Genomic DNA, 113,273 nt, shown 5'->3' on the forward strand with positions numbered 1-113,273 from the left:
ATGGCTACCGACCCCTCCCTAGCACAGCCGGACGACCTCATCGAAGGTGGTCTGGACGTGCTCCACAGAAAGTCGTTGACGATCCTCAAGCGCATTCGTGACAGCGCGGTTGATCCCGAAACCGGTCAGAAGAAGGGTCCGACCTTCCCGATTTCGAAAGCTGCTGCACTGGTCGGGCGGACGGCATCTGCTGTCCGGGAAGCGGAGCGCGACGGCCGCCTCCCCGCTCGAGGGCGGACGGGCTCCGGGCATAGGCTGCAGTATACGCTCGAAGAGCTTGATCATATGCGCGAGGTGTTTGGAACGCGTCCCTGGCGCGAGCCAACCGATACCCCGGCGATCATCTCGGTCTGCAACTTCAAGGGGGGCGTCGGCAAGTCGACGATCGCGCTGCATCTCGCCCAGCATTTTGCCATCAAGGGCTACCGGGTCCTGTTCATCGACTGCGACAGCCAGGCGTCTTCAACCATGATGTTCGGCTATCGCCCCGACGTGGACCTCGACGAGGAAGACACGCTTTACGGGCATTTTCACAATCCGGAGCTGCTTGGCGTTCGCAAGATTATCCGCAAGACGCACTTTCACAACCTCCACCTGATCCCGTCGAACCTGCGACTTTATAATCTCGAGTATGAGATCGCCGGGCACATGGCGCGAAATCAGAACATGGAGATCATCGACCTGATCGCGCAGGCCATTGATGAGGTGGTCGATGACTATGACGTCGTGATCATGGACCCGCCGCCGGCATTGGGCATGGTGTCGATGGCTGTGCTCCAGGCCGCTAACTGCATGGTCATTCCGGTGCCGCCGAGCCTTGTCGACTTCGCCTCGACGGTATCTTTCATCGACATGACGCGAACGACGATGAAGCAGCTCGAGCAACTCGCGGGGCGGGGAAGGCCGGCCTACAACTTCATCCGGCTGGTCGGCAGCCGCGTGGACGAGAGCAAGTCGATGCACCGGGAGATACTGTCGATGATGCGGCAGGTCTTCGGTGGCTCAATGACGCAGTCGGTGATGGTCACCAGCGCCGAAATCGACAATGCCAGCTCCAGGATGAAAACCGTTTTCGAACTCGACAAGCCCGTCACGTCGCACGAGGTCTACAACCGCTGCATGAAGCATCTCAGCGACGTTTGCCAGGATATTGAGCAGGACGTTCTGCGCACCTGGGCGAGCAGGGCAGGGGGCCGAATTTAGGGAGAGTTGCCACGTGGCAACTCCGATATTTCTCACGTCGGCGAGCACGGGCAATCGGGGAGTGAGACGAAGCCGGATCACCGAGTTGCCACGTGACAACAAAGTGGAAGAACCCAATAGAAGCAATATGTTAGGTAGGAATACCATGTCAGATCGCACACGGCAGGAACGTCAGTGCAAGCGCCTGGGGGCGGCGCAGTTGCCACGTGGCAACTCTGGCCTGTTGGCACCCGTCGGCGAGGGCAAGAGAGAAGGAGAAACGGGCCGATGAGCAAGGGCAACAAGGGCTTCGGCTCGATGTTCACAGAGGGGCTCGACGACGAGGAGAACCTCGATAAGGCGACCCCTGCGGACGGCATCATGGCAAGTCGCAGCCAGACGCTCGCGCGCATCGCGACGGGGAAAACGGTCGCCGACCGGACGGAGTGGGTCGATCCGGAGCGGTGCCGCCCATGGCGGATGCACAATCGCGATCTGGATCATTTGAACGAAGATAGCTGCCGCGATCTCATCGACTCCTTCCTCTCCGCCAAGAAGCAACGGATCCCCGCTATCGTTCGGCGTCTGAAAGATGACCCGAACTTCGACTTCGAGATCATCGCCGGCGTCCGCCGTTGGTGGACGGTGAAATGGCTGCGAGCGCATCACCACCCGGAGTTCGAGTATCTGGTGACGATCCAGAGTGTCACGGACGAGGAGGCGTTCCGGGTTTCAGATGTCGAGAACCGCTCGCGTAAGGACATCTCGGATTGGGAGCGGGCCAAGGAATATACGGTGGCGCTCGCGGAGTTCTACGAGGGCTCGCAGTCGCAGATGGCCGAGCATTTAAACCTTTCCAAGTCGTGGCTGAGCCGGCTTCTCGACGTTGCGCGCTTGCCCGAACCAGTTGTCGCGGCGTTCTCCGATACGCACGACATCACGGTACGCGTCGCGCGTGACATCAAGCCGCTTACCGGAGATCCGAAGGCGCTGGCGAAGATGCGCGAAGAGGCTGAACGCATCGAGGAAGAGCGCAGCCAGAAAGGCTTGAAGCTGAGCGGGCCGGAAGTCGCGAAGCGGCTCGTGAAGGCGACTGTCGCGCCAGCCGTGAAGGCTGCCGCCGAGAAGGAGATCACCGGCAAGGGGGGCAAGGTCATCCTGCGCTACACGAAAGCGCGGGGAGGGGGGCTGACGATCAAGGTGCCGCCGAAGGCTGAGGCGTCGCCCGCCGAGCTTTTGAAGGCGATCGAGGGGCTGCTGTCGTAGGGTGATGGAGCGCGGCGTCTGGCGAGGTCGCCGCCTTATATGGCGTCCCGCTTATATTTGTCGGCGATGCTCTGCGTCACGGAGTGGCGGCTTCGCAGGCCGAAGTTCGCGCGGATGAAGTCGCCGGCTTGACGCGTCCTCGCGCCTACGAACGCCTGGGCATGTCCCACGGTCGACCGGTTCTGCCGCGTGATCAGTTCTCGCTCGGGTAGGCTCACGATCCGATTTGCCAGCGTAGTGGACCCGGCAGCAACGAAGAGGGTCTCCGGTCCGATCGGAAGAGTGACATAGGATGAGGCACTACCAAGCCAGGCGAAGCTGACCGGCACGTCGAGCGGCCAATCGGAGACGAACAATTCCCGGCGATTGTTCGTCTTGATTATGCGCCAGTCCATGTTGATGAACGCTCGTCCGCGATCCGCGTCGTCGATGACCAAGCGCAGGACTTCCATCTGAAGCGCGCTCACGGCCTCGGGCGGCAGCGCCCCATCTTCGCCGCGCAGCACGGACTTCGCGGCCTCTGCGCTTGCGAGAGCGCCGACGGCGTCCTTCATGCCGCGCATATCCAGCGGTGTCCGGAACCACAGCGACATGACGAACCGGCCCCAATCCGAGCATTGCGCGTCGCTGAGCGAGTTGACCTTGCCGTCGAGGAGCAGCGCGTGAACCTTGGCCGCAGCGTCATCGATCACCTGCATGAACAGGGTTTCCATCTGCTGGGCATGCTCGGGCGGGAACCCGATCGTCTTGTACAGGTCCCGCTCGAAGCAGACGCTCTTGGGTGATGCAGGACTGCTCTCGATCTCCCCGATCCGATTGCGCCGATAGCGCAGCAGGGTGTCGCCATCCTTCCACTGGTCGAGGAGGAACTGCGGGATGAAGTGATGCCGGGACGGAGGGTTCTGTGGCTTGGATTGCACGGTGTCTGTGGTTCAAGAGGGATGAGCAAGTGAGGCGAGTAGCTTGCGCGCGCCTTGCGGGGTGACCTTCAACAGGCGCGCGACAGCGGCCGGCTGAAGGCCCGGATAGGCAAGCTGCAGGCGGGCAAGGAGAGGGGCCTTGCTCCGCTTCGTGACGGCCAGATCGGTCTGGATGCGCGACGCCGCACGCTCGATCGCGTCGAGGTCGCGCAAGCCAGCATGCGCCGTCCGACCGATCGCCTGGGCCAAGGTCTCTGCCAGATCGGCGGGGGAGGGGGGCAGAAACTTGGACATCAGGATGAACGAGGGGATCACGCGGGTCGTGAAGCCAGCGCGGCACAGCATCCGCGGTACGGCGGCGGCGATCAGCCAGTTTCGATCGCGTCCACGGGGAGGCAGCTCGAGAGCGCGACCATCGACGCTGACGACATCCCAGCTGCCTGGTGCCGCTGGTTCGGTCAGCGCGAACAGCTGGAAAATGCGGTTGGCGACAGAGAGGAGGTCACCGGAAGGGAAGGGGGCGTCCGCCACGGTTCGCAGCTGTCGCCACATCGGCCCGAAGTGCGCCAAGTCTTCGGCCGCATAAACCTTCGCCTCGGTGCGGTCATCGAGTACCGTACGGAGCACGTTGAGCGTGGCGCGGCCGAGCGAATCCTTGAGATCCTCGTCGCGGCTGAGCGCAAGGTGGAAGACGGCGGCAACCGAGATCGGATCGTTGAGGCCTTCGGAAGCGCGGGGAGGGGGTGTGCGGCCGGCGATCCAGTCCTGCAGGTCGCGCACCGCGATCGGCACGCCGGCGAGGCCGGCCAGGACGGTGGCGCCTTCCAGGCGCGAGCGCGCGAGAAAGATGTCGGCGCATGGACTACCGTGCAATCGGCCATCGAGGCGCCCGAGCAGGAGCAGGCTGTCGTCGGCGCGCAGGTTGTCTGTCCGCGTCATAGGATGGCGACAATGCCATGGCGGGAAACCAAAGTCAGCAGTTCGTTTCTACATCCGTGACCTCCCGAAAGTGGACATTCGATAATTGCAGTTATCACATAAGCAGATTTGACCGTTCTTTATAAGGTGGGCTACAAGCGCGGCTGAGGAGCGAGGCGCGTCGTGAGCACCGAAACCGCCCGGGAAGGGCCAGAAATCCCCGTAGCGCCGCCTGAGGCTGTCCTGCCGGCCGTCAGGGCGCCGGCCGACCTTGCGTGGACGATCGTGCAGATGCGCGCCGGCGAGCGCATCACCGTCAACGAGGGCCTGATCGCCGCCTATCAGGCCGCTTCATCGCCCCATAGCATCCGTGCGCTCAAGTCCGACGTCGAGGCGTTCGATGCGTGGTGTAGGCGCAACAACCGGATCGCGCTGCCGGCCACGCCCGAGACCGTGGCCGATTATCTCGACGCGCGGGCCGGGAAGGGGAGCCGGCCGGCCTCGCTATCCCGCTACAAGGCGTCGATCGCCAAGATCCACCAGCTGCTCGAGCTCAAGGATCCGACGCCGGCGCCGCTGGTGAAGCTGCGGCTCCAGACGGTGCGCCGCGAGAAGGGGGCTGCGCAGAAGCAGGCGCGGCCGCTGCGGTTCAAGGGCCCGGTGCGCGACGTCGAGCGCGACAAGGCGCGGGGGCTCAACATCCGCGCGCTGCTCGAGAGTTGTGGCGAGGATCTGCCGGGGCTGCGTGATCGGGCGCTGCTATCGGCCGCTTATGACACCGGGCTGCGCGCCTCCGAACTGGTGGCGGTCGCCATTGAGCATATTGAGGAGGCGATCGATCCCGAAGCGCGGCTGCTGCAGATTCTGCGTCATAAGGGCGATCAAGACGGGGAGGGGGCGACCGCCTACCTCAGCCCGCGCACCGTCGCGGCGATCGCGGCGTGGACCGAAGCGGCGGGGATCACGACAGGGCCGCTGTTCCGGCGGGTGCAGGTGCGGCGCTACAAGGCGCGGGCAGCCGTGCGCGGTCGGCCGATCGACAGCATCTCGGGCCGGGAGACGTGGGATCTGCGCAAGACGCTGTCCAAGCCGGCGGTGAAGGCGCGCGTCGAATATGACATCGGCACCGTGGCGCTGCACCCGGGCTCGATCGGACCAATCTTTCGGTCGATCATCGGCCGCGCGTTCGACCGTGGCGCGCTGCCCGATTTGACGGCGGACGATCTGGCGCGGTTGCTGAAGGGGATCAGTGCGCACTCGACGCGGATCGGGCTCAATCAGGACCTGTTCGCCAGCGGGGAGGATTTGGCCGGCATCATGGACGCGCTGCGGTGGAAGTCGCCGCGGATGCCGCTCGCTTATAATCGCAATCTCGCGGCAGAGCAGGGGGCGGCGGGGCGCCTTATGGCGAAGATTGGCTAGTCATGACGGCCTAAATAGGTCTTTGGATGATGCCGTGCGACCACACGACGGCGGCAGGTAGATCGAGGGATTTGCGCAGCGGCAAGAACCGGAGAAGGGAGGCTGAGCCCCCGGGGTCTTGAGCTACAACGTTAAGCCTAAGAAACGGGCAGGGGCCTGGTAGCGCGTAGTGTATGAGCGAAGCCACCATCGCTCAAACTCATCAGCACAGTCCAATTTCGAAGAGGAAACAAGAAAGTGGTTCCGGAAACGGTATGGATCTTATCCTGTGTAAACGCTCGCGCTAAATGGCGGCGTTCTGATCGCGCTATTTGTCAGTTGCCGGGTCCGATGACGAGGCAATCGCGCGCGGCCTGAACGATGTCAGCGGTGACCTCCTCGACGCGGTTGAGGGTCATGATCCGCCGCATCTGCGCGAACAGGCGCTCCATGAGCCGGAAGTTGCCGCGCGTGATGCGGATCACGGCTGCCTGCGCTTCGATCGCGTCGAGTTGGGCCGGGTCGAAGCTGATCCCGAAATCGCCGGCGTGGGTCGCGAGCAGCAGCCGCATTTCGGTCTCGGTAAGCGGTTTGAACTCGTGGACGAAGCCGATCCGCGAGTAGAGCTGGGCATAGCGGGCGAGGCGCTTCTCCAAGCCCGGCATACCCATCAGGATCAGCCCGAAGCCGTGGCGATCGGCCATGTCGCGGAGATGTTCGAGCGACTTTATGGTCAGGCGGTCGGCCTCGTCGACGATGACGAGGGGGCAGGCGATGCGGGCGGCGTCATGGGTGATTTCGTCCTGCGAGCCGCCCGCGACCGTCAGCCGGGCATAGCCCAGCTTAATGAGGTTGAGGCCCAACACCGCGTCGATCGTCTTGGGCGTGTTGCTGACCGACACGGTGTAGAAGACGGCGCGGCAGCGAGCGACCTTTTCGCCAAGGAGCGCGGCAATGGGACGGAGCGCGGCATATTCCCCCAGGTCGGGGAAGCTGGAAAACTCGCGCGCCGATCGCGTCTTTCCGACGCCCGGCCGGCCATGACACACGCCGATATAGCGGTAGTGCGCGCAGGCTTCGGCAAACTCGACGAACCGGGCATGTTCGCGGGTCGCCAGGAACGGCTGCTCGACCAGGAACTCAATCGTCAGCGGCGTAGAGCCGGAGCCCTCGGTAGGTGGTGGGCCGGGAAGCCGTATCCTCTTGGTCGCCATCGAAGGTCTCCGTGGGGGCAGGCACCTGCTTGTCGCGCTCCTTCGCGCCGCGCCGGGCGCGCTGGATCGCGCGCAACGACGGGTGCCCAGCGTGCTCGGAGCTGAGCGCACGGCAGACGAACCGGCCCTGGTGGTAGACGTGGATCTCGGTCAGGTCGCGGGGGTCATAGACCGCCTCGACCTGCTCGCCGACGAAGGCCGCGAGCGTGGGTTCGACATAGCGCCTGCCCATCAGACGGATGCCGTCGCGCAGCACTTTACGGGGCTTGGGCACGTGCACGAGCAGCATGTCGAGCTGTTCAAGGCTGTCGGGCATTGCGGGCAGGAACCCGCCCTTCTGCCAGCGCGTGATCGGCGGTTCGCCGGTGCTGCCATGCGGGCGACGATGATAGACGCCGCACACGAACGCCTCGAAGCGGGCGCGCAGCTCGTCGAGCGTGAGCACTGGCGCCGACAGCGGCTTGCCCGCGATCAGGTGGCCGGGCAGGTCGGGCAGGAACATGTCGTTGATGGTGCGGAACAGCCGCTCGATCTTGCCGCGCCCGCGAGGACGCCCCGGCAGCGAATGGATGAGGCGGATTTTGAGGGCGATGCACGCCTGCTCGATATGCTCGGAGATGAAATCCGAGCCGTTGTCGACGTAAAGCTGTTCGGGAATGCCGCTGACGATCCATTCGGGATTGGGCTTGCGCCAGATCGCCTGCCGCAAGGCGAGCGCCGTGTTGAGGGCACTGGGGGCATCGAGGCTGAGGAAGTAACCGGCGATGGCTCGGCTGTGATCGTCAACGATGACGGTCAGCCAAGGACGCACCGGGGTTCCGGCATCATCGAGCACGAGAATGTCGAGAACGGTATGATCGGCCTGCCACATCTCGTTCGAGGTCGCGGCTTCGCGCCGATGCACTAGCTCGTGCTGGTCGCGGTAGACGGCCGGATCGGAGGCTGCGGCGATCTGGCTTGCCGGTATCGCCCTGACGACACGCGCGACGGCCGCATAGCTGGGGGTTCGGTGTCCATGCGCGATGGCGAGTTCCTGCACCTTTCGGTGAATGGCGGCGACCGGGGGTCGCGGGCGCTTGGTGGCGAGAGTGCGGGTCAGTTCGACCAGATGTTCCGGCAGGTGCAGCCTGCCCCGATCGTTGCGCGGCAGACGCGCGAGACCGGCAAGTCCTTCGGCACGGTAGCGCCCGAGCCAGCGCTGCAACGTCCGCTCGCTCAGCGTGCCGGTGCGGGCGAGGTCCGCGAGCGGGATGCCATCGGCGAGGTGCGGTTCAAGGACGCGGTAGCGCTCGATCGCCAGCGGCGGGACAAGCGCCGGATGCGTCACCGCCGACGGTCCGTGTCGCAGGTAAGGAAAACGGAGATTTGCCTGCCCATCGCCATGCGAGTCCGCTCGCGTTGCCAAACCGGCCTGTTCGACGTAAATCTACCCGGTAAAGAAAACTAGGGCAACATAGACCTGCCGATGACGACTTTCTTCCCAAACCGCGCCCGATCGGGGCGCCACCGGCCCTACGCATGAAAATCGGTTACGCCCGCGTATCGACCGCCGAGCAGAACCTGGACCTCCAGCGTGATGCGCTGAAGGCTGCCGGCTGCGAGAAGGTCATCACCGACAAGGCCTCCGGGGCGACTGCCGCTCGCCCTGGATTGGAAAAGGTGAAGGAGCTGCTTCGCGCCGGCGACACACTGGTGGTCTGGCGCCTCGACAGGCTCGGCCGCTCGCTCCGTGATCTGATCGGATGGATGACCTACCTCGACGAGGAAAAGGTCGGGCTGCTGAGCCTGCACGAGGCGATCGACACGACCACCACGTCGGGCAAGCTTACCTTCCACCTGTTCGGGGCATTGGCGGAGTTCGAGCGCAACCTGATCCGCGAGCGGACCCAGGCCGGTCTCACCGCAGCCCGCGCTCGCGGCAAGAAGGGTGGCCGGCCGGCCGCACTCGGCAAGGACAAGCGCGACCTGCCCGTCAGGCTCTACCACGAGAACACGATGCCGATCGCCAAGATTTGCTCGATGCTCGGCATCTCCAAGCCAAAACTCTACGCCTATGTGCGATCGGCCGAGACCAAGCCGGTAGCCGCGTAGCGACGCTCGCCGACAAATAGCGCGATCAGAATGCCGCCACTTAGCGCGAGCGTTTACACCGTTCGCGGTCCCGATCGGCCCAGCGTCCCCCGGAACCGTTCGTTATCGGGAAGGCATCTAAGCGGTCTGCACCATCCTTCATCTAAAGTTCTCCAAGCGCTTCTGAGGATTTTCGGGCGCACCAAAAGCACTTGCTCCTCCAGTGGCTGGAGCATGTAACCGCAATTTGCTCTCCTGCGGACGGGGGGCTGGAGGTGGCTTTTTGACGGCCCGTGTTGAAGCAATCGGTATGTCTCGACGCTCATTAGTGGCGCGGCTGGTGGCCTGTGGAACCGGCTTGGTGCTCGGTTCTCCAACGCTCGCGCGACAGACTTCCCGGTCTGCGGGCTCGTGGAACTTCGGTGCGGCTCACCTCGAATGGGAGCCGCTGGAAGTCGGCACGGGTGATACCCTCCTTGTTTCGGCACAAGTGCGCGGAGTGCCGGTGCGGGCGGTGCTCGACAGTGGCAGCGGCGCGTCGATCATGAGCACGGCGCTCGCGGCGAAGCTCGGCTTGAACGATGGTGAGCGGCGCATGATTAGCGGGCTGAGCGCCAAGGCCCCGGTGCTGCTGGTCCGCGACATCGACGTACAGCTCGCCCGCGAAACCCGTCGCTTACCCTTTGCCGTCGTTGGTGATCTGAGTTCAGTGTCGGCGGCCTTCGGACGACCGATCGATATCCTCCTCGGTGCCGATATGTTCACGGGTAGCTGCATCGCGCTCGATTTCGCGAAAAGGCGTATGGCGGTCGTCAAGTCAGGCACGTTTCTCGCCGGTCCCGACTGGCGCGCTGTCGCGCTCGGGCGCGGTGCCAAGCAGGAGCTGTTCATTCGAGCTTCCGTCTCGGGTTTGCCTCCCGTGCCCTTGATGATCGATCTTGGCAGCTCGGCCGCGCTGATGCTCTCGTCGGCCTATGCCCGCGATCAAGGGCTGTTGAACGGGAAGCTCGTCTCGACCGCGGCGATCGGCGGCGTCGATGGTGTGCGTATCAACGATGCTTTCACGATCCAGAACATCAACATCGAAGGGCTTGGCGTCTCGAACGTCCCCACACTCGGGATGAGAGCTTGGCTCTCCACCAGCACGGTTGGCAATGTCGGCCTACCGCTGATCGCTCAATTCGACGTGGTGTTCGACGTGACCGCCGGATTCGTGTGGCTCCGGCCACTCGGTCCTCGTCGTCGCCTGCCGATGCTGAAGGACCGTAGCGGCCTTGGCCTCGCAGCCTCACCAACGGCGCTCACCGTTGTTCATGTGGCGGCGAACAGTCCCGCGGAAAAGGCTGGCTGGGCGGTCGGCGACCGGATCGTGGCGGTGAACGGCCATTCGATCGATGCGAACTATACGCGTGGGGAGCTCTGGCAAGTGCGCTCCCGGCCTGCTGGCACCCTCGTAAAGCTGACGATGGCCTCGGGTGATGTGCGCGAGCTCAGGCTGGCCGATTATTATTGATCGGCTTGAGGGTGGCCTTTGCCGATCGCCTTCATGATCCGACAATCGGCCATGCGCGCCTTGGTGCAGCTCTGGCTGAGCATTGCCAACTCATCCCGCAACACCGCGAGTTGCGCCAGTCTCTCCTCCACATCCTTGAGGTGCTGAGCAGCGATAGCTGAGGCGGCACCACAATCCTGGTCCGGGTTCTGCGCCAGCCCCATCAACGAACGGATCTCGTCGACGGAGAAGCCAAGCCGGCGACCGTTGCGGATGAAGTGCAAACGCTCAATGTCACTGGCATCGTAGGTTCTGCGACCCGACGCCGTGCGAGGGGCGGATCGGAGCAACCCGATCGACTCATAAAAGCGGATCGTCGTCACCTTCGTCGAGGTCTCGCTGGCGAGCTGCCCAATCATCACCGGCTTCATCATGCCATCCTTGCTTATGCGAACGTGTCGCACATTTCGCTTGCTTCTACAGCGACTGGAGGTGGTAAGGAAGGCCGCATGAATGCTTCTACCGAAAGCTGCGGGTGCCACGGGGAGCCCGCGCGCGCGCAAACCGATCCGGCCTATCGCCGTGCGCTGCTGACCGTCGTGGTGCTCAACCTCGGCTTCGGAGTCGCCGAGCTGTTCGGCGGGTTCATCGCCGATAGCCAAGCGCTGAAAGCGGATTCCCTCGATTTTCTCGGGGACGGGTCGATCAGCCTTATCGGTCTTCTCGCGCTTGCCTGGTCCGCACGGGCGAGGGCAAAGGTCGCGCTGACGCAGGGGTTGTTTCTCGGTGCGCTTGGCGTGGGCGTAATCGGTTTCGCGATTTGGCGCGCCCTGAACGCAACCGCGCCCGATGCCGAACTGATGGGCACAATCGGCGTTGTCGCGCTCGCGATCAATGTCGTGTCCGCCTTGGTGCTTGCGCGTTTCCGGGAAGGGGACGCCAATGTTCGCGCGATCTGGCTGTTCAGCCGCAACGACGCGCTCGCCAACGTGGCGGTGATCGCCGCGGCCGGTCTGGTGGCGTGGACAGGAAGCGCCTGGCCGGACCTCGCCGTCGCCGGCCTCATCGCCCTCCTGTTCCTCCACTCCGCTTATGAAATCGTCACTGGCGCTCGGCGCGAATTGGGAGAGCGGTAGTGCGTCTGCTCGCGTTGATCCGGGCAATGCTCTCGTTGCGGCTGCTCTCCGCGCTCGCGGCGCTGCTGATCCCTGCTGCGGCAATCGCCGAACCCGGCGACGTGCAAACCGCATGGCGGCTGCTCGACTATATGGCCGTCGATTATGGCGGCGCGGTCGCCAACGGTCGGATCAAGAGCACGTCGGAATATGCCGAGATGACGGAGTTCGCCGCGTCGGTCTCGACACGGCTTCAGGGCCTGCCGGCGAAGCCGGAGCGTCAAGCCCTCATCCAGCGGGCTGCCAACCTCCAGGCGGTGATCGCGGAAAAGGGACCGACTGAACAGGTGGCAACATTGGCGCACGGGCTCGCGGCCGATCTGTTGCGCGCCTACCCGGTGCCGCTCGCGCCCGATAAGGCTCCGAACCTCGTCTCCAGCGATGCACTGTTCCGACAATCCTGCGCGTCCTGCCACGGGATGACGGGCAACGGCCGTGGCCCTGACGCCGCCAAGCTCGCTACGCCCCCGATTGCTTTCACCGATGCCGAGCGCGCGCGCCAGCGCAGCGTGTTCGCGCTCTATCAGGTGGTGACGCAAGGCATCGACGGGACCGCGATGCAGAGCTTCGCCGATCTGCCCAACGATCAGCGCTGGGCGTTAGCATTCCGAGCCGGGAGCTTCGCCTTCACGGATGCGCAGGCGCGCGAAGGCGAGCGGCTTTGGAAATCCGACCCGACCCTTCGCCGGCGCATTCCGGACCTGAAAACCCTGGTCGCGCTCACCCCGGCCGCGCTCGGCGCGGCGATCGGCGACGCCAAGGCTGACCCAGTGCTCGCGTTCCTGCGTCGTCATCCCGAACAGGTGATACAACAGGCTCCCGGCTCGCTCGCGGTCGCCCGCGCCAAACTCGCCGAAAGCGTGGCGGCTGCGCGGCGCGGCGATGCGCGCATGGCGAAAGAGCTGGCGCTGTCGGCCTATCTCGATGGGTTCGAGCCGATCGAGCCAACACTCACCGCGCGCGACGCGACGCTGATGGGTCGAATCGAGGGCGCGATGGGGGAGTTCCGCGCCTCGATCGACCGGGGCGCGTCGCCCGATGATCTCGCGGAGAAGGTCGCAGTACTGGGCGGCCTTTTCGACGATGCGGAAGCGGCGCTCGCGCCTGATGCCGCCACCGAAGCGTCCACGTTCCTGGGCGCGTTCACGATCCTGCTGCGTGAAGGGCTCGAAGCCCTGCTCATCGTTGTCGCCATGATCGCGTTCCTGCGTAAAGCCGAGCGCGGCGAGGCGCTGCGGTACGTGCATGGCGGCTGGGTCAGCGCGATCATCGCGGGCGGGATCACCTGGGCGGTCGCCACCTATGCGATCGGGATCAGCGGTGCGAGCCGGGAGCTGACGGAAGGGTTTGGCTCGCTGTTCGCCGCGGTCGTGCTGCTCTCGGTCGGGATTTGGATGCACGGCAAGGCGCAGGCCGATCAGTGGCAGCGCTATATTCGCGAGAAGATGTCGCGGGCGCTCTCGGGCGGGTCGGGCTGGTTCCTGTTCGGGCTGGCGTTCGTCGTAGTTTATCGCGAGGTCTTCGAGACGATCCTGTTCTATGCCGCGCTTTCGGCGCAAGGTGACAACGGGATGCTTCTCGCGGGGGCCGGGTCGGCGATTGGACTGCTCAGCCTGATCGCTTGGGCCATGCTTCGCTACAGTCGCAAGCTGCCGATCGCGCAGTTCTTCCGCTATAGCTCCTGGCTCATGGCGGTCCTGACCGTCGTGCTGGCGGGTAAAGGCGTCGCCGCGCTCCAGGAAGCCGGCCTTATCAACATCGCACCGCTCGCGGACGTGCCACGGCTGTCGATGCTCGGCGTGTTTCCCACTTGGCAATCGGTGCTGGCGCAACTCCTGATGGCGGTCGCCATTGCGGTCGGGTTCGCCTGGAACGGGCGCGACCGATCCCGCTCGGGTTCCGGCTCAGTGACCCTTGGTTCGAATTAGTGCAATGACATGAAAACCCTTCCGTGATAGAGGCAAGCTAGTGCGAGCCTTTTTGCCTTTCCTGACATGCCTGATGCTGGTCCTGACCAGCTTCTCCGGCATGGCCCATGCCGCCGATCTGGCGGGGGGAAGCATCGCGGGCGTTGAGTTCACGGTCCATACCGCCGGTGACATCGATCAGGTGCCATCGGACTCGGACAAGAATGTCCCGCATCATCACAATTATTGTCACGGACACGACGTCGGCGCGCCTGCGCGCACGACGATGGAATATACCCCCGTCCTCACAGTGCCCAAGCCGACAATCTCCGCCTCTGCGTCGCTCGACGGCCGCACCGGCATGGTCCATTTGAGGCCCCCCCAAGCCTGACGTCCGATTTGGGCGTGCGTTGGCGCGCCCCTGTCGATCATCGTCAGGAGTCCTATTTTCATGAATCGTATCCTCGCGGCCATGCTGGCCGCAGCGTCTTGCGCCACGATGGCGCAGGCGCAGGTCGGACCGTCCGCGCCTGTTGCGCAGGATGCGCCGGTCTACACGCTTGACCAAGCGGTCAGTGCAGCGGGCGGTTCGGCCCCTGCTGCGGAAGCGGCGACAGCTGGAATCGACGCGGCCCGTGCAGGTCGCACAGTCGCCGGCTTGCGGCCCAATCCGGTGGTTCAAGGCCAATTCGAGAATGTCATCGGCTCCGGGCCGTATCGGGGGGTCCGCAGCGCGGAAACCACGGTCGGCTTTGCGATCCCGATCGAGCTAGGCGGCAAGCGCGGCGCCCGCGTCGCGGTCGCCAATGCGCAATTGTCCCGGGCCGAGATCCAGGCCGCGATCATCGCGGCGGATGTCCGGCTTCAGGTAACGCAGCTCTATGTCGAAGCGGTCGCGGCCGATCGCCGGGTAATGACAGCCCGCGATCAGGCCCGGATCGCCAGCGATGCGCTGCGGGCCGCGAGCGTTCGCGTGCAGGCAGGGCGGGCATCGCCACTCGAGCAACAGCGCGCGGATGTCGCGCGTATCAATGCCGACGCCAATGTGGAGCGGCAGCTTCGCTTGGCCGAGGCGGCCCGCGCCAATCTGGCGCGTCGGATCGGACGGCCGATCGACGGCCTGCTCGATGACACGCTGCTCGATCGCCTTCCCGATGTGAACGTCTATGGGCCGTTGGCACCGGTCAACACGACCGGCACACTCGCGCTGGCGGCAGCCAACGCGGATTTCTCCATTGCCGAAGCCGGCGTGCGGCTCGCGCGCGCCAATCGCGTGCCTGACCTGAACGTCGGGCCGTCGATCCGCCGCCTGGAAGCGACCAACGACATGGCGGCGGTGTTCAGCGTGTCGATCCCGATCCCGGTGTTTAACAATGGTCGCGCCGCGATTGCGCAGGCGACCGCGCAGCGGACCCAGGCGGATGCGCAGCGCCGCGTGACCGCGCTCGACATCGAACAGGCGATCACGGACGCGCAGGCGCAGGCGGCCAATGCCGCAACGACGGCTCGTGCGGCGTCGGGGCCGGCGCTGGCGGCTGCACAGGAGGCCGCCCGCATCGCGCGGATCGGCTATCGCGAGGGCAAGTTCGGCCAGCTCGAATTGCTCGATGCTGAACGCACGCTCGCCGAAACGCGGGTCGCCGCGATCGACGCGCTTGCCAATTACCAGAATGCCCGCGCGCAAGTGGAGCGACTGACCGCTCGTGCGCCCAATGGGGGGAATCAGTGATGAAGAGCTTTTATCTCGCGGGCGCGGCGTCGCTCGCCCTGCTCTTGGCTGCCTGCGGCGGCAAGGATGGCGGAAACGAGGCAACTGCCGAAGGCGCAGCTGCCAATGAGACGGCAGCGGGCACGGAAAAGGGCGGTGCTGAAGGCGGTCATGCCGGTGAAGGCGTCGTCACATTGGGTGCCGACCAGATCGCCACAGCGGGCGTCCAGGTCGGACGGCCGATCATCGGCGGGGCCGGGACGATCGAGCTGCCCGCGATCATCGAGGGCGACCCACAGGGAACGCAGGTCGTCTCGGCCGCAATTGCGGGACGCGTGGTCGCGCTCACCCGTAACCTCGGCCAATCGGTCGGACGCGGCCAGACCATTGCGGTCATCGAAAGCCGCGAGGCGGCGCAGATCAAGGGCGAGGTCGAGGCGGCGCGGGCGCGGCTTCAGCTCGCTAATTCGAACCTCGCGCGCGAACAGCGGCTGTTCGCGCAGAGAGTCTCCCCTGAACAGGATCTGATCGCCGCCCGCACAGCGGCGACGGAGGCGCGGATCGCCCTGACGCAGGCGCAGAGCATGGTTTCGGCGGCGGGTGTCGGCGGCGGCGGGCTCAACCGGCTCGGCATTGCCGCGCCGATCTCGGGCCAGATCATTGCGCGCCCCGTGACGCTGGGACAAACGGTCGCGGCGGATGCCGAACTCTATCGCATCGCCAACCTGAGCCAGGTGTCGATCGCGCTTAATCTCAAGCCCGAGGATGCGGGCCGGGTGCGTCCCGGCAATACGGTGCTGGTGAAGGCGGCAGGCCGTCAGGCGACCGCCCGCGTGACCTTCGTGTCGCCGGCGCTTGATCCGCAGACGCGGCTCGTGCCTGCGCTCGCCACCCTCGACAATCGCGGTGGCGAATGGCGGGTCGGCGAGCCTGTGACGGCAGCCGTGCAGCTCACGGGCAGCGGCGGGAGCGGGGCGGTCCGCGTGCCGACGACGGCGGTCCAGAGTTTCGAGGGCAAGTCGGTCGTGTTCGTGCGCACGCCCACCGGCTTCAAGGCGACCCCGGTCCAGCTCGGCGATGCGTCGGGCGACACGGTGATCGTCCGGTCGGGCCTGACCGGCAACGAACAGATCGCCACCACCGGAAGTTTCACGCTCAAGGCCGAGATCGGCAAGGGCGAAGCGAGCCACGAGGATTAAGCCATGATCGCCCGTATCGTAACCTGGGCGGTCGAGAAGCGCTGGCTAGTCCTGCTCCTCACCGTCATCGTCGCCGCCATCGGCGCCTTTTCCCTCTACCGGCTACCGATCGACGCGGTGCCGGACATCACCAACAATCAGGTCCAGATCAACGTCCGCGCGCCTGCCCTCTCGCCCGAGCTGGTCGAGAAGCAGGTGTCGTTTCCAATCGAAACCGCGCTCGCCGGCACCCCCGGCCTGGAATATACGCGCTCGTTGAGCCGCAACGGCTTCGCGCAGATCACGGCGGTCTTTTCGGACGCGACGGACATCTATTTCGCCCGCCAGCAGGTGGGCGAGCGTCTGCGGGGCGTGCAAGAGAATCTGCCCGACGGCGTGAACCCTGAAATGGGTCCGATCGCGACAGGCCTGGGCGAGGTGTACATGTACACCGTTCGTCTCGATCATCGCGAGGACGACAAGCACAAGCCCGGTGAACCGGGCCAACAGCCCGATGGCAGCTACATCACGCCAGAGGGCGAGCGACTGACGACCGAAGAGGACAAGGCGACCTACCTGCGCACCGCGCAGGACTGGATCGTGACGCCGCTTCTGAAGACCACACCGGGCCTCGCCGGTGTCGACTCGATTGGCGGTTACGCCAAGCAGTTCCTCGTCGTGCCCGACGTGCAGAAGCTGGCCTCGCTCGGCATCACGCTGACGGACCTGGGAAATGCGCTGGAGCGCAATAACACCAGCGTCGGCGGTGGCTTCGTCAATCGCAATGGCGAAGGTCTGGCTGTTCGCTCGGATGCGCTCGTTCGCAATGCCAGCGAGTTGGCCAGGACCGTGATCGCGACACGTAACGGCGTGCCGATCACGGTCGAACAAGTTGCGACTGTGAAGACGGGTCAGGCGATCCGCATGGGTTCGGCATCGGAGAACGGTACCGAAGTCGTCGTCGGCACGGCGATCATGCGGATCGGCGAGAACAGCCGCATCGTGTCGACCGCGGTCGCTGAGAAACTGAAGACGATCAACGCTTCGCTGCCTCCTGACGTCGTAATTCAGCCGGTGCTGAACCGCACCGAGCTGGTCAATTCGACGATCAAGACGGTCGCGAAAAACCTGTCCGAAGGCGCGGTGCTGGTCATCGTCGTGCTCTTCCTGCTGCTCGGCAACTTCCGTGCGGCCCTGATCGCGGCGTTGGTCATCCCGATCACCATGATGCTGACAGGCTTTGGTATGCTGCGCGCTGGGGTCTCGGCCAATCTGATGAGCCTTGGGGCTTTGGACTTCGGTCTGATCGTCGACGGCGCCGTCATCATTGTCGAAAACGCGCTGCGCCGGCTTGCCGAGCAACAGCATCATGAAGGCCGATTGCTCAGCGTCAAGGAACGGCTCGCGACCGTGGCAGCCGCTGCGCGTGAGATGATCCGTCCCTCTGTGTACGGGCAGGCAATCATCATCCTCGTCTACGTACCGCTGCTCACGCTGACCGGCGTGGAGGGTAAAACGTTCGGACCGATGGCGCTGACCGTCATCATCGCGCTCGCCTTCGCCTTCATCCTCTCTCTCACCTTCGTGCCGGCGATGATTGCGATCTGGCTGTCGAAGAAGGTCGAGGAGAAGGACGGCCGCATCATCACGTGGCTGAAGAAGCGCTACGAACCCGGTCTCGACCGGGCCATGAAGCGCCCGACGCTGACGATCGGTGCGGGTGTGGGAAGCCTTGTGGTGGCGGCGCTTGCTTTCACTACGCTCGGCTCGGTGTTCCTGCCGCAGCTCGACGAAGGCGATTTGCTGATCCAGTCGCTCCGCATTCCGGCAACGTCGGTCCAGCAGAGCCAGGCGATGCAGGTGCCGATCGAGCGGATGATGTCGAAGCAGCCGGAGGTGCAATTCGTCTATTCCAAGACGGGCACCGCCGAGCTGGCGGCCGACCCGATGCCGCCGAACGCGACCGACATGTTCGTCATCCTGAAGCCGCGCAAGGATTGGCCGGATCCTGAGCTTCCCAAGGAGGAGCTGGTCAGCCGGATCGAGGGTAATCTCGCGAAGATTCCGGGAAATGCCTACGAGATCACCCAGCCCATCCAGATGCGCTTCAACGAGCTGATCGCCGGCGTGCGCGGCGACATCGCGGTGAAGGTGTTCGGGGACGACTTCAACCAGATGAACCGGACGGCCGAGCAAATCGCGGCGGTGCTGCGCAGAACGCAAGGCGCAGCGGACGTGAAGGTGGAGCAGACGACCGGTCTTCCCATGCTCGACATTCGCGTCAACCGCGACGCGATGGCGCGGTTGGGCGTTACGGCTCAGGATGTGCAGGACACCGTGACTGCGACGATCGGCGGGCGAACATCGGGCCAGATCTTCGAGGGCGACCGTCGCTTCCCCGTGGTGATCCGCCTGTCGGAGGCGCAGCGTGCCGACATCGGCCTGCTCCAACAGGTGCAGGTGCCGGTGGCAGGCGGCGGCTATGTACCGCTGTCCAGCGTCGCCGAGATCAAGGTGGTCGATGGTCCGAACCAGATCAGCCGCGAGAACGGCAAGCGGCGCGTGGTGGTGCAAGCCAACGTGCGTGGCCGCGACGTCGGATCCGTCGTGGCGGATGCGCAGGCGGCGATCGGCAGCCAACTCCGGCTGCCTGCCGGCACCTATCTCGAATGGGGCGGCCAGTTCGAGAACCTCCAATCGGCAAGCGAACGGCTGAAGCTGGTCATTCCGGCTTGCTTCATCTTGATCCTGCTGCTCCTCTACGGGGCGTTGGGATCGGTCCGCGACGCCGCGATCGTGTTCACCGGCGTGCCTTTCGCGCTGGTGGGCGGCGTCCTGTTGCTGTTCCTGCGGGGCATGGACTTCTCGATCTCGGCGGCAGTGGGCTTCATCGCCCTCTCGGGCATCGCGGTCCTCAACGGCCTCGTCATGGTCAGCTCGATCCAAGATCTGATCCGATCAGGGATGAGCCGCGAGGAAGCCGCGCATGTTGGCGCGATGCAGCGTCTGCGACCCGTCATCATGACCGCGCTAGTCGCCAGCCTCGGCTTCGTGCCGATGGCGCTGGGCGAAGGCGCCGGCGCAGAGGTTCAAAAGCCTTTGGCGACGGTCGTCATCGGCGGTCTGATCTCGGCGACGCTTCTTACGCTGTTCGTGCTGCCGACACTCTATGCCCGGTTCGGGCAGAAAGTGATCGAGAAACCCGAGCACTACAATGAGGAGCATGAAGGGGACGACCACGGTCAGACCTTCGTGAACAACTTGGCCTGATGGATGGGCGGGGCGATCCGCGATCGCCCCGCCCATCTCTGGGAGATGGGGATATGCCTCGCACCATAACCAGCTCGATGCTTCACGGCGGGCCACTGCGCATCTGGTCGGCACTCACCGATCCGGATCATCGCCGGGCGTGGAGTCCGCTCGTATTTCTCGATGATCCGTCCCGGCTCGGCGACACAGAATGCACCTTTGCGATCCAGGGCATCACCCGGCCAATTCGGACGCCAGCACGGATTGATCGATTCGATAAACCGCACGCCTTCGCTTGGTCCTGCGGCATCCCCTATCTGTTCACGCTCGAAGAGCGGTACGAGCTGGCGGGGGACGATGGCGGCACCAGGCTAACGCATAGCTGCACGCTGCGCGGGGCGCTCTCCCTGCCGTTCGCGGCGATGATGTTGCGCCGCCTGCGATCCCTGATGGTCGAATCTGACGATCGCCTCGCAACCTATCTCCGCTGGCGGGTAGGTCAGCCTGCCCGGGCTATCAATCGTCAGCGCGTCCCCTTCCGCTACAGGAGGAAGGCGCGATGATGATGCACTGTAAGCGGGTGCTGCCCGCCGTCATCCTCGTTGTCGGGCTCGCGGCGTGCTCGGAAAGAAAGCCGCCAGCCCCGCCAACGGAGCAGCAGATCCATTCGTCCGACAGCGCCGTGGCGACCGGGGAAATGGGGCGGCATAGATATCGCTGTTCCGACGGGGAACCGCTGTTCGTCGATTACAAGGACAACGGCCTGCAGATCGATTTGCGGCGCTCCAACGGGGGACCGCCGATGATGCTGACCGCGCCAGCGCAGGGCCTGCAATATGTCGGCGAAACAGCCACCGCGACCTTCAAGGGGTCGCAGCTCACCATCGTGGAAGGCGATGGCCGTACCCGGATCTGCGAGCAGGAAGGCACGCGATGAACTGCCCTGCCTTCGAACGCCACAGGGCGCTTCGTCGGAAGAGACCGATGTCTGACACGTCGATTTCAAATGTGACAACCTTGTGCGGCCTGAATCGGGCCGGTCTGGCGATCGCGCGCCTCGGCGTCGTTCTCGTCTCCGGGGCGGTTATAGGGGCGTGTAATCCAGCGCCGACCCAGCCTACCGAGCCGGCGCATGAAAAGCATCTGACGTCGAAACTAATCGCGCAGCGCATCATGTACTGCGACGACGGCACACGCGCCGATGTCGACTTCATCGATGACGGCTTGAAAATGGCCGTCACCTGGCTGCCGAAGGGCAGGACCGAGATCCTGCGCGCGCAGCGAACCGGTGACGAGTTTCGCGGCGACCATTCGCGGGCTGTCGTGGCGGGCGGATCGATCGCGTTCACGCGACGCGGGAAGATCCGCGTCTGCCACCGAACCCCGGAGGAGTCCTAGGAAATGCAGGCACTGCTCTATACGCTTGCGCCTGTGCTGGCGGTCGTGCTCGGCGCGATTGTCGCGAGCCGCACCAAGTTGAAACCTGGCCTCGTGGCGGGCCTACAGCATCTCGCTGCCGGCGTCGTGTTCGCGGCGGCAGCGACCGAAATCCTGCCGCAGGTCAAGCATGAGGCATCGCCCAGCGCGACGTTGATCGGCGGGGCGGCGGGCGTCGCGACCATGCTGGGGCTCAAGGCTCTTGAGGCCCGCTTCAAGGGGCCGATGGCGCTACTCGCCGCGATCGGCATCGACATTCTGGTCGACGGCCTGGTGCTCGGCCTCGCTTTCGTGGCGGGCGAGAAGGCAGGTCTCCTGCTGACGATCGCGCTCACTCTGGAAGTGTTATTTCTGGGACTGACGCTGACCGACGAGCTGGCGGAAACCTATCGCTCGCGCTTGCGCATCATCGTGATCGTCTCGGCATTGGCCCTGCTGCTGCCGATCGGCGCGCTCGCTGCCGTGCCGGTCGCCGCGCTGTCGCCGGTGATGATCGCCGGCTTCCTCAGCTTCGGGCTGATGGCGCTGCTCTACCTCGTCACGGAGGAGTTGCTGGTCGAGGCGCACGAGAAACCCGACACCCCGCTCATCAGCTCGATGTTTTTCGTCGGCTTCCTGGCCCTGCTGACACTTGAGGAGATGATGGGATGATCCCGGGCAACGACAACAATGGCGGGCAGGAGCGCCGCACACTGTGGATCGTCCTGCTGCTGAACGCGGCGATCGCTGCGGGCTTCTTCGTTTCCGGCTTCTTCGCGGACTCGAGCGCGCTGATCGCCAACGGCGTCGACAACCTGTCCGATACGGCTGTGTATGCGCTGAGCCTTGTGGCGCTCACCCGGGGCCAGACATGGAAGACACGCGCCGCGGTCGCTTCGGGCGTCATGCTGCTGATCTTCGCGGGCGGCATCTTGATCGATGTCGGACGGCGCTACGTGCAGGGCAGCGAGCCCATCGGACCTACCATGATGGTCATGTCCGCGATCGCCGGCGTCGTGAATTACCTCTGCCTGCGGCTGCTCCAGCGCCTCAAGGATCCGGACGTCAATCTCCGGGCCGCAACCACCTTCAGCTTCAACGACTTCATTTCCAACGGCGGCATCCTGATCGCCGGCGTGCTGGTGCTGTGGTTGGGTACCAATTGGCCGGACCTGCTGGTCGGCTTCGCCACCGCCATCATCGCCATCAAGGGCGGTGTCGAAATCCTGCGCGACGCGCGCGCCGAAACCAAGAAAAGCGAAAGGAGGTCGTCATGAACGACAAGCTCGAACTCGACATTCCAGTGTTGTTGCCGGACCTTCCTGACGCGGCCGATGCCTGCCTGGACCGTCTCGTATCAACCCTGTCAAAGCGCGAAGGTGTCGAGCGGGCGCATGTGATCTGTCTCGACGGCAACACGCCAGCGGCGCTGTGCATCCATTTCGATGCCGCCAAGCTGCCGCTGCCACGGTTGCGCGAAATGGTGCGCGCCGCAGGTGCCGAAATCACCGAGCGCTACGGCCATGCGATCTGGCAGGTGACGGGGATCAACCACGAACGTCGGGCGCGCACGGTCAGCGATGCGCTGTGCGCCTTGCCCGGCGTGGTCCAGGCAAGCGCCAGCACCAGCGGGTCTGTCCGGGTCGAATATGATCGCCGCGAAACCACCGAAGAGGAGGTGCGCGCTGCGCTTCGCAAGCTGAAGGTGAGGGTGGGCAAGCGGGTCGCTGCCGATGAACATGCCGGCCACGACCACGGCCCCGGGGGCCACGGCGCGGGCGAAGAGAAGCACGGCCCCGGCGATGGCCACGACCATAGCCACGCCGAATTTCTCGGCCCCAATACCGAGCTGATCTTCGCGCTCGCCTGTGGCGCGCTGCTGGGGATCGGCTACGCGATCGAGAGGCTGGTCGCTGGCGCGCCCGAATGGCTGCCGACCGCCTGCTATATCGCAGCCTATTTCTTCGGCGGATTCTTCACGCTGCGCGAGGCGATCGACAACCTCCGGATGAAGAAGTTCGAGATCGACACGCTGATGTTGGTCGCTGCGGCCGGCGCCGCTGCGCTGGGCGCATGGGCCGAAGGTGCGCTGCTGCTGTTCCTGTTCAGCCTCGGCCATGCGCTTGAGCATTATGCAATGGGCCGCGCCAAGAAGGCGATCGAGGCGCTGGCGAAGCTCGCGCCCGAAACCGCGACCGTGCGACGCGGCGGGCAGACCAGCGAAATCCCGGTCGAGCAGATGGTCGTCGGGGACATTGCCATCGTCCGCCCGAACGAGCGCCTGCCTGCCGACGGCTTCGTCATCAAGGGCACCAGCGCGATCAACCAGGCCCCGGTCACGGGTGAAAGCATCCCGGTCGACAAGGTGCCGGTCGCAGATGCCGCAGCGGCACGCGCCAAGCCCGATGCAGTCGACGCGGAAAGCCGGGTTTTTGCTGGTACGATCAACGGCGGCGGCGCGATCGAGATCGAGGTGACACGCCGTTCCAATGAAAGCGCGCTTGCCAAGGTCGTGAAGATGGTGAGCGAAGCGGAGACGCAGAAGTCGCCGACGCAGCGCTTCACCGACCGGTTCGAACGGATCTTCGTGCCCGCCGTCCTGGTCCTGTCAGTGCTCCTGCTGTTCGCATGGGTGGTCGTCGACGAGCCGTTCCGCGACAGCTTCTATCGCGCGATGGCGGTGCTGGTGGCGGCAAGCCCGTGCGCGCTCGCGATCGCAACGCCGAGCGCGGTCCTGTCGGGCGTTGCCCGTGCAGCGCGGGGCGGCGTGCTCGTGAAGGGCGGTGCACCGCTCGAAAACCTCGGGTCGCTCAAAGCGATCGCTTTCGACAAGACGGGCACGCTGACCGAAGGTCGTCCGCGCATCACTGATGTCGTGCCCGTCGATGGCGCCGATGAAGGCGAGTTGCTGGCGCTGGCTGTCGCCGTCGAAGCGTTGAGCGACCATCCCCTGGCCCAAGCGATCGTCAAGGACGGCCGCGAACGTCTGAACGATCGTGCCGTGCCGACTGCCGGCGACCTCAAGAGCCTGACCGGTCGGGGCGTCACCGCGAGCGTGGATGGCGAGACGGTGTGGATCGGCAAGGCCGAGATGTTCGGAAGTGAGGGCATTCCGGCGCTGGGGCAGGGCGCGCAGGACGCAATCGCGAAGCTGCGCGAGAACGGCCGCACGACAATGGTGGTCCGCAAGGGGGACCGCGACCTGGGCGCGATCGGCCTGATGGACACGCCTCGCGAAGCTGCCAAGACCGCGTTGCGTCGGCTGCACGAGATGGGCGTGTCGCGGATGATAATGATCTCCGGCGATCACCAGAAAGTCGCCGAAGCGATCGCCGACGAAGTCGGGATCGACGAAGCGTGGGGCGACCTCATGCCCGAAGACAAGGTTGCCGCGATCAAGAAGCTCGCCGGCGAAGACAAGGTCGCGATGGTGGGCGACGGCGTGAACGATGCGCCGGCGATGGCAAGCGCCACGGTCGGCATCGCGATGGGCGCGGCGGGGTCGGACGTTGCGCTGGAGACAGCCGACGTGGCGCTGATGGCCGACGATCTGGCGCACCTGCCATTCGCAGTCGGTCTTAGCCGCCATACCCGTGGAATCATCCGGCAGAACGTCTTCGTCAGCCTGGGTGTCGTCGCCTTCCTGGTGCCTGCTACCATCCTCGGCCTCGGCATTGGGCCAGCGGTGGCGGTTCATGAGGGATCGACGCTGCTCGTCGTCATCAATGCGCTCAGGCTGCTCGCCTACCGCGATCCGGCAGGGAAGGCGGCATGAAGTGGCTGATCGCCTTCGACCTCGACGGCACGCTTGCCGAGAGCAAGCGGCCGTTATCGGAGGATATGGCCGCAATCCTCGCCCGATTGCTCGCCATCACGGATGTGGCGGTGATCTCGGGCGGGGACTGGCCGCAGTTCGAAAAGCAGATCGCCTCGCGCCTTCCTGCCGGCGTCGCGCTCGACCGTCTCTGGTTGATGCCGACCACAGGCACGAAACTCTATCGGTTCATCAATGGCGCTTGGCGCGCGGTCTATGCCGAACTGTTCGACGACGCGGAGAAGGCGAAGATCCGCACGGCCTTCGATCAGGCGCTGACCGATGCCGGTCTCGCCGACGAACGTATCTGGGGCGAACGGATCGAGGACCGGGGCAGCCAGATCACCTTTTCGGGCCTGGGGCAGGCAGCGCCGCTGAAGGAAAAGGAAGCGTGGGATCCTGACCGAAAGAAGAGGACCGCGTTGCAGGCCACGTTGCGCGCGAAGCTGCCGGAGCTCTCGATCAATCTCGGTGGCACGACATCGATCGACGTGACCAGAGCAGGGATCGACAAGGGCTATGGCCTGAAGCGCCTGAGTGCCGAGAGCGGTGTCCCGCTCGACGGGATGCTGTTCATTGGGGATGCGATATTCCCCGGTGGGAATGACTATCCCGCTGCTGAAATCGGCCTCGACACAGTGAGGGTGCGCGACGTCGCGGAAACCACCGCCGTCGTGACCGCCATCATCGCGTGTCTGCACCGATAGGATCAAGATACATGGTCGGCTCCATCGCGGAATGCCGCATTGTCAAAGCTCTGGCTTCTGTCGCTTAGGGCAGCGCTTCCTAAAACGAAAAGAAGGCAATGTGCGCGTCTCCGCGAACAAAGCCTCCAGCGATCAATCTAAGAGATTCCGCCGCGCTTCTCAATCGTAGGGGGCGTTTGCGGGAGGGGGCGGAATCCTACGCTAAGGATTTGGGCCAGCGATATTCCCCGGTTAGATTGATGTGTTCCCATCCCAACGGCGAGACGTGGGCGAGTAGATCAGGCGCGATATGGGTACCGCTGGCGGCCCGGGTATTGACGACCTCGCCGAGCTTCATGGTGTTCCAGAATATGATGATGGCGGCGAGCAGGTTCATTCCGGCGATGCGATAGTGCTGGCCTTCGCCGGATCGATCCCGGATTTCACCTCGGCGGTGGAAGCTGATGGCGCGCTTTAGGGCGTGGTGGGCCTCACCCTTGTTGAGGCCGATCTGAGCCTGGCGCTGGAGGCCGGCATCAAGAATCCAGTCGATCATGAACAGGGTTCGCTCGATGCGGCCCACCTCTCGCAATGCGAGGGCCAGCTCATTCTGGCGCGGGTAAGAGGCGAGCTTGCGAAGAATCTGGCTGGGGGCGACGATCCCCGCTGCGATCGTCGCCATGATGCGCAGGATGTCGGGCCAGTTGCGCTCGATGAGCGGTTCATTGATCTTACCTCCGACCAGCGCTCGCACATTGGCCGGCGTCGCGTTGGGCGTGAAGGCATAGAGTCTTTTCTGAGGGAGATCGCGGATACGGGGGGCGAACCTGTAGCCGAGCAAGGCGCAGGCGGCGAACACATGATCGGTGAAGCCGCCCGTGTCGGCAAAATGCTGGCGAACGCGGCGGCCCGCGTCATTCATGAGCAGCCCGTCCAGGATATAGGGAGCCTCGCTGACCGTTGCCGGGATCACCTGGGTTGCGAACGGCGCATATTGATCGGACACATGGCTGTATCCCTTGAGGCCCGGGACGTTGCCATATTTCGCGTTGATCAGATTCATCGCCTCGCCCTGCTCGGTAGCAAGGAAGAACTGCCCGTCGCTGGATGCCGATTGCCCTTGTCCCCAGAAGGCGGCCATGGGCAGGGCGGCGTGGGCCTCCACGATCATGGCGAGCGCCCGATCATAGGCGCTGCCTTCGACATGCCAGCGCGCGATCCGCAGCAATTCCCAGAAGCTGTGCGTGTTGGTCGCCGCCGCCATCTTGCGCAAACCGAGATTGACGCCTTCCGCCAGCAACACGTTCATCAGGCCGATCCGGTCGCTGCAGGGCGCGCCGGTGCGCAGATGCGTGAACGCCTCGGAAAATCCGGTTCGCTCATCGACTTCCAGCAACAGATCGGTGATCCTCGCGGGCGGGAGCTGTTGATAGAGATCGAGCACGAGATCCTCGGCCCCTTCGGGCGTGTCGGCCCTCAGCTTGTCGATGTGCAGCTTGCCGTTCTCGATGATGCCGCCTGGGATCGTGCCGGTTCGCGCCGCGCGGCCAAACTCCTTCAGCCGTGTATCCAGTCGAGCCCTGCGCTCGGCCAGCCATTCGCCGGGTCGCAGCGGCACGGCGAGCCGCGCGGTCTGCTCTATCGCCTGTGGCGGGACCAGAAGCTGCTTGAGGTCGCCATAGCGGCGCGATCCCGCCAACCATATGTCACCGGACCGGAAGGCGTCGCGGATGTGGAACAGCACCGCGATTTCCCAAAGCCGGTGGTCGCCGCTGGGCTCAGCGCGAAGATGACGATGCCATTTCGAGTTGGGACGTAGAAAATCCACCGGCGGATCGACCTTGATCCCGTTACGCAGCATCGCAACGGCCGCCAGAAGAGGCGTGGCGATCGGCGCCGCCTGCATGTCGAGCAGGCGCAGCATCCTGGGCGCGTAGAGGCGGAAACGGTGATAGCCGTCCAGCACACGGCTGAGCGGGTCGGCCGCGAGCACGTTGGTCAGCGCGGAGGCCGTGGCGACAAGGCGTCACCTCAAGCTTTGTACGCTGAACAACGATTTTCCGGACATAATGTGAACATTGGTGTCAGGCAGCGGCGCGAAGGTACTGGTAGAGGGTTTCGCGGCTGATGCCCATGTCGCGCGCGATGGTCGCCTTGCGTTCACCGGCGGCAACGCGGCGGTGCAGATCGGCAATCATCTCATCCGAGAGCGACCGTTTCCGCCCCCGATAGGCGCCGCGCTGCCGAGCGATCGCAATGCCTTCGCGTTGCCGTTCGCGGATCAGGGCGCGCTCGAACTCAGCAAACGCACCCATGACCGAGAGCATCAGATTGGCCATCGGGGAGTCCTCCCCCGAGAAGGACAGGCTTTCCTTCTCAAACTCGATCCGGATACCTCGCTTGGTGAGGCCCTGGACCAGCTTGCGCAGGTCATCCAGATTGCGGGCCAACCGATCCATGCTGTGGACGACGACGGTATCGCCTTCGCGGGCGAAAGTGAGCAGAGCCTCAAGCTGGGGGCGGTTGACGTCCTTGCCCGATGCCTTGTCGGTGAAGGTCCGATCGAGCGACTGACCTTCCAATTGGCGATCCACATTCTGATCGAACGTGCTGACCCGGACATAGCCGATCCGTTGCCCCTTCACTGCGCACTCTCTCCATCAAAATGTCAGGTTGAAATCTATGATACGCAACGACATTCGTCAACAAATTCCGTTTAGTACCCTAATCTGACAGAAACCGCGGTAGCGCCCTGACGTCCGGTTAGGCTATACTCCAAGCTGACATCACAAAATCAAATCCCTCAAAGATGGCGTCAATTGCCTTGATGGGGTAAAAACTGGAGTGCTTCCAGGATGGGACATTCGGCAACGTCATCTCCAGTGCATCTGGCTAACGTGGTCGCCAGCGTCACCTCTATCTTCTGCAAATCTGCAATGCGGCGGCGGACATCTTCAAGGTGGAGTTCGGTTCTCGCCATAACCTCCGCGCAGGTTTGTGCACCGGTATCGGTGAGCGACAACAATGACCGTATCTCATCCATTGCATAGCCAAGGTCGCGCGCGCGCAGGATGAACTGCAACCTTTGCACCAGTTCCGGCGAATAGACGCGGTAGCCGTTGGAACTGCGAGGCGGCCCCGGCAGCAATCCCACCTTCTCGTAATAGCGGATGGTTTCGAGATTGCAGCCTGTTTTCCGGGCAAGCTGGGCACGCAAGATGCCGACCTGTTGCTCCATGAAAATACCTCTTGAGTCTGTAGTGGCTACAGAGCCTACACTGCGAATCACTCAGTTGGAACAAGGGATTCAAGCCATGGTCTCAACGCCGGAAGCGGGACAGCCAGCCCTCACCGAAAACCACGAGCCGAAGCAGGCAAACTGGGTTGCGGCGGGCGCATTGATCGGCGCGGGGCTCGCCTCGGCTTGCTGCGTCGTCCCGCTACTGTTGGTTATGCTCGGAATTTCCGGCGCGTGGATCGCCAACCTGACGGCGCTCGAACCTTACAAGCCCTATGTCGCAGGCGTAACGCTCGCGCTGCTCGGCTACGGCTTCTGGCATGTCTATTTCAAGCCGAAACCGCCCTGTGAAGACGGTTCCTACTGCGCTCGTCCACAATCGGCTTGGACCACCAAGGCGGTGCTGTGGCTGGGCCTTGCCGTCGCCATCCTGGCGCTCACCATCGACTGGTGGGCACCCTGGTTCTATTGAAAGGAAATACCCATGAAAAAGACAGTATGTATCGCTATGGCCGTGCTGGCTATGGCTGGCGGCGGGGTCGCCTATGCAGTTAGTGGCACGGCGCAAGATCGCCCCGCGGCTACCGCAACCGCTCAGAAGCAAACCACCTTTGCCATAGAGAACATGACCTGCGCCACCTGCCCGATCACCGTGAAGAAGGCGATGGAAGGCGTCGCCGGGGTAACGGCGGTCACGGTCGATTTCGCAGCCAAGACCGCGCGCGCAACCTATAACCCGCGCCGCACCAATGCTGCTGCGATTGCCGCTGCATCAACCAACGCGGGTTATCCGGCGCGCGCTATTCAAAACTGAGCGGGGCGCCGCCAGCGCCTCAAGAAAGCGATAAGCAATGAACGACTGTTGCAACCGCCCCGGGCAGGAAGGATTTGACGTGGCCGTCATCGGCGCGGGTTCTGCCGGGTTCTCCGCCGCGATCGCCGCTGCCGATCTGGGCGCGAAAGTGGCGCTCGTCGGTCACGGCACGATTGGCGGCACCTGTGTCAATGTTGGCTGCGTTCCTTCCAAGACGCTGATCCGCGCCGCCGAAGCGGTGCATGGTGGGCTTGCCGCCGCGCGCTTTCCCGGCCTTGGGGGCGCTGTCCAGATGGATGACTGGTCCGTATTGGCGGCGTCGAAGGACGATCTTGTCACGACGCTGCGCCAAAAAAAATATGTCGATCTGCTGCCCGCCTATGACGGTGTGAGCTATATCGAGGGCAAGGCACGCTTTGCCGATGGTGCGCTGATTGTCGGCGATGCGCCCATGAAGGTCGGCAAGGTCATATTGGCGATGGGTGCGCACGCCGCCGTGCCGCCGATTCCGGGGATGGACAGCGTGCCCTACCTAACCAGCACATCGGCGCTGGCGCTGGATCGCTTGCCCAAATCGCTGCTGGTGATCGGTGGCGGGGTGATCGGGGTAGAACTGGGACAGATGTTTTCGCGTCTGGGCGTTGATGTCACCATCTGCTGCCGAAGCCGCCTGCTCCCCGAAATGGACCCGGAAGTGAGTGCCGCGCTGAAAAACTATTTGGAAGCCGAGGGCGTGCGGGTTTGCGCAGGTGTCGGCTATCAGCGTATCGCCCAAACACAGAGCGGGGTCGAATTGACCTGCGAGGGGCATTGTGACACCGTCGCGGCGGAACAGGTGCTCATCGCCACCGGACGCCGACCCAATAGCGACGGGCTTGGGCTGGAGGAGCGCGGCATAGTGCTTGCCCGTAATGGTGGAATCGTCGTCGATGACCACCTCGAAACGTCGGTTCCAGGCATTTACGCGGCGGGCGATGTAACGGGACGGGACCAGTTCGTCTACATGGCCGCCTATGGCGCAAAACTGGCCGCGCGCAACGCGGTGACGGGCAACCAATACCGCTACGACAATTCCTCCATGCCATCCGTCGTCTTCACCGACCCGCAAGTCGCCAGCGCCGGCCTCACTGAAACGACAGCACGGGCGCAAGGCCTGGACATCAAGGTTTCGCTGCTCCCGCTCGATGCTGTGCCAAGGGCACTGGCAGCACGCGATACGCGGGGTCTCATCAAACTGATTGCCGACAAGGCGAACGACCGTTTGCTGGGCGGCCAGATCATGGCACCCGAAGGCGCGGATTCGATCCAGACACTGGTGCTGGCGATCAAACACGGCATGACCACCCTGGAATTGGGTGCAACGATATTTCCTTACCTGACCACTGTGGAAGGCCTCAAACTGGCGGCCCAAACGTTTGATAAGGATGTCGCCAAACTGTCTTGCTGCGCCGGGTGATTGCTCGGGGATCAACCGGCAACGAATGGCCTCCCTCCAGTGCAAGCCGCTTTGGTGTCAATTTTGTTATTCGCCTCAGCGGGAGAGCAAAATGGCACGACGCCGACTTCTGACCGGAGACGAGCGCCGGCGCCTGTTCGATCCTCCTGTCCAAGAAACCGCGATCATTGGGCATTATACCCTTTCTGCGGAAGATGTTGAATTGGTTGGGCGCCGCTATGGTCCAGCAAATCGCCTCGGTCTGGCTGCACAAATCGCTTTGATGCGACATCCCGGCTTTGGTCTGCAACCCGAGATCGGGCTTCCCGACGTCATTCTTCAGTACCTCGCGGCACAGTTATTCGTCGATCCTTCCTCCTTCTCTGCATATGGTCAGCGCGCGCAAACCCGTACCGATCATGCCGATCTCGTGGCGCGTTATCTTGGCATACGCCCGTTTCGACGCGGCGACCTGGCACTTGCCCTGAATCTTGCCGCGCAAGCCGCCGAGTATACAGACAGAGGTGAACCGATTGTTCGCGCCCTCATGGTTGGCCTGAAGGGTGAGCGGTTCATTCTTCCGTCAGGCGACACACTGGAACGCGCCGGTCTTGCTGGCCGGGCACGCGCACGCAAAGCTGCCGCAGCCGCAATCGTCGAAGGCCTCAGCTCTGCTGAACTGACACGGCTAGACGAACTCGTAATCAACAACCCGGATTTCGGCATGACACCGCTGGCGTGGTTGCGTAATTTCGAAGAAGCCCCGACTGCGGCCAATATCAATGGCTTGCTTGAGCGCCTGCGCTATGTTCGCGGCATAGGTATCCACCCGGTAGTTGGGGGCGCCATTCCGGAATTCCGCTTTGCCCAATTTGTCCGCGAGGGCGGCGTGGCACCGGCATTCCTGCTTTCGGATTACAGCGTCAATCGCAGGCGGGCGACGTTGACGGCCGCAGTGATCGACCTTGAGGCCAGACTTGCCGATGCCGCGATCCAAATGTTTGACCGACTTATCGGCGGCATGTTCACGCGCGCGCGGCGTGGGCGCGAGCGTCGCTACCAAGATAGTATTCAGTCGGTGGGGCAACTCATGCGGCTGTTTGGCGCCACGATTACAGCACTTGATGAGGCTGTCCAGAATGGCGGCGATCCGCTCGAATTGATTGACGAAGCGGTGGGCTGGCACCGGCTTGTTGCGGCAAAGGCCCAAGTAGATGCCCTTGCTGATCTTGCCGGCGAGGACGCACTGGTAACGGCAACCGAGCGTTACGCCACGCTACGGCGTTTCAGCCCGGCATTTCTGGACGCCTTCACCTTCAAGGCGTCTGGAACAGGGACGGCACTGATCAAAGCCATCGATGTCATTCGCGATGCGAACACACGAAAGTCGCGCGACCTTCCCGATGGCGTTCCACTGCCATTCCCCAATCGGCAGTGGAAGCGTCTCATCACCGAAAGCGGCCGTATCGACCGCCGACGTTATGAAATTGCGATCATGGCAACCTTGCGTGATCGTTTGCGCGCCGGTGATGTATGGATCGAGGGAACCCGCAACTATCAGCGCTTCGATGCCTATTTGCTGGGTCGGCGCGACGCCGCCAAAGTGGCGGATGTGCTTCCGTTCGATTCAAATGCTGCATCCTACCTCGCTGACCGGGCACGAAATCTTGACTGGCGGCTGCGCCGATTTGCCAAGCAGTTGAAAACAAACAAGCTTGAGGGAGTGTCGCTCGAACGAGACCGGCTCAAGCTTCAGCAAATGCCGCCTGTCACCCCACCGGAAGCTGAAGCCCTCGATCGCAAGCTCGATACCCTGCTTCCCCGCGTGCGCATCACCGAGCTGCTGCTTGAAGTCGCCGAACGCACTGGTTTTTTGAACGCATTCCGTGACCTGCGCTCAGGCAAGGAGCACGACAACCCCAGCACGGTACTCGCCGCAATTCTGGCTGATGGCACCAACCTCGGGCTGGAGCGGATGGCCAATGCCAGCGAAGGCGTCAGCTATGCCCAACTCGCATGGACCCACAACTGGTATCTTTCACCCGAGAACTATCAGGCCGCGCTGGCCATGATCATCTCAGCCCATCACGAATTACCCTTCGCGCGGCATTGGGGCGCTGGCACCAGTTCGTCGTCCGATGGCCAGTTCTTCCGGTCGGGGCGGAGCCGTTCAGGGGCGGCGGACGTCAATGCCAAATATGGCGCCGAACCTGGCGTGAAAATCTATTCTCACCTTTCCGATCACTTCGCATCATTCGGATCACGGATCATGTCCGCGACGGCAGGTGAAGCGCCTTACGTGCTCGACGGGCTTGTCCTGGGCGCCGGCAACCTTCCGTTGCATGAGCACTATACCGATACCGGCGGCGCCACCGATCATGTTTTCGCACTCTGCCACCTACTCGGGTTCCGCTTCGCGCCACGGCTGCGCGATATTGGCGACCGCAAGCTGGGTTCGATCGCTGCGCCATCGACATACAAGGGCATCGAAAATCTGATGGGCCGCACCATCAAAACGGCAGCGATCGAGGCCGATTGGGATGACATCGTCAGGATTGTCGCCTCAATCAAGGATGGCACGGTGGCGCCGTCAGTAATCTTGCGAAAACTTGCCGCCTACAAACGCCAGAACAGGCTGGATTTTGCATTGGCTGAACTGGGCCGTATCGAGCGCACTTTGTTCACGCTCGATTGGCTTGAACAACCGGAACTGCGACGTGCCTGTCAGGCCGGTCTCAACAAAGGCGAGGCGAGGCACACGCTTGCCGCCGCCATCTATACCAACCGGCAGGGTCGGTTCACCGATCGCTCGCTGGAAAATCAGGAATTTCGCGCATCTGGGCTGAACCTGCTGATTGCGGCGATTTCCTACTGGAACACGGTCTATCTCGACCGGGCCGCCCAGCACCTCAACGCTGTCGGCACGACGTTCGATGCGGCACTGCTTGCGCACCTTTCTCCGATGGGCTGGGCGCACATCAGTCTGACCGGCGATTACCTCTGGGAGCAGGCCAGGCGACTTCCAGCAGGTGAATTCCACCCACTCAACGAGCCAATGGCGCGGTTGAAGCGTGTAGCGTAGCCCATGTTCCGCTTATGTCCGAGAAATCGTTGTCTGGCGAACAAACCTTGAGGTGACGCCGACAAGGGTTCTGAACCGTTCCCAGCCAGGCCCGGTGGCGATTATCCCGTCCAGGGCCGTGCCATCGTCCTGCGCTCCAAGCAAAGCACCACCGATTTCGGCAAAGGACTTCAGCGTGTCCCGAACGGCCGCCTTTTCGTCGGCGATCCTGGTGTTGCAAAGGCGTTCGGAGGCCCGATAGAGACGGCCTACGATGCGATCGTGGGTCTCCACGATGACATCGGCCAGCGATGACCGCCATTCCAGGGTGCAGACAGCGAGGATCGCAAGCCGCCTGTCTTCGGGCAGATCACGCATGCCGTCGGCGTAATAGCGCTCGCCCTGCCGGCGAAGCCGGGTCACACGATGCGCCGGCACGCCGTCCAGCAAATCCGCCGGAAGATCGAACCTTTGAAGATATTCCAGTCGATCCATCAGCCGGTTAGCGGCTGCTGAATTTGCGCCAACCTCGAACTGTCGCAGCCATACGAAGCGCGTGACGCGACCATCCACCGTATCCTCCAACAGGTGAGCCAAATTCTCGCTCAGGGTTGGCGTGATGCGATGGGCGATAAGATCCTCGATCCGGCGCTCGGCCTCAACCAGCGCATCGGCGCAAAGGCGCTCGATCGTCGAGGAGCCGGGAAGGATCGTGCGGGTGCGGCGACACTCCGCAACGAAGCGACGGGCAAGATCCTCATTCGATGTCGCCGCCTCGGCTTCCCGAGCGATCCATTCGCGCAAATCCCGTGCGCCCCGCCCCGAAAAGGAGCGATAGCCGTAGATTCGGCGAAGGTCCGCCAGATGCTCGTGCCGGGTCTCCTCGCGCGCGGCATAGAGGAGTAGATCGTCGCTGGTCAGGCCGAGCTGGGCCGCGATGAAATCCGATACCTGCGCCGGGATCAACTCGCCAGGAGCGAGCACCCGGCCCGGGTAGCGCAGGACGCACAGTTGCAGCGCGAAGCCAAAACGATTGTGGGCGCGCCGGCGCTGGCGGATATGCCCGAGATCCTCATCGCTGAGGGTATAGTGCCGCAGCAGCTCACCTTGATCGACCGGCAAGTGAAGCAGCGCCTCGCGCTGTCGATCGGTCAGGGTCACGCGACGCGGCATACATGCTCCTTATTCTTTCCGAGCTACGGTTTGAGATAGCTTGATTGAGATGCTGGTTAAGATACACAATAGCCCAATCTTATGTGCTCATGTTCGTCACCGCCTCAAACCTTCGTTTGTGATCCATGCTGATCGGCTACGCCCGCGTGTCCAAAGCCGACGGCTCGCAGTCGCTCGACCTGCAGCACGATGCCCTTCGCGCTGCCGGTGTCGAGCCAGGCAATATCTATGATGATCGTGCATCCGGTAGCCGTGATGATCGCCCCGGTCTTGCCGCCTGCCTGAAATCGTTGCGCGACGGCGATGTCCTCATCGTTTGGAAGCTCGACCGGCTCGGCCGAACGCTCACCCACCTGGTCAGCACGGTGCAGAATCTGTCGGATCGCGGTATCGGTCTGCGGGTGCTCACCGGCAAGGGCGCGCAGATCGACACCACGACGCCATCGGGCCGGATGGTGTTCGGCATTTTTGCCACACTGGCGGAGTTTGAGCGGGATATGATCCGCGAGCGCACCATGGCTGGCCTGGCCGCTGCCCGCGCGCGGGGACGCAAGGGTGGCCGCAAGTTCGCCCTCTCCAAGGCCCAGGTGCGGCTCGCTCAGGCTGCTATGGCCCAACGCGACACGTCCGTTTCCGACCTCTGCAAGGAACTCGGGATCGAGCGCGTCACTCTCTACCGCTATGTCGGTCCCAACGGGGAACTCCGGGATTACGGTCAGCGCGTGCTTGCTGCCAAAACGCGATGATGATGACGGGAGCCCCGATCAAACTTACCCAAGCGGACGCCGCAGACGTTGCAGACCTGTACAACCGTTGCAGCGACTATTTCCTGTTGCAGGACGGGGCCGCGCCCACGCTGGACGATGCTCGCGAGCTTTTCTCCGATGTGCCGCCCGAAAAGAGCGCCCACAATCAAGCTGTCCTGGGATGGAAGGGGCCTGGCGGCCTATATGCAATCGCGGCCATCCTCCGCGATTATCCGCGTGATGGCACATGGTATCTCGGCTTCATGATCGTAGATGCCGCACAGCGTGGTCGTGGCGTCGGACGCTCAATTTACTCGACGGTCGAAAGCTGGGCCGCTGCGAGAGGTGCCACAGAGATTCGGTTGGCCGTGCTGGAAGCGAATGAAGCGGCAGAGCGATTTTGGCGTTCTCTCGGCTTCATTGAGTATCGGCGCGTTGGGCCAGACACCTTCAAAATGCGTAGCCATCGCCGGATAGAACTGAGCCGTCGCCTTTCTGGCGCGACCGTAGAAGGCAGCAACAAGTAAGATCTCGCGCCGGCTATCTGGGCGAGCTTGGCGTAGGATTCCGCCCCCTCCCGCAAACGCCCCCTTTCAGGGAAGGGGGCTTGAGATCGCCTTGATGGCCTTCAATCCCGTTCCAAAACGAGCGATCGCGTCCCTGTTTCTCTCCAGCTCGCCATAGGGCAGATAGGCGAAGTCGAGATCGGCAATACGGCTGAAAGCCGGGCGACGGAGTTGCGCGCGAACGTCCTGCTCGCGCGCATTCGGTGCGACCAGGAATAGCCCGGCGGCAGCGTGCAGATCGCTCCCCGACAGCGCCAGATCGAGCATGCGCACGATCCCCGAGTAGATCGAGGTCGAATGTTCAACCTCGAACGCGGCGGCGACGCCGTCGCCACCCTTCGCCAGCCACAACACGTCGATGAGGCGGATCGAGTCCGCTCCGGGAGAGGTCGCAATGGCGTCTGGAAGGCGCTCGAGGCATCCCTGTCCAAGCGGGCAGCCAGCGTGAAGTCGACCGCGGTCATTGGCGGCGATCCACACATCGTAACCGAGGGCATGGCCGAGGTCGCGCAGCCAGGCCTGGATTTCGGCGTGCGTGCGATCGGTTTCGCCCTGCGCGGCGGCTGTCTTGTCGAGCCGGCTTGCCTCCGCTCTGGCATGTTCCAATCTGCCGAGCCAGTCGTCGGCCGCCGTTGCGTCATCCTCCAGCGGTGGCGCGGGATAGCGGCCCGAGCCAATGTCGAACAACAGTCCGCCGATCGCGCCGAGATCGTTGGAGAGCAACTCGCGGTAACGGTCGTTGAGGTCGAGGATGCCGGCGCGCATGGCGAGAAAATGATCCCATGACCCGAGCTTCACCTTGGCGCCGGTGACGGCATTGTAGCCCTTGACGATCGCGGTATTGAAGGGCGGCACCAGCGTCGGGTGAAGGAAATAGAGCAGGTTGGCCGCCGCCGGCCCCAGCCCCTTGATCTTGAGCGCGTCTATGCTGCGGATGTGGCTGATGATCTCCTCGGCGGTATCGCAGCACGAGCAATTGTCGAGCAGGCGACCGAACGCCCGCTGGTTGTCCGGGCTTTCGTAGATGTCTGGAATGCGCAGCTTGGGCTTCCACAGCCAGGCATGGTCGGCGCCCTTGAAGATCTGCCGCTGTTCGGCGATCGAGTGGACAACCGTTTCCAGTGACGAGCCGCGATAGGCGACGCCGAACCGCCCACTTTCGATTTCTGCGACCACCTGCTGCAGCCCGCGACGGATGGAGCGGAAGTTTTTCAGCCGTTCGTCCCACAGAAACCAGGAGCGATAGGTGGCGCCGGGATCGTCTCGCCAACGACGGACAAGCTCGCTCACGAGATCATGATGTGTCGCGGGTAACAAGGTCATACTGGCTGGGTCATCTAAACTGGGCTCCTTGCCGTTCAGGCTATCGCGAGCAAGGGCGGCTTGCACGTTCAATGTGCGATCCGCGAAGCGTGCTCAAATTGTCGGTGATCGCGCAGGGAAACGCCGCTGGCATTGGGCGTTGCCGGTCGCAACCGTCGACCGGGCGCACAGCCAGGCAGACGGCCGGCACGGGCGTCGCCGCCCGGGAGCGGCGACGCAACCAGCTTTTTCCGGTCGAACTTAGCGGATCACTGCTTTGCGATCGCGGTGACCTCGCCATCGCTGCCCTTGAGCGAGAGGTCGAAATCGACCTTGTCGCCGACCTTGACCGCATCGGTGATCGACGGCGCGGCCTTGAACGCCATCGTCATCGCGGGCCACTTGGCCTCCGGGATCGGACCATGATCGAGCGTGATCGTGCCTGCCGCCTTGTCGATCGCGGTGACGGTGCCATGGCCCTTGGCCTTGATCGCGGCGTTCGCGTCAGGCGCCATCGACATGTTGCCCATGTCGCCGCTCATGGTCGCGGCGGGCGCCGCCTCGTTGGTCTCAGTCGCAACGGGGGCCTCCGCCTTCTTGCCGCACGCGGCAGTCAGGGCGGCGAGGCCGAGGGCAATGGTCAGTCGTGCATGGTTCATCGTCTTCTCCTTCATGATGAAACGGGTTGAGGGATGGGATCGGTCTTGGGCCGGCGCAACAGCAGATAGGCGGCGGGCAGGACGAACATTGAGAGCAAGGGCGCGGTCAGCATGCCGCCGATCATCGGCGCGGCAATCCGGCTCATGACCTCCGAACCCGCGCCTGATCCCAGCAGGATCGGCAGCAGGCCGGCCAGGATCACCGCCACCGTCATCGCCTTGGGACGGACGCGCAGCAGCGCGCCTTCGCGCACGGCGGCCTCGACCTCGGCAGCGTCCGGATGTGCGCCGCGCTCGGCCAGCGCGTTCTTGAGATAGATCAGCATCACCACCCCGAACTCGGCGGAGACGCCGGCGAGCGCGATGAACCCGACCCCGGTGGCGATCGACTGGTTGAACCCCAGCAGATAAAGCGTCCAGATGCCGCCGGTCAGCGCAAACGGCAGCGTCCCCATGATCAGCGCCGCCTCGTCGAAGCGGCCGAAGATGAGGTAGAGCAGCACGAAGATGATCAGCAGCGTCGCGGGCACGACCAGCTTCAAGCGGTCGACCGCGCGCTCGAGATATTCGAACTGGCCAGAGTAAGCGATGCTGACCCCAGGCGAGAGCCTGACCTGTTTCGCCACCGCACGCTGCAGATCGCCGACCACCGAGGCAAGATCGCGCCCGCGCACATCGACGTAGACCCAGGTCGAAGGCCGGGCATTCTCGGTCTTGAGCATCGGCGGTCCCTCGGCGATCGAGACGTTTGCCACGGTGCCCAAGGTGATCTGCTGGCCCGCGGGCGTCAGGATCGGTAGCGCCCGCAGCCTTTCGAGGCTGTCGCGCAATTCGCGCGGATAGCGCACGCTGATCGGATAGCGGGCGAGGCCCTCGACCGTCTCGCCGATCGTCTCGCCGCCGATCGCGCCGGAGACGATGGCCTGGACGTCGGCGATGTTGAGCCCGAACCGCGCGGCGGCGGCGCGGTCTATGTCGACATCGACATAGCGTCCGCCGGTCAGCCGCTCGGCGAGCGCCGAGCTGACGCCGGGCACGCTCCTGGCCACGGTCTCGACATCATGCGCGATGCGGTCGAGCTCGGCGAGGTCACTGCCCGACACCTTGACCCCGATCGGGCTCTTGATGCCCGTCGCGAGCATGTCGATGCGGTTGCGGATCGGCGGCACCCAGATATTGGCGAGACCCGGAAGCTTCACCCGGCGATCGAGCTCGTCGACAAGGCGTTCGGGCGTCATGCCCGACCGCCACTGGTCGCGGGGCTTGAATTGGATCGTCGTCTCGAACATTTCGAGCGGCGCGGGATCGGTCGCGGTCTCGGCGCGGCCGGCCTTGCCGAACACGCTTTCGACTTCGGGCACGGTCTTGATCAGGCGGTCGGTCTGCTGGAGCAGCTCACTCGCCTTGGCGGCCGAGAGGCCCGGCAGCGCCGAGGGCATGTAGAGCAGGTCGCCCTCGTCGAGATTGGGCATGAACTCGCCGCCGAGCCGGCTGAGCGGCCAGGCCGTGGTGGCGAACACCAGAGCCGCGATCAGCAGCACTGCCTTGGGCCGCTTCATCGTCCAGTCGATCGCGGGCCGGTAGATATTGGTGAGCCAGCGATTGACCGGATTGGCCTGCTCGGCCGGAATGCGGCCCCGGATCAGCCAGCCCATCAGGATCGGCACCAGGGTCACCGACAGGATCGCGGCCGCGCCCATCGCATAGGTCTTGGTGAAGGCGAGCGGCGCGAACAGCCGGCCTTCCTGCGCCTCCAGGGTGAAGACCGGAATGAACGACAGCGTGATGATCAGCAGGCTGAAGAACAGCGCCGGCCCGACCTCGGCCGCCGCCTCGGTGACGACGATCCAGCGCATCTCGCCATCGAGATGTCTGTCCGGGTGATCCTGCTCCCAGCGTTCGATCCTCTTGTGGGCGTTCTCGATCATGACGACCGCCGCATCCACCATCGCGCCGATGGCGATGGCGATGCCGCCCAGCGACATGATGTTGGCGTTCACCCCCTGGAACCGCATTACGACGAACGCGGCCAGCACACCGAGCGGCAAGGTCAGGATCGCGACCAGCGCCGAGCGGACGTGCCAGAGGAACAGGGCGCAGACCAATGCGACGACGATGAACTCCTCGACCAGCTTGCGGGTGAGGTTCTCGACCGCGCGATCGATCAGCTGCGAGCGGTCATAGACCGTGACCACCTCGACGCCCGGCGGCAGGCTTTTCCTGAGATCGGCGAGCTTGTCCTTGACCGCCGCGATGGTCTCACGGGCGTTCTTGCCTGACCGAAGAATAACGACGCCGCCGGCGACCTCGCCTTCGCCGTTCAGTTCGGCGATGCCGCGCCGCATCTCGGGGCCGACCTGGATCGTGGCGACATCGCCGAGCCGGACGGGCACGCCGCCCGCCGCAGTCTTGAGCGGGATTGCCCGGAAATCGTCGAGCGTTTTCAGATAGCCCGAGGCGCGGACCATATATTCGGCCTCGGCCATTTCCAGCACCGAGCCGCCGGCTTCCTGATTGGCTTGGCTGATCGCCTGCACTGCCTGGGCGTGGGTTACGCCGTAGGCCGCGAGCTTCACCGGATCGAGCAGCACCTGGTACTGCTTGACCATGCCGCCGATGCTGGCGACTTCGGCCACGCCGGTCACGGTCTTCAGCTCGTAGCGCAGGAACCAGTCCTGCAACCCGCGAAGCTGCGAGAGATCGTGCCGGCCGGTGCGGTCGACCAGCGCATATTCATAGACCCAGCCGACCCCGGTCGCGTCCGGCCCGAGCGCGCTGCGGGCGCTGGCCGGCAACCGACCCTGGACCTGGTTGAGATATTCGAGCACGCGGCTGCGCGCCCAGTAGAGATCGGTGCCGTCCTCGAAGATCACATAGACGAAGCTGTCGCCGAAGAAGCTATAGCCGCGCACCGTCTTGGCGCCGGGCACCGACAGCATGGTGGTGGTGAGCGGATAGGTGATCTGGTTCTCGACGATCTGCGGCGCCTGACCCGGATAGGAAGTGCGGATCACGACCTGCACGTCGGAAAGATCGGGCAGCGCGTCGATCGGGGTCGAGCGCACCGCCCACAGGCCCGCGCCGACCAGCGCGAGCATGCCGAGCACGACGAAGAAGCGGTTCCTCACCGACCAGCGGATGAGATGGGCGATCACTGGCCCGCCACCTTCGCCATATGCCGCAGCGTCGGTCCCGCCGGGGGCCGGTCGAACCCGAACCGGACCCGGTCACCCGCCTTGAAGCCGCGCGCGATGCCCGGATTGGCGAGCGCGAAGGTCATCGTCATCGCCGGCCAGTCGAGCGCGGGAACGGGCTCGTGGCTGAGCGTCACCGAATTGGCCGTGATCCGCTCGATCTTGCCCGTCGTCTCGTACAGCGTGGCTTTCGACGCCGGCGCGGCGATGGTCGCCGATGCCGCACCGCCGCCGATCGGCCGCGCCTCGATTCCCGACAGGCTCGCCTCGGAATCGATCAGGAACTGCCCCGAGACGACGACGTTCTCGCCGGGCGACAGGCCGGCAAGGATCTCGGTCTCGCCGCCTGCCTCGCGGCCGATGCGGACCTCGGCGGGATGATAGCGCCCGTCGCCTGCGGCCAGCATGACGAGCGTGCGCCTGCCCGTGCGGATCACCGCTTCGCTCGGCACCAGCAGCGCCGGCTTGGCATCGCCGCCAAGCGCGACGCTGGCGAACATGCCCGGCCGCAACCGGCCGTCCCGGTTGGGCAGCTCGATCCGCACGGTGAGCGTGCGGCTGTCGGCCTGCGTGGTCGGCAGGATCGCGATCACCCGGCCGGCGAAGCGCTCGCCGGGGAAGCCCGCCAGCGTGGTGCTGGCATTCTGGCCGACCCGGACATCGCCCGCGCGCGCTTCGGGCACCGCGGCATTGAGCCAGACGGTGCCGAGCCCGCTTACCTGGGCGAGCGTCTGGCCCATGGCGAGCGTCACGCCGGCACGGGCGTCGAGCGTCTGGATCGTGCCCGAGATCGGCGTCGTGATCGTCACCACGCCGTTCGGGCGTCCGCTCCGCTCGACGCTGGCGATGAGGCCGTCGGACATGCCCATCAGCCGCAGTCGCTGGCGCGCGGCCGCGGTGAGGTCGGGCTTGCCGAGCCGCCTGACGCTCAGATATTCGGTCTGCGCGCCGCCCCATTCGGGCAGGAGCAGGTCCGCGATCGGCGCGCCGGCGCGGACCACGTCCCCGGGCGCTCGCGCATAGACGCGGCTCACGAACCCGCCCGAACGCGCCTGGATGACGGCGACGTCGCGCTGGTTGAAGTCGATCGTGCCGGTGACTTCCAGCGTGCTCGCAAGGCTGCCCATGCGGGCCTCGGCCACGCGCAGGCCGAGGCTCTGGCGCGCGGAGGGATCGACCGTCACCCCGGGCGCCGCGCCGGCACTTTCGCCGTCGGCATATCTGGGCACAAGCTGCATATCCATGAACGGCGACTTGCCGGGCTTGTCGAACTTCTGGTTGGGAAACATCGGGTCGTACCAGTAGAGCACCTTGCCCGAGCCTGTGCCCGCCTCGCCGGACGCGGCGGCCTGCGGTTGCGGCGACCTGTGGCCCGCCCAATAGCCTGTGCCGCCGGCCAGCAGCGCGACGACAAGGATCGATGCGCCCCAGCGCACTGTGTCCGACTTGAGCGTCATGGCCGCTCCTCCCCATAAGTGATGTTGATACGGACCGCGTCGCGCGCGACATCGGCCTCGCGGTTGAGCGTTTCGACCTCGGCCTCGGCGAGCGCCAGGGTCGAGAGCAGCGCGGTTCCCAGGTCGAGCTTGCCCGCGGCATAGCTGTCGCGGTCGAGTTCGGCGCGGCGCCTGGCGAGGGGCACCAGCGTCTCGCGGGCATTGCGCAACCGGGAGAGATGCATGGCATGGTCTGCGAGATCGGCGTCGAGTTGCGCCACCAGCTCGCGGCGGATCGCCTCGCGGTCGAACCGACCCCCTTGCACAAGGCTCTCGCTGGCAGCGATCCTGGGATTCTGGCGCTTGCCGGCGAACATTGGCAGGTCGATCGACACGCCGACCGAGGCCATGTCGCCGTACATGGGATCGCGCCGGCCATAGGTGACGCCGACCTTCCAGTCGGAGCGCTTGTCGGCGCGCGCGAGGCGCACGTCCGCTTCGGCGACTGCGATCCGCGCGTCCTGCGCGCGCACGGCGGGAAGCGCATCGATCCCGGCCCGCAGCCGGATCGGATCGACATCGAGTATCGGCGGGTCGCCCGTCGCCTGCGGGTCGGGGTCGCCGGTATAGCGCGCGAGCCGGGCCCGCGCCTGCGCCACCACCGCAGCCATCTCGGCGCGGCGATCGGCGATGGCGGCGCGGAGCTGGTCGGGCTCGAGCGCCTGGCTCGGGCGCGCGCTGCCCGACGCCAGGCGTGCGGTCACGGTCTTCTGCAGGTCGTCGAGGCTGGCATCGAGCAGGTCGAGCTGCCGGAGCCGGCGTTCTCCATAATAGAGATCGACCCAGGCGAGGGCGGTCTCGAGCCGCACGTTGCGGCCTTCGACCAGCTCGCCCGCCTCGGCGATACCGATATCGGCCGCGGCGCGCGCGGCGCGTGCATGGCGCTTGGCGAGATTGGGGAAGGTCTGGCTGAACCCGATCGTCGCCATAGTGAAATCGTCGCGCGTGAAGCTGCCGGCATTGGGGCCGCTCACCGGGAAGTTCTGCAGGCCCAGGTCGAGCGTCGGATCGGGCAGGCGATCGGCCGCGACCGCCGAAGAGCGGGCGCCGGCTGTCGCCGCCGCGCGCGCCTTGAGGCTTGGCGCGTTGGCGGCAGCGAGCCTCACTGCCTGCTCGTAGGTGAGCGGGCCGGCCGACACCGGCACGGCCCAGGCGCTCGCAAGCGTCGCACCGATAGAGAGCAACAGGCGTCGCACAGCGCGCCTCGGCATCATGATCATGGATATCATCCCCTCATGACAGAGGCGGCGCGCCAAGATGTGACGCGCCGCTCCGGAGCGGGTTTAGCCCTTGTCCGACCTGACTGCGCCGCGCATGCAGTCGGCGGCGCTTGCCTGCATCATCGCGCAATCGCAGCTGGCCATGTCCCGGCTGTCGGGCACCCATATGCGGACACGCGCAGGGCCAGTCGCCCGCGGACCATATTGCGGCGCCGACCGCCATTCCCAATGGCCTTGCGGCGTGCGGCTCGCGTCGGTTGCAAGCGCAGGCGCGGCGAGACTGAGGGCCGCCACAAGGGCGGCCGGAAGCAGTTTGATCATCACGAAAACCTTTGACTGAAAAGAAGGAAACCGGGCGCGCACGCATCGATCGATGCGCGCAGCCCGTGCTCGTTCAATCAGGCAAGGCTGGTGGGAGGATCCGGCTCGGGCGCAACCGCCTTGCCGGTCAATATCGTGTCGGTCGTCCAGAAGCTGGGCGCGTCGTAGAGACGCGCAGGCGCAACGCCGCCTGCCAGGTCCGCTGCGACCAGCGGGATCACGCACCCCATCGCGGCGATGCAATCGAGCGTCAGGCCCTTGCAGGGCTTTTCGCTGGGCGCAGGCTGCTGCTTGGCCATCATCGCCATGCAGTCCGCATCCATGCCCTTGGCCAGCGGCGCGCCTGCCGCCTGCGGCACGCTGTGCGCGGCCGCCATCTGGGCTCCGAAGAGACCGGACAGCGCTCCGATGACGAGCAGGAGGGCGAGCAGGCGTTTCACGGGCCTCGATATCTAGCGGGTTTCGCGGGCGCAGCCAACCAAAGTCTCGCGCCGCGCGGATTTTGAAGTGCTGACGGCTGATTCCGTCAACTCCGCGTCAATAAAGATCCGGCCCGGGGAAGAAGATCGGCTGCGGCCTCTACGTATATCGAGGCTGGACCCGGGACCGTAGTCCCAAGCCTGAAGAGACGCTCTTCCCCTCGGCAAAGTCCGGGCGGTGGCTTACCATCCAAGGAGGTGAATATGGTCAGAAAAACTCTCATGGTCGCGCTTGCCGGCATTTCGATGCTTGCTGCCGTCCCCGCTATGGCCCAGGGCATCGGGCACAGCCTGTTCATGCGCGGCTCGATCGTCGACACGGGCAGCAACGGCACGGTCGTCTGCATCGGCAAGGCCGATGGCGCCGAGGTCGGCCAGAAGCTCGAGGTCTATCGCGTCGTGACCCATCCGGGTCCGTCCAAGGGCGTGGCGCCGACCTATCACCGCCAGCTCGTCGGCCATGTGACGATCGATCATATCTTCGATGATCACTTCGCGCATGTGTCCGTCGCCGACGGTACGCCTGCCAAGCACGACATCGTCGAGCTTCGCAAGAACTGACGCGCCGGTGGCCCGGCGGCACACGCTGCCCTGATGCGAGGCATCGGGGCAGCGGGTTGCCGGCGGCAACGGACCGTTCGGGATCGAGGCGAAACCGCTTGACCCTGGACCATGGTCCTACCGGCATGATCGAGCGGATGACATGGGCAATTTCAAGATCGGCGAACTGGCCGCGGCCGCAGGCGTGGGGCGGGATACGATCCGCTATTATGAGCGGATGGGCCTGCTGCGCGAGCCCGCGCGCACGGCAGCGGGCTACAGGCTCTACGACGCGACCGACCTCGAGCGCGTCAATTTCATCCGCTCGGCGCAGGAGCTTGGTTTCACACTCGAACAGGCCCGGCAGCTGCTGGCGCTCAGGGCGTCGGACACCGCGCATGCCCAGGCCGTGCTCGATATCACGCTTGCCAAGATCGCGGACGCCGAAGCCCGGCTCGAGCGCCTGTCGGATATCCGCGACATGCTGCGGATGCTCGCCGACGAATGCCCGGGCGAAGTGCCGGTCTCCGATTGCCCGATCCTCGCCTTCCTGACGGCGCGGCGGAAAGACCAGCAGCATAACAAGAAACATCAGGCAGCGCAGGACGAACGATCACCACGAGCGAAAGGGGTTTTGTCATGAAGAAAATGCGTTTGATCGCCGTCCTCACGCCGGCGCTGCTTCTAGGCGCCTGTGTGACCACGCGGCCGACCTCGGCGCAGGTCGAGAGTTGCCGGGCGATGGAGGGCAATATGGGTCTCCAGACGCCGCATGATCATGGCGAGATGAAGGGGCAGGGGCGCAACCCGATGAACCTCTCGCACGACCGGTGTCTCCGGATTCTGCGCAGCGCGCAATGAGCCGGTCCGGACGCCAGGGATGGCGCCCGGACACAGTTTTCAAGCCAAGGAGCAAAGCCATGATCGACCATGCGAAGAAAGCCCTTCCACTTGTCGGCGGAAGCCTGTTGCTGGCGCTCGCGCTTTCGGGCTGCGACCGCCAGGCCGACCAGACGGTGCCGCCCGCGGCGAACAGCGTCGCCGCCACCCCGGTCCTGACCGACAGCGGCAACGCTGCAGACGCGGCGCCGATGGACGCGATGAGCAACCAGGCCGAGATGGAGCGGCATCACCGTCAGGCGATGGACCATGACGCGATGCGCGCCGGGGCCGGCAACCAGACCGCGCCGGCACCCGATCCCGCGCCGGGCAATGCGGCGATGCCGATGAAGGATATGTAGGCTCGCACACTAAGGGGATGAGGATGTCCAGGCGGATCAGCCTTCGACGCTTGAGCCTCGGCTGCGCAATCGCTCTCAGCCTGTCCGCGAGCGCGGGCGCGCAGGAGGGCGAGGATCATGCCGCGCATCATGGCGCAGGCATGCCGGCCGGCGGGGGCATGTCCGCACCGGCAGAGCCGGGGTCGTCGGACATGGCGAAGATGATGAACCCCATGATGGATCGCATGATCAATGGGGAAGGGGAGAATGAGCACGGCCACGAATCGCGCCGGACCGGCTTCATCTCGCAGCTGCTCGCCTTTCCCGCGCTTGACGAAGCGGCAAGGCAGCGGGTCGCTGCGCAGGCCGGCGAACGGGTAAGCACGGGTCTGGCGATGATCAACGCCGCCTCGGCCGACGGCGCGCGTGCGACCACGGTCTCGGCCCGGCTCGATGCGGCGCGGCGCCTGCGCGAGGGAACCGACCTGTTCCGCTCCGGCACCGCCGCGCAGGGCGCGATCGGGGGCTTGCAGCCGCCCCGGGAGGTCGGGCTTGCCTGGCTGCGCGATCAGCTCGACATCGACCAGGCCGCGCCCGGCCATGCCGATCACTGGTTCGGCATCTCGCCCTCGCACCTCCTTCTCATGCTGTTCCTGGGGCTGGTGAGCGCCACGCTTATCGCGCTGCAGATCTTCCGCCTGCGGCGGATCGGGGCGATCGCCGGCGGTGTCGCCACCGCCAAGGTTCCAGCAAAGCCGGAGCCGAAGGCTGCCCCTCCCGCTACCAGGGTTGCGCCCGCGCCTGCACCCGTTGCCGACAGCGCCGGGCTCGCGCCGAGCAATGCGGCCGCACCCGCTGGGGCGTCGCTGCGCAAGCCCAAAAGCTGGGCGGGGCAGCTGCGCGTGGTCCAGATCGTGCGAGAGACGCCGAGCGTGCTGACCTTCCGGCTCGCGGACCCGACCGCCGACCGGCTGCCGTTCGACTTCCTGCCGGGCCAGTTCCTGCAGGTCGAGGTAGAGCCCGAAGCGGGCAAGACCGCGCGCCGTTCCTACACGATCGCCTCTTCGCCGACCCAGCGGGCCTATGTCGAACTGACGGTCAAGCGCGAGGAGCAGGGCGTGGTCTCGCGATACCTGCACGACAAGGTCGTCGCCGACGATCTGCTGAAGGTCAGCGGACCGTTCGGCGCCTTCACCTTCACGGGAACGGATGCCCAGAGCATCGTGCTGATCGCGGGCGGGGTCGGCATCACCCCGATGATGTCGGTGCTGCGCTATCTCACCGACACCGCGTGGAAGGGTGATATCTTCTTCTTCTACGGCGCACGGTCGACCGAGGAATTCGTGTTCCGCGACGAGCTCGAGCGGCTCGAACGCCGTTTTCCCAACCTCCATGTCGTCGCCGCGATGCAGCGCGCGCCCGGCACCGTCTGGATGGGCCCCGAAGGGCCGATCACGCGCGAGATGATCCTGGCCGCGGTGCCGGAGATCGCGAGCCGGCGCATCCATATGTGCGGCCCGCCGGCGATGATGGGCGCGATGCGCGGCGTGCTGGCGGAACTCGGCGTCCCCGAAGCGCAGCTGCACACCGAGGCGTTCGGTCCGGCCTCGCTGCCGGCCGACCACGAGGATCTCGAGGTCAAGCCCGCGCCCCCGCCAGCGGATAAGCCGGCCCCGAGCGCCGAGGTGGCGCCGAGCACGGTGACCTTCTCCGTGTCGGGGGTGTCGGCGGCCTTGCCCGCGGACGAGACCGTGCTGGAGGCGGCCGAGGGCGCGGGCGTCGAGATCCCCTATGCATGCCGTGCGGGCACATGCGGCGCCTGCGTGGTCAAGCTGCTGCAGGGCGAAGTGACGATGGAGGTCGAATCCGGCCTTGCGCCCGCCGACAAGGCGCAAGGCTATGTGCTCGCGTGCCAGGCGAAGGGGACGGGCACGCCGCTCGTGGTCGAAGCCTGATGCGCGAACGCAGCGACATTGCCGTGGGCCTGCTGGTCGCGTTCCTGCTGCTGTTCCCGTTCGGCTATCTCGTGCATGTGTCGCCCCGCTTTCCGGGTAGCCTGGCCGGCGGGATCATCGGGATCGCAGCGCTCGTGCTGATGCTGCTGACGCTTCCTTATGTCGCGGCCAAGCACATCGCCTGGGTCGACAAGGCGCTCTCCCGGGTCGTCAGCAAGCCAACCCTGCTCGCCATCCACATCTATGCCGGCGTGCTGGCGCCGATCCTGGGTCTGGTCCACGCCGCGCACAAGCTCGAAAGCCCGGTCGGCCTGCTTCTGACCGTCCTCCTGCTGATGACGGTCATCACCGGCTTCATCGGCCGCTACCTGCTTGCCCAGCTTGGTCGGGCGCTGCGCGGACGCAGGTCAGAACTGGCCTCGCTTCGCGCCGCCTTCCTCGAGGAGCCGGCGGCGCCGACGCAGGCCGATACCGCAGCCCCGCCGCTGTCGGGCTGGAAGCGCTATCTGTTCGTCGCCGGGGATGCGTCCGCGGGCCAGCGCCCCCAGGACAAGGCGGGGATCGCCGCAGCGCTGGCCGATACCGAATTCGCGATCCGTGCCGAAGAGGCAACCAACACCCTGTTCGCGCGGTGGCGGTTCCTGCACATCCTGCTGGGCTGTCTCATCTTCGCGCTGCTCGCGCTCCACGTCGGCGCGGCGATCTATTACGGGCTGCGCTGGCTATGAGCTGGCAGCGTCTTTCCTACGCCGTCTTCATCGCAGCCCTGCTGGTGATGGTCGCCGCGGTCGCGATCCGGATGCGATCGGACGCGCCGAGGGATGCCGGCCTGGTGGCGCAGCTCGTCTCGCCCGGCCCGCTCTCGAGCGCGCACCAGTCCTTTGCCGGCCAATGCACGGCCTGCCACACGCCGGGCAAGGGCGTCGAAACCCGGACCTGTCTCACCTGCCATGCGGGCACCGATTTCGGGACGAAGCAGTCGACGCAGTTCCACGCGAAAGCGACGCAGTGCACCTCCTGCCACGTCGAACATGAGGGAGAGCGCGGCATCATCCGCATGGATCACGCCGCGTTGCTCGACATGGCGAAGTGGCGGCAGCCTTTGGCGGGCATGTCGACAAACACTCGAAGCCTGACCCCCGAGACCGCGCTCAATTGCGCGAGCTGCCATGCGTTCCGCGATCCGCACCAGGGCCTGTTCGGCACCGACTGCGCGAGCTGCCACAAGACCGACAGCTGGAAGATCGCCAATTACCGCCATCCATCGGTCAATTCGACGCAGTGCGCCGAGTGCCACAAGGCGCCGCCGAGTCACTTCATGGAGCATTTCAGCATGGTCTCGCAGCGCGCAGCCGGATCGAAGGCGCGCGTCGACCAATGCTATGCCTGTCACGCCACCGACAGCTTCAACAATATCCGCAAGCGAGGCTGGTATGATCACCATTGAGGCCGACTGGCTGAGCGCCTTCTTCCGGCTCGCGGTGATCGGCCTGGAACTGGCGGGCACGCTGACCATCCTGGTCGGCGCGGGGCTCGCAACCTTTCTGTTTGCGCGGCGGGCGAGGGCGGGCGACCGAACCGAGGCCTATAGCGCGTTCCGCTCGGCGCTCGGCCGCAGCATCCTGCTCGGCCTGGAATTTCTGGTCGCCGGCGACATCGTCAAGTCGCTGGTGATCAACCCAACGCTCGACGATCTCATCGTTCTGGCCGGGCTGGTGCTGGTGCGGACCTTCCTGAGCATCTCGCTCGGGGTCGAGATCAACGGCCACTGGCCCTGGGAGGAAACCCGGATGGCGCGGGAGAAGGCGCGTGCGGCGTCGGATGGGTCGCCTGCGACGGCTGAGGCCGCCGGATGCGGCACAGCGCTCAAGGGATAGCAGATGGGAGGTGCATGATGATCGAGAGACGCGAATTGCTGATGGCCGGCGCCGGCCTTGCCGCCGCCGGAACGCTGGCTGTGCCGGCGGCGGCGCAGCAGCATCGAATGGAAGGGATGGCGATGTCGATGACGGACTGCATCGACGATTGCGTGGCTTCGCACCGCATGTGCCTGGAAACCGCCGCTTGGCTGACGAAGCAAGGCGGCGCGTCAGCTACGGCGTCGCTGATCGCCATGCTGAACGACTGTGCGGAACTGTGCCAGGCGACCGCCAACTCGATGCTGCGGGAATCTGCCCTGCACCGCATCGTCTGCCGCGCCTGCGCCGACGCTTGCGAGCGCTGCGCCGAGGAATGCGGACGCCATAGCGCGGACCAGCGGATCGCGCGTTGCTCGGCCACCTGCAAGAAATGCGCGGCGAGCTGCCGAACGATGGCGGACATGTCGAGCTGAGCGGCGCGCTTCGCACGTGCCCCACATAGTCACGTTCAGGCCAGAGCCCCCGGTCACAGCTTGTGTGTCCGACAACTACGCCAGGACAGCGATCATGGCACGTGGCACAAAGTCCGAGTATCCGGCAACGGCGGAAATCATCGCACCCGCCATCGCCGGAGCCTTCCGTGCCGCCACCCGATAGTCGGGTAATGCCGAGCACCATCTTTACGATTGCGTGAACGCTCCACGGTCGATCTGTATTGGAGAAGTCAGTGTCAACCGCCGAATTTGTCAACCGGCTACCCGAATTGCTCCGCCCCAATCCAGCAAGGGTAGTGATCAGACCCTATATGCCGTCGACGGAAACCTATAAATATGCGGTACCGGATCAGCCACGTGCGCAGCGCATCGCCGACCGCGTCCTGGCGCTCGACCCAGCATCGCTCCACGATGAGTTGCAACGCATTCTTGATGATTTCTCGGGAAGGCATCGTGAGGTTCCGTCCCTGTTTTTGCGGCGGTTCCACGAGGTTGATGGCATCATCGTCTGTGATTGCGAGGTCACCCATGAACAGGCGCTCTTGATCGGTGCCCATTTTTGCAACGAATATTCCTATGAGGCAGCAGCGCTTTTCAATCCGAGCATCGTCCTGCATCCTGATCAGTCTGCTGTACCTGAAAACTCTCTCCGATTCATTCTTTCCCTGCGAGGCGTGGGCGAGGGGCATATCTCCTCCGTCACCTTTCGCACCGGGTTTTGCGCCGCGGACGGAACCATAGCAATCAATCCTCCGAGCCCCATGCCGCTCGTGCTGGAGACTGAAAACATCTCCGGCGAGGACGGGCCGGACGCGGGCATTCGGATCAAGTGCGATGGCAGCCACGATCTCTCGGAGATCGTGATCTTTCCGACAACCCCCAGCCAGCGTGGTGGCATCGAAGACCTTCGCTTGGTCCGCTTCCTGGACGACGATGGCCGAGCCACCCATTTCGGTACATATACGGCATTTAGCGGCCAGTCCGTCCGGCAGGAGTTGTTGTCCACGCCGGACTTCCGGACATTCGAACTCAGACCGCTGCGTGGGGATGCCACCGGTAGCAAGGGCATGGCGCTTTTCCCCCGACGCATTGCCGGGCACTTTGCCATGCTTGGGCGCGAGGATAACGAAAATATCTGGTTCCTGACGTCCGCGGACATTCACGACTGGAGTGGCGGAGCGAAAGCCATCGAACCTCGCTGGCCTTGGGAGTTTGTCCAGATCGGTAATTGCGGATCGCCGATCGAGATCGACGAAGGCTGGCTGGTCGTAACTCATGGAGTCGGCGCCGTTCGGAACTATTGCATCGGGGCGTGCCTGCTGGACCGTGACGATCCCTCGAAGCTGCTGGCGCGGACGAAGCTACCGCTTTTGCGGTCGGACATGGATGAGCGCGAAGGTTATGTGCCAAACGTAGCCTACAGCTGCGGCGCGATGGTACATAATCGGGTGCTGGTACTGCCTTATGCCATTGCTGACAGCTTCACCACTTTTGCCACTATTCCTCTCGAGCGTCTGCTGGCCGCCATGGATTAGTCACTGTTGCCGACCTGTCCTGCTCTCGAGTCCGAACCATAGTTACACATCGGCACAACAACGATGCCAGTGCGATAATTTATGGCCATCTCAGAGACGGACTTCGCACATTACGTATACAGCAAGGCGGAAGGTGACACCATTTCACGGGCAAGCTCCGGAAGGGGCGACAATCGACCGGGCATATGCTCGATCGAACGGGAAACCCAGACTTGAAGGAATGGATACTTGCGCAAGAAGACGGCAATGATCGCTTCGCTCGCAGCTCTCGGCTTCCTCGCCGTCAGTGCCGGACCGGTGCTGGCGGACGGGATGCCGCCGGGCATGCCCGATCTTGAGGAGACCCTCAAGGCCAGGCCGGCGCCTGCCCAGCCCGATCCTGCCCACATGCAGGGCATGGCTCACGGTAAGGAGCAGATGCACGGCCAGATGATGCAGGGCCATCGAATGGCGATGCGGGATTCGCAGGACCAGGACGGCGCCTCCGGCATGTCACACAGGTCGGACGGTGGTTGCTGACCCTGCCATCATTCCATCAGACGACAAGGTTGACGGACAAGATCATGGCCGCTTTCAACCGAAGCCTTGGTCCGCCGTTCCCACGGCGGGCCAATCGCTTTTCTGGCCGGTCTCAGGACGAGAAAACCAGGCCGGGTCACATTTTTGATCGATCCCGGATCATCATTTTACGCGCCTGCTCCAGCAGGCACACGGCCGATCGGATTTCGATTCGTAACTTACGTATACAGACAGCGTCTCGCTAGCAGCATTGAAGCTTCGGAATTGCCGGGATCGGAACGTCGATCGGGCAACAGGAAGAACACTCGGAGACCCTCAATGCGACAGACGACATTTCTCGCGGCGCCCGTCAGCCTCTTCGCGACGCTAACCTTCGCCGCCGGCACCGCTCTCGCCCAGTCGACGCCCGCGCCCGCGCAGGCTGCGCCGGCCCATGCCCACCAGCAGGGCATGGATCATGGCGGGCAGCAGATGCACGATCAGATGATGAAGGATCATCAGGCCGGCGCGCAGAAGCAGCAGGGGCAACCGGCCCAGCAGGATCAACAGGGCATGTCGGGGATGGCCGGCATGTCCGGCGGCTCGCCTGCATCGAACGGCTCGGGCATGGCCGGTAAGGCGAAGAGTGGCTGCTGCAAGATGCCGATGAAGAAGGCCAAGCCGGCGGCGAAGAAGAAGACCGCCAAGCCCATGGCCGACAAGCCGATGAGCGACATGTGAGGTTTCCAGCCCCGAGAACAGACCCCAGGGGCTGAGGGCCCGCCGTTCCCCCGCGGCGGGCCAGTTCTTTGACGATGCCCAGCGTCGCCCCGTGCTCCCAGCTTTCAAAACCGGGTCCGAGCGTCTGACTTGACAGAGGAAACAGCGATGCGAAAACATCTTGGCGTCGGTGCTGCTGTTGGCTTTCTGCTCTTTGGCAGCACGCCGCTCCTCGCACAGGGTATCGGCCATAGCTTGTTCATGCGCGGCAAGATCGTCCGTATGGATGCGGGCGGCACAGTGGCCGGCCTGGGTAAGGCCGATGGCGCGCACATCGGGCAGATACTCGAAGTCTATCACGCAACGCCGCGCCACCGCCGTCTTGTCGGTCATGTCGAAGTCGACCAGATTTTCGACGACCATTATGCTCATTTCCGCGTGAGGGACGGGACGCTTCAGAAAGGCGATTGGGTGAGCCTAAAGCGCGTCCGGGCGTAACGCCAGAATTGGAATGCCAAGCGCCGCCCTCGCCAAAAGAAGACTCGGCCGAGTAACGCCTGTCTCGGCATAATTCCGATCAGGCGTGCGCGAATACGTTCAGGAGTCGATGAATAGTCATCGGCTCTGTTGGCGTGTCTGACCCTCAAGCCCGCGACCCCGATACCAGACTACCTTCTGCGGAACTTACTTATAGGCCACCCGGGCAAAGAGATTACTCCGTCAGGCCATCGATAGAGATGGAGTCAGGTTATGTTCGAGAAGGCGATCGGGACCATTAACGCGGCGGCCTCCTTCCGACACCGCTATGATAATTTCATCGGAGGCCGCTGGAGCGCTCCTGCGGGCGGCGAGTATTTCGCCGACACGAGCCCGATCAATGGCGCCCAGATCGCAGAGTTCGCGCTGTCGACGCCGGAAGATGTCGAGCGCGCGCTCGATGCGGCGCACGCCGCCAAGGATCAATGGGCAAGGATCGCGCCCGCCGAACGCGCCAGGATTCTCAATCGCGTCGCCGACCGGCTCGAAGACAATCTGGAGTTGCTGGCACTTGCCGAGACGATCGACAATGGCAAGCCGATCCGCGAGACGCGCGCTGCCGACGTGCCGCTCGCGATCGACCATTTCCGCTACTTCGCCGGCTGCATCCGGGCGGAGGAAGGCGGCATCTCGACGATCGATGCGGACACCATCGCCTATCATTTCCGCGAGCCGCTCGGCGTCGTCGGCCAGATCATCCCGTGGAACTTCCCGCTGCTGATGGCGGCGTGGAAGATCGCCCCGGCGCTGGCGGCGGGCAACTGCACCGTCATCAAACCCGCATCCCAGACGCCGCTCACCTTGCTGATGTTCGCCGAGCTCACCGCCGACATCCTGCCGCCCGGCGTGCTCAATGTCGTTACCGGCCCGGGACGGACCGTTGGCCAGGCGATCGCCGCCAATCCGCGCATCGCCAAGGTCTCGTTCACCGGCGAGACCGTCACCGGCAAGCAGATCATGCACGCCGCGGCGGACCATCTGATCCCCCAGACGATGGAGCTTGGCGGCAAGTCGCCCAACATCTTCATGGCGGACGTGCTCGACGAGGACGATGCCTTCTTCGACAAGGCGCTCGAAGGCTTTACTTTGTTCGCCTTCAACAAGGGCGAGGTCTGTACCTGCCCGTCGCGCGCCCTGATCCATGAGTCGATCTTCGACCGCTTCATCGAGCGCGCCGTGGCGCGCGTCGCCGCGATCCGCCAGGGCGATCCGCTCGACCCGTCGGTCCAGGTCGGCGCGCAGGCGTCGGAGGACCAGCTCCACAAGATCCTGGGCTATATCGATATCGGCAAGGCCGAGGGCGCGCAGTGTCTGGTCGGTGGCGCCAGGGCGCTGCCGGGCGGTGCGCTCGACCAGGGCTATTTCGTGCAGCCGACCGTGTTCGTGGGTCAGAACCACATGCGCATCTTCCAGGAGGAGATCTTCGGTCCCGTCCTGTCGGTCACCACGTTCAAGACGGTCGAGGAGGCGATCGCACTTGCCAATGACACCGCCTACGGTCTTGGCGCGGGCGTCTGGACCCGGAGCGGCAACACCGCCTACCGGCTCGGCCGCGCGATCGAGGCCGGGCGGGTCTGGACCAACTGCTATCATCAGTACCCCGCCCATGCCGCCTTCGGCGGATACAAGGCATCGGGCTTCGGGCGTGAAAACCACCGGATGATGCTCGATCATTATCAGCAGACCAAGAATCTGCTCGTCTCCTATGACGAGCACGCGCTCGGCCTATTCTGACCCCCCGCTTAAAAGGAGAAACGGACATGGCGAAAACCATGAAGGCGGCGGTCGTCCGCGAATTTGGCAAGCCCCTCGTCATCGAGGACGCGCCGATCCCGACGGTCGGCCCCGGGCAGGTCCTGGTCAAGATTGCGGCAACCGGCGTGTGCCATACCGACCTGCACGCGGCAGAAGGGGACTGGCCGGTCAAGCCCAACCCGCCCTTCATTCCTGGCCATGAGGGCGTCGGGCATGTCGCCGCCGTTGGTGCCGGCGTCACCCATGTGAAGGAAGGCGACCGGGTCGGTGTGCCCTGGCTCTACACCGCCTGCGGGCACTGCGTGCATTGCCTGGGTGGCTGGGAGACGCTTTGCCACGAACAGCAGAACACCGGCTATTCGGTCAATGGCAGCTTTGCCGAATATGTCCTCGCCGATCCCAACTATGTTGGTCACCTTCCCGACAATGTCGACTTCCTCGACATTGCGCCGATCCTCTGCGCGGGCGTCACCGTCTACAAGGGATTGAAGGCCACCGAGGCCCGACCCGGCGAGTGGGTGGTCGTCTCCGGCATTGGCGGGCTCGGCCACATGGCGGTGCAATATGCCCGAGCCATGGGTCTCAATGTGGCCGCGGTCGACATCGACGATAGCAAGCTCGACCTCGCTACACGCCTTGGCGCCACACTGACGGTCAACGCGCGCAACGAGGACCCTTCGGCAGCGCTCAAGAAAGCCATTGGCGGCGCGCACGGGGCGCTGGTGACCGCCGTTTCGCCCAAGGCGTTCCAGCAGGCGCTCGGCATGGTCCGGCGCGGCGGCACGGTCGCGCTCAACGGCCTGCCGCCGGGCGACTTCCCGTTGTCGATCTTCGACACCGTGCTGAACGGCATTACCGTGCGCGGCTCGATCGTCGGCACGCGGCTCGATCTGCTCGAGGCACTGGCGTTCGCCGGCGAGGGCAAGGTCAAGGCCACGGTCCATGCAGACAAGCTGGAGAACATCAACGACGTCTTCTCCCGCATGCATCATGGCGACATCGAGGGCCGGATCGTCCTCGACCTCGCCTGAAGCCGACTTCGCGAAAGTACAGTTCATGTCTCCCTTACATATCCGGCCGATCGCGCGGCGCCGTTTCGTCCAGGGGCTGGCGATCGGCGGCGCGGTCGCCGGTTTCGCCCCGGCGCTTCTCGCGCGATCCGCACCAACCTTGCCCGCTGAGCTGAGCGGGACCGAGTTCGACCTCGAGATCGCCGAGCTGCCGGTCAACTTCACCGGCAAACGCCGTATCGCGACCGCCGTGAACGGCAGCGTGCCCGCGCCGGTCCTGCGCCTGCGCGAAGGCGACACGGTCACGCTGCGCGTACGCAACGGCCTCAAGGAGATGTCGAGCATCCATTGGCACGGCATCATCGTGCCGGCGGAGATGGACGGCGTGCCCGGCATCAGCTTTGCCGGCATCGCGCCGGGCGAGACCTTCACCTATCGCTTCGAGGTCCGCCAGAGCGGAACCTACTGGTATCACGCTCACACGCTCGCCGAGCAGACGGGACTCTATGGAGCGATCATCGTGGAGCCAAAACAGGTGCCGACGGCGCGGGCGCCCGATCGCGACTATTGCATCGTGCTCAGCGACTGGTCGGACGAGCCGCCGCTGCAGATCTTCCTCAATCTCAAGAAGCAGAGCAGCTACTATAATTTTGCGCAGCCGACCGCCGGCGATTTCCTCAAGGATGTCGGCACCATGGGCTTGGGCAAGGCGCTCGAGCGGCGGCGGATGTGGAACAGCTCGCGGATGAACCCGACCGACTACAGCGATGTCTCTGCCGCGACCTACACCTATCTGATGAACGGCGCGCCGCCCGCCGGCAACTGGACCGGTATCGCCGCGCCCGGCGAGCGCGTGCGCCTGCGCTTCGTCGGCGCGGGGACGGCGACGTTCTTCGACGTGCGGATCCCCGGGGTCGAGCTGACGGTCGTATCGACCGACGGGCAGCCGGTCGAGCCGGTCACGGTCGAGGAATTCCGGATCGGCCCGGGCGAGACCTACGACGTCGAGTTCACCATGCCCGAGGGCGGCGCCCGCACCATCTTCGCGCAGGCGATCGATCGGAGCGGCTATGCGCGTGGCACGATCGCACCGGCCCCGGGCATGGCGGCAGCCGTGCCGCCGCTCGATGCCCGGACCTGGCTCGAGCCGGTCGACATGATGGGCGCGATGGCGACGATGGGCGCAATGGGAGGCGACGCGCATGCCGGGCACGGCATGACCGAGATGCCGGCCAGGGCACGGCACGCCCGCACCGAATATGGCGCCAATACCGACATGCGCGTCGACTATCCGCGCACCAATCTCGACGATCCCGGCGCCGGGCTGCGCGGGCGCGGCTGGCGCGTGCTGACGCTGGCCGATCTGCGCACGCCGGGCGGCGATCCCGACCCGCGCGAGCCCGAGCGCGACATCGAGCTGCATCTGACGGGCAATATGGAACGGTTCATCTGGTCGCTCGACGGCATCAAGCTCAACGATTCCAGGCCGCTTCATTTCAAGCCAAACGAGCGGCTGCGCGTCACCTTCGTCAACGACACGATGATGGCGCATCCGATGCATCTGCACGGCATGTGGAGCGATGTCGAAGGCCCGGACGGCGCCTTCCAGGTCCGCAAGCATACGGTCGTGGTCCAGCCCGCCCAGCGGGTGAGCTTCCGCGTCACCGCCGACGCCATGGGCCGATGGGCCTTCCACTGCCATCTGCTCTATCACATGGCGGCCGGCATGTTCCGGGAGGTGGTGGTCGCATGATCCGGATTTTCCCCTCGCGCGGCATCGCTCTTGGCGCTGCCCTCTTCCTGGCGCCGGCGATCACGGCTCCCGCCCTCGCGCAGGATGCCTCGCCCCCGTCGCCCGCCGCCACCCCTGCCCAAACGGCCACTCCCGCTCAGCACACCCCTTCCGCGCAAGGCTCTCAGGACCATGCGGGCATGGACATGCCGGGCATGGATATGACCGACACGAAGGCGTCCGGTAACGGCGCCACGATGGACATGGGCTCGATGCAGGGCGGCCAGGCCCCGCCGGACGCGCGCAACTCGGACGATTATGCCGACGGCTACCGCAACTCGACGCTGCCGGGCTATGAGATGGCCGACAAGCTCTCAATCCCCAAGATACTTGTCGATGAGCTTGAGTTCACCAGCGGCAACGAGGGTCAGGGCGTGGGCTGGACCGTGCTCGTCACCAAGGGTCAGGACAATGACAAGCTCTGGCTGCGCAGCCAGGGGCTCAAGAACTCCCGCGACCAACGTCTCGATCCGGAGAGCAGCGTCGAGGCGCTGTGGTGGCACAGCAAGAACCCGTTCTGGGGCACGCTGCTCGGGGTCAGGCAGGATCTCGGCAAGGGTGCGACCACCTGGCTGGCCGCCGGCGTCGAGGGACTGGCGCCCTATTGGTTCGACGTCCAGCTCACCGGCTATGTAGGAACCGATGGGCGTCTCGCGGCGCGCGCCAAGGCGTCCTATGAGGTCTTGTTCACCAATCGGTTGATCCTTACGCCGCAGGTGGAGACCAATATCTATTCGAAGCGGTCGAGCGATCGGCAGCTCGGCAGCGGCTTCAGCAATGTCGAGCTGAGCGGACGGTTGCGCTACGAGGTGTCGCGCAAGTTCGCGCCCTATATCGGCTTCGTCTGGGAGCGCGCATTTGACGGCACGGCCGATTTCCGTCGCCTGCGCGGGGAAGGGCCTTCCGAACACAGGCTGGTGATCGGCTTGCGCGCCTGGTGGTGATCCGCGGATGGCCACTCGAGGGGTCGACCGCGAACGCGCCGCGTGACAAGGCTGGATCGCAAGCCAACGGTCGCTGGCCGGCCTCCTTTTTCGTCTTGTTGCTCGCGGCGGCTGCGGCGTCGGCGGGACAGACGGCCATTCTCGCCTTCCTTCCGGCACTGGTCGACCCGGCTCGTGGCGCGCTATCGTCAAGCGCTCATGATTTTCATGTCGCGAGCCTGACCGCGGTCCATCCCCTGGCAGCCTTGCTGGCGGCGCCGCTCTGGGGCTGGATCGCGGACCGGGTCGACTATCGGGCGATGTTGCGCGCAGCGCTGGTCATCCTCGCCCTGGTGACCGCGCCGATCGGCCTCGTCGGGCTGCCTGAGCTTTATGCATTGCGCCTGGTGGCGGGGATGGCGTCGGCCGCCATCATACCGTTGGGCTTGCTCTGCGCGAGCTTTGCCGCAAACGAGCGCGCGGACCAGGCGCGGCGCTTCACCTGGCTGACCGCCTTCTTGTTTCTGGGCGATCTCGCCGGTCCGCTGGTGGCGGAGGTCTCGGCCGCGATCCTGCCCCGCGCTCCCCTCATGATCCTCGCTTTCGGCATCGGTGCCGTCGGGGCGGCGCTTTGCGCCGTGCGTCTGCCGCGCTGGTGTGCACCTTGCATCGATGGCGGAGACCTGCCCGCGCCGACGCTCGGCGCGACGCTGATCCTGCTTTTCGTCACGATCGTCGCGGGCGGCGGGCTGGCGGCGATGCATGTCAATCTCCTGGTGACGCGGAGCGTCATTTCGCTGAGCCGCGAAGAGATCGCCTGGATGCTCAGTCTCTGCGGATTGGGCATGCTGGCAGCACAGATCTTCCATGCGAGGCTCGATTGGCTGGTGACCATGCCGAGGCGGCTTGCGGGGCTGACGCTCGGCCTGCTGGCTGCGGCGCTCTTCCTGTTCCCTGTCGCCGCGAGCATGGCCGAACTCAGTGGGATCATCGTTGCTGCCGGCTGGAGCTCGGCAACCCTTCGATTGGTCACCAGCTTCTGGATCAGCGGTGCGGCAGCCCCTTCGGGTCTGAAGCTCGGTCTCCAGCATTCCGCCGCCAGCATCGGGCAGGCGCTCGCGCCGCTGGCGATCGCCGTCGTCGCTCCCGGGGCGCAGCACTTAGTCTTGTGGGGGATTGGTGGTCTGTCGCTGGCGCTGCTTGTGTCCTTGCCGCTCGCCTGGAGGCCGCGCGCCATCGTGAAATCTTCAGCGTGATGAGGGGTAGGGGGCATCAATGCGTATAGATCATTAGGAACCCTATCGCATGCTTCCGGGAGCCGTTCATGAAGACCCGTCTTTCTGCCGCCTTGCTGTTCCTCGCCCTGCCCGGCGCAGCGCTTGCGGCGAATGATGTCGTCGTCCACCGGGACCCGGGTTGTGGATGCTGTGAGAAGTGGGCCCAGGCGCTTCGCGCGAAGCTGGGCCGCACGGTCGTCATGCGCGACGATGCGTCGCGCGGGGCGCTTCAGCGGAGGGCCGGCATGCCGGGCACGCTGGCATCCTGCCACAGCGCGATGGTTGATGGCTATCTGATCGAGGGCCATGTCCCGGTCGCCGATATCAAGCGCCTGCTGGCAACCCGTCCCGTAGGCGTCAGAGGCATTGCGGTGGCGGGGATGCCGATCGGCTCGGAGGGCATGGAAGTGGCAGGCGCCGCCCGCCAACCCTATGCGGTGGTGTCGTTCGGCAGTTCGGGCCAGAAGGTCTTCGCGCGGCATTGATCACGCACGCCTCGGCTCTCGCTGGTGATTTCCTGTTTGAATGACTGGGACTTGCTCGCCCCCACCTGTATAGTCATTTGATGCATGCTCCCGCTCGCCCCCATAGCCGCGCATCCGCTCCCCGGACGAAAGCTGCTTCTGTGGGCGAACCCGCGGTCGACGCTGCCGGTGCGGAGAAGCAACCTCGCTATGTGGCGATCAAAGACAGCATTTTCGAGGACATCCGGGAAGGTCGCCTGAAGCCCGGCGACCAGACGCCGTCAGAGGCCGAGCTCGTCGAGACGTTCAAAGTCTCGCGCATGACCGCAAACCGGGCGTTGCGGGAACTGCAATCGGCCGGTGTCGTGGTACGGCGGGCGGGGCGGGGCAGCTTTGTCGCCGAGCCCCGGCCGATCGGGCAGCTGATCGAGATCCGCAACATCGCGGAGGAGGTGCGCGGCAGGGGCCACGCCTATCGCGCGCGCGTCATTTATAATATCGAGATACGGGCTGATGCGGAAAGGGCAGCTCTGCTGGAAGTCGGCTTGGGCACGCGCCTCTTCCATTCGCTTATCGTCCATCACGAGACCGAATTCCCAATTCAGGTCGAGGAGCGCTTTGTGCTGGCATCTGCTGCGCCACGCTACGGAGAGAGGGATTTCAGCGCCTCGACGCCGAATGAATATCTGACACGTGTTGCCCCGCTCGAGCGAGTAGAGCACCGGGTGTGCGCGGCGATGCCGGATACAGCCATGCGAACAATGCTGGGCCTCGCTGAAGGAGAACCAGTGCTAATGATGACGCGCAGAACCTGGAGTCGCGGACGTCTCGTATCGCACGCTTGGCTCACGCACCCGGGCAATCGGTTCGAGCTATCGGCGGCTTTTTCTGTTGGGACCTAGCGATCAGCCCGCGCCCAACTTGACGGCCGATTTGCGCCTGCGCCGCAACCATCGCACGTCGGCGCGACTGAAGCTCTTAAACAGCAGGTAGAAGCCCGTCCCCGACAGCCACAAAGTACCGAACGCAACGAAGACGATCAGCGGGTGATTGAAGCTGGTGCGGTTCACATAGTCCATATTGTGGAGCATCCAGAAGAAATCCCAGGTGCGCCATGTGTCGCCGCGCATGACCAGGAATCGGCCGGTGTCGGCGGAGATGTAGGCGCTGCTGTTCTCTGCGTCCGCGAAATCCAGTCGCCACATGGTGCCTTCGTGCTCGCGCGCTTCCACATTCGGTTCGGCGAGCAACGTTGCCTTGCGGATCGGTGCTTCATTCACCATCGTCGCGACGTCGCGCGCGACCTGCTCGTCGACCCGAACCGGGGCGCCGCTCGTCGCGTCGATTAGCCGCGTGCCCGTGGTGGATCGAAGCTCGTAGACGGGGCGTGTGGCAAGGGACCGCAAGGCGATGCCGAGCACGGGACCATCAAGAGCGAGCTTTGCCGGCGCAATATAGTCACCGGCAGGTAGGGCGTGCTGATGGCTGGCCTGCGCACTGTGTCCGCCGACCTTCTCCTGATCGAGCAAGGCCATCATCGAGCCGCTCAGAGCCCAAAGGAGAAACTGCACGCCCAGGATCAGGCCGACCCATTTGTGGATGCGCCGAAAAAAGAGCGGGGTGAACCGGATTTTCTTCATCCCTTCTTCTTCCTGCGCCGCGGGAACGACCAAAGCAGCAGCCAAGCCCCGGCCAGCGCCATGGCAAGGGCACTCCAGGTCGCCACGCGCAGCAGCGGATTGTTGACGTCGGAGCGATCGTCATAGTCCATGATGTGCAGCATCCACGCGAAATCGAACACGCGCCACAGCGCATGGCGGCGCGAGATCAGCTCACCGGTCTGCGGAGAGAGATACAGGGTTGGCCGGTTCCAGGCATCGAATTCGACCTGCCAATAGGGAGGCTTGCGCGCCTGCATTTCCAGTGGCGCCGTCGTCAGCAGCCGGGCTGCGACGATGTCCCCGGTGCCGCTGTAGATGCGCCGAGCGGCGGCGCGGATTTGTGCCTCGCTCAAATCGGGGATGGGCTGTCCCGAACCTGCATCGAAGAGTCTTGGACCACCCGAGGTTTGCGCGCGCCAGACGGGCTGATCCATGAACCGTTGCAGGCGGATCTCGGACGCGTCGGGAGCCGATTGAACAATCCGCGCCGGCGGGACGAAGCTCGCAAGGTCGATGGGGGCGACGACCGGTGGGCGGACCAGATCGTCGCCATGGATGATGTCGATATGGACGGCCACCATATAGAAGCCGGTCAGCGTCCAGAGCAGAACCTGGACGCCGACGATCAGGGCCAGCCACTTGTGCGTCCGGCGGATGACCAAAGGCCAGCGAATTGCCATGTGCTGCCCTTCAGAACGCGGTTCGGAAGCCGGCGTAGAAGCGCCGTCCGAGCAGATCATAGGTCATCGTGTCGGTGTTGGCATCGGTGAAGCTCTGGATATAGGGCGCCTTGCGGTCGAACAGATTATCGGCCCCGATCTGGAAACGTGTCTTCTCGTCGATCGCGAAGGCAAGCTGAAGATTGTGGTAGAAGACGTTCGGCGTGCGGTAGCCGATGTCGCCGGCCGATGCGTTGAAGTCGGTCGCCTTGCCGATCCATTGTGTCGACCAGGTCGCGCTGATGCCGTCCTTTTCCGCCGTCAGCACGCCATAACCACGCCATTTCGGATAGCCGCCATTGCCGCCCCCGATAAACCCGTCGAAATAGATCGGCGCGCCGCCGGGGAAGGGGTTTACGACATATTTGTTGAGATAGGTCATGTTGAGATCCAAGGAGATCTTCACCTCGCCCACCGCACCACTGTACACCAGACCCAGATCGAGACCATTCATCTCCTCGCGGCCGGTGTTGATGGGCTGGGCGGAGAGGTAAGTGACCTCGCCGGTCAGCGCGCTGCGCGTAAAGTCGCTGCAGAACGGGTGCGACAGGTTCTGGCTCGCATAGCAGACTGCGAGCTTGGTCGAGCCGGGAATGGCCCGGATCGCGTCCTTGATCTTGATGTCGAACCAGTCTGCCGTCAGCGACAACCCTGGGATGATGCCGCGCGGCGATATCACCGTACCAACGGTCCAGGTCGTGGAGCTTTCGGGCCGAAGGCTCTGGTTACCGCCCACTGTGGTGAGGATCGTGGTGCCGAGCTGCGTATAGTTGGCCGGCACACCGGACGCCTGACAATTGGCGATCAAGGTCACGTTGCCGCTGGAGGTGTAGCGCGAGCAGGGATCGGTCGTGGTCAGATTGCCTTCCGAGACGCCGCCGAAAAGCTCCGGCACGTTGGGAATGCGAAAGCCCGTCCCATAAGTGCCGCGCAGACGGATGCTGTCATTGACTACCCAGTCGGCACTGAGCTTGTAATTCCAGTCGCTCCCGAAGAGATTATAGTCTGAGTAGCGGACTGCGCCATCGAGCGTGAGCGCCTTGGCGAAAGCTGTGTTGGCAAGCACCGGCACCGATAGCTCGAGATAGGCTTCCTTGGCGGTGCTCGAGCCCGAAATAGGATCCTGCTGATTGACGTTCGCCACGCCGAGCACCGTCAACGGGTCGGGATCGCGCCAGCCTTTTTCGCGCCGATAGACCACGCCGGTGGCGAAGGACACCGCGCCGGCTGGAAGGGAGAAGAGATCGCCGTTGAGGTCAGCCGTGACCGTGCCGAGTTCGTTGCCTCCGCGATCGCGCGAGGTGAACAGAATATAATCCAGAACCTGAGGTGTCAGGTCTCCGAACCCAAGATAGTCACCGCAGGGGATGGCCGCGCCCGCCGTGCTGGAGCATTTGCTCCTGTCGAGCGTGTTCGCGACGCGCTCGAGATTGGCGATGTTGGTCGAGCCGTCGACGGCCGTGTTACGCCCGAAGCTGCCCGCGACTTCCCAGGCCCAGTCGTTCGCCAGCTTGCCGCGCAGCCCGAAGGTGCCTTGCCAGGTATCGGTCTCCTGGAAGAAGTGGCGCGCGCCGGGTTCGGCGAGGCGGCGCTGGGCCAGGACCAGGTTCTGGCCGGTCGGATTGGTCGGATTGCTGGCTGGTATCGAGAGATTGCGCAGCGTGCCGGGTGTCGCGATCTGATTCGACTTGCGGAACGTATAGAGGAACTCGCCGAACGCCTGGATACCGTCGGTCAGCGCATAGTCCGCGAAGAAGGCCGTGCTGACGCGCTCGACTGGGCTGACCGCATTGAGAAACGGGTTCGAGTTGAAGTTGTGCTTGGCGGGACTGTAAGGCTCGTAGAAGTTCCCGTTCCCTCCGGGTACCTGGTTGAAGTTGATCTGTTGGCCGTTGGGCAGCACCGCGCGTCCGCCGATCGTCGAGGCGCTGTTGACGCAGCTCAGCGAGCCCGGCGTCGTTTCAGCGAGCGAGCAGGGCGCACGCGAGGCCATGTTGACGGCGCTGGTCTTCTGGTAGGTGACTGCTGCCATGAACCCGCCACGATCGTTGCGAATGCCCCAAAGTAGGTCCGCGGTGAGATCGGAGCCGTCGCCGCGCTCGGTAATGCCTTGTCGGACGCTGAGACCCAGGCCTTCATAATCGGTGCGCGTGACAAGGTTGACCACGCCGGCCATGGCATCGGCCCCGTAGATAGCGGACGCGCCATCCTTGAGGACATCGGTGCGTGCCAGCGCCACGACCGGGATCATGTTGAGATCGGGTGAGGAATTGGCGCCGGTGCCGCCCGCGACGAGGCGTCGGCCGTTGAGGAGCACGAGTGTGCGCTTGATGCCGAGGCCGCGCAGATTGACCTGAGCAGTGCCATAACCGTTGTTGGTCCAGTAGGCCGATGTCTGGTTGCCCGCGAAGCCGGCATTGGCCGGCAAACGCTGCAAGGCGGTTTCGATATTGACGATGCCGGTATTTTGGATCTGCTCGGCGGTGACCACGGTGGCCGGTCCAACCCCGGCCAGATCCTGCCGACGGATTCGTGAGCCGGTAACGACGATGTCGCTGTCATCCCCCAGGACTTGTGCTTTTGGCTGCGGTGTCGGATCGGCCTGAGCGAGAGCCGGCGCGGCGTAGCCCGCGACGATGGCGGCGCTGCCGAGCAGGGCCATCCTGATGGTCATGTGCAATCCCCCTGACGTTTTAGAACAGCCACAGACAACATCAGTTGTATATACAGGTCAACAGTATTTTTCCTGTTTTTCCAATACCTTATTCTCGTGAAATTTAGATATAGATATAGCTATAATACGCACGCCAGACGTCGAACCCTCATGACTGAAGAGATATTTTTGCGAGCGCTCATTTGCAAAGCTGCTGAGATAGAAGATAGAATATCATATCGTAATACAGCCTCGCACGCTTCGATTTGATGATCGGGACATTTGGCCGGCAAGAATGCGAAGCGGCATGATCACATGTTATTGGTGTCGGCGTGATATACCTAGGTATAGCGCTAGAGATGCTCCGGGAACATTAGTCCTTTGCTGAGCTTGCACGCGCCAGGGAAAGTAATACCGATGCGGACCGCATTTGATCCTCGTTTCCTGGATGTGTCGCGCCTTCTTCCGGATTGAGCCGCAGGTTCGCCTTTTGAGGCAGATGAAACGACTCCTGACGAAACGTCGTGCGACGAGTCCGGCGACCTGAGATCGTCGCGCAGCCACTGGGTCACTTGGCGATGATCCAATCCGGTTCGGCAGTGGCGGCGCAGTCCTCGAACGTCGATCGCATCCGCGGAGCCGACGGGCCGGCTTGTGCATGAGCCGCCCTGATTTTGCCGCTGGGCAGTACGGCAGGTTGCGAAAAATGCTTGCTGTGTCCCGGTCGGCGCGCGGGCGTGCAGCTCGCGCCTCGCACGATCACACGCGCAGCAGTCGCCCCACCGCCCGCATGATCGTCGCCCGGCGCGCCGCGTGCTCGGCAGCGTCGCGTGCAGCTCCGGTCATGCACCAGAGCTGGGTGAGGGCGGCGACAAGCCGGACGACATCCAGGGGCGTGAAGTCGGCGACGATCCGCCCCTCGGCCTGCGCCGCTGCGATCCCGTCCAGCTTCTCCCCGAGAAGGACCTCGCCGGCCGGGAGCATCAGAACATCCTGGCCACGCTCCAAATGATGCCAGGTCAGCAGCCTCCACAGGCGCGGGCGTTCGACCAGCAAGTCATAGGTGCGCCCCGCATAACCCTCAAGATCATTGGGATCGAAGCGATCGGCCTGCGCCGCGTCCATCACTTCCTGCGTCAGCGCGGCATCGAAGAGCGCCTCCTTGTCCCCGAAATAGGTGTAGAGCATCGGCTTGCTGATACCCGCCGCCTGCGCAATCCGGTCGATCCGCGCGCCCGCCAGCCCATGGGACGCGAACTCCTCGGTCGCTGCAGCCAGGAGCGTCTCGCGGCTCTGTGCGGCATTCCGCCGGGTTCGTTGCTTCATCACACCTCCAAGCATTGACGCATTCCAGGTTTCAAGTTACCTACCAGTTGGTAATATATGGAGTAACATATGTCCAATCACTGGTTTCTCACGGGCGCGTCCAGCGGCATCGGCCGCCATCTGGCCGAACTGATCCTGGCCGCTGGCGACGACCTTACCGCGACGGCCCGCAAGCCCGAAAGCCTCGATGATCTCGCGGCGAAATATCCGAGCCAGCTGCGCGTCGAAGCGCTCGACGTCACGGTCAAGGACGATATTGCTGCGGTCGTGGCCCGGGCGCAGGCGCGTCGACCCGTCGATATTCTGGTCAACAACGCCGGCGGCGGCGTGATCGGCGCCACCGAAGAGATGTCGGACGCCGAGGTCGAAGGCCAGATCGCGCTCAATCTCATGGCGCCCATCCACATCACCCGCGCCTTTGTCCCCGCCATGCGGCTGCGCGGGAGCGGCCGGATCATCCAGATCTCCAGCGCTAGTGGTCAGGGCTCGCTTCCGACGAGCAGTCTCTATCATGTGGCCAAATGGGGCCTGGAGGGCTTCAGCGAATGCCTCCGCCAGGAGCTTGAACCCTTCAACCTGTTCGTGACACTGATCGAGCCGGGCGGGGCGCGCACCAGCTTCAGCCACAATCTGCAATTCGCCAGCGAGATCGCCGCGTATCGCGATACGCCCGCCGGCCATATCCGCAAGATGTTCGAGACCGCCGGAAACGAGCTCTACACGCTCGACCCGCAAAAGATCGCGCAAGCGATCGTTGATGTCGCAACCAGCGACCATCCGCCGCTGCGCGTGACTCTGGGGGGTGACGCTTTCGGCGTTGTCCAGGCGGCGCTGCAATCGCGGCTCGCCTTTCTGCAGTCCCAGGAAGCGCTCGCGCGCTCGGTCGCTTTCGACAGTTGAGCTTTTCCGTCTTCCAGCTTTCGTCTCCGCGCGGTGCGACGCGCCTCACCGGGGCCCGGCAACCCTGTCGTCAGCGCCGTTATCCGATACTTAGGTATAGTCATCCGACACGATTGCAGAGGCGCCACACGGGCAATCGCTTGGTACCATCGCAAGAGAGGAAAACCCTCGCGGTCGCCAATCAAGGGTGCGCAGACCTTCGCAGTCTGCGTGCCCTTGATGTGGCAGCGCGCCGCCCAGCCACGCGCGTCATGAACGGGAGCGGCCTTCTGCGAAACCCAACGCTCCGCCGCATTTTCTATAAGCTCTCGCTCGAATTGCTGCGCGCCGCCTTCTTCTTCCTGCGATTGGGCTTGAAGAATGACGAGTGTTTGTGCGCGCGTCTCAATAGGCGAGGCACACGGCTTCCGGTCGCCGCCGCCGTTCTTTGTCACAATGGCAAACGGCTACGGCCGGCGACCCTGATCGATCCGGCGTGCGAGCACGTCGGCAAGGATGACTTCGTGTGGATCAAAATGTCCCAGCCCAGCGAAACAGAACTTGCCGACATCGCCGGGAATTACGGCCTTCACCCGCTTGCCATGGAAGGTGCCGACAACGGCCACCAGATTTCGAAGCTCGACGATCACATGCTCAGGGTTGAGAGCGCCATCACCGGCATCCGCGACATCCTGATCTCGGTGTTCGAGGCGAGTCACCTGCTCGAACAGCAGCGCCAAGGTGCGATCACCCGTTAGCTTGCCGCCCGGGCTGCGATCCTCGCGGTGCCTACCGCGATTGCCGGAATCTACGGCATGAATTTCGAGAATATGCCCGAACTGAAGACGCAATGGGGATATTTCGTCATCCTCGGCGTCATCGCTGCGGTCTGCATTGGGCTCTACATCCGGTTCAAACGTAGCCACTGGCTTTGACGGCGCAGATCGGCTTTCCACATCGCGCCGGGCTGAGGCTGCCGGGGGCCGGCCGCCACAATTCAATGCTTTCGAAGCGTCTCGATGCGGTGCCGGTCCAACGCTTCGAGCAAAGCCCTGCCGATCAGCGGCTTTGCGAGAACATGATCGAAGCCCGCCTCAGCGGCCCGCGAGGCCAGCAGCGTGTCATGAAAGCCTGAGATCATGATCGCGCGTCCCGACCATCCGATCTCGCGAAGGTGACGCAGCATCGCGAATCCGTCGATGTCGGGCATGCGATAGTCGAGGATGACGCAGTCTGCCTCCTTCGCGCGGGGGTCGGCCAACAGCGCGTGGCCGGTCGTATATCCCCACACGGCATAGCCGCGCGATCTCAGCAGCAGCTGGAGGCCACGCCGCACGCCGGGATCGTCGTCGGAGACGAGGATGGTGTATCTGCCATCATGCTGAGTGGAACGGACCGATGGCATTGCGAGAAGCGGACACCCGTGTGACGATTGCACCATCGATCGCATATCGCGCCTCGTCCCGTCGCTACGTAGAGGTCGCAGTCACTTCGGCTTGCGGCCCATGCCCGCGGCAAAGGCGATCCGCAGGGCTTCGGACAAATTGCGGACCTCGAGCTTGGCCATCAGGCTCGCGCGATGGACCTCGACCGTTCGCGATGAACAGCCCAGGTCATAGGCGATCGTCTTATTGGGCAGGCCGTTCGCCAGCCCTTCCAGCACTTCACGCTCCCGGGGCGTCAGTGCAGCGACCCGCACGCCGGCTTCAGAGGTTTCCAGAGTGCGAAGGTCGACATCGTCGAGACGCGCGAACGCGCGGCTGACGGCGCCGAGCAGGGCGGCTTTCTCGAAGGGCTTCTCGAGAAAGTCGACCGCGCCGCCTTTCATGGCCTGCACCGCAACCGACACGTCGCCATGGCCGGTCAGGACGATGACCGGCATATTGACCCCGCGTGCTGCCATGGCGGCCTGAATCTCGAGACCGTCCATCTCGGGCATGCGCACGTCGAGGATGACGCAGCCGACGGCCGCCGACTTCGCCTCCTTGAGAAACTCCACGCCCGAGGCATAGGTCACGACGTCGTAGCCCGCGGTCTTGAGCGCAAAGCTCGCCGCCTTGCGGATGCTCTCCTCGTCGTCGACCAGATGGATGACGCGTCTATCCCCCATGTTCCTCCTCCGCCCGCGCATGGATCAAGGTAAAATGAAAGCGCGCGCCGCCGCGGTCGGGGCGCTCCATCCAGATACGGCCCCCATGCGCTTCGATGATGGTCCGGCAGATCGAAAGGCCGAGGCCCATGCCGTCGGCCTTTGTCGACTTGAACGCCGTGAAGAGCTGCTCCCGGACCTCGTCGGCGATGCCGGGGCCGGTATCCTCCACGGTCACCTCGATCAGCCCGTCAGGGCGCAACCTGGTCGCTACCTTGAGGTCGCGAACAGGACACGCCGCCATCGCCTCGATGGCGTTGCGCATCAGGTTGACCAGCACCTGCTGGATCTGCACCCTGTCGACGAGAACCGGCGTCGCGGCGGGATCGACCGCGAAGAAGCTGCGGATGCCGCGCTCGCGTGCACCGACCAGCGCGAGCTCGCTCGCCTCGGCGACAACCTGCGGCAGATCGTGGAGGCTCTTGTCGACCTCGCCGCGGGCGACGAAATCGCGCAGGCGCCGGACGATATGGCCGGCCCGCAGCGTTTCCTGTGCCGCATCATCCATCACCGACCGTAGCGACACGAAGGGTTCGTCGTCCCGCTCGTCGAGCATGTCGCGGATCGTCTCGAGATAGAGCGCGACCGCGGCAAGCGGCTGGTTGAGCTCATGCGCGAGGGTCGAGGCCATCGTGCCCATCGCGCTCAGCCGGGAGACATGGACCAGCTCTGCCTGCAGTTCCTTGAGCCTGAGCTCATCCTGCTCCTTGGCGGTGAGATCCCGGATGAAGCCGGTGAACAACCGCTGCCCGTCTTCACCGGCCTCGCCAACCGACAGCTGCATCGGGAAGGTCGAGCCGTCGCGGCGCTGGCCGACCACGACGCGGCCGAGGCCGATGATCCGGCGCTCGCCGGTCTGGAGATAATGCGCGATATATTCGTCATGCCGGTCGCGATCGGGCTGGGGCATCAGGCAGGAGACGTTGCGGCCGACGAGCTCGGTTTCCGAATAGCCGAACAGGCGTTGGGCGGCCGCGCTGAACGACGTGATGTCGCCGGTCTCGTCGATGATGATCATCGCATCGGGGACGGTCGCCAGGATCGACTGGAGATGCTGCTCGCGGGTCTCGATTGACGCCCGGACCGCCGCCTCGTCGGTGACATCGCGACTGATGCAGGCAAAGCCTCGATGTGCGTCGCCTTCGAACAGGGCGCTGATCGTCAGGCGCGCGAGATACTCCGCTCCGTTCTCGCAGACCCGCCACGCTTCGCGCTCCAGCGTGCCTTCGTGAAGGGCGGCCGCCAGGTCTGCGCACGGGCGGCCGGCCGCAATCTCGTCGGGCGGGTAGAACAGGTCATGGGGCTGTCCCAGGACGCGATCGAGGGGCCAGCATTCGGCACGCTCGCCTTCTTCATTATAGCTCAGCACGATCCCGGCAGGATCGAGCAGCGTCAGGACATGGCCGCCAGCCTGTCGCAGGAACAACGGCGCAAGCCGCACCACCTCCCTGGCAATCTCGTCCGCCCCGCGCCTCGTGTCGACCATCGGCCGGCTCACATACCTGGCCGGGCGCACGTATCCGGGCGTAGCCCGACCGTGCCACTCAGCGCCGCGCGAGTATGGCCTTCATCTCGTCGATTTCCTGCCGCTGCGAGCGCTTGATCGCTTCGCAAAGCCGGATGACTTCCGGATCGCTGAGCTTTGCTTCCTGGCACATCAGGATCGCCCCGGAATGATGCGGGATCATCGAGCGCAGAAAGGCCGTGTCGCCGATCGTGGTCTGGGTGCGGATGAGTGCAAAGCTGCCGAAGAAGGCGACCAGCGACGCGGCGATCAGCGCGATGTTGGCGGCCTTCGACACGAACATGTGTCGCATGGCGAGGATCATCAGCACCACCATCGGTGCGACCATCATCAGCGTCATGTAGAGCATGTTGAGGTTGTTGTAGAAGCTGTCGAGCCCGTCGATCATGACGAACATCACCAGATACATGATGACGCCGCTGATGACGGTCTGAACGGCAAGGCTCCAATAGGCACCCATCTTCCGGGTGTTCATGTGGGACGAATGGTCCATGGCGTATCTCCTTCGCTCGGCGCCGGCCGACCTGGGTATGAGTGTAACGCCCCGCTCTCTTGTTCGCCCCCGCCATCAGCCGTCCTGATGCTAAAACCAGAAGCGAACGCCGGCGACGAAGCTGGTGGCATGGACGTCCTCGCCCGCAAGCCTCGACAGCCGCGCCGTGTCTCCGGCTTTGCGCAGATAGGAAACGCCGATGTAAGGTGCGAACTGGCGGCTGAATTCGTAGCGCAGGCGCGCGCCGAGCTCTATGTTGACCAGCCCCGAACCGATGTCGTTCTCCGGAATATCCTGCGCGGCGAAATTGACCTCGGCGCGCGGCTGCAAGATCAGGCGCTGGGTGATGCGCTGGTCGTAATAGCCCTCGACCCGGCCCAGAACATCGCCCTTGGTCGAGAGGAACAGCGCGCCTTCGACCTCGAACATGCCAGGAGCCAGGCCCTCGACGCCGATCGTCGCGTAGGTGCGGTCGGGCCCGCGGCCGAAGTCCTGGCGGATACCGCCCTGAAGATTGAAATAGGGGTCGATGGCCCGGCTGTAGAGCACCTGCACCTCGGCGCTGTCGATGCCGCGGCCGAACTCGCCTTCGCCCTCGCTCTTGAGCCAGAGGCGGTTGATGTCGCCGCCGTAAAAGCCTTCGCCATCCCAGCGATAGCCATCGCGGCCGCTATGCGCCTGATACTCGAACAGGTTGAGCAGCACCTGCCCGAAATTGTTGCCGCCGCTGTCCTTCATCATGATGTCGCGCGAGCGCGCCATCTCGCCGCCGGGAAAATCCCGATCGGCGAAGTGGTCGCCTGGGGGCGGCGGCGGGGGCGCATTGCCGGCCGGAAGTGCGGTGCCGGTCATTTGCATGCCGGGCATGGCGGGCGTTCCCGGCGTCGCTGTCTGGCCATGCTGCGCATGGTCCATCCCGGGCATGTCGGGCATCGCGCCGTCCTGATGCTGGGAGTGGTCCATGCCCGGCATCTCCGGCATTGCGGGAGACGTGGATTGCGGCTGACCGGCCGCATTTGCTTGCGCCGCGGGAGTGGTCTGGTGCTGCGAATGGTCCATTGCCGGCATGGTGTCCGGCGCTGGCTTCTGAGCGCGCGGCCTGGCAGTGGGCTTGGGGCGCGGCGCGGCGGCCTTGTCCTTCTTTTTCTCCTGCGCCGGCCGCGCCCCGCCCGGCGGCGCCATGCCGGGCATGTCGTGCATCGAATGATCCTGGGCAAAGGCGGGTGCGGCGGCGAGAAGGGCGATCGCGCTCACCAGCGGCGTGAGGATGCGGGTCATTGCGCGTCTCCCTTCGGACGCACGCTCACGACCCGCATCATCCCTGCATGCATGTGGTAGAGGAGATGGCAGTGGAAGGCCCAGTCCCCGACCGCGTCGGCGGTGAAGTCCCAGCTCACCTTGCCGCCGGGCTGGACGATCACCGTATGCTTGCGTGGGCTGTGATCGCCATGCCCCGTCACCAGCTCGAAAAAATGCCCGTGAATATGGATCGGATGCCCCATCATCGTGTCGTTGATGAGATTGACGCGCACCCGCTCGCCTTCGATGAACGGGATCGGCTCGTGATGGTCCGACATTTTCTCGCCGTCGAACGACCACATGAACCGCTCCATGTTGCCGGTGAGGTGGATGTCGATGCTGCGGCTCGGCGCGCGCACGTCTGGATTGCGCTCGAGCGCCATCAGATCCTTGTAGACGAGCACCTTGTGGCCGACGTCGGTGAGGCCCTGGCCGGGCTCGCCGGTGCGGTCGACGGGCATCGGCGAGATGGTCTGGACGCTCGGATCGCGCTTCACCTGCGGCGCGTTCGAGAAGTCGCGCATCTTCATCGAACCCATCGCGTGCCCGCCATGATCCATGCCCGCCATCTGGCCATCGGCGCCCATCGCGCCGTGGTCCATGCCGGCCATCGATCCATGATCCATCCCGCTCATCGCGGAATGATCCATCCCCGAATGGTCCATGCCCGCCATGGCGCTGTTGTCCATGGTCGCCATCGCTGCCGCCGCGCCGGTCGCGAGGCGCGCGGACGCGTTCTTCTCGGCCGTCGGATCGACGCCCCGCATAGCGCCGCCCGACATGTCCATGCCTTCCATGCCCGGCATCGAGGACATGTCCATGCCCATGTCCTTCATGTCGGCGAGCGGCCGTTTGCGTAAGGGAGGCACCTCGCCAGCCATGCCGGCGCGCGGCGCGAGCGTGGCACGCGCCATACCCGAGCGGTCGATGGCCTCGCCGACAAGAGTATAGGCCTTGTCCTCGCCTGGGCTGACAACGACGTCGTAGGTCTCGGCGACACCGATCTGGAACTCGTCGACGGTGACGGGCACCACATTCTGCCCGTCGGCCTGGACGATGCTGAGCGGCAGGCCGGGTACGCGGACGTTGAAGGTGGTCATCGCCGACGCATTGATGACGCGCAGCCGCACCCGCTCGCCCGGGGTGAAGAGCGCGGTCCAGTTGTCCATCGGACCATGGCCATTGACGAGATAGGTGTAGGTCGATCCGGTGACATCGGAGATGTCGGCGGGGTCCATCCGCATCTGGCCCCAGTCGAGCCGGTCCTTGAGTGGCTGGTCCTTGCCCGAGAGCAGCCCGGCCAGCGTCTGGCGCTGGAAGTTGAAATGGCCGGGGTTGACCTTGAGACGCCGGAAGATCGCCTGCGGCGAGAGTGCGCTGTGATCGGCGAGCACGATGACATGCTCGCGGTCATAGGCGACCGGATCGGCACCGGCGGGGTCGATGATGATCGGGCCGTAATGGCCTTCCTGCTCCTGCAGGCCCGAATGGCTGTGATACCAGTAGGTGCCGCTTTGCACGACGGGGAACTGGTAGAGGTAGTTCGATCCCGGCTTGATGCCCGGAAAAGACACGCCCGGCACGCCGTCCATATTGGCCGGCAGGATCAGCCCGTGCCAGTGGATCGAGCTGTCCTCCTCGAGTTGATTGACGACGTTGAGCCGCACGCGCTGGCCTTCGCGCAGCCGGATCAGCGGGGCGGGGACCGTGCCGTTGAGACCGATTGCGCGGAACTGGCGCCCGTCGATGCTCATCGACTGCCGGGCGATGGTCAGCGTGATGTCTTCGCCCGACACGGTCGGTAGCGTCGGTCGCATCCCCGGCGAGATGGTCTGCGCCCAGGCAGGCAGCCAGGCTGATAATGCGGCGCCACCACCGGCGAGGGCCGCGCCGCGAAGGAACTGGCGGCGGTCGAGGGCAGAAATCATTCGGTTTGTCTCAGCTTGCGGAAAGAGGGCGGACCTATTGGAAATACGCAGCCCACCCGCCTGCCCCTCAAACTTTCTTCAAACTTTCCGCGAGGCGCGCCCGGGCGCGGTAGAGGCGGGTCTCGACGGCCTTCTGGGAGATGCCGAGGATCTCGGCGGTTTCGGCTTCCGATTTCTCGTCGATCGTCCGCAGGATGAGCGTGTCCTTGAGCGAGGCGGGCAGGGCGGCGATCGCTTTCATCGCCTCTGCCAGTTGCTGCTCGGCGCCGATTGCCTGGTCGGGTAGCGGCGCCTCATCGGCGACGTCATCCGCCTCGCCCAGCGGCAGGGCCATGGAGAAGAAGTTCCGGACCGCGCGCCGGCGCCGCCAGTCATGGCATTTGTTGATGACGATCCGGGACATCCAGACCTGGAAGGGTCGCGCAGCGTCATAGCGGTTGAGTGCGGCGAAGGCGGCGACGAAGCTTGCCTGCGTGACGTCCAGCGCCTCCTCTCCGTCACCTATATGGCTGCGCACGAGCCGAAATACCCAGCCTTGGTGTCGCCGCACAAGTTCGGCGAAAGCGGCCTGCCGGCCGACGAGTGCAAGAGCGGCAAGCTCCCCGTCCGAGCAGTCGGGGAGAATTATGGTCATTCGGACTTTGCCGTCAGCGCTTTCACTACGGCGTCGTCGAACTTCTGCGTCTGATCGGGGCGAAGTACGGCACGCATTGCAAAGATGTGCTCGAGCGTTTCCTTCTGCAGCGCGCCCATGGCTTGGTGCGAGCGGTCCACTGCCGCCGCGACTTTAGGGCCATAGCCATGTTCCGCCTCAATCGCCTCTGCTAGGCGAGCATTGTCGGCGCGCAGCTCGGCTTCAAGTGCCTGACGCCGAATGGCATAATTCTTCTCGATGAACTCCAGCCGGGCGTGCTGAGCCGTATCCAGTTTGAGATCCCGATGGAGCAGCTCGTGCAGTTCGTTTTCCACGGGCGGTGCCGACACCACATAGATCCGCCCGATCACCACCCCGGCGATCGCCGCGGTAAAGGTCAACAGTAGGAGGAGCAGGAGCCGGCGGCGGTCCCGCATCATTGCGAGCCCAGCAGCGTCGAGGGCGCGAGCGCCAACTGCGCATCGAAGGGCGATATCGGGCTCGCGTCCGCCGACCCGATTGGAACCGCGGAGCCCGCGATGCCGATGAAAAGCGCGACTGCGGCGGCTAGACCAAACGTCGTTGCGCCCAAGCGCGGCATGGCCTGGACCCTAGCGATTTCCGTCAGGACGCGGCTGTCCAGGCCGGCAAGCCTGGGGTCAATTGGGGCATCGCGCAATTTCGCGAGCATTTCGTCAAGGTGGTCCATGGTGTTTCTCCGTCTTCTCTTCACAATACGCATTCTGGCCCACGACCCCTTGGCTCGGAACAGAAAAGAAATTTGAGAGGGGTGCAGGCTGCAGCTGCGTATTCTCTCATGTCAATGACTGGAGAATTCCCGAATGCGCTTCCTTTCGCCTTTCGCAGCTGTCGCCGCCGTCAGCCTGAGCGTTTCGGCTCCGGCCTATGCACATCCCAAGCTCGTGTCTTCAACGCCCGCCGCCAACGCCAGAGTCTCGGCACCGTCGCGTATCACTCTGACGTTCAGTGAAGGCCTGATGGCCAGACTATCTGGTGCCGAGATCGTGATGACCGGTATGCCCGGCATGCCAAACCATCGCATGGCGGTGACCGGCTTCAAGACCGCGGTCGAGGGCGGTAACAAGACGTTGGCGCTGACACTGGCCAAGCCGCTTGGCGCTGGTACCTATCAGGTCACCTGGCATGTCGTCTCGATGGACACGCACCGCATCCAGGGCAATCTCGCCTTCATCGTGCGATAGGGCAATGAGTGAGGTAGCAGGCATCGCGATCCGCTGGGCGCTGTACGCCGATCTCGGCCTCTTGTTCGGCCTGCCGCTGTTCGCGCTCTATGCCCCAGGTGGCGGCCGGACGGTGCAGCGGCATCTGCCGATGGGGGCGATGGTGGCCTGTCTTGCCTGCTTCGGGCTGCTGCTATCTGCGTTCGGCTTTGCGGTGCAGGCTGCGGCCATGTCCGGACTGCCGCTCACACAGCCTGATTTCGCCCTGCTGGGTGATCTCATCAATGAGACGGCCATGGGGGCGGCGTTGAAGGCGCGCCTTGTCGCGCTCCTTGTCCTCCTATTCTGCGTCCTCTTGTATCGACGGCAATCACGTCCCGCCTTCATCGCCTCTACTCTCGCAGGCGCGCTCGCGCTCGCGACCCTCGCCTGGAGCGGACATGGCGCGGCTGGCGAAGGCTATCCGGGCTGGCTGCAACTGGTCGCCGATCTCGTCCATCTGCTCGCCGCCGGCGCCTGGGTCGGCGCGCTTGCAGCCTTCCTCGCGCTGGTTATGCCTAAAGCAGCGACCGGTGATATGGAGCGGGTCTCGCTCGCCGAGGAGGCCTTGACGGGCTTCTCCCTGGTAGGAACGATCATCGTTGCCCTGCTGATCCTGACCGGGATGGGGGCGTCACATAAAACGGGCACAGATATACGCTAAGGCCTGAGGGCGTCGGAAAACACCTGTTTGTCGTACATTGGCCGGTAGGAGACAGTCCGGATCGGAGCCGGGTTGCGAGGATAGCTGACACGCACGTTAAGTCGGCAGCCGACCAAAGCCAGCCATTCAACGTCCAATTGCGCGCGGCTGATTTCAGTTGAACCTGCCATTACAAGACCCGGGAACTTGGGCGACACGGGTCAGGCAGTGTCCGCCGTCAGCACCAATGGCACAGATTTGAGGTTGTGATTTAAGGAGGATCTGGGCTTCGTCGTAGTGACGAAGGAACGAAGATGAAGCCCAGATCCTCCAATGTAAAATCGCCCGCCAAGGCCCCAGCAGAGCGGGTAGTGAAGGACATCCGCCGACAGACCCGGCGCCACTTTTCGGCCGAGGACAAGATCCGCATCGTGCTGGATGGCCTGCGCGGGGAAGACAGCATCGCCGAGCTATGCCGCAAGGAAGGCATTGCCCAGAGCCTGTATTACACCTGGTCGAAGGAGTTCATGGAAGCTGGCAAGCGCCGCCTGGCCGGCGACACCGCCCGTGCCGCGACCACCGGAGAGGTCCAGGACCTGCGCCGCGAAGCCCGGGCCCTGAAGGAATGCGTGGCCGATCTGACACTGGAAAACCGTCTGCTCAAAAAAAGCATGGTCGCGGATGGGGGCAACGACGAATGAGATATCCCGCATCCGAGAAGCTCGAGATCATCAGAACCGTCGAGCAGTCGCACCTGTCGGCCAAGCGCACGCTGGACCAACTCGGCATCCCTCGTCGGACATTCTACCGCTGGTATGATCGCTACCTCGAAGGCGGGCCGGAGGCGTTGGAAGATCGGCCATCGGCGCCGAGCCGGGTGTGGACCGCATCCCGGCGGGCATCCACGACCAGATCATCGAGCTGGCGCTGGAACAGTCTGAGCTGAGCCCCCGGGAACTGGCCGTGCGCTTCACCGATGGGCAGCGCTACTTCGTGTCGGAATCCACGGTTTACCGCCTGTTGAAGGCCCACGACCTGATCACCAGCCCGGCCTATGTCGTGATCAAGGCTGCCGATCAGTTCCACACGAAAACCACGCGGCCGAACGAGATGTGGCAGACCGACTTCACCTACTTCAAGATCATCGGGTGGGGCTGGATGTATCTGTCGACCGTGCTCGACGACTTCTCGCGCTACATCATCGCCTGGAAGCTGTGCACCAACATGCGAGCCGAGGACGTCACCGACACGCTGGACCTCGCCCTGGCGGCTTCTGGTTGCGACAGCGCCACGGTGCTGCACAAACCCCGGCTACTCAGCGATAATGGTCCCAGCTACATCGCGGGTGAGCTGGCGGAATACATCGAGGCCCGGAAGATGAGCCATGTCCGCGGCGCCCCGTGTCATCCCCAAACCCAGGGCAAGATCGAGCGCTGGCACCAGACCCTGAAAAACCGCATCTTGCTGGAAAACTACTTCCTGCCCGGCGACCTCGAAGCCCACATCGAGGCCTTCGTCGAGCACTACAATCACCAGCGATACCACGAGAGCCTGGCCAACGTGACGCCTGCCGACGCCTACTTCGGCAGGGCTCCGGCAATCATCAAACTGCGCGAAAGGATCAAGCGACAGACCATCGAACATCGGCGCTTGCAGCACCGCAAGTTCGCCGCCTAACATCAACCCCCTGACGAGGTCCGCACTCCGCTAATCTACGCCGCGAGTTGTGCCGAATGTTCTGACGACGGACAGCCGGCCGAGCAGAAGACGTAGCGCTCGCCTTCATACTCAGCCTTGTGAGCGGTCCTGGCGGGATCGACCACCATGCCGCAGACCGGATCATGGTCGACGTGACCGGACGGCGTTTCGCCGTCCGGCTCATGATGGTGATGATGGCCGTGCGCCCCAGTCACCTCGGCGGCGCGTTCGCTCTTCTGATCGTCGTCGGCCATTCATCACCTTTCACACGCCGCGCGTGCCTTCCGGTCTTTGTTCACTCCTCGATCAGATGGAACTCTTCGAGCAGCTTGGCGATCTCTGTGCCTTCGAGCTTCTTCATCAGCAGCTTGCGCAGGAAGGCCGGTCCGGGAAGATCGATGCCCTTGCCGTCCCGCAGCGGACCGATCGCAGCAAGAAGTGTACGAATATCATAGGTCGAGTTGAAGACCTCCGGCACGCCGCGCTCGACATTCATCAGCGTGTAGACGGCCTCCATCGGGGTTCTCACCGAATATTCCGTGGTGAAGATGCAGTCCCGCTGCTTCGATTCCGCGAACTGGCCGATGAAGGCGAAGTTGACCGCGCCCTCCGGCACCACGTCCGGCCGGTCACCCGCCTGGCGCGGCATGAAGAAGGCGGTAATATAGGGCATCATCGTGGGAACGGTGCTGGCGCCGGATGCCGCGAGTTCGGGAATGTCCTCGACCGGCACGCCGAGGTGATAGAGCCATTCCTGGGTGATCTCCTCACCGGTGCATTCCTGCATCGGCTTCTTCACGAAGTCGCCGGGGCAATCGACAAAGAGCGCGTAGAACCAGGCGATCATCTGATCTTTGGGCTGCTTCTTGAAATGCGGCTGGCGATGAACCGTCCAGCTCAGCAGCCACGCCGAGTCCTTCACCGTGACGATACCGGCGGAGACGATCTTGCCGGTAAAGGGGTTCCGCTTGGTGATCTTCTCGACATAGGCCGGAATGCGGGCGTCGAGGGCAGTGATGGAGGCGGAGGCCCATTTCGTCTCCGGGATATGGGCGCCGAACACGTCGGGGCGGCCGAAGGCCGGATCCTTCGCGGCGATGCGGCGCCACAGGTCCCAGGCCGGCGCCGGTCCTTCATTGAGCTTCGCCGGCGTCCTGTGGTCGCCATTGTCGGAATTCTCGGTCAGCGAGCCGATCGTGATGAAGACGAGATCGTCTGGCCCGAGATCGACGCCGCCTTCGACGCCGCGCTCTTTCCAGTGAATGCGGGTCGCTTGCTTGCGGCCGGGCTGGATGTCGAAATCGACATCGGTGACCTCGACGCCGTAGCGGAACGTGACGCCGTGATCGGTCAGCCACTTCACCAGCGGCAGGACCATCGATTCATACTGGTTATAGCGGTTGAACTTGAGCGAGGAGAAGTCGGCGAGACTGCCGATATGATGGATGAAGCGGTGCAGGTAGAGCTTCATCTCCAGCGCGGAATGCCATTCCTCGAAGGCGAACATGGTGCGCCAGTAGAGCCAGAAATTGCTTTTGAGGAAGTCTTCGCCGAAGACCTCGTTGATACGCTTGTTCTCCATCCCCTCGCGCGTCGCGAGGAAGACCGAGAGCAGGTCCTTCTGGGCCTTGTCGTTTAGCGTCAACAGCGCTTTGTCGGGCACGTCCTGGCCCTGGTTCTGCGTCGTGCGCTGGAGCGAAAAGTTGGGATCGTCCTTGTTGAGCCGGTAGAACTCGTCGAGCACGCTGGCGTCCTCGATCTCCAGCGAGGGGATCGAGCGATAAAGGTCCCACAGGCACTCGAAATGTTCTTCCATTTCGCGGCCGCCGCGAATGACGAAGCCCTTTTCGGGCACGTCCAGACCATCGAGCGCGCCACCAGGGATTTCCAGCTCTTCAAGGATGGTGATGCGGTCGCCGGAAACGCCGCCGTCGCGGATCAGGAAGGCCGCGCCGGCAAGCCCCGCCAGCCCCGAACCGACAAACCAGGCCGTCTTCTTGTCGGCGCCCTCGGGCTTGCGGGGACGCACGAAGGCTTCATAGTTTCCGCTGCTATAGTGCATGGCGAACTCCTGTTCTTCTTGTTGGGATCAGTCTGCGGAGGGCTTGTAGCTGTAGAAGCCTTCGCCCGAGGCGATGCCGAGCCTGCCCTTGTCGATGTAGTTTTCCTTCAGCCAGGCGGCGAGCGACTGAGCATGCTCGTCGCCATGCGAGAGGATGTTGTAGGGGGTGTTCAATCCGATGATGTCGTAGATCTGGAACGGCCCCATCGGCGCGCCGGTGGCGATCCGCCAGACCTTGTCGACATCTTCCGGCTCGGCATAGCCGCCGGCCGCCAGATCGGCGGCCGCGTTCAGGAGCGGCACCAAAAGCGAATTGAGGACGTAACCCGCTTTCTCCTTGCGCACCGGGATCGGCACCATGCCGATGGCGGAGGCGAAGGCGATCAGGGCATCGAACACGGCCGGATCGGTGTCGTCCGTGCCCATCACCTCGGCGGTGTTGAACTTCCAGATGCTGTTGGCGAAGTGCAGCGCCAGAAACCGGTCCGGTCGGCCGGTGTAAGCCTTCAGGTCGCTCGGCAGCAGGGTCGAGCTATTGGTGGCGAAGATCGTCCTGTCCGGCGCGAGCCCCGCCAGTTTCTCGTAGAGCGCCTGCTTGATCGAAAGAACCTCCGGAACCGCCTCGATCACGAGGTCCGCGTCCGCGACGGCCGCGCCGAGATCGCTCAGCAGAGCGATCCGCTTGAGCGCCCCGGCCGCCTTGCCGCCAGCCGCGCCCGACACCTCGTTCGTGTAGGTTTCGACGAGCGCCGCCAGCCGTGCGCGCGCCTGTTCGAGCGCTTCCTCGCTGATGTCGTAGGCGACAACATCGAAGCCGCTATAGGCCGTCTGGAAGGCGATCTGGCTCCCGAGGACTCCCGTGCCGAGAACCGCCACTTTCCTGATATCGCTCATCCAATTTCCTTCTGCGCGGTATCGTCACTTAGAAACGGAGCCGCCACCTCCACCGGGACGCGGGCCAGCTTGCCGGTTTCCCGATCGACCAGGGCCCATTGGGTCAGCGAGGCGACGATCGTCCGGCCGTCTTCGGCATGGAATTCGACACATCGTGCATAGCGGGCACCCCGCGGCGCTCGGACGACCCAGGTGATCGCACTGACCTCGTCTCCCGCCCGGACATTGCCGCGATAGTCGACCTCATGGCGCAGCACGACCGCGACGAACCGGTCGCGATCCTGCGGCCGCGCGGCCGTCAGCCAATGCGCCACCGACACATCCTGAATCCAGGTCACCCAGACCGCATTGTTGACATGGCCGAGTTCGTCGATGTCGGCGTCCCGGGCGCGGAAGCGGATATGGAAGCGCCGATGCTCATCCACCTCGCCGACGAGTGGGTGTCCGTGCTCATCGCAGCCGATGCGTCGACGATCTGACACGATCCCGCTCACGAATACGCCTGCTCCTCATGCGACGAACCCAGTCCTGCCATGGCGCGGAAGAAGCCGACGAGCATCTCGTCGCGCGGCATGGCGCCTTCGACATCGCCCTGCACCGCCAGTCCCATCCAGACCGCGTAAAGACCGATACCGGTCTGCATCGGCGGCAAGGCCGGTCGAAGTGCGAAGCGTTGCGTCAGATCGGCGACGAGCTCACCGAATATCCGATAGCAGGCCGCCTTGGCCTCCCGGTGCCGCTCGGCGAAAGCCGGATCGCGCCGGGCATGGAGCTGCAATTCGATCGAGAGCAGTGACCATTGTGCCTCGTCGGCCAACTTCGCGAGCCGCGCGGCCAGCACCTGCAGCGTCGCCTCGATATCGTCGCCGGAGCAGTGCGCGACCAGGTCGCGAAGCTGTGTGACCTCGTCCTGGATATGGCTTTGCAGGATCTCGACCAGCAGATCATCCTTGCTGGCGAAGTTCGAGTAGAAGGCGCCCTGCGAATGCCCTGCGGCGCTGCAGATGTTGCGAATCGACATGGCAGAGACCCCCTCCTCGATAATCGAGGAATGCGCGGCCGCGATCAGCCGGTCCCGCGTCTGGCGCTGCGTGTCCTTGCGCGTAAGCGGCATGGGTTCGTTCTCCAACCAACGGGCGAGACGTGCGAAACCTTTTCGGAGGTTCCGCGTTCTCAGTGAAACCAGATATCAACTGATATCCGAAATCAACGGCGATTTCGACCCGAAATCGTTCCTGGGCAACGAAATCTCAGTGTGAAGGAGCGCTCTTGGCTCAAACCTACATTGGCTATTCCCCGGACGTGGAGGTTCTCGGCGAGGACGAGGAGCGGCTGACCGCCGAGATCCTCGAGATCATGGCCACCACCAACCGGCGGGCCTTCGAGCGTCATCGCCACGCCGTGCGCGACGCCCATGCCAAAAGCCATGGGTTCCTGAAGGGCGAACTGATCGTTCACGAACTGCCCTCGCATCTGCGCCAGGGCTTGTTCGCCCGACCCGCCAACTATCCGGTGGTGATCCGCCTCTCTTCGGCGCCGGGCGACATCCACTCCGATACCATTCCCGCGCCGCGTGGCATGGCGATCAAGGTGATCGGTGTCGATGGCGAGCGGCTTCTCCCCGAAGACCAGGGCCACAACCAGGATTTCCTGCTCGTCAACATCCCGACCTTGAGCTTCGGCACGATCGGTAAATATCGCCAGCTCATCAGCCTTCTGGAGAAAAATGCCCAGAACCCGGCCTTTCTCCAGCGAGCGATGGCTGGGGTCGCGCGCGGCGTGGAGGCGGCAGTCGAAGCGGTCGGCGTCGAGCCCGGCGCCACGCTGCGCGGGCTCGCTCGCGACAATAACCATCTGCTGGGCGAAACCTATCATTCGATGGCGGCGATCCGCTTCGGCGACCATATCGCCAAGATCAGTGCCGCGCCGTTCTCCGACAACGTCCGTGCACTGACCGGCAAGGATGTCGGCGCGGTTGAGGATTCCACCATGCGCGATCTGGTGGTTGAACATTTCCGCGAGCAAGGCGCAGAGTATCAGCTCCGTGCTCAGCTCTGTGCCGATCTCGACAGGATGCCGGTCGAGGACGCCGCCGTGCTCTGGCCGGAAGACCTTTCGCCGCACCAGCCGATCGCGACCCTGCGCATCCCGCCACAGGAGGCCTATTCGCCGGCGCGGCGCGTCTACGGCGATGATGTGCTGTCGTTCAATCCCTGGCACGGTATCCGCGATCATCAGCCACTCGGCTCGATCATGCGCGTGCGCATCGCCGCCTATGAACGATCCACCCGCTACCGCCACGAAATGAACGCGCAACCGCGCGTCGAGCCGGCGAGCATCGACGTCATTCCGGACTGACGATCCGATCGTCACACGCAATCACGAAAGGAGGCCAGCCATGGCCGAGACCGAAGAAACCCCGCAGATCGATGAAACCCGCTTGCAGGCCATCCGCCGCCGCATCGAGGAAGTGGTTGGCGATGCGCCACAGCTCGCCAAGCTCGCCCTCGAGCAGATGGTGACGAAGCATAATCCCGACCTCAAGGGCACAGCCGGCTCGGCCGGTCGCGTCGGCGCGCAGTCCGGCAATGTCTCCGAGCTCACCGCCATCGCCAACCTCAAGCCCGGCGGCGCGGATCGGCTGAAACGCATATTCGGGCTGGTGAACGGCAATTTCGACGGGGCGCAGAAGGTCGGCACGCTGCACAACATGCGGTTCGTGTTCTTCGACAACGACACCCGCATCCTGTTCGCCACCGCCTATGACGGCGACTGGGACACCTATATCAACGACTTCGCCACCAAGATCCCCGATCTGATGGACCTGATCTTCGCCTCGGTCGAGGGCTGGCCGGGCATCGCCAGCCCCGAGGTCAAGGACTTCATCGCCGAGCATCAGATCACCGCCGCCGGCTGGTTCGTCGCCAATCCGCAGGTCACCGTCGTCGATGTGCGCCGGCTCCAACGGCTCGAACATGCCGTCAACGAATTCCTGGACAAGGTGGGCTGAGCCATGGCGATCCTTCAGAAACTAAAAGAGCACTTCTCGCGGGATAGCGTCACGCTCGACCTGCAGGACATCCAGGCGCTGATCCTCAGAAGCCGGCCGGAACCCTATGTCGGCGTTCACGCCATGCTCCATTTCGACGAGGCAGCGGGAGCCCGCAATCTTCTCGGCCGGCTGGCACCGCATGTCGCTTCGGCCGACAATTGGAGCGAGGATCTCGATTTCTGGATCGGCGCTGCGCTCAGCTTCGAGGGTCTGAAGGCGCTCGGCGTTCCCGACGCCCAGCTCAAGACCTTTCCGCTCCCGTTCCAGCAGGGCATGGCCGCACGCGCGGAGCAGCTTCGCGACTTCGGACCCAACGCGCCGGAAAACTGGGAAGACGTGTTCAAGCCGGGCAACTGCCATCTCGCGCTGACCATCTACGCGGTCGACGATGATGCGCTCGACAAGGCGCTGGCGACGGCGCGCACCGAACTCGACCGGAGCAGCGGCGTCACCTTGCTCGGCGAGCATCGCTTCGGCGCGCCGGACGGCGCGAAAAACCCGTTCGGTTTCCGGGATTCGATCTCCCAGCCCGCAGTGGAGGGCAGCGGCGTTGATCCGCTGCCAGGCGAGGAGCGGCCGATCAAGGCCGGCGAATTCATCCTCGGCTATGAGAGCGAGAACGGCCAGCCTCTCGGCATGCCGGAGCCCGCCGCGCTCGGCAAGAACGGCACCTTCGTCGTTATGCGCAAGTACAACAGCCGGGTCGGCTGCTTCAACGCCTTCCTCAAGGCGCATGGCGAGACGCCGGAGGAACGCGAGCTATTAGCCGCCAAGATGTTCGGGCGCTGGCGCTCCGGCGCGCCCTTGACGCTGTCGCCCGACCATGACGATCCCGACCTCGGCGCCGATCCGCAGCGCAACAATGACTTCACGTTCAAGGAAGACCCCAAAGGCCGCGTTGTGCCGCTCGGCTGCCATATGCGTCGACTCAATCCCCGCGATTCCGAGCTGACGCTGCTTACCGACGTCAACATCCACCGGATCATCCGCCGCTCCTCGACCTTCGGACCGGTCTATTCCGAGGATGTCGCGCCGGAAGACGATGCCGAAGGCGATCGCGGCCTGTTCTTCATCTTCATCAGCGCGCGTGCCTATGACACGATCGAGTTCATGCAGCAGGAGTGGATCAACCGAGGCAATTTCGTCGACCTTGGCGAAGAGCGCGATCCGATCGTTGGCCTGCATGAGGATGACGGCCGGTTCACGATCCCGCAGGCGTCGGCGCGCAAGCGCATCGACGGTGTGCAGACTTTCAATGTCATGAAGGGCGGCGAATATCTGTTCATGCCAAGCCTGTCCGCGCTCAAATGGCTGGCGGCCGGGAGCTGGGGTTAGGAACCCGCCGGTCAGTCGTTGGCCTTTGTGAAGATGAACGTGCAATTCATCAGGATCGCTGCGCTCGGCCTCACCATGATCTTTGCCAGTCGCGTCTGGCCCGATCGGTAATCCTGACTGTCCGCCGTCAGCTGCATCGGGAAAGTCGAGCCGTCGCGGCGCTGGCCGACCACGACGCGACCGAGGCCAATGATCCGGCGCTCGCCGGTCTGCAGATAATGCGCGAGATATTCGTCATGCCGGTCGCGATCGGGCTGGGGCATGAGGCAGGAGACGTTGCGGCCGACGAGCTCGGCTTCGCTGTAGCCGAACAGGCGTTGTGCCGCTGCGCTGAACGACGTGATGGCGCCGGTCTCGTCGATGATGATCATCGCATCCGGCACCGTCGCCAGAATCGATTGCAGATGCTGCTCGCGGGTCTCGATCGATGCGCGGACCGCCGCCTCGTCGGTGACATCGCGGCTGATGCAGGCGAAGCCTCGATGTGTGTCGCCTTCGAACAGGGCGCTGATCGTCAGGCGCGCGAGATATTCCGCGCCGTTCTCGCAGACCCGCCACGCTTCGCGCTCCAGCGTGCCCTCGTGAAGGGCGGCCGCCAGGTCTGCGCCTGGACGACGCGCCGCAATCTCGTCAGGCGGGTAGAACAGGTCGTGGGGCTGTCCCAGAACGCGATCGAGCGGCCAGCATTGGGGGCGTTTGCGGGAGGGGGCGGAATCCTACGCCAAGCTCGCCCAGATAGCCGGCGCGAGATCTTACTTGTTGCTGCCTTCTACGGTCGCGCCAGAAAGGCGACGGCTCAGTTCTATCCGGCGATGGCTACGCATTTTGAAGGTGTCTGGCCCAACGCGCCGATACTCAATGAAGCCGAGAGAACGCCAAAATCGCTCTGCCGCTTCATTCGCTTCCAGCACGGCCAACCGAATCTCTGTGGCACCTCTCGCAGCGGCCCAGCTTTCGACCGTCGAGTAAATTGAGCGTCCGACGCCACGACCACGCTGTGCGGCATCTACGATCATGAAGCCGAGATACCATGTGCCATCACGCGGATAATCGCGGAGGATGGCCGCGATTGCATATAGGCCGCCAGGCCCCTTCCATCCCAGGACAGCTTGATTGTGGGCGCTCTTTTCGGGCGGCACATCGGAGAAAAGCTCGCGAGCATCGTCCAGCGTGGGCGCGGCCCCGTCCTGCAACAGGAAATAGTCGCTGCAACGGTTGTACAGGTCTGCAACGTCTGCGGCGTCCGCTTGGGTAAGTTTGATCGGGGCTCCCGTCATCATCATCGCGTTTTGGCAGCAAGCACGCGCTGACCGTAATCCCGGAGTTCCCCGTTGGGACCGACATAGCGGTAGAGAGTGACGCGCTCGATCCCGAGTTCCTTGCAGAGGTCGGAAACGGACGTGTCGCGTTGGGCCATAGCAGCCTGAGCGAGCCGCACCTGGGCCTTGGAGAGGGCGAACTTGCGGCCACCCTTGCGTCCCCGCGCGCGGGCAGCGGCCAGGCCAGCCATGGTGCGCTCGCGGATCATATCCCGCTCAAACTCCGCCAGTGTGGCAAAAATGCCGAACACCATCCGGCCCGATGGCGTCGTGGTGTCGATCTGCGCGCCCTTGCCGGTGAGCACCCGCAGACCGATACCGCGATCCGACAGATTCTGCACCGTGCTGACCAGGTGGGTGAGCGTTCGGCCGAGCCGGTCGAGCTTCCAAACGATGAGGACATCGCCGTCGCGCAACGATTTCAGGCAGGCGGCAAGACCGGGGCGATCATCACGGCTACCGGATGCACGATCATCATAGATATTGCCTGGCTCGACACCGGCAGCGCGAAGGGCATCGTGCTGCAGGTCGAGCGACTGCGAGCCGTCGGCTTTGGACACGCGGGCGTAGCCGATCAGCATGGATCACAAACGAAGGTTTGAGGCGGTGACGAACATGAGCACATAAGATTGGGCTATTGTGTATCTTAACCAGCATCTCAATCAAGCTATCTCAAACCGTAGCTCGGAAAGAATAAGGAGCATGTATGCCGCGTCGCGTGACCCTGACCGATCGACAGCGCGAGGCGCTGCTTCACTTGCCGGTCGATCAAGGTGAGCTGCTGCGGCACTATACCCTCAGCGATGAGGATCTCGGGCATATCCGCCAGCGCCGGCGCGCCCACAATCGTTTTGGCTTCGCGCTGCAACTGTGCGTCCTGCGCTACCCGGGCCGGGTGCTCGCTCCTGGCGAGTTGATCCCGGCGCAGGTATCGGATTTCATCGCGGCCCAGCTCGGCCTGACCAGCGACGATCTACTCCTCTATGCCGCGCGCGAGGAGACCCGGCACGAGCATCTGGCGGACCTTCGCCGAATCTACGGCTATCGCTCCTTTTCGGGGCGGGGCGCACGGGATTTGCGCGAATGGATCGCTCGGGAAGCCGAGGCGGCGACATCGAATGAGGATCTTGCCCGTCGCTTCGTTGCGGAGTGTCGCCGCACCCGCACGATCCTTCCCGGCTCCTCGACGATCGAGCGCCTTTGCGCCGATGCGCTGGTTGAGGCCGAGCGCCGGATCGAGGATCTTATCGCCCATCGCATCACGCCAACCCTGAGCGAGAATTTGGCTCACCTGTTGGAGGATACGGTGGATGGTCGCGTCACGCGCTTCGTATGGCTGCGACAGTTCGAGGTTGGCGCAAATTCAGCAGCCGCTAACCGGCTGATGGATCGACTGGAATATCTTCAAAGGTTCGATCTTCCGGCGGATTTGCTGGACGGCGTGCCGGCGCATCGTGTGACCCGGCTTCGCCGGCAGGGCGAGCGCTATTACGCCGACGGCATGCGTGATCTGCCCGAAGACAGGCGGCTTGCGATCCTCGCTGTCTGCACCCTGGAATGGCGGTCATCGCTGGCCGATGTCATCGTGGAGACCCACGATCGCATCGTAGGCCGTCTCTATCGGGCCTCCGAACGCCTTTGCAACACCAGGATCGCCGACGCAAAGGCGGCCGTTCGGGACACGCTGAAGTCCTTTGCCGAAATCGGTGGTGCTTTGCTTGGAGCGCAGGACGATGGCACGGCCCTGGACGGGATAATCGCCACCGGGCCTGGCTGGGAACGGTTCAGAACCCTTGTCGCCACGGCCTCCGCGCTGACCAACGTGCTCGCGGCCGACCCGCTCAGCCGTGTGCTGGACGGCTATCACCGTTTCCGCCTCTACGCGCCCAGGATGCTGCGCCTGCTCGACATGCAGGCGGCGCCGATCGCCACGCCTCTTCTGGCGGCCGTTGCGATGCTGCGTAACGGGATCAAGGTCGATCCGCCGGTGGATTTTCTACGTCCCAACTTGAAATGGCATCGTCATCTTCGCGCTGAGCCCAGCGGCGACCACCGGCTTTGGGAAATCGCGGTGCTGTTCCACATCCGCGACGCCTTCCGGTCCGGTGACATATGGTTGGCGGGATCGCGCCGCTATGGCGACCTCAAGCAGCTTCTGGTCCCGCCACAGGCGATAGAGCAGACCGCGCGGCTCGCCGTGCCGCTGCGACCCGGCGAATGGCTGGCCGAGCGCAGGGCTCGACTGGATACACGGCTGAAGGAGTTTGGCCGCGCGGCGCGAACCGGCACGATCCCAGGCGGCATCATCGAGAACGGCAAGCTGCACATCGACAAGCTGAGGGCCGACACGCCCGAAGGGGCCGAGGATCTCGTGCTCGATCTCTATCAACAGCTCCCGCCCGCGAGGATCACCGATCTGTTGCTGGAAGTCGATGAGCGAACCGGATTTTCCGAGGCGTTCACGCATCTGCGCACCGGCGCGCCCTGCAGCGACCGGATCGGCCTGATGAACGTGTTGCTGGCGGAAGGCGTCAATCTCGGTTTGCGCAAGATGGCGGCGGCGACCAACACGCACAGCTTCTGGGAATTGCTGCGGATCGCGCGCTGGCATGTCGAAGGCAGCGCCTATGATCGGGCGCTCGCCATGATCGTGGAGGCCCACGCCGCCCTGCCCATGGCCGCCTTCTGGGGACAAGGGCAATCGGCATCCAGCGACGGGCAGTTCTTCCTTGCTACCGAGCAGGGCGAGGCGATGAATCTGATCAACGCGAAATATGGCAACGTCCCGGGCCTCAAGGGATACAGCCATGTGTCCGATCAATATGCGCCGTTCGCAACCCAGGTGATCCCGGCAACGGTCAGCGAGGCTCCCTATATCCTGGACGGGCTGCTCATGAATGACGCGGGCCGCCGCGTTCGCCAGCATTTTGCCGACACGGGCGGCTTCACCGATCATGTGTTCGCCGCCTGCGCCTTGCTCGGCTACAGGTTCGCCCCCCGTATCCGCGATCTCCCTCAGAAAAGACTCTATGCCTTCACGCCCAACGCGACGCCGGCCAATGTGCGAGCGCTGGTCGGAGGTAAGATCAATGAACCGCTCATCGAGCGCAACTGGCCCGACATCCTGCGCATCATGGCGACGATCGCAGCGGGGATCGTCGCCCCCAGCCAGATTCTTCGCAAGCTCGCCTCTTACCCGCGCCAGAATGAGCTGGCCCTCGCATTGCGAGAGGTGGGCCGCATCGAGCGAACCCTGTTCATGATCGACTGGATTCTTGATGCCGGCCTCCAGCGCCAGGCTCAGATCGGCCTCAACAAGGGTGAGGCCCACCACGCCCTAAAGCGCGCCATCAGCTTCCACCGCCGAGGTGAAATCCGGGATCGATCCGGCGAAGGCCAGCACTATCGCATCGCCGGAATGAACCTGCTCGCCGCCATCATCATATTCTGGAACACCATGAAGCTCGGCGAGGTCGTCAATACCCGGGCCGCCAGCGGTACCCATATCGCGCCTGATCTACTCGCCCACGTCTCGCCGTTGGGATGGGAACACATCAATCTAACCGGGGAATATCGCTGGCCCAAATCCCTAGCGTAGGATTCCGCCCCCTCCCGCAAACGCCCCCTGTGATGCTGGCGATGCGCGATGTGGGGCCGGAGGGGTTCGGGAAGAAAAACCGGGGCTGGAACAGCACCGAGCTGTTGAAGGACTGGCGCGAGGCGTGGAGCGCGCACGTCAACGAGCGCATGGCCGAGCTGGGGCTTGAAGGGCGGATCGACCATCGCTCCTATGAGGCGCAGGGGATCGCGCTGGAGCCGCAGCACAAGATCGGCCCGGCAGCATCGCGCAGACCGGAGCAGGGGCTTGAGGCCGAGCGGATCGAGGATCACGCGCGCATCGCCCGCGACAATGGCGAGAAGATCATCGCCAACCCGTCGATCGCGCTGGACGCGATCACCCGGCAGCAGGCGACGTTCACCACCCGCGACCTGGCCGTGTTCGCGTTCCGGCACAGCGACGGCAAGGAGCAGTTCGACCAGGTGATGACCGCGGTGCGCGCCAGCCCCGAGCTGGTCGCGTTGGGGAAGGACGGACGCGACCAGGAGCGGTTCACGTCGCGCGACATGATCGCGGTGGAGGCCCGGCTCGAGCGCAGCGCCGGCGCGCTGGCGGCGCGCGACGGTCACGGCATCGCCGATCGCCAGCGTGACGCCGCGATCGGCGCGGCCCAGGGCAGGGGGCTCGTCTTGTCGGCCGAGCAGCGCGACGCCCTCGACCATATCACCGGCCGCAAGGGGCTGGCGTCGGTCGTCGGCTACGCCGGCAGCGGCAAATCCGCGATGTTGGGCGTCGCGCGCGAGGCTTGGGAGCGGCAGGGCTACCAGGTGCGCGGTGCGGCCTTGTCGGGGATCGCGGCCGAGAACCTTGAGGGCGGGTCCGGCATCCAGTCCCGCACCCTCGCCAGCCTTGAGCACGCATGGGGGCAGGGGCGCGAGCAGCTAGGCCCGCGTGACGTGCTGGTGGTGGACGAGGCGGGCATGATCGGCTCGCGCCAGATGGAGCGGGTGTTGAGCCAGGCGCGTGACGCCGGGGCCAAGGTCGTGATGATCGGCGACCCCGAGCAGTTACAGGCGATCGAGGCGGGCGCGGCGTTCCGCAGCGTCACCGAGCGGCACGGCGCGGCCGAGATCACCGAGATTCGCCGGCAGCGCGAGGATTGGCAGCGCGACGCCACCCGCGCGCTGGCGACCGGGCGCACCGGCGAGGCGATCCACGCCTATGACGGCAAGGGCATGGTCCACGCGGCCGACACGCGCGAGCAGGCGCGGGGCGAGCTGGTCGATGGCTGGGATCGGCAGCGCCAGGCCGAACCGGGCAAATCCCGCATCATCCTCACCCACACCAACGCCGAGGTCCGCGAGCTGAACGAGGAAGCGCGCGGCCGACTTCGCGCGACCGGCGACCTTGGCGACGACGTGACGTTCAGCGCCGACCGGGGGACGCGCGCGTTCGCGCGCGGCGACCGCCTGATGTTCCTGCGGAACGAGCGGTCGCTAGGGGTGAAGAACGGCACGCTTGGCACGATCGAGCAGGTATCGGCCGAGGGGATGAAGGTTCGGCTCGACAGCGGCGCGCGGGTCGCGTTCGACGCAAAGGACTATGCCGCGGTCGATCACGGCTACGCCGCCACTTTCCATAAGGCGCAGGGCGTGACCGTCGATCACGCCCACGTCCTCGCCACCCCCGGCATGGACCGCCACAGCGCCTATGTCGGCATGTCGCGGCATCGTGATGACGTGCAGCTCCATTACGGGCGCGACGACTTCGCCGACCAGCGCCAGCTCGTCCGCGCCATGTCGCGCGACCGGGGCAAGGACATGGCCGGCGACTATGCGCGGCCCGAGCAGGACCAGGCCCGTGCGTTCGCCGATCGGCGCGAGATCCGGTTCCCGGAACTCGCGCGTCAGGTGGCGGAGAAGGTGCGCGACAAGGCCAGGGGCATGTTCGCCGGGTTCCGGCCGAAACCGACGTCGGAAAAAACGACGTCGCCGGAGCGCATCGCGGCCGATCGGCCGCTGGCGCCCTCGCAGGCCCGTGCGATCGAACGCTATGGGCGCGCCGCGGCCGATATAGGCCGGATGCGGGAGAAGGGGTTGCCGGTGCTGGCGCACCAGGAACAGGCGCTGGCGAAGGCGGGCGACGCGCTCGACCAGGTGCGACCGAATGGCGCGCGCGACCTCGCCAGCGCGATCGAGCGCGACCCCCAGCTCGCACGCGCCGCGGCCGAAGGGAACACGGGCGGCGCGGCGAAGGCGATGGAGGTAGAGCGCCAGGTCCGTATCGACCCGGAGAAGCGTGCGGGGCGCTTCGTGGAGCAGTGGCAGGACATGAAGGCGGCGCGGGCCAGTATGGAGCGCGCCGGCGACCGCGCGGGCGCGGAGAAGCTCGGCAAGCGCATGGAGAGCATCGCGGGCGGGTTGCATCGCGACCCGCAGCTCGAATCCGCCTTGAAGCGGCACGCGCCCGAGCTGGCGTTGAACATGGAGCGGGGCCGGTCGATCGGGCAGGAGCTGGCGCAGTCGGTCGGACAAGGCCGCGACCGCGATCGTGGCATGAGCCGGTAAGGGGGACGGGTGACGGACGAGGACGATCAGGGCGGAACCGACGCGGCCGAGGCGTTCGAGGCCATGCGTGGCGAGCTGGCGCTGTTGCGCCGCGCCGTGGAGGGTCTGGCGGCCGAGCGCGGCGCGATCGACGTTCCCGACTACACCGAGACGTTAGGGCGGATGCAGCAGGGCGTGGACGCCACGGCCGCCCGCGTCGCGCTCATCAACGACGTGATCGTGCGGAGTCCGGCGCTGGCGATGACGCCGGAGCAGATGGCGCAACGGATCGCCGCGGTGGGCAACGCCGCCCGGCGCGAGGATCAGGCGGCGCTCGCCAAGGCGGGCGAGGACAAGGCCCGCGTCATGGCCGAGCTTCGCGCCATCGCCGGGTCCGCATGGACACGCGCCGACCAGAGAAACCGGCAGCTATGGTTCGCCTTGGGCGGGGTAGCGGCCGGCATCCTCGCATGGGCGATCGTGCCGGGCCTCGTCGCGCGCGAGCTCGCGCCGGCGAGCTGGCGATGGCCCGAGCGCATGGCGGCGCGGACGCTTGACATGCCCCGTTGGGAGGCAGGTCAGCGGATGATGCAGAGCGCCGACGCCGCACAGTTCCGCGCGATCGTCGCGGCCGACAAGATCGTGACGGCCAATCGTGAAACGATCGAGGGTTGCAGCAAAGCGGCGAATCGGGCGCGTGCCACAGTGCGATGCACAATTAAGGTCGCCCCGTAGTGGCCGCGTATCTATTCCGCCAAGCAATTGACAATAGACAATCCGGCCCGGTCCTCACCGTGGCACGCTTGGGCGGGTCCAATTAGAGGTCGGCGCATGGCTTCACGATCAGGCAATCAATACTAAGCGTCGTTAACCATCTTCTAATGCTTACAGTGCGATCATACAGATGCGATAGAAGTCGCACCGGGGTGAATATGAGCAGCATCTCCATCAACGACGTTATGGCCCTGCGGAACGCCGTCCTCGACAAGAACGCGGCGCTTCGGAATATAGCGAGCAACCCGAATTCTGTCGCCGTTTCCGCGGCTGCGAGAGGAGCGGCTTTTGACGCAGCGATGAACACCGCGCTGGGAACGGTGGATAGCCCAAATTCCGTCTCAGGGGTGAGCGGAGCGGCGGGCGTGTCGCAGCCAGGACACGCGGAGCCAGGCGGCTTCGCCTCTACTTTTCAGACGCAGCTTCAAAAAATTAACGCGATCAATGCGCGCGCTGGTGCTTTGACGGTCGCCTACGAACGAGGAGAGGAAACCGACATTGCGAAGGTCATGCTAGCGCGGCAGGAGTCCTCAATCGCCTTCGAGGCGACGTTACAAGTTCGCAATAAAGTGCTTTCGGCCTACAAGGACATCATGAGTATGCCGGTCTAGCGCAATCTGCCGAAAGCACATCCCTGGATCGGTAATCCGGTGCTGCGAATTGCCGGCACGACGCGCGATCGGATCGAGGCGCCGGTCGAGCGGGGCGGGCTGGCATGGGTCTTCACAGACACCGCGGGGCGCACCGACACGAGCGATCCGATTGAAGCCATCGGGGTGGAGCGTGCGCGCGAGAGCATGGCAGCCGCCGACCTGGTGCTATGGCTGGGGGATGATCCGCCCCCAGCTTCCGGCATGATCGCCGTCCATGCACGGGCGGACGACCCGGACCGCACGCACGTGCCAAAAACGTTCACGCGACAGTCTCTGCCGGCAATCCGTTAGGTGCCCTTCAGTTTCCGAGCGCTGTTGTGCATGGACACGATCTTCCATCGTCCGTTCATCTTCTTAAGCACGCTTGTGGCGACGCCGAGTCGTTCGACGGCCTCACCGGTTTTTGGCTCGATCCGGTAACGGTAGGTCTCGGTCGCAAGGGCAACCGACCCTTCGAAGCGGACGTCAACCTTGTAGTCGGAGAAGCGGAACGATTTGAACTGCTTCAGCTCGGGACCGAGATGATGAGCCAGGTAGGTGGCGTAGCTGCCCTCAGATGCTCCTGTCTCGAAAACCCGCGCGTCGGTCGTGAACAGTTGCTCGGTTCCAGCAGCGTCAAGCTTTTCGATCGCGTCCTTATACTGTGACAGCGCCGCCGCCACGGCACGTGTGTCAGTGGTGCGGGCGTCTGACTGCGCCCACGCTGCGGCAGGAAGAGCGATCGACACCGCTATAATCATCTTCACGCAGGTGCTCATTTATCATCTCCCAAAACAAAATTAGCCGACCTTAGGATATCTCCATTTGACGCATCAATATGGAGCAGCGGCTGACGTCAGAACGCGAGATGGTCGAGGCCGCCATGCATGAAAGAACCCCCTAGCCAACCCTGGACGGCGATGGCGATGATCGCGCCTACCGAGCCGACGACCAGCATGACGCGTGCCGTATCTCGGTAAAGGCTTGCGCCGCCAAAGCCCGAGTAGCTCCACTGCGAACGCACCGATGATCAAGGCGATCGGAAAGTGAATCACCACCGTGTGCAGGCAACCGAGCCAGCTTGCTAAGCGCTGTCCGAAGGTCTTGTTTTTGGTTGCGGCCTCATCGTGCCCACGACCCATCGCCATGCCGAGCGCCAGTGCCGCCGCCAGCAAAGTCAGCTTCGAAGTCCGCATGATTCAGCGCTTCCCGCAAATTTGCTTACTTTGGTCAATACGTAGCGGCGGACGTTCCCCTCACGGCTCATCGTGCCACCAAGCGTCTGCACCGTTGCAAAATCGGTACGTTCAGCCCGAGCGAAGTAACGGTCCACTTAACGGAACGGCTCGACGCTGGCCGACCGGCGGCTTAGGTCTCGCTTTAACGAAGGGGGCATCGCAACGACAACATGGCCGCGCAACTTGATCAAATAACTACCAAAGAGGATCACGACGGCCTTGTGCGTCGGCTCATTACCCGTTGGCGTGACGATCCGGGCGCGACCTATCGAAGCTGGTTCCTGTGGGACGAGCGGCTGAAGAATTTTCGTTCGATCCGGCGCGGTATCACCCAGGTCGTCGGCGAGATCGAGCGCGGTTCGTTTGGCGTCGCCTATCGCGGATCGTCGCTCGAAACCGTCGTCCATTCCGTTGCCGAACAGCGCCAAATCTTCAAAGGTGCGGACCATGCGTTCCTCTGGAAACCGAAGCTGCGCATCCCCGACATATACGAGAGCCCCGAGAACCAGCGCGCGTTCGGCCGCCTGCTAGACGCCTGTTCGTGTTGCGACACGGCCGAGGAGATCATCGGCCATATCCACGCGATCGACCGCCTGAAGATCAAGGGGCTTGGGCCTGCTGTCGCCAACCTCCTCTACTTCCTTCACCCGACGCTGGTGCCGCCCTTCAACACCGCGATCGTCAAGGGTTACAACGCGCTGACGGGGGCGAACGTGAAGCTTGGGAGCTGGGAGCATTTCCTAGCGATGCGAACCGGCATCCTCGACCTCAACGACCGCTTCCGCGACCTTTTATCGAACGACTTGGGCGCGATCGGCGGCTTGCTGTTCGACATCGGCTCCGATCGCTACCCGGCCCCGCCGCTCGACGTGAGCGGCGCGGCTCTGGCGAGCTGGGGGCAGCGGCTCGAGGCGGCGCGCGAAGAGGCGCGCACGCTTAGCAAGGCCGCGCAGCGTGAAGGCGAGAACGAGCGCACCCATACCGAAATTCAGGCATGGCTTCGCGATCTAGGCTTGGCACTCGGCTATGACGTATGGATCGCCGCAAACGATCGCAGCCGAGCCTTCAACGGATCGCCCTTGGGCGCAGGGTGCCTTGAGCGCTTGCCCGAGACGATCGCGAGGTCGAAGGGCGCTGATTCCATCCGGCTGATCGACGTGCTGTGGCTTGAAAAGGCCGGCGATCACGTCGCCGCAGCGTTCGAGGTGGAGCATTCGACGTCGATCTATTCGGGCATCGTCAGGATGCTCGACCTGGCCTTGAGCGGTAGCGACCTTCACGCGACCGCGGGACTGTTCCTCGTCGCGCCCGACGCGCGCGAGGCGGACGTTCGTGCGCAATTGCAGCGGCCCGCGTTCAGCCGCGTCGCCGACCTCGACATATCCTACCTCCCTTACGGCGAGCTGGAGAGGAACCGCGAGGCCATCGCGCGGTTCGGATCGGGGCTGAAGGCGATCAAGGCCGTATCCAGCAAGCTCGCCTGACACGCCCCGCGCGAGGGCTGGCGCGGGGAGCCACTTATCCTCTAGCATGTAGAGGAGAGCTGCCATGACGATGCCTTCCCCGGCCCCCTGGCTCGACGCCGTGTTGATCGGATGGTTCGTGCTGACCGCGATATCGGTCGCTTACGTCGCGTGGGATGCCTTCACCCGCAACCCCGAGTTGCGGGTGATGAAATGGGGGTGGCTGCTGGTCACGCTCTACGGCGGCCCGATCATGGCCGCGGCCTATGTCCTGTCCTGCCAGGAACCGGCGAACGAGCGGCACGAGGACTTCGTTCGGCCGCTCTGGAAGCAGGCGTTCGGGTCGGCCATTCATTGCATGGCGGGTGACGCGACCGGCGTCATCGCCGCGGCCGCGATCACCACGGCACTCGGCCTGCCGATGTGGCAGGACGTGATTGCGGAATATGTGTTCGGCTTCGCGTTCGGGCTGCTGATTTTCCAGGCGCTGTTCATGCGCGACATGGCGGGCGGTTCCTATTGGGGGGCGCTTCGCATGTCGTTCATCCCCGAATGGCTTTCGATGAATGCCGTTATGGCCGGCATGATCCCGACGATGGTGGTGTTGATGAGCCGGGACATGGCTGCGATGCACGCCAACTCGCTTCGCTTTTGGGGCGTCATGTCGCTTGCGACGCTTGTCGGCTTCGCCGTTGCCTACCCTATCAACCTTTGGCTTGTCGGCGTCCGGTTGAAGCACGGCATGGGCACGGTGCGCGTACTCGGGCATGGCGGGCACGAGGTCGCCGCGGACCGGCAATCGGCTACGCCGATGCCGGACATGAAGCACGATGCGATGGCAGGGATGAGCGGCATGGGGACGGGCCCGCGCGTGACCGGACCGCAGATCGTCGCGATGACGGCGCTGACGCTCCTAATGCTTGGCGCGGGCATCATAGTTGCAACGCTGTTCGGCCGATGGGCGATGTAGCATCGCCTCGATCGACGGAGATCGCGACAAGGGGTGATTCCGCGGCGCGCGTATCAGGGGCAGGCGGGGACTCACACGGAGGTAGAGAGATGCACCAGATCAACCCCGACATGAAGGCGTGCATGGACGCCCTGCCACGAATGCCATGTGCCCTGCCTTCACATGGCGATGAACCATTGCCTTAAATGGGTGGCCAGCACGCCGTGCGGCAATTTGTCATTGGCGGTGCCAATTGGCAGGGAGGCCGAGGCTGTCCCGGGAGACCGAAACGCGATTGAAGACGCCGTAGCCAATCGACAGGAACTGGACCGGGCGACACGTGCCATCGCCGTGTTGCCAACGACCTTGAAGGAATCGCTGGTCCTCCGGACTATCGAGGGCATCAGCCAAGTCGAAACCGCACTGATACTCGACATAAGCGAGAAGGCGGCCGAAACGCGTCTCTATCGCGCCCGCCAACGGGCAGCATCGCTGTCGTAACAGCTTGGCCCCACCCTGTTCGGCAAAAAAGAAGGCACGAGTTTGAGGGGTAAGCGATCTGCCGTCGTATCGTATGCATGGGGGATACAACGGATGCGCGCCGCGGAGACGGCTTTTCGACCAAATCTGGGCAAGACATGGAGCGCGGCGACCAGAAGTCGGGTCAGGGCGCTTTTGCGGTTATGGATGCCATGCGCTGTGTCCTGGCAGTCGTAGTCGCGTTCGCACATGCTTGGTATCTCCTCATCGAAGATTATTGCGGGCAAGCCTCGGTCGCGGCTTCGGCCGGCTATTTTTTGGCTGGTTATGCGCATGCAAGCGTCATTCTTTTCTTCGTGCTCAGCGGCTTCTGGATCGCGCGCAGTATCGACAGACGGATCGGGGATTGGCATTGGTCAAGCTACCTGATCGACCGCCTTGCGCGATTGCTGGTCGTGCTAGTGCCGGCATTGGTGATCGGTGGAGCGCTCGACGCGGTGGGCCTCTACGCCCTCGAGTCATCGACCCATCTCGGCACGACCGAGACTTACGTGCTGCGCAAGGATGTCGTCGGCGCGCTCGAGTGGCATGTGCTGCTAGGCAACATTCTCTTCTTGCAGGGCATCGTGGTTGCGCCGTTCGGCACTAACGGACCACTTTGGAGCCTCGCTTATGAATTCTGGTTTTACATCTGGTTTCCGGCCATTGTCGTCAGTTGGAGGCAACGTCGCCCGTCAATCTTCTTAATTTTTATCGGTCTGGCCTGGATTACGCCATTCATGCTGATCGGCTTTGCTTGTTGGCTTTGTGGTGCTGCGCTTCATGGTATGACCAAAACGCATCTGACCGATTTTCCCCGATCACCGATTGGCCGCACCTGGCTGATCATTGCGAGCAGCATATTACCGGCAATACTTATCGTTGTGCGGGTTGTCGGACTGGAGGGCCTTGAACTGGCACTGGCGGGCGCATTCGCACTTTTTCTATATATATTGCTACGAGCGAATCCGCCAACGCCGCGCTGGTTGCGACCGTTCGCCGGTTATGGAGCAAAAGCCAGCTTTTCACTCTATGCCATGCACTTTCCAATCATGGCATTCGCCGCAGCGTTGTTAGTGGGCTCTGAGCGCTTACCACCAACGGCGGGCAACATCGCACTTGTTGGCGCTACGCTCGCACTTGCAGTTTTTGCCTGTGGTCTGTTTGCGACTCTCACCGAACGGCACACCGCGCGGGTACGCACCTTCTTCTACGCCAAGCTGTTGACCGTCCAGAAAGCGTGCGCGGGCCGTTTGGTATCCTAGAACTGCAGCAAGGCTTGTCGAATCGGTGAGGGGTGGATGGATTACGCACGTATCATCCACTGACTGTTATGGATGCGCTAGCCTGTCCGGCGACGCGCGACACGGCGCGGCGCACTTATGCGGGCGGGCGGCATCAACACGGGAGAGTAGCGATGATGAAGAACGCATATGTGAGCTTGGCGGTGCAGACCGTCGTCAGCGGCATCATCATGTATTTCGTTATGTTCGTGATGATCGACAGTTTAGGCAGCTTCTACAACAACCTGAATATGTTCTATATGACGCTGATGATGGTCGCGCCGATGGTAGTCGCGATGATCCTCGCCATGCGCCATATGTTTCCTTCCAGGGCGGCGAACAGCGCACTAATTATCGGCTCGATCGCGGTCTTCCTCGGCAGCTACGCGCTGATCCGGACGCAGACGACGATCGGAGACCGGGCGTTCACGCGGTCGATGATTCCGCATCACTCGGGCGCGATCCTGATGTGCCAAGAGGCGTCGCTCCGTGATCCCGAGTTGAAAGCGCTATGCGGCGAAATCATCAAGGGGCAGCGCCGCGAGATCGATCAGATGAAGGCCATTCTTCCCCGGCTTTGAACCGAAGCGCGACTGATAGGACAAGCCACCCAACGATTATCGCTTCGGCGGATGAGGGGGGCGCGCTTCCGGCGCGTAGAAAATTGACACGACCCGAGGAGATCGAGCTGCGTATTGTACCCGTGCTGGCGACCCTTGCCTTGCTCGCTACCCCGGCCCTAGCCCAGCAGGCGGGGCATCAGGGCATGAACCATCAAGGCATGGATCATTCCAAGATGATGCAGCCAACCGCGGCCAACCCCTACGGCCCGGCCGAGATGGACATGCACCAGAAGATGATGGCGGCGAAGGGAGCCGATGCCGGCGAGACGTGGATTCGCAAAATGATCGAGCATCACCGCGGTGCGGTCGCGATGTCGCAGATCGCGCTTCGCAGTTCCCAGAATGCAGAGGTCCGGGGCGAGGCGCAGAAAGCCATCACAAGCCAGAACCGCGAAATCGCGACCCTGAATGCGATGCTCCGCAAAATGGGCAAGCCTGCTCAATAACCGCATGGTCCCGCTCCAATCGGACGGGACCGCCAACGATGCTTCGACCAAGATCTGTATGCGCTACCTGATCGCCGCGCTGGCGCTGGGCGTTCGTCGGACGACCTTGGCGGCGACGTGACGGTGAAGGCCGAGCGGGGGACACGCCAGTTCGCGACCGGCGACCGCATCATGTTCCTTCGCAACGAACGGGGCATGGGGGTCAAGAACGGCACGCTCGCCCGATCGAGCGGGTATCGCCCGAGGGCATGGCGGTGCGCCTCGATGACGGGCGCGGTGTCGCGTTCGACACCAAGGATTATGCCCATGTCGATCATGGCTATGCCGCCACCATCCATAAATCGCAGGGGGTGACGGTCGATCGCGCCCCTGTCCTCGCCACCCCCGGCATGGACCGGCACAGCGCCTATGTCGGCATGTCGCGGCATCGCGACGACGTGCATCTCCATTACGGCCGCGCGACTTCGCCGACCAGCGCCAGCTCGTCCGCGCCCTGTCGCGCGACCGGGGCAAGGGACATGGCGGGCGACCATGCCCGGCCCGAGCAGGACCAGGCCCGCGCGTTCGACCGGTTGCGTGCCGCGATAGAAGGTCAGGACCGTGAGCTGGCATTGCTACGCCGTGCCGTGGAGGGCTTGGCGGCCGAGCGCGCCGCGCGATCAACGTGCCCGACTACAGCAAGGCGCTTGGCGTGCTTCAGCAGGGCGTGGACACGGCGACCGGCCGCATCGACCATGTTGTCCATATTCTTTCCAAAGCCCCGGTCATGGCGATGACGCCCAAGCAGATGGCGCAGCGCATCGCGGCGTGAACGCTCGGCCTACCACGTTGGGAAGCAGGGCAGCGCCTAATGCAGAGCGCCAGCCCGACCGCGTTCCGTGGGATCGTCGCGGCCGACAGAATCGTGACGGTTAATCGCGAAGCGATTGAAAGGTGCGTAGAAGCTGCTGCGAAAGCCCGTGAGACGGTGCGATGCACCGTCAAGGTCGCGCCCGCCCCATAAAGTAACAACGCGGACTTTTGAGGCTTCAGCCGGTGTCATGACCGTTTCAGGCCGGTGCACTTATGATCGCGAGGCGGGCGCGTGCGGATCAACGCACAATCCTTTTACGCGCCCGCCCCGAAAGCCCTCAGGCAAAATAGGGCTCTCTATTGCGTCACCGCGAAGCCGGCCTTCTCTATGGCCCGCTTGAGTTGCTGTACATCGGCCGTCGAGTTTACCGAAACGGTCTTGCTCGCCAAGTCGACGTTGACGACGGCCTTGGCATCGACGCGCTGAAGCGCGCTGGTCACACCGCGCGCACAGCCTCCGCAGGTCATTCCCTGAACTTTGAAATCGATCATCTTCGTTCTTCCATGAGGTGGATGAAGCAGATGTGGGGTTTGACACTGTGTCAGGGTCAAGGGGTGTATTTAGCTGTTGACCTTGACACGATGTGAGGGACGATAAGGCCATCGACTCAGTAGTGGAGACGACCATGAGCGCCCCGGCGCAGCTGCCAATGCAGACACAGGCGAGAAGCGAAGACAGGCTGTCGCTGGCCATCGATGGCATGACCTGCGCGACGTGTGTCGGGCGGGTGGAGCGCGCCATCGCCGGGGTGCCGGGCGTCGCCGGCGTCTCGGTCAATCTCGCGACGGAGCGCGCGAACGTCGAGTTCGTCGATGGACGATCCGATGTCGCTGCCGTAGCCGATGCGGTTCTTGCGGCGGGCTACACCCCGTTGACGCAAACGACCGAGTTGACGATCACGGGCATGACCTGCGCCTCATGTGTCGGCCGGGTCGAGAAGGCGCTGCTGAAAGTGCCCGGCGTCCGCTCCGCGAGTGTCAACCTGGCAGCCGAGACGGCGCGGATCGAAACGGTGGGTGGCGTCCCCACTTATGTCTTGGTCGAGGCCGTCGAAAGCGCTGGTTACACCGCATTCGCGCGCACCGGATCGGCGGAGGCGGAACGAAGCGCCGAGGACGCCCGCCGCGACGCAGCCGCAACAAGAGAGCTCCGGCACGTGCTGATCGCCGCGGCGCTGTCGCTGCCGCTGGTCGTTCCGATGCTGCTGGCCCCGTTCGGTATCGAGGTGGCGGTGCCGGGCTGGATCCAGCTGCTGCTCGCGACGCCCGTGCAGTTCTGGCTGGGCGCGCGCTTCTATCGCGCGGGTTGGAAGGCCGCGCGCGCCCGAACCGGCAACATGGACCTGTTGGTCGCGATCGGCACATCGGCCGCCTACGGGCTCAGCCTCTACCAGCTGCTGTTCGCGCCGATGCACGGCATGGATGCGCATTATTACTTCGAGGCTTCGGCCGTCGTCATCACCCTTATCCTGCTCGGCAAATGGCTCGAAGGCCGCGCCAAGCGTCAGACCGGAGAGGCGATCCGCGCGCTGATGGCGCTGCGGCCCGACCAGGCTCGCGTTGTCGGCACCGACGGCAGCGAACGAGAGATTGCCCTGGCGGAGGTGCGCTCGGGTGACCGCGTCCGCGTCCGGCCCGGGGAGCGCATCCCCGTCGATGGACGACTGATCGAGGGAGCGACCCATGTCGATGAATCCATGCTCACCGGAGAGAGCCTTCCGGTCGCCAAGGCCGCTGGAGACCCAGTGACCGGCGGATCGATCAACGCGGACGGGCTCATCCTGGTCGAGACGACGGCGGTGGGGGCTGAGACCACCCTCGCCCGCATCGTGCGCCTGGTCGAAAGCGCGCAAGGCGCCAAGGCTCCGATCCAGCGGCTCGTCGACAAGGTCAGCGCCGTGTTCGTGCCAATCGTCCTCGTCATAGCCGCGCTTACCCTCGCCGGATGGCTGATCGCCGGCGCCGGAGTGGAAGTCGCGATCCTGAACGCGGTCGCGGTGCTCGTCATCGCCTGTCCGTGCGCGCTCGGCCTGGCCACGCCGACCGCGATCATGGCCGGCACGGGCGTTGCCGCGCGGGCCGGTGTCCTCATCAAGGACGCGGAGGCGCTGGAGACCGCGCACCGCATCAACATCGTCGCGTTCGACAAGACCGGCACGCTGACCGAGGGCAAGCCCTCGCTGCTGGCCGCACTGCCGGCCGAGGGGGCCGAACGCGCCGAGCTGATCGCGCTCGCCGCGGCGCTTCAGGCTGGAAGCGAGCATCCGCTCGCCCGGGCCGTCTTGGCGTGGGCCAGCTCGGAAGGCGTCGAACCCGCCCGCGCCAACGGGATGCGCGGCCTGCCCGGCCGCGGGGTTGCTGCAGACGTCAACGGCCGCAACCTGATCCTCGGCAGCACGCGCTTGATGGACGACGAAGCTATCGTGATGACACCGCTGGCGAGTGAGGCGGCCAGGCTGGAAGCCGAGGGACGGACGGTCTCCTGGGTCGCGGAACGCGCGCCCGAACGCCGCCTTCTCGGCCTTCTGGCGTTCGGCGACGAGGTCAAGGCTTCCGCCGCTGCTGCCGTGGCGGCGCTGCATGGCCGTGGCATACGCAGCGTGATGCTGACCGGAGACAATGCGGGAAGCGCCCGCGCAGCGGCGGCCAAGCTCGGCATCGACGATTTCGTTGCCAATGTCCTGCCGGAAGGAAAGTCGGATGCGGTAGCAGCATTGCGGGGCGGGGACCGCACGGTCGCGATGGTCGGGGACGGCGTCAACGACGCCCCTGCCCTCGCTGCAGCAGATGTCGGCATCGCCATGTCAACCGGAACAGACGTTGCGATGCACGCAGCGGGCATCACGCTGATGCGGGGCGATCCGCGCCTGGTCGCGGACGCGATCGACATCTCCAAACGGACATATTCCAAGATCCGCCAGGGGCTGTTCTGGGCGTTCATCTACAACCTGGTCGGCATCCCGCTGGCAGCGTTCGGGTATCTAAGCCCGGTGATCGCCGGCGCGGCGATGGCGCTGTCGAGTGTCAGCGTCGTCGCCAATGCTCTGACGCTTCGCCGTTGGCGTCCGACAGCGGCTTGAGGAGGCGATACGTGAATATAGGACAGGCGGCCAAAGCTTCGGGCGTCAGCCAGCGGATGATCCGCCATTATGAGGCGATCGGCCTCATTCCGAAGGCCACGCGGCGTGATTCCGGCTACCGCGACTATGACGAACGCGAAGTCCACATGTTGCGCTTCATCGGCCGCGCACGCGATCTGGGCTTTCCAATTTCGGAGATCGGCCAGCTCGTCGCGCTGTGGCAGGACGGCGATCGGGCGAGTGGTGAGGTCAAGGCCCTCGCGCTTGCACGAGCCGCGGAGATGGAGCGCAAGGAGCACGAGCTCCGAGCGATGCGCAAGTCGCTCGAAGATCTGGCGCGTCGCTGCGCGGGCGGAGATCGACCGGATTGCCCGATCTTGCGATCGGAGTGGAACATGTGAGTCTGCGTTGCGCTAAAGAAAAGGGTTGACCTTGGACGATGGTCCGAGCCGTAAGGACGGTGAAGTCCAAACCGCGGCGAGGGATAGCGCCAAGTACCGCGTATATACAAGGGGAGGGGGGCGCATATGGAAGGAAAGACAATGCATCAGATCGATCCCGAGATGAAGGCGTGCATCGACGCCTGCCATGAATGCCACATCACCTGCCTTCACATGGCGATGAATCACTGCCTGGAGGCGGGCGGGCGACACGCCGAGCCTCAGCACATGAAGCTGATGCTGGACTGTGCTCAGATTTGCAGTGTCGCGATCGACTTCATGGCGCGCAAGTCCGAGCACCACCGGCATATCTGCCGCGAGTGCGCCGAGATTTGCCGGGCGTGCGCGTCGAGCTGCGAAGGGCTGGACGGCATGGAGGATTGCGTCGCCGCGTGTCGCAAGTGCGCCGACGCTTGCGACAAGATGGCCGCGTAAATGGCCCGAGGGCGGCGCTTTCCCCGCCGCCCTCCCGTTACATTGCGAGCCAAGGCGCGTGAGACGGTGCTATGCACGGTCAGGGTTGGCAGCAACGCTTTAGAGAGGGGCGTCACCTGCCCTGCCGCTAGGCTAGCGGCCCGCCCGTCCGCGGCTTGGCGCGGCGGTTCCAGGCGAACCCGATCATGATCGCGGCAAGCATCAGGAGTTGTGCCAGCACCGACTGAAATGTCGGGAACAGGCCCAACATCGAGATACGTGGCACGCTGGCGAGCGGCGCTATGTCGATGATCCCCGCCTCTTGGAGAGCAGCGACTCCCTTACCGGCCAGCACGACCGTCAGAGCGGCCATCAGCCATGAGCTGTAGCGGAAGAACTGCGTAATCGGCAGCGTCCGGCTGTAGCGGAGCATTGCCCAGGCGATGACGGCGAGAAGGCTGATCGCTGCGCCGGCCCCGGCCAGCAGCATCGCGGTGTTCCCCTGTGTCGAGAGCGCGGCGTAGAAAAGGATCGTCTCGAATACCTCCCGATAGACAACCAGGAATGCGAGCCCGAACAGGAACCATCCCGACCCGCCCGATAGCGCCCGTGACATTTTCTCGCGGATATAGCGTTGCCATTGATCAGCTTGTGCCTTGCCGTGCATCCAGATTCCGACCGAGAGCAGGACCACGGCCGCGAACAGCGAGCCGAACCCTTCCGTCAGTTCCCGGCTCGCGCCGCTTATACCGATCGCATAGGTGGCAACCGCCCAGGTAATCCCGCCGGCGACGAGCGCGCCGACCCAGCCACCATGCACATAGCGCATGGCTTCCGGCCGCTCCGCTTTGCGGAGGAACGCAATCATGGCCACCACGATCAAGAGAGCTTCCAGCCCTTCGCGCAGCAGGATCGTGAAGGCTCCCAAGAAGGTGGACGCCTGCGTCGCGGCGTCGGGCGCGAGCGCGGCCTCGGCATCATCGAACAGGCCGCCCAGCACTGCCACTCGTTCGGTCACGTCATCGGCTGACGTGCTGCTCTCCACAGCGGCGCGATATTCTCCCATCGCGCCTTCGATCCGGGACATGAGGTTCGGGTCGCGCGCCGAGAGCGTCGGTTCGATCGGCTCGAACCCGTCGAGGTAGGCGGACAGCGCCAGTTCCTTTGCAGCGCGCCGGTCGCCGCGCTGGAACGCGGCGAGGCTTTGCGCAAGCTTGGCGCGCGCCACGGCGAGCGGGCTTGGGGCTTGTTGCATCACCTGATCGGGGTGGCGACGCAGATAGGCGAGCACCGCGTCGGCTTTCACCTGCCCGATGCTGCCCGCAAGCGCGGCGGGGGTGAGCGCGACCAGGGTTTTCAGGTCGGGAATTCGTGCCCGCAAGCTCGCGTCCGACTTCCACAGCCGCTCACCCTCGACCGCTTGTGCGTCGGTGGAGGCGAAGCTGCCGGAGCGGAACGCGAGCGCCCAGCGCTGATCGCTAGACAGATCGACGAAGCTCTGCATCGCGGTTCCGTCGATGCCTTGGCTTATCACCTGATAGAGCGCGAACACGCTGCGCTGGCGCGCTCGCTCGGCATCAGTAAAGGCGATCGGTGGCGGGTCGAGCTTGGCGGCGTCGGGACCGTGCCCGTTGCCTGTCATGCCGTGGCAGGACGCGCAGGATTGTCGAAAAACCGCTCCTGCTGTGGAGATGTCCGGTGTCTTGTCCGGGGCGAGCGGAACCGGATAGGCCTTGAGCAGATCGGCGGCGAGCCCGTAGGCGAGCGCCGCGACCTGTTGGGCCGAGCCCTTGCGGGCAATCACGCCTTGGAGCTGCGAAGCCCGTTGGATCAGGGATTGCCGCTCAGGTGTCGCAGGGAGCGCGCGCAGGCGGGTGGACACGCCTGCGGCGAACTCCGTCATCTCCGCGTATTCGGACGCACTTGTGACCGCGCCGTTGGCGACCGCACCGCCATAATCGACCGCCATATAATCGAGCAGACGCCAAGCGGTTTGCACGTCGCCGGGATCGGCCGTCGCCGCAGCGGGAATCAACAGCAGCATAAGCGACGCGACCAGCGCGAGTGCAGGCTTAATCAGCGCGACCCGAAGTGACGGCATATGGGTGATCGTCTCCAAGCTTTACTCGTCGCGCACTATGCGAACAGCTCTCATTAGCAGTATTGGGCGGAGGGCGCGATCACCAAGGCAGCCGATGATGAACATCGCCGCGTCAACGGGCGATCGTCGCCGGCGACAGATCGTGACCGTGAACCAGTCCCGATTGAACGACGCAAGAAAGCGGCGACGAAGGCACGCGAGACGGTGCGATGCGCGATCAAGGTCCGCAATGGAGCCAGCAGTGATCGAGGATACTTTCAGATCACGTACTTGTCCCAGCCTGCATAATGCTCGGCGCTGCGCTTCCCCCTTGGAAAGCTGAGGCCGACGAGCGCAATGCCCGCTACGACCGAGGCCACGGCACCAAGGTGACCAACGCCGTCCAGGAGGAAAGGCGCGGCCACGAGCCAGGCTCCGAACGCGACATTGATCAGCCGCAGCACGCGGGCAACCTCCGCTGTGGCGATGATCGCGACCGTGATGACCAGCGCACCCACAACGTGATCGCTGTTCGCCATCCCGCCTTCCGTGCCGAACAATACCCGGGTGAGCATCAGCAGGACGCCGATGACGATGCTCGCAGTCAGCGTCCATGGCAGGGTCAGACCCTTCTTCGCGTCCGCCCAGAAGGTGCTTGGCGAGGCCATCGCGTCCGAGGTGTCCTCTCCGCCGGCCGCGATCGCGTCGCCTTGGAAGAAGGTGCGGATCAGCGGTTTGCCTTGCCGGCGCGCCCAGAGAAGGAACTGACCCATCGCAATCACCTCGTCGAGCGCGAACGGGATCATGATCAGCATGGCGAGCGCGGCGATCAGCGCCAGCGTGCTCCACGTGCCGATGACGATCGGCTGGCTGATGATGAAGTAGATGCTGACGACGCCGAGCGGGATGACCAGAATGCCGAAGAAGGTCACCATCCACGGCATGGTGCGCCAGCGATCGCGGGTTCCCATCACTGCCATCAGGATCTCGAGCACGTAGCTGATGGTGCCGAGACCGCCGTCGGCGATCGGCCACGCCTTCGACATGTCGGAAGTGATGATTTCCTCAGTGCCGTTGCGCGGGTCGGTCAGCGATCCGACGAAGAACGGCTCCCAGGCTGTATCGATGTGCCCGAGCTGATAAGCGGTCAGGATGCGCGAGGTGAGAAGGCCGATCAGGCCCATGGCGACGATCGGCAGCCGCTGCGCGTCAGTGGACGGCGAATAGGTCCAGCCAGGCGGGATGTTCTTGGGGTCCATCATGCCCGCCATGCTCATGCCCGGCATCATCGGCACGAGCACCGACAGGGCAATCACGGCCGAGCCGATGAGCAGGTTGTTGTTGTACTGAGCAGCGCTCGGGCTCCAGAAGATTAGCGGGGCGAAGAACAGCCAAATGCCGACGAACGCCACCGCCCATTGCGCCCAGGTCTTGGTCCTGGCCGACAGCGACAGCGCACCGAACAGCGCGATGGCGAGGCCGCTGACGACATCGCTAATGGCCAGCGCGTTCGCCCGCCACTCAATCGACGGCAACCCGCGATCAATCGTTACGAAGCGCGCGGCCTCGCCGACGCTCTGCGTGGTCACGGAGTCGTATATGAGCGGGCTGGAGGCGAGCCACAGCCCAAGACCGATGTTCGCGTAAAGAGCCCAGCGCGCACGGCGCTCGTCCCGGTCCATTATGGCCATGTGATCGCCGTGTGCACCGTGGCCGGACATCGCCATGTCCGCCGCGCCAGGGCCGTGCCCCATGGCTGCATGGTCCATGCTACTATGGTCCACAGCCCCGTGATCCATACCGGCCATCCCGGCGCCTGCCGCCGTAGGTTGATGGCTCGGCGCTACAGGTTCGGCCTCTGGCTTATCGTGCCAGGCAACCAGGTTCTCGTTGAGCTTGTTGTTCCGATACCAGGCCCGCGGATGGCGCTTCAACGCCGCAACGATCGCGGGCAGCGTGTCGCGGAGACTATGTTTCGGCTCCCATCCGAGCAGCGAACGCGCGCGGGAGATATCGAGGATATAGTGGTCGTTGCTGCTGTCGATCATCCAGGGCTGGATGAAGTCGTCGCTGCCGAGCGCTTCGTTCTGTAGGATGATCCCGGCTTTCGCGAGCGGCTGCGGAATCCGGATCGTCTTCCAGCCCTCGCCGTGGAGCGCCTCGCCGACGATGTCCTGGATCTCGGCATAGCCGGGCGCGTCGGGCTCGCCGATGAGCAGTGGCAGCTCCGCCGGAAGTTCGTGCCGCCGATCGACCAGGCGAAGCACGGCATCGGCCAAATCGTCGCGGTGCACCGATGACTGTGCCGCACACAGCATGCCGGGATAAAAGTGCGAGATCAGACGGTGCTCGTAAATCTGCGATATCTGCTGCGCAAGAAACGCCGAGCGTCCGTCGTCGTCGTAAACTCCGGCGGCGCGCATATAGACGACCGGGATGTTCCCGTGATGCTCATGCAGCAACGCCTCGCCATCGACTTTGGACTGTGGGTACGCCCAGGACGCACCGATCGGGGAGTCCTCGTTGATGCGCTCGTCGGGTGTGGAAGTCGGCTTATGAACCAGCATCGTGCTGGCGAAGACGAATTGCTCGACCTCGAACGATTGCAGCCCGTCAATCAGCCGGCGGGTGCCCTGCACGGTGACCTTGTCATAGAGCGGATTGGGATCGCCCGTAATATCGTAATAGGCGGCTAGGTGGATCACAGAGGCGATGCGGTTGCCGTACCGCGCGCGCACCTCTTCGAGCGCGGCGCCCACCGCCTCGTCAGAGCCGAGATCGAAGTCGATTGCCGCCGCGGGCGGCGGCGGGTCTGGAGGACCGGCACGATCAAGGCCGACAACCGTGTAGCGTTCGCCGAGCCGGGCAATTAGCGCGGCGGCGATGAAACCGCTCGCACCCGTGATCAGAACGACGCCGCCGCCACCCTGGCCGCTGCCGGCTTCACTGCTTTTGCCATCGATCATGACTTGCTACCCTCGTTCGT

105 protein-coding genes and 5 pseudogenes are annotated in these 113,273 nt (G+C 64.3%); 69 read left to right on the forward strand and 41 right to left on the reverse strand.

Annotation, left to right across the window (positions count from 1 at the left end; all coding sequences use genetic code 11):
• On the forward strand, positions 1-1,203 hold the full coding sequence (locus tag SCLO_RS18605) for an AAA family ATPase (protein ID WP_037456192.1): 1,203 nt from the start codon (positions 1-3) through the stop codon (positions 1,201-1,203).
• A gap of 267 nt (positions 1,204-1,470) precedes the next feature.
• A complete protein-coding gene (locus SCLO_RS18610) occupies positions 1,471-2,448 on the forward strand; it encodes a ParB/RepB/Spo0J family partition protein (RefSeq protein WP_007406427.1) in 978 nt (325 codons plus the stop codon).
• A gap of 35 nt (positions 2,449-2,483) precedes the next feature.
• Here the strand turns inward: SCLO_RS18610 and SCLO_RS18615 are convergent, their stop codons facing one another.
• Together SCLO_RS18615 and SCLO_RS18620 are read right to left on the reverse strand one after the other, a co-directional pair.
• Positions 2,484-3,368, reverse strand: coding sequence for a DUF4238 domain-containing protein (locus tag SCLO_RS18615; protein ID WP_066521739.1), 885 nt, complete (start codon positions 3,366-3,368; stop codon positions 2,484-2,486).
• 12 nt (positions 3,369-3,380) lie between these two features.
• Positions 3,381-4,307, reverse strand: a complete 927-nt coding sequence (locus tag SCLO_RS18620) for a hypothetical protein (RefSeq protein ID WP_007406383.1) — start codon at positions 4,305-4,307, stop codon at positions 3,381-3,383.
• 162 nt (positions 4,308-4,469) lie between these two features.
• Between SCLO_RS18620 and SCLO_RS18625 the strand changes: the two genes are divergently transcribed.
• Positions 4,470-5,708 (forward strand): site-specific integrase, encoded by a 1,239-nt coding sequence (locus SCLO_RS18625; protein ID WP_013039113.1) that lies wholly within the window; start codon positions 4,470-4,472, stop codon positions 5,706-5,708.
• 314 nt (positions 5,709-6,022) lie between these two features.
• On the opposite strand, the gene SCLO_RS18630 is transcribed toward SCLO_RS18625, so the two are convergent.
• Together SCLO_RS18630 and SCLO_RS18635 are read right to left on the reverse strand one after the other, a co-directional pair.
• The gene (locus SCLO_RS18630) at positions 6,023-6,901 is read right to left on the reverse strand and encodes an AAA family ATPase (protein WP_009824028.1); all 879 of its coding nucleotides are present in this window, start codon (positions 6,899-6,901) and stop codon (positions 6,023-6,025) included.
• Complete coding sequence (locus tag SCLO_RS18635) at positions 6,828-8,228, reverse strand: Mu transposase C-terminal domain-containing protein (protein WP_004212864.1); 1,401 nt, start codon at positions 8,226-8,228, stop codon at positions 6,828-6,830. Before SCLO_RS18635 ends, SCLO_RS18630 begins: the two co-directional genes overlap by 74 nt.
• A gap of 191 nt (positions 8,229-8,419) precedes the next feature.
• Here SCLO_RS18635 and SCLO_RS18640 point away from each other — a divergent pair, with 191 nt between their 5' ends.
• Both SCLO_RS18640 and SCLO_RS18645 read left to right on the forward strand, forming a co-directional pair.
• Complete coding sequence (locus tag SCLO_RS18640) at positions 8,420-8,992, forward strand: recombinase family protein (protein WP_009824027.1); 573 nt, start codon at positions 8,420-8,422, stop codon at positions 8,990-8,992.
• A gap of 289 nt (positions 8,993-9,281) precedes the next feature.
• Complete coding sequence (locus SCLO_RS18645; RefSeq protein ID WP_013039112.1) at positions 9,282-10,484, forward strand: aspartyl protease family protein; 1,203 nt, start codon at positions 9,282-9,284, stop codon at positions 10,482-10,484.
• Here SCLO_RS18645 and SCLO_RS18650 read toward each other — a convergent pair.
• Complete coding sequence (locus SCLO_RS18650; RefSeq protein ID WP_007406847.1) at positions 10,478-10,897, reverse strand: MerR family transcriptional regulator; 420 nt, start codon at positions 10,895-10,897, stop codon at positions 10,478-10,480. The two genes, SCLO_RS18645 and SCLO_RS18650, sit on opposite strands and share 7 nt — an antisense overlap.
• Positions 10,898-10,972: 75 nt before the next feature.
• On the opposite strand from SCLO_RS18650, the gene SCLO_RS18655 reads away from it, so the two are divergent.
• From SCLO_RS18655 to SCLO_RS18715, 13 genes are all read left to right on the forward strand, one after another.
• Entirely contained in the window at positions 10,973-11,599 is a 627-nt protein-coding gene (locus SCLO_RS18655; protein WP_004212870.1) for a cation transporter, read from the forward strand.
• Positions 11,599-13,566: a cytochrome c/FTR1 family iron permease gene (locus tag SCLO_RS18660; RefSeq protein WP_004212871.1), complete on the forward strand. Its 1,968-nt coding sequence runs from the start codon at positions 11,599-11,601 to the stop codon at positions 13,564-13,566. The genes SCLO_RS18655 and SCLO_RS18660 overlap by 1 nt, the downstream gene beginning before the upstream one ends.
• Positions 13,567-13,639: 73 nt before the next feature.
• Complete coding sequence (locus tag SCLO_RS18665) at positions 13,640-13,936, forward strand: hypothetical protein (RefSeq protein ID WP_007406840.1); 297 nt, start codon at positions 13,640-13,642, stop codon at positions 13,934-13,936.
• A gap of 60 nt (positions 13,937-13,996) precedes the next feature.
• Positions 13,997-15,274 carry a TolC family protein gene (locus SCLO_RS18670; protein WP_066521572.1) on the forward strand — a complete coding sequence of 426 codons (1,278 nt, stop codon included), beginning with the start codon at positions 13,997-13,999 and terminating at the stop codon, positions 15,272-15,274.
• Positions 15,274-16,452: an efflux RND transporter periplasmic adaptor subunit gene (locus SCLO_RS18675; protein ID WP_004212877.1), complete on the forward strand. Its 1,179-nt coding sequence runs from the start codon at positions 15,274-15,276 to the stop codon at positions 16,450-16,452. Before SCLO_RS18670 ends, SCLO_RS18675 begins: the two co-directional genes overlap by 1 nt.
• A gap of 3 nt (positions 16,453-16,455) precedes the next feature.
• Positions 16,456-19,701, forward strand: a complete 3,246-nt coding sequence (locus SCLO_RS18680) for an efflux RND transporter permease subunit (protein ID WP_004212878.1) — start codon at positions 16,456-16,458, stop codon at positions 19,699-19,701.
• 53 nt (positions 19,702-19,754) lie between these two features.
• Complete coding sequence (locus SCLO_RS18685; RefSeq protein ID WP_004212879.1) at positions 19,755-20,243, forward strand: SRPBCC domain-containing protein; 489 nt, start codon at positions 19,755-19,757, stop codon at positions 20,241-20,243.
• The gene (locus tag SCLO_RS18690; protein WP_009824022.1) at positions 20,240-20,617 is read left to right on the forward strand and encodes a hypothetical protein; all 378 of its coding nucleotides are present in this window, start codon (positions 20,240-20,242) and stop codon (positions 20,615-20,617) included. The genes SCLO_RS18685 and SCLO_RS18690 overlap by 4 nt, the downstream gene beginning before the upstream one ends.
• A gap of 47 nt (positions 20,618-20,664) precedes the next feature.
• The gene (locus SCLO_RS18695) at positions 20,665-21,078 is read left to right on the forward strand and encodes a hypothetical protein (protein ID WP_004212881.1); all 414 of its coding nucleotides are present in this window, start codon (positions 20,665-20,667) and stop codon (positions 21,076-21,078) included.
• A 3-nt stretch (positions 21,079-21,081) separates the two neighbouring features.
• Positions 21,082-21,768 carry a ZIP family metal transporter gene (locus SCLO_RS18700; RefSeq protein ID WP_004212882.1) on the forward strand — a complete coding sequence of 229 codons (687 nt, stop codon included), beginning with the start codon at positions 21,082-21,084 and terminating at the stop codon, positions 21,766-21,768.
• The gene (locus tag SCLO_RS18705; protein ID WP_004212885.1) at positions 21,765-22,373 is read left to right on the forward strand and encodes a cation transporter; all 609 of its coding nucleotides are present in this window, start codon (positions 21,765-21,767) and stop codon (positions 22,371-22,373) included. The genes SCLO_RS18700 and SCLO_RS18705 overlap by 4 nt, the downstream gene beginning before the upstream one ends.
• The gene (locus SCLO_RS18710) at positions 22,370-24,871 is read left to right on the forward strand and encodes a heavy metal translocating P-type ATPase (protein ID WP_004212886.1); all 2,502 of its coding nucleotides are present in this window, start codon (positions 22,370-22,372) and stop codon (positions 24,869-24,871) included. Before SCLO_RS18705 ends, SCLO_RS18710 begins: the two co-directional genes overlap by 4 nt.
• Entirely contained in the window at positions 24,868-25,617 is a 750-nt protein-coding gene (locus SCLO_RS18715; RefSeq protein ID WP_004212890.1) for an HAD-IIB family hydrolase, read from the forward strand. The genes SCLO_RS18710 and SCLO_RS18715 overlap by 4 nt, the downstream gene beginning before the upstream one ends.
• Positions 25,618-25,813: 196 nt before the next feature.
• Here SCLO_RS18715 and SCLO_RS18720 read toward each other — a convergent pair.
• From SCLO_RS18720 to SCLO_RS18735, 3 genes and pseudogenes are all read right to left on the reverse strand, one after another.
• Positions 25,814-27,619: pseudogene (locus tag SCLO_RS18720) on the reverse strand (Tn3 family transposase); the annotation flags it as partial.
• 61 nt (positions 27,620-27,680) lie between these two features.
• Positions 27,681-28,241 carry a recombinase family protein gene (locus tag SCLO_RS18730; protein ID WP_004213255.1) on the reverse strand — a complete coding sequence of 187 codons (561 nt, stop codon included), beginning with the start codon at positions 28,239-28,241 and terminating at the stop codon, positions 27,681-27,683.
• Between the two features lie 170 nt (positions 28,242-28,411).
• Positions 28,412-28,834, reverse strand: a complete 423-nt coding sequence (locus SCLO_RS18735) for a MerR family transcriptional regulator (RefSeq protein WP_014072603.1) — start codon at positions 28,832-28,834, stop codon at positions 28,412-28,414.
• A gap of 76 nt (positions 28,835-28,910) precedes the next feature.
• On the opposite strand from SCLO_RS18735, the gene SCLO_RS18740 reads away from it, so the two are divergent.
• From SCLO_RS18740 to SCLO_RS18755, 4 genes are all read left to right on the forward strand, one after another.
• Positions 28,911-29,306: a mercuric transporter MerT family protein gene (locus tag SCLO_RS18740; RefSeq protein WP_014072602.1), complete on the forward strand. Its 396-nt coding sequence runs from the start codon at positions 28,911-28,913 to the stop codon at positions 29,304-29,306.
• 12 nt (positions 29,307-29,318) lie between these two features.
• A complete protein-coding gene (locus SCLO_RS18745; protein ID WP_004213249.1) occupies positions 29,319-29,648 on the forward strand; it encodes a heavy-metal-associated domain-containing protein in 330 nt (109 codons plus the stop codon).
• Positions 29,649-29,685: 37 nt separating this feature from the next.
• Positions 29,686-31,104 (forward strand): mercury(II) reductase, encoded by a 1,419-nt coding sequence (merA, locus tag SCLO_RS18750; RefSeq protein WP_004213247.1) that lies wholly within the window; start codon positions 29,686-29,688, stop codon positions 31,102-31,104.
• A gap of 91 nt (positions 31,105-31,195) precedes the next feature.
• Positions 31,196-34,165 (forward strand): Tn3 family transposase, encoded by a 2,970-nt coding sequence (locus SCLO_RS18755; protein ID WP_014072601.1) that lies wholly within the window; start codon positions 31,196-31,198, stop codon positions 34,163-34,165.
• 45 nt (positions 34,166-34,210) lie between these two features.
• Here the strand turns inward: SCLO_RS18755 and SCLO_RS18760 are convergent.
• A pseudogene (locus tag SCLO_RS18760) lies at positions 34,211-35,317 on the reverse strand (DUF4158 domain-containing protein); the annotation flags it as partial.
• Between the two features lie 125 nt (positions 35,318-35,442).
• Here SCLO_RS18760 and SCLO_RS18765 point away from each other — a divergent pair.
• The gene (locus SCLO_RS18765) at positions 35,443-36,063 is read left to right on the forward strand and encodes a recombinase family protein (protein WP_008832583.1); all 621 of its coding nucleotides are present in this window, start codon (positions 35,443-35,445) and stop codon (positions 36,061-36,063) included.
• Positions 36,060-36,590 carry a GNAT family N-acetyltransferase gene (locus SCLO_RS18770; protein ID WP_007686150.1) on the forward strand — a complete coding sequence of 177 codons (531 nt, stop codon included), beginning with the start codon at positions 36,060-36,062 and terminating at the stop codon, positions 36,588-36,590. Before SCLO_RS18765 ends, SCLO_RS18770 begins: the two co-directional genes overlap by 4 nt.
• Before the next feature lie 66 nt (positions 36,591-36,656).
• On the opposite strand, the gene SCLO_RS18775 is transcribed toward SCLO_RS18770, so the two are convergent.
• From SCLO_RS18775 to SCLO_RS18805, 7 genes are all read right to left on the reverse strand, one after another.
• Positions 36,657-37,952, reverse strand: coding sequence for a hypothetical protein (locus SCLO_RS18775; protein ID WP_013039108.1), 1,296 nt, complete (start codon positions 37,950-37,952; stop codon positions 36,657-36,659).
• Positions 37,953-38,200: 248 nt separating this feature from the next.
• Positions 38,201-38,590, reverse strand: a complete 390-nt coding sequence (locus tag SCLO_RS18780) for a copper-binding protein (protein WP_007683329.1) — start codon at positions 38,588-38,590, stop codon at positions 38,201-38,203.
• 11 nt (positions 38,591-38,601) lie between these two features.
• Positions 38,602-41,745: an efflux RND transporter permease subunit gene (locus tag SCLO_RS18785; protein WP_007406408.1), complete on the reverse strand. Its 3,144-nt coding sequence runs from the start codon at positions 41,743-41,745 to the stop codon at positions 38,602-38,604.
• Entirely contained in the window at positions 41,742-43,241 is a 1,500-nt protein-coding gene (locus SCLO_RS18790) for an efflux RND transporter periplasmic adaptor subunit (protein ID WP_066520042.1), read from the reverse strand. The genes SCLO_RS18785 and SCLO_RS18790 overlap by 4 nt, the downstream gene beginning before the upstream one ends.
• A complete protein-coding gene (locus SCLO_RS18795) occupies positions 43,238-44,500 on the reverse strand; it encodes a TolC family protein (RefSeq protein WP_066520056.1) in 1,263 nt (420 codons plus the stop codon). The genes SCLO_RS18790 and SCLO_RS18795 overlap by 4 nt, the downstream gene beginning before the upstream one ends.
• A gap of 63 nt (positions 44,501-44,563) precedes the next feature.
• Positions 44,564-44,821 carry a hypothetical protein gene (locus SCLO_RS18800; protein ID WP_007683334.1) on the reverse strand — a complete coding sequence of 86 codons (258 nt, stop codon included), beginning with the start codon at positions 44,819-44,821 and terminating at the stop codon, positions 44,564-44,566.
• Positions 44,822-44,898: 77 nt separating this feature from the next.
• Entirely contained in the window at positions 44,899-45,261 is a 363-nt protein-coding gene (locus SCLO_RS18805; RefSeq protein ID WP_007406428.1) for a hypothetical protein, read from the reverse strand.
• 243 nt (positions 45,262-45,504) lie between these two features.
• Here SCLO_RS18805 and SCLO_RS18810 point away from each other — a divergent pair, with 243 nt between their 5' ends.
• From SCLO_RS18810 to hutC, 20 genes are all read left to right on the forward strand, one after another.
• Positions 45,505-45,861 carry a hypothetical protein gene (locus SCLO_RS18810; RefSeq protein WP_025549152.1) on the forward strand — a complete coding sequence of 119 codons (357 nt, stop codon included), beginning with the start codon at positions 45,505-45,507 and terminating at the stop codon, positions 45,859-45,861.
• 142 nt (positions 45,862-46,003) lie between these two features.
• On the forward strand, positions 46,004-46,483 hold the full coding sequence (locus SCLO_RS18815; RefSeq protein WP_007406417.1) for a heavy metal-responsive transcriptional regulator: 480 nt from the start codon (positions 46,004-46,006) through the stop codon (positions 46,481-46,483).
• Positions 46,480-46,701, forward strand: coding sequence for a hypothetical protein (locus SCLO_RS18820; RefSeq protein WP_007406426.1), 222 nt, complete (start codon positions 46,480-46,482; stop codon positions 46,699-46,701). Before SCLO_RS18815 ends, SCLO_RS18820 begins: the two co-directional genes overlap by 4 nt.
• 59 nt (positions 46,702-46,760) lie before the next feature.
• On the forward strand, positions 46,761-47,081 hold the full coding sequence (locus SCLO_RS18825; protein ID WP_007406382.1) for a hypothetical protein: 321 nt from the start codon (positions 46,761-46,763) through the stop codon (positions 47,079-47,081).
• Between the two features lie 23 nt (positions 47,082-47,104).
• A complete protein-coding gene (locus SCLO_RS18830; protein WP_030089529.1) occupies positions 47,105-49,015 on the forward strand; it encodes a 2Fe-2S iron-sulfur cluster-binding protein in 1,911 nt (636 codons plus the stop codon).
• A complete protein-coding gene (locus SCLO_RS18835) occupies positions 49,015-49,743 on the forward strand; it encodes a hypothetical protein (RefSeq protein ID WP_007406424.1) in 729 nt (242 codons plus the stop codon). The genes SCLO_RS18830 and SCLO_RS18835 overlap by 1 nt, the downstream gene beginning before the upstream one ends.
• Positions 49,740-50,462 (forward strand): hypothetical protein, encoded by a 723-nt coding sequence (locus SCLO_RS18840; protein ID WP_007406380.1) that lies wholly within the window; start codon positions 49,740-49,742, stop codon positions 50,460-50,462. Before SCLO_RS18835 ends, SCLO_RS18840 begins: the two co-directional genes overlap by 4 nt.
• On the forward strand, positions 50,449-50,892 hold the full coding sequence (locus SCLO_RS18845; RefSeq protein ID WP_007406411.1) for a DUF1622 domain-containing protein: 444 nt from the start codon (positions 50,449-50,451) through the stop codon (positions 50,890-50,892). The genes SCLO_RS18840 and SCLO_RS18845 overlap by 14 nt, the downstream gene beginning before the upstream one ends.
• Before the next feature lie 14 nt (positions 50,893-50,906).
• Positions 50,907-51,347, forward strand: a complete 441-nt coding sequence (locus SCLO_RS18850; protein WP_015449267.1) for a four-helix bundle copper-binding protein — start codon at positions 50,907-50,909, stop codon at positions 51,345-51,347.
• A 332-nt stretch (positions 51,348-51,679) separates the two neighbouring features.
• Positions 51,680-52,903 carry a glycoside hydrolase family 130 protein gene (locus tag SCLO_RS18855; protein ID WP_066520044.1) on the forward strand — a complete coding sequence of 408 codons (1,224 nt, stop codon included), beginning with the start codon at positions 51,680-51,682 and terminating at the stop codon, positions 52,901-52,903.
• A 228-nt stretch (positions 52,904-53,131) separates the two neighbouring features.
• A complete protein-coding gene (locus SCLO_RS18860) occupies positions 53,132-53,422 on the forward strand; it encodes a hypothetical protein (protein WP_007406388.1) in 291 nt (96 codons plus the stop codon).
• A 318-nt stretch (positions 53,423-53,740) separates the two neighbouring features.
• Positions 53,741-54,142 carry a hypothetical protein gene (locus SCLO_RS23600; RefSeq protein WP_015449265.1) on the forward strand — a complete coding sequence of 134 codons (402 nt, stop codon included), beginning with the start codon at positions 53,741-53,743 and terminating at the stop codon, positions 54,140-54,142.
• A gap of 147 nt (positions 54,143-54,289) precedes the next feature.
• Positions 54,290-54,619 (forward strand): hypothetical protein, encoded by a 330-nt coding sequence (locus SCLO_RS18870; RefSeq protein WP_066520047.1) that lies wholly within the window; start codon positions 54,290-54,292, stop codon positions 54,617-54,619.
• Positions 54,620-54,871: 252 nt separating this feature from the next.
• A complete protein-coding gene (locus SCLO_RS18875; RefSeq protein WP_015449264.1) occupies positions 54,872-56,392 on the forward strand; it encodes an aldehyde dehydrogenase family protein in 1,521 nt (506 codons plus the stop codon).
• 26 nt (positions 56,393-56,418) lie between these two features.
• Complete coding sequence (gene adhP / locus SCLO_RS18880; RefSeq protein ID WP_004212676.1) at positions 56,419-57,444, forward strand: alcohol dehydrogenase AdhP; 1,026 nt, start codon at positions 56,419-56,421, stop codon at positions 57,442-57,444.
• 25 nt (positions 57,445-57,469) lie between these two features.
• A complete protein-coding gene (locus SCLO_RS18885; protein ID WP_015449263.1) occupies positions 57,470-59,176 on the forward strand; it encodes a copper resistance system multicopper oxidase in 1,707 nt (568 codons plus the stop codon).
• On the forward strand, positions 59,173-60,159 hold the full coding sequence (locus SCLO_RS18890; protein ID WP_015449262.1) for a copper resistance protein B: 987 nt from the start codon (positions 59,173-59,175) through the stop codon (positions 60,157-60,159). The genes SCLO_RS18885 and SCLO_RS18890 overlap by 4 nt, the downstream gene beginning before the upstream one ends.
• Entirely contained in the window at positions 60,153-61,394 is a 1,242-nt protein-coding gene (locus tag SCLO_RS18895) for an MFS transporter (protein WP_015449261.1), read from the forward strand. The genes SCLO_RS18890 and SCLO_RS18895 overlap by 7 nt, the downstream gene beginning before the upstream one ends.
• A 68-nt stretch (positions 61,395-61,462) precedes the next feature.
• Positions 61,463-61,900, forward strand: coding sequence for a DUF411 domain-containing protein (locus SCLO_RS18900; RefSeq protein WP_004213035.1), 438 nt, complete (start codon positions 61,463-61,465; stop codon positions 61,898-61,900).
• 191 nt (positions 61,901-62,091) lie between these two features.
• Positions 62,092-62,781 (forward strand): histidine utilization repressor, encoded by a 690-nt coding sequence (hutC, locus tag SCLO_RS18905; RefSeq protein WP_230588639.1) that lies wholly within the window; start codon positions 62,092-62,094, stop codon positions 62,779-62,781.
• Between the two features lie 3 nt (positions 62,782-62,784).
• Here hutC and SCLO_RS18910 read toward each other — a convergent pair whose 3' ends face one another.
• The 4 genes from SCLO_RS18910 to SCLO_RS18925 all read right to left on the reverse strand — a co-directional run bounded on the left by SCLO_RS18910 (position 62,785) and on the right by SCLO_RS18925 (position 68,238).
• Entirely contained in the window at positions 62,785-63,519 is a 735-nt protein-coding gene (locus SCLO_RS18910) for a PepSY domain-containing protein (protein WP_004213137.1), read from the reverse strand.
• Positions 63,516-64,220, reverse strand: a complete 705-nt coding sequence (locus SCLO_RS18915; RefSeq protein ID WP_066520050.1) for a PepSY domain-containing protein — start codon at positions 64,218-64,220, stop codon at positions 63,516-63,518. The genes SCLO_RS18910 and SCLO_RS18915 overlap by 4 nt, the downstream gene beginning before the upstream one ends.
• A gap of 10 nt (positions 64,221-64,230) precedes the next feature.
• A complete protein-coding gene (locus SCLO_RS18920) occupies positions 64,231-66,933 on the reverse strand; it encodes a TonB-dependent receptor domain-containing protein (RefSeq protein WP_015449259.1) in 2,703 nt (900 codons plus the stop codon).
• Between the two features lie 738 nt (positions 66,934-67,671).
• Positions 67,672-68,238 (reverse strand): TetR family transcriptional regulator, encoded by a 567-nt coding sequence (locus SCLO_RS18925; protein ID WP_015449258.1) that lies wholly within the window; start codon positions 68,236-68,238, stop codon positions 67,672-67,674.
• Positions 68,239-68,307: 69 nt separating this feature from the next.
• On the opposite strand from SCLO_RS18925, the gene SCLO_RS18930 reads away from it, so the two are divergent.
• The 3 genes from SCLO_RS18930 (at position 68,308) to SCLO_RS24000 (ending at position 70,052) form a co-directional block, all read left to right on the forward strand.
• Entirely contained in the window at positions 68,308-69,138 is an 831-nt protein-coding gene (locus tag SCLO_RS18930; protein ID WP_037479754.1) for an SDR family oxidoreductase, read from the forward strand.
• 221 nt (positions 69,139-69,359) lie between these two features.
• Positions 69,360-69,875, forward strand: a complete 516-nt coding sequence (locus SCLO_RS23995; RefSeq protein WP_231923451.1) for a hypothetical protein — start codon at positions 69,360-69,362, stop codon at positions 69,873-69,875.
• Between the two features lie 18 nt (positions 69,876-69,893).
• A complete protein-coding gene (locus SCLO_RS24000; protein WP_254908007.1) occupies positions 69,894-70,052 on the forward strand; it encodes a CorA family divalent cation transporter in 159 nt (52 codons plus the stop codon).
• Positions 70,053-70,114: 62 nt separating this feature from the next.
• Here SCLO_RS24000 and SCLO_RS18940 read toward each other — a convergent pair whose 3' ends face one another.
• From SCLO_RS18940 to SCLO_RS18980, 9 genes are all read right to left on the reverse strand, one after another.
• Positions 70,115-70,522 carry a response regulator gene (locus SCLO_RS18940; RefSeq protein ID WP_016743851.1) on the reverse strand — a complete coding sequence of 136 codons (408 nt, stop codon included), beginning with the start codon at positions 70,520-70,522 and terminating at the stop codon, positions 70,115-70,117.
• 81 nt (positions 70,523-70,603) lie between these two features.
• Positions 70,604-71,227 carry a response regulator transcription factor gene (locus tag SCLO_RS18945; RefSeq protein ID WP_015449255.1) on the reverse strand — a complete coding sequence of 208 codons (624 nt, stop codon included), beginning with the start codon at positions 71,225-71,227 and terminating at the stop codon, positions 70,604-70,606.
• Complete coding sequence (locus SCLO_RS18950; protein ID WP_030089528.1) at positions 71,217-72,752, reverse strand: PAS domain-containing sensor histidine kinase; 1,536 nt, start codon at positions 72,750-72,752, stop codon at positions 71,217-71,219. The genes SCLO_RS18945 and SCLO_RS18950 overlap by 11 nt, the downstream gene beginning before the upstream one ends.
• 58 nt (positions 72,753-72,810) lie before the next feature.
• Positions 72,811-73,284 carry a DUF305 domain-containing protein gene (locus SCLO_RS18955; RefSeq protein WP_015449253.1) on the reverse strand — a complete coding sequence of 158 codons (474 nt, stop codon included), beginning with the start codon at positions 73,282-73,284 and terminating at the stop codon, positions 72,811-72,813.
• Between the two features lie 90 nt (positions 73,285-73,374).
• Positions 73,375-74,562: a copper resistance protein B gene (locus SCLO_RS18960; RefSeq protein ID WP_015449252.1), complete on the reverse strand. Its 1,188-nt coding sequence runs from the start codon at positions 74,560-74,562 to the stop codon at positions 73,375-73,377.
• Entirely contained in the window at positions 74,559-76,511 is a 1,953-nt protein-coding gene (locus SCLO_RS18965; protein WP_066520054.1) for a copper resistance system multicopper oxidase, read from the reverse strand. Before SCLO_RS18965 ends, SCLO_RS18960 begins: the two co-directional genes overlap by 4 nt.
• 67 nt (positions 76,512-76,578) lie before the next feature.
• Positions 76,579-77,145, reverse strand: a complete 567-nt coding sequence (locus SCLO_RS18970) for an RNA polymerase sigma factor (protein ID WP_046407413.1) — start codon at positions 77,143-77,145, stop codon at positions 76,579-76,581.
• Positions 77,142-77,582: a periplasmic heavy metal sensor gene (locus SCLO_RS18975; protein WP_037486783.1), complete on the reverse strand. Its 441-nt coding sequence runs from the start codon at positions 77,580-77,582 to the stop codon at positions 77,142-77,144. Before SCLO_RS18975 ends, SCLO_RS18970 begins: the two co-directional genes overlap by 4 nt.
• A complete protein-coding gene (locus SCLO_RS18980; protein WP_007406377.1) occupies positions 77,582-77,854 on the reverse strand; it encodes a hypothetical protein in 273 nt (90 codons plus the stop codon). The genes SCLO_RS18975 and SCLO_RS18980 overlap by 1 nt, the downstream gene beginning before the upstream one ends.
• Positions 77,855-77,987: 133 nt before the next feature.
• On the opposite strand from SCLO_RS18980, the gene copC reads away from it, so the two are divergent.
• The 3 genes and pseudogenes from copC (at position 77,988) to SCLO_RS19000 (ending at position 80,706) form a co-directional block, all read left to right on the forward strand.
• Positions 77,988-78,368, forward strand: a complete 381-nt coding sequence (copC, locus tag SCLO_RS18985) for a copper homeostasis periplasmic binding protein CopC (protein ID WP_037486754.1) — start codon at positions 77,988-77,990, stop codon at positions 78,366-78,368.
• Positions 78,369-78,372: 4 nt separating this feature from the next.
• Positions 78,373-79,050: a copper resistance protein CopD gene (locus tag SCLO_RS18990; protein ID WP_231736445.1), complete on the forward strand. Its 678-nt coding sequence runs from the start codon at positions 78,373-78,375 to the stop codon at positions 79,048-79,050.
• A gap of 293 nt (positions 79,051-79,343) precedes the next feature.
• A pseudogene (locus SCLO_RS19000) lies at positions 79,344-80,706 on the forward strand (IS3 family transposase).
• A gap of 35 nt (positions 80,707-80,741) precedes the next feature.
• Here the strand turns inward: SCLO_RS19000 and SCLO_RS19005 are convergent.
• The 5 genes from SCLO_RS19005 to SCLO_RS19025 all read right to left on the reverse strand — a co-directional run bounded on the left by SCLO_RS19005 (position 80,742) and on the right by SCLO_RS19025 (position 84,797).
• Positions 80,742-80,981, reverse strand: a complete 240-nt coding sequence (locus SCLO_RS19005; protein WP_046407408.1) for a YHS domain-containing protein — start codon at positions 80,979-80,981, stop codon at positions 80,742-80,744.
• Between the two features lie 41 nt (positions 80,982-81,022).
• Complete coding sequence (locus tag SCLO_RS19010; protein WP_096362241.1) at positions 81,023-82,789, reverse strand: oleate hydratase; 1,767 nt, start codon at positions 82,787-82,789, stop codon at positions 81,023-81,025.
• A gap of 27 nt (positions 82,790-82,816) precedes the next feature.
• Complete coding sequence (locus tag SCLO_RS19015) at positions 82,817-83,683, reverse strand: 3-hydroxyacyl-CoA dehydrogenase (RefSeq protein WP_046407406.1); 867 nt, start codon at positions 83,681-83,683, stop codon at positions 82,817-82,819.
• Entirely contained in the window at positions 83,680-84,108 is a 429-nt protein-coding gene (locus tag SCLO_RS19020; RefSeq protein WP_017503239.1) for an acyl-CoA thioesterase, read from the reverse strand. Before SCLO_RS19020 ends, SCLO_RS19015 begins: the two co-directional genes overlap by 4 nt.
• 65 nt (positions 84,109-84,173) lie before the next feature.
• Positions 84,174-84,797, reverse strand: coding sequence for a TetR/AcrR family transcriptional regulator (locus SCLO_RS19025; RefSeq protein WP_046407404.1), 624 nt, complete (start codon positions 84,795-84,797; stop codon positions 84,174-84,176).
• A gap of 155 nt (positions 84,798-84,952) precedes the next feature.
• On the opposite strand from SCLO_RS19025, the gene SCLO_RS19030 reads away from it, so the two are divergent.
• The 3 genes from SCLO_RS19030 to SCLO_RS19040 are packed head-to-tail and all read left to right on the forward strand — an operon-like array spanning position 84,953 to position 88,070.
• Positions 84,953-86,041: a catalase family protein gene (locus SCLO_RS19030; RefSeq protein ID WP_035219810.1), complete on the forward strand. Its 1,089-nt coding sequence runs from the start codon at positions 84,953-84,955 to the stop codon at positions 86,039-86,041.
• Between the two features lie 40 nt (positions 86,042-86,081).
• Entirely contained in the window at positions 86,082-86,693 is a 612-nt protein-coding gene (locus tag SCLO_RS19035; RefSeq protein WP_035219808.1) for a hypothetical protein, read from the forward strand.
• 3 nt (positions 86,694-86,696) lie between these two features.
• Entirely contained in the window at positions 86,697-88,070 is a 1,374-nt protein-coding gene (locus SCLO_RS19040; RefSeq protein WP_046407401.1) for a Dyp-type peroxidase, read from the forward strand.
• Positions 88,071-88,195: 125 nt separating this feature from the next.
• Here the strand turns inward: SCLO_RS19040 and SCLO_RS19045 are convergent.
• The 3 genes and pseudogenes from SCLO_RS19045 to SCLO_RS19055 form a co-directional block, all read right to left on the reverse strand.
• Positions 88,196-88,768, reverse strand: a pseudogene (locus SCLO_RS19045) (PAS domain-containing protein); the annotation flags it as partial.
• 54 nt (positions 88,769-88,822) lie between these two features.
• Entirely contained in the window at positions 88,823-89,353 is a 531-nt protein-coding gene (locus SCLO_RS24305; RefSeq protein ID WP_007686150.1) for a GNAT family N-acetyltransferase, read from the reverse strand.
• On the reverse strand, positions 89,350-89,970 hold the full coding sequence (locus SCLO_RS19055) for a recombinase family protein (protein ID WP_008832583.1): 621 nt from the start codon (positions 89,968-89,970) through the stop codon (positions 89,350-89,352). Before SCLO_RS19055 ends, SCLO_RS24305 begins: the two co-directional genes overlap by 4 nt.
• Positions 89,971-90,095: 125 nt before the next feature.
• Between SCLO_RS19055 and SCLO_RS19060 the strand changes: the two genes are divergently transcribed.
• The 5 genes from SCLO_RS19060 (at position 90,096) to SCLO_RS24310 (ending at position 97,212) form a co-directional block, all read left to right on the forward strand.
• Positions 90,096-92,987, forward strand: coding sequence for a Tn3 family transposase (locus SCLO_RS19060; RefSeq protein WP_096362242.1), 2,892 nt, complete (start codon positions 90,096-90,098; stop codon positions 92,985-92,987).
• Positions 92,988-93,019: 32 nt separating this feature from the next.
• Positions 93,020-95,515 (forward strand): Ti-type conjugative transfer relaxase TraA, encoded by a 2,496-nt coding sequence (gene traA / locus SCLO_RS19065; RefSeq protein ID WP_046407111.1) that lies wholly within the window; start codon positions 93,020-93,022, stop codon positions 95,513-95,515.
• A 9-nt stretch (positions 95,516-95,524) separates the two neighbouring features.
• Positions 95,525-96,229, forward strand: coding sequence for a DUF6118 family protein (locus SCLO_RS19070; protein ID WP_004212966.1), 705 nt, complete (start codon positions 95,525-95,527; stop codon positions 96,227-96,229).
• A gap of 197 nt (positions 96,230-96,426) precedes the next feature.
• On the forward strand, positions 96,427-96,879 hold the full coding sequence (locus SCLO_RS23025; RefSeq protein WP_046407113.1) for a flagellar hook-basal body complex protein FliE: 453 nt from the start codon (positions 96,427-96,429) through the stop codon (positions 96,877-96,879).
• A 39-nt stretch (positions 96,880-96,918) separates the two neighbouring features.
• Positions 96,919-97,212: a GTPase gene (locus SCLO_RS24310; protein ID WP_046195646.1), complete on the forward strand. Its 294-nt coding sequence runs from the start codon at positions 96,919-96,921 to the stop codon at positions 97,210-97,212.
• Here the strand turns inward: SCLO_RS24310 and SCLO_RS19085 are convergent.
• A complete protein-coding gene (locus SCLO_RS19085; RefSeq protein ID WP_046407116.1) occupies positions 97,209-97,679 on the reverse strand; it encodes a YybH family protein in 471 nt (156 codons plus the stop codon). The two genes, SCLO_RS24310 and SCLO_RS19085, sit on opposite strands and share 4 nt — an antisense overlap.
• A gap of 629 nt (positions 97,680-98,308) precedes the next feature.
• On the opposite strand from SCLO_RS19085, the gene SCLO_RS19095 reads away from it, so the two are divergent.
• The 8 genes and pseudogenes from SCLO_RS19095 to SCLO_RS24315 all read left to right on the forward strand — a co-directional run bounded on the left by SCLO_RS19095 (position 98,309) and on the right by SCLO_RS24315 (position 104,424).
• The gene (locus SCLO_RS19095) at positions 98,309-99,622 is read left to right on the forward strand and encodes a hypothetical protein (RefSeq protein ID WP_046407118.1); all 1,314 of its coding nucleotides are present in this window, start codon (positions 98,309-98,311) and stop codon (positions 99,620-99,622) included.
• A 64-nt stretch (positions 99,623-99,686) separates the two neighbouring features.
• A complete protein-coding gene (locus SCLO_RS19100; RefSeq protein WP_046407119.1) occupies positions 99,687-100,571 on the forward strand; it encodes a DUF4396 domain-containing protein in 885 nt (294 codons plus the stop codon).
• 162 nt (positions 100,572-100,733) lie between these two features.
• Positions 100,734-101,051 carry an RNA polymerase sigma factor gene (locus tag SCLO_RS19105; protein ID WP_017183481.1) on the forward strand — a complete coding sequence of 106 codons (318 nt, stop codon included), beginning with the start codon at positions 100,734-100,736 and terminating at the stop codon, positions 101,049-101,051.
• Between the two features lie 137 nt (positions 101,052-101,188).
• The gene (locus SCLO_RS19110) at positions 101,189-102,334 is read left to right on the forward strand and encodes an acyltransferase family protein (RefSeq protein ID WP_066487700.1); all 1,146 of its coding nucleotides are present in this window, start codon (positions 101,189-101,191) and stop codon (positions 102,332-102,334) included.
• A gap of 152 nt (positions 102,335-102,486) precedes the next feature.
• Positions 102,487-102,933: a DUF305 domain-containing protein gene (locus SCLO_RS19115; RefSeq protein ID WP_081796470.1), complete on the forward strand. Its 447-nt coding sequence runs from the start codon at positions 102,487-102,489 to the stop codon at positions 102,931-102,933.
• A gap of 83 nt (positions 102,934-103,016) precedes the next feature.
• Positions 103,017-103,421 (forward strand): DUF305 domain-containing protein, encoded by a 405-nt coding sequence (locus tag SCLO_RS23030; RefSeq protein ID WP_007406997.1) that lies wholly within the window; start codon positions 103,017-103,019, stop codon positions 103,419-103,421.
• Between the two features lie 90 nt (positions 103,422-103,511).
• Positions 103,512-103,955 (forward strand): annotated as a pseudogene (locus tag SCLO_RS23035) (Ti-type conjugative transfer relaxase TraA); the annotation flags it as partial.
• Positions 103,956-104,271: 316 nt separating this feature from the next.
• Positions 104,272-104,424: a DUF6118 family protein gene (locus tag SCLO_RS24315; protein ID WP_007407005.1), complete on the forward strand. Its 153-nt coding sequence runs from the start codon at positions 104,272-104,274 to the stop codon at positions 104,422-104,424.
• Between the two features lie 146 nt (positions 104,425-104,570).
• Here SCLO_RS24315 and SCLO_RS19130 read toward each other — a convergent pair whose 3' ends face one another.
• The gene (locus tag SCLO_RS19130; RefSeq protein ID WP_007407007.1) at positions 104,571-104,765 is read right to left on the reverse strand and encodes a heavy-metal-associated domain-containing protein; all 195 of its coding nucleotides are present in this window, start codon (positions 104,763-104,765) and stop codon (positions 104,571-104,573) included.
• 134 nt (positions 104,766-104,899) lie between these two features.
• On the opposite strand from SCLO_RS19130, the gene SCLO_RS19135 reads away from it, so the two are divergent.
• The 3 genes from SCLO_RS19135 to SCLO_RS19145 all read left to right on the forward strand — a co-directional run bounded on the left by SCLO_RS19135 (position 104,900) and on the right by SCLO_RS19145 (position 108,228).
• Positions 104,900-107,353 (forward strand): heavy metal translocating P-type ATPase, encoded by a 2,454-nt coding sequence (locus SCLO_RS19135; RefSeq protein WP_269430554.1) that lies wholly within the window; start codon positions 104,900-104,902, stop codon positions 107,351-107,353.
• 11 nt (positions 107,354-107,364) lie between these two features.
• Positions 107,365-107,754 carry a Cu(I)-responsive transcriptional regulator gene (gene cueR / locus SCLO_RS19140; protein WP_066520824.1) on the forward strand — a complete coding sequence of 130 codons (390 nt, stop codon included), beginning with the start codon at positions 107,365-107,367 and terminating at the stop codon, positions 107,752-107,754.
• Positions 107,755-107,895: 141 nt separating this feature from the next.
• A complete protein-coding gene (locus SCLO_RS19145; RefSeq protein WP_066520822.1) occupies positions 107,896-108,228 on the forward strand; it encodes a four-helix bundle copper-binding protein in 333 nt (110 codons plus the stop codon).
• 127 nt (positions 108,229-108,355) lie between these two features.
• Here SCLO_RS19145 and SCLO_RS19150 read toward each other — a convergent pair whose 3' ends face one another.
• Both SCLO_RS19150 and SCLO_RS19155 read right to left on the reverse strand, forming a co-directional pair.
• The gene (locus SCLO_RS19150; protein ID WP_046407128.1) at positions 108,356-110,308 is read right to left on the reverse strand and encodes a cytochrome c/FTR1 family iron permease; all 1,953 of its coding nucleotides are present in this window, start codon (positions 110,306-110,308) and stop codon (positions 108,356-108,358) included.
• Between the two features lie 257 nt (positions 110,309-110,565).
• Positions 110,566-113,253, reverse strand: a complete 2,688-nt coding sequence (locus SCLO_RS19155; RefSeq protein ID WP_066520820.1) for a vitamin K epoxide reductase family protein — start codon at positions 113,251-113,253, stop codon at positions 110,566-110,568.
• Positions 113,254-113,273 lie beyond the last annotated feature (20 nt).

The organism is Sphingobium cloacae, assembly GCF_002355855.1.
Lineage (GTDB): Bacteria > Pseudomonadota > Alphaproteobacteria > Sphingomonadales > Sphingomonadaceae > Sphingobium > Sphingobium cloacae.

What these genes read in the sequence shown, in the direction of transcription:
- SCLO_RS18605 (WP_037456192.1), top strand. Translation starts at nt 1, where the DNA reads ATGGCTACCGACCCCTCCCTAGCACAGCCGGACGACCTCATCGAAGGT.
- SCLO_RS18610 (WP_007406427.1), top strand. Translation starts at nt 1,471, where the DNA reads ATGAGCAAGGGCAACAAGGGCTTCGGCTCGATGTTCACAGAGGGGCTC.
- SCLO_RS18620 (WP_007406383.1), bottom strand. Translation starts at nt 4,307, where the DNA reads ATGACGCGGACAGACAACCTGCGCGCCGACGACAGCCTGCTCCTGCTC.
- SCLO_RS18630 (WP_009824028.1), bottom strand. Translation starts at nt 6,901, where the DNA reads ATGGCGACCAAGAGGATACGGCTTCCCGGCCCACCACCTACCGAGGGC.
- SCLO_RS18640 (WP_009824027.1), top strand. Translation starts at nt 8,420, where the DNA reads ATGAAAATCGGTTACGCCCGCGTATCGACCGCCGAGCAGAACCTGGAC.
- SCLO_RS18645 (WP_013039112.1), top strand. Translation starts at nt 9,282, where the DNA reads ATGTCTCGACGCTCATTAGTGGCGCGGCTGGTGGCCTGTGGAACCGGC.
- SCLO_RS18650 (WP_007406847.1), bottom strand. Translation starts at nt 10,897, where the DNA reads ATGATGAAGCCGGTGATGATTGGGCAGCTCGCCAGCGAGACCTCGACG.
- SCLO_RS18655 (WP_004212870.1), top strand. Translation starts at nt 10,973, where the DNA reads ATGAATGCTTCTACCGAAAGCTGCGGGTGCCACGGGGAGCCCGCGCGC.
- SCLO_RS18665 (WP_007406840.1), top strand. Translation starts at nt 13,640, where the DNA reads ATGCTGGTCCTGACCAGCTTCTCCGGCATGGCCCATGCCGCCGATCTG.
- SCLO_RS18670 (WP_066521572.1), top strand. Translation starts at nt 13,997, where the DNA reads ATGAATCGTATCCTCGCGGCCATGCTGGCCGCAGCGTCTTGCGCCACG.
- SCLO_RS18675 (WP_004212877.1), top strand. Translation starts at nt 15,274, where the DNA reads ATGAAGAGCTTTTATCTCGCGGGCGCGGCGTCGCTCGCCCTGCTCTTG.
- SCLO_RS18680 (WP_004212878.1), top strand. Translation starts at nt 16,456, where the DNA reads ATGATCGCCCGTATCGTAACCTGGGCGGTCGAGAAGCGCTGGCTAGTC.
- SCLO_RS18685 (WP_004212879.1), top strand. Translation starts at nt 19,755, where the DNA reads ATGCCTCGCACCATAACCAGCTCGATGCTTCACGGCGGGCCACTGCGC.
- SCLO_RS18690 (WP_009824022.1), top strand. Translation starts at nt 20,240, where the DNA reads ATGATGATGCACTGTAAGCGGGTGCTGCCCGCCGTCATCCTCGTTGTC.
- SCLO_RS18695 (WP_004212881.1), top strand. Translation starts at nt 20,665, where the DNA reads ATGTCTGACACGTCGATTTCAAATGTGACAACCTTGTGCGGCCTGAAT.
- SCLO_RS18700 (WP_004212882.1), top strand. Translation starts at nt 21,082, where the DNA reads ATGCAGGCACTGCTCTATACGCTTGCGCCTGTGCTGGCGGTCGTGCTC.
- SCLO_RS18705 (WP_004212885.1), top strand. Translation starts at nt 21,765, where the DNA reads ATGATCCCGGGCAACGACAACAATGGCGGGCAGGAGCGCCGCACACTG.
- SCLO_RS18710 (WP_004212886.1), top strand. Translation starts at nt 22,370, where the DNA reads ATGAACGACAAGCTCGAACTCGACATTCCAGTGTTGTTGCCGGACCTT.
- SCLO_RS18715 (WP_004212890.1), top strand. Translation starts at nt 24,868, where the DNA reads ATGAAGTGGCTGATCGCCTTCGACCTCGACGGCACGCTTGCCGAGAGC.
- SCLO_RS18735 (WP_014072603.1), bottom strand. Translation starts at nt 28,834, where the DNA reads ATGGAGCAACAGGTCGGCATCTTGCGTGCCCAGCTTGCCCGGAAAACA.
- SCLO_RS18740 (WP_014072602.1), top strand. Translation starts at nt 28,911, where the DNA reads ATGGTCTCAACGCCGGAAGCGGGACAGCCAGCCCTCACCGAAAACCAC.
- SCLO_RS18745 (WP_004213249.1), top strand. Translation starts at nt 29,319, where the DNA reads ATGAAAAAGACAGTATGTATCGCTATGGCCGTGCTGGCTATGGCTGGC.
- merA (WP_004213247.1), top strand. Translation starts at nt 29,686, where the DNA reads ATGAACGACTGTTGCAACCGCCCCGGGCAGGAAGGATTTGACGTGGCC.
- SCLO_RS18755 (WP_014072601.1), top strand. Translation starts at nt 31,196, where the DNA reads ATGGCACGACGCCGACTTCTGACCGGAGACGAGCGCCGGCGCCTGTTC.
- SCLO_RS18765 (WP_008832583.1), top strand. Translation starts at nt 35,443, where the DNA reads ATGCTGATCGGCTACGCCCGCGTGTCCAAAGCCGACGGCTCGCAGTCG.
- SCLO_RS18770 (WP_007686150.1), top strand. Translation starts at nt 36,060, where the DNA reads ATGATGATGACGGGAGCCCCGATCAAACTTACCCAAGCGGACGCCGCA.
- SCLO_RS18775 (WP_013039108.1), bottom strand. Translation starts at nt 37,952, where the DNA reads ATGACCTTGTTACCCGCGACACATCATGATCTCGTGAGCGAGCTTGTC.
- SCLO_RS18780 (WP_007683329.1), bottom strand. Translation starts at nt 38,590, where the DNA reads ATGAACCATGCACGACTGACCATTGCCCTCGGCCTCGCCGCCCTGACT.
- SCLO_RS18790 (WP_066520042.1), bottom strand. Translation starts at nt 43,241, where the DNA reads ATGACGCTCAAGTCGGACACAGTGCGCTGGGGCGCATCGATCCTTGTC.
- SCLO_RS18795 (WP_066520056.1), bottom strand. Translation starts at nt 44,500, where the DNA reads ATGATCATGATGCCGAGGCGCGCTGTGCGACGCCTGTTGCTCTCTATC.
- SCLO_RS18800 (WP_007683334.1), bottom strand. Translation starts at nt 44,821, where the DNA reads ATGATCAAACTGCTTCCGGCCGCCCTTGTGGCGGCCCTCAGTCTCGCC.
- SCLO_RS18810 (WP_025549152.1), top strand. Translation starts at nt 45,505, where the DNA reads ATGGTCAGAAAAACTCTCATGGTCGCGCTTGCCGGCATTTCGATGCTT.
- SCLO_RS18815 (WP_007406417.1), top strand. Translation starts at nt 46,004, where the DNA reads ATGGGCAATTTCAAGATCGGCGAACTGGCCGCGGCCGCAGGCGTGGGG.
- SCLO_RS18820 (WP_007406426.1), top strand. Translation starts at nt 46,480, where the DNA reads ATGAAGAAAATGCGTTTGATCGCCGTCCTCACGCCGGCGCTGCTTCTA.
- SCLO_RS18825 (WP_007406382.1), top strand. Translation starts at nt 46,761, where the DNA reads ATGATCGACCATGCGAAGAAAGCCCTTCCACTTGTCGGCGGAAGCCTG.
- SCLO_RS18830 (WP_030089529.1), top strand. Translation starts at nt 47,105, where the DNA reads ATGTCCAGGCGGATCAGCCTTCGACGCTTGAGCCTCGGCTGCGCAATC.
- SCLO_RS18835 (WP_007406424.1), top strand. Translation starts at nt 49,015, where the DNA reads ATGCGCGAACGCAGCGACATTGCCGTGGGCCTGCTGGTCGCGTTCCTG.
- SCLO_RS18840 (WP_007406380.1), top strand. Translation starts at nt 49,740, where the DNA reads ATGAGCTGGCAGCGTCTTTCCTACGCCGTCTTCATCGCAGCCCTGCTG.
- SCLO_RS18845 (WP_007406411.1), top strand. Translation starts at nt 50,449, where the DNA reads ATGATCACCATTGAGGCCGACTGGCTGAGCGCCTTCTTCCGGCTCGCG.
- SCLO_RS18850 (WP_015449267.1), top strand. Translation starts at nt 50,907, where the DNA reads ATGATGATCGAGAGACGCGAATTGCTGATGGCCGGCGCCGGCCTTGCC.
- SCLO_RS18855 (WP_066520044.1), top strand. Translation starts at nt 51,680, where the DNA reads ATGCCGTCGACGGAAACCTATAAATATGCGGTACCGGATCAGCCACGT.
- SCLO_RS23600 (WP_015449265.1), top strand. Translation starts at nt 53,741, where the DNA reads ATGCGACAGACGACATTTCTCGCGGCGCCCGTCAGCCTCTTCGCGACG.
- SCLO_RS18870 (WP_066520047.1), top strand. Translation starts at nt 54,290, where the DNA reads ATGCGAAAACATCTTGGCGTCGGTGCTGCTGTTGGCTTTCTGCTCTTT.
- SCLO_RS18875 (WP_015449264.1), top strand. Translation starts at nt 54,872, where the DNA reads ATGTTCGAGAAGGCGATCGGGACCATTAACGCGGCGGCCTCCTTCCGA.
- adhP (WP_004212676.1), top strand. Translation starts at nt 56,419, where the DNA reads ATGGCGAAAACCATGAAGGCGGCGGTCGTCCGCGAATTTGGCAAGCCC.
- SCLO_RS18885 (WP_015449263.1), top strand. Translation starts at nt 57,470, where the DNA reads ATGTCTCCCTTACATATCCGGCCGATCGCGCGGCGCCGTTTCGTCCAG.
- SCLO_RS18890 (WP_015449262.1), top strand. Translation starts at nt 59,173, where the DNA reads ATGATCCGGATTTTCCCCTCGCGCGGCATCGCTCTTGGCGCTGCCCTC.
- SCLO_RS18900 (WP_004213035.1), top strand. Translation starts at nt 61,463, where the DNA reads ATGAAGACCCGTCTTTCTGCCGCCTTGCTGTTCCTCGCCCTGCCCGGC.
- SCLO_RS18910 (WP_004213137.1), bottom strand. Translation starts at nt 63,519, where the DNA reads ATGAAGAAAATCCGGTTCACCCCGCTCTTTTTTCGGCGCATCCACAAA.
- SCLO_RS18915 (WP_066520050.1), bottom strand. Translation starts at nt 64,220, where the DNA reads ATGGCAATTCGCTGGCCTTTGGTCATCCGCCGGACGCACAAGTGGCTG.
- SCLO_RS18920 (WP_015449259.1), bottom strand. Translation starts at nt 66,933, where the DNA reads ATGACCATCAGGATGGCCCTGCTCGGCAGCGCCGCCATCGTCGCGGGC.
- SCLO_RS18925 (WP_015449258.1), bottom strand. Translation starts at nt 68,238, where the DNA reads ATGAAGCAACGAACCCGGCGGAATGCCGCACAGAGCCGCGAGACGCTC.
- SCLO_RS18930 (WP_037479754.1), top strand. Translation starts at nt 68,308, where the DNA reads ATGTCCAATCACTGGTTTCTCACGGGCGCGTCCAGCGGCATCGGCCGC.
- SCLO_RS18940 (WP_016743851.1), bottom strand. Translation starts at nt 70,522, where the DNA reads ATGCCATCGGTCCGTTCCACTCAGCATGATGGCAGATACACCATCCTC.
- SCLO_RS18945 (WP_015449255.1), bottom strand. Translation starts at nt 71,227, where the DNA reads ATGGGGGATAGACGCGTCATCCATCTGGTCGACGACGAGGAGAGCATC.
- SCLO_RS18950 (WP_030089528.1), bottom strand. Translation starts at nt 72,752, where the DNA reads ATGGTCGACACGAGGCGCGGGGCGGACGAGATTGCCAGGGAGGTGGTG.
- SCLO_RS18955 (WP_015449253.1), bottom strand. Translation starts at nt 73,284, where the DNA reads ATGGACCATTCGTCCCACATGAACACCCGGAAGATGGGTGCCTATTGG.
- SCLO_RS18960 (WP_015449252.1), bottom strand. Translation starts at nt 74,562, where the DNA reads ATGACCCGCATCCTCACGCCGCTGGTGAGCGCGATCGCCCTTCTCGCC.
- SCLO_RS18965 (WP_066520054.1), bottom strand. Translation starts at nt 76,511, where the DNA reads ATGATTTCTGCCCTCGACCGCCGCCAGTTCCTTCGCGGCGCGGCCCTC.
- SCLO_RS18970 (WP_046407413.1), bottom strand. Translation starts at nt 77,145, where the DNA reads ATGACCATAATTCTCCCCGACTGCTCGGACGGGGAGCTTGCCGCTCTT.
- SCLO_RS18975 (WP_037486783.1), bottom strand. Translation starts at nt 77,582, where the DNA reads ATGCGGGACCGCCGCCGGCTCCTGCTCCTCCTACTGTTGACCTTTACC.
- SCLO_RS18980 (WP_007406377.1), bottom strand. Translation starts at nt 77,854, where the DNA reads ATGGACCACCTTGACGAAATGCTCGCGAAATTGCGCGATGCCCCAATT.
- copC (WP_037486754.1), top strand. Translation starts at nt 77,988, where the DNA reads ATGCGCTTCCTTTCGCCTTTCGCAGCTGTCGCCGCCGTCAGCCTGAGC.
- SCLO_RS18990 (WP_231736445.1), top strand. Translation starts at nt 78,373, where the DNA reads ATGAGTGAGGTAGCAGGCATCGCGATCCGCTGGGCGCTGTACGCCGAT.
- SCLO_RS19005 (WP_046407408.1), bottom strand. Translation starts at nt 80,981, where the DNA reads ATGGCCGACGACGATCAGAAGAGCGAACGCGCCGCCGAGGTGACTGGG.
- SCLO_RS19010 (WP_096362241.1), bottom strand. Translation starts at nt 82,789, where the DNA reads ATGCACTATAGCAGCGGAAACTATGAAGCCTTCGTGCGTCCCCGCAAG.
- SCLO_RS19015 (WP_046407406.1), bottom strand. Translation starts at nt 83,683, where the DNA reads ATGAGCGATATCAGGAAAGTGGCGGTTCTCGGCACGGGAGTCCTCGGG.
- SCLO_RS19025 (WP_046407404.1), bottom strand. Translation starts at nt 84,797, where the DNA reads ATGCCGCTTACGCGCAAGGACACGCAGCGCCAGACGCGGGACCGGCTG.
- SCLO_RS19035 (WP_035219808.1), top strand. Translation starts at nt 86,082, where the DNA reads ATGGCCGAGACCGAAGAAACCCCGCAGATCGATGAAACCCGCTTGCAG.
- SCLO_RS19040 (WP_046407401.1), top strand. Translation starts at nt 86,697, where the DNA reads ATGGCGATCCTTCAGAAACTAAAAGAGCACTTCTCGCGGGATAGCGTC.
- SCLO_RS24305 (WP_007686150.1), bottom strand. Translation starts at nt 89,353, where the DNA reads ATGATGATGACGGGAGCCCCGATCAAACTTACCCAAGCGGACGCCGCA.
- SCLO_RS19055 (WP_008832583.1), bottom strand. Translation starts at nt 89,970, where the DNA reads ATGCTGATCGGCTACGCCCGCGTGTCCAAAGCCGACGGCTCGCAGTCG.
- SCLO_RS19060 (WP_096362242.1), top strand. Translation starts at nt 90,096, where the DNA reads ATGCCGCGTCGCGTGACCCTGACCGATCGACAGCGCGAGGCGCTGCTT.
- traA (WP_046407111.1), top strand. Translation starts at nt 93,020, where the DNA reads ATGCTGGCGATGCGCGATGTGGGGCCGGAGGGGTTCGGGAAGAAAAAC.
- SCLO_RS23025 (WP_046407113.1), top strand. Translation starts at nt 96,427, where the DNA reads ATGAGCAGCATCTCCATCAACGACGTTATGGCCCTGCGGAACGCCGTC.
- SCLO_RS19085 (WP_046407116.1), bottom strand. Translation starts at nt 97,679, where the DNA reads ATGAGCACCTGCGTGAAGATGATTATAGCGGTGTCGATCGCTCTTCCT.
- SCLO_RS19095 (WP_046407118.1), top strand. Translation starts at nt 98,309, where the DNA reads ATGGCCGCGCAACTTGATCAAATAACTACCAAAGAGGATCACGACGGC.
- SCLO_RS19100 (WP_046407119.1), top strand. Translation starts at nt 99,687, where the DNA reads ATGACGATGCCTTCCCCGGCCCCCTGGCTCGACGCCGTGTTGATCGGA.
- SCLO_RS19105 (WP_017183481.1), top strand. Translation starts at nt 100,734, where the DNA reads ATGGCGATGAACCATTGCCTTAAATGGGTGGCCAGCACGCCGTGCGGC.
- SCLO_RS19110 (WP_066487700.1), top strand. Translation starts at nt 101,189, where the DNA reads ATGGAGCGCGGCGACCAGAAGTCGGGTCAGGGCGCTTTTGCGGTTATG.
- SCLO_RS19115 (WP_081796470.1), top strand. Translation starts at nt 102,487, where the DNA reads ATGATGAAGAACGCATATGTGAGCTTGGCGGTGCAGACCGTCGTCAGC.
- SCLO_RS24315 (WP_007407005.1), top strand. Translation starts at nt 104,272, where the DNA reads ATGCAGAGCGCCAGCCCGACCGCGTTCCGTGGGATCGTCGCGGCCGAC.
- SCLO_RS19130 (WP_007407007.1), bottom strand. Translation starts at nt 104,765, where the DNA reads ATGATCGATTTCAAAGTTCAGGGAATGACCTGCGGAGGCTGTGCGCGC.
- SCLO_RS19135 (WP_269430554.1), top strand. Translation starts at nt 104,900, where the DNA reads ATGAGCGCCCCGGCGCAGCTGCCAATGCAGACACAGGCGAGAAGCGAA.
- SCLO_RS19145 (WP_066520822.1), top strand. Translation starts at nt 107,896, where the DNA reads ATGCATCAGATCGATCCCGAGATGAAGGCGTGCATCGACGCCTGCCAT.
- SCLO_RS19150 (WP_046407128.1), bottom strand. Translation starts at nt 110,308, where the DNA reads ATGCCGTCACTTCGGGTCGCGCTGATTAAGCCTGCACTCGCGCTGGTC.
- SCLO_RS19155 (WP_066520820.1), bottom strand. Translation starts at nt 113,253, where the DNA reads ATGATCGATGGCAAAAGCAGTGAAGCCGGCAGCGGCCAGGGTGGCGGC.